The sequence below is a fragment of the Tenacibaculum crassostreae genome (genome assembly GCF_964512405.1).
In the GTDB taxonomy this organism is placed as follows: domain Bacteria; phylum Bacteroidota; class Bacteroidia; order Flavobacteriales; family Flavobacteriaceae; genus Polaribacter; species Polaribacter crassostreae.
Window position 1 is genome coordinate 1 of the sequence record NZ_CAZELE010000004.1, and the last position, 115,343, is coordinate 115,343.

General features: G+C 31.9%; 112 protein-coding genes and 1 other RNA gene (1 of these 113 running past the window's edge). 67 read left to right on the plus strand and 46 right to left on the minus strand.

Annotation, left to right across the window (positions count from 1 at the left end):
* The 7 genes from ACKTST_RS04760 to ACKTST_RS04790 all read left to right on the plus strand — a co-directional run.
* On the plus strand, window positions 1-2,635 hold a 2,635-nt coding region (locus ACKTST_RS04760), incomplete at its 5' end, for a T9SS type B sorting domain-containing protein (protein ID WP_408046596.1).
* Window positions 2,636-2,643: 8 nt separating this feature from the next.
* Window positions 2,644-3,591, plus strand: a complete 948-nt coding sequence (locus tag ACKTST_RS04765; protein WP_408046597.1) for a PorP/SprF family type IX secretion system membrane protein — start codon at window positions 2,644-2,646, stop codon at window positions 3,589-3,591.
* Window positions 3,592-3,750: 159 nt separating this feature from the next.
* Window positions 3,751-4,581, plus strand: a complete 831-nt coding sequence (gene rluF / locus ACKTST_RS04770; protein WP_408046598.1) for a 23S rRNA pseudouridine(2604) synthase RluF — start codon at window positions 3,751-3,753, stop codon at window positions 4,579-4,581.
* Window positions 4,582-4,650: 69 nt separating this feature from the next.
* Window positions 4,651-5,781, plus strand: a complete 1,131-nt coding sequence (tgt, locus tag ACKTST_RS04775; protein ID WP_408046599.1) for a tRNA guanosine(34) transglycosylase Tgt — start codon at window positions 4,651-4,653, stop codon at window positions 5,779-5,781.
* Between the two features lies 1 nt (window position 5,782).
* Window positions 5,783-6,868 (plus strand): LptF/LptG family permease, encoded by a 1,086-nt coding sequence (locus ACKTST_RS04780; protein ID WP_408046600.1) that lies wholly within the window; start codon window positions 5,783-5,785, stop codon window positions 6,866-6,868.
* A complete protein-coding gene (locus ACKTST_RS04785) occupies window positions 6,855-7,754 on the plus strand; it encodes a DMT family transporter (RefSeq protein WP_408046601.1) in 900 nt (299 codons plus the stop codon). Before ACKTST_RS04780 ends, ACKTST_RS04785 begins: the two co-directional genes overlap by 14 nt.
* A 102-nt stretch (window positions 7,755-7,856) precedes the next feature.
* Window positions 7,857-8,810, plus strand: coding sequence for an acetyl-CoA carboxylase carboxyltransferase subunit alpha (locus ACKTST_RS04790; RefSeq protein ID WP_408046602.1), 954 nt, complete (start codon window positions 7,857-7,859; stop codon window positions 8,808-8,810).
* A 52-nt stretch (window positions 8,811-8,862) separates the two neighbouring features.
* Here ACKTST_RS04790 and ACKTST_RS04795 read toward each other — a convergent pair whose 3' ends face one another.
* Entirely contained in the window at window positions 8,863-9,495 is a 633-nt protein-coding gene (locus ACKTST_RS04795; protein ID WP_408046603.1) for a 7-carboxy-7-deazaguanine synthase QueE, read from the minus strand.
* Window positions 9,496-9,582: 87 nt separating this feature from the next.
* Between ACKTST_RS04795 and ACKTST_RS04800 the strand changes: the two genes are divergently transcribed.
* From ACKTST_RS04800 to ACKTST_RS04810, 3 genes are read left to right on the plus strand one after another with little or no spacing between them, the layout of a single operon-like run.
* The gene (locus ACKTST_RS04800; RefSeq protein WP_408046604.1) at window positions 9,583-11,106 is read left to right on the plus strand and encodes a helicase HerA-like domain-containing protein; all 1,524 of its coding nucleotides are present in this window, start codon (window positions 9,583-9,585) and stop codon (window positions 11,104-11,106) included.
* A 42-nt stretch (window positions 11,107-11,148) separates the two neighbouring features.
* Window positions 11,149-11,709, plus strand: a complete 561-nt coding sequence (locus tag ACKTST_RS04805; protein WP_408046605.1) for a hypothetical protein — start codon at window positions 11,149-11,151, stop codon at window positions 11,707-11,709.
* Window positions 11,710-11,757: 48 nt separating this feature from the next.
* Window positions 11,758-12,126 (plus strand): cupin domain-containing protein, encoded by a 369-nt coding sequence (locus ACKTST_RS04810; RefSeq protein ID WP_408046606.1) that lies wholly within the window; start codon window positions 11,758-11,760, stop codon window positions 12,124-12,126.
* On the opposite strand, the gene ACKTST_RS04815 is transcribed toward ACKTST_RS04810, so the two are convergent.
* Together ACKTST_RS04815 and ACKTST_RS04820 are read right to left on the minus strand one after the other, a co-directional pair.
* A complete protein-coding gene (locus tag ACKTST_RS04815) occupies window positions 12,103-12,783 on the minus strand; it encodes a ZIP family metal transporter (protein ID WP_408046607.1) in 681 nt (226 codons plus the stop codon). The two genes, ACKTST_RS04810 and ACKTST_RS04815, sit on opposite strands and share 24 nt — an antisense overlap.
* Window positions 12,780-13,508 (minus strand): class I SAM-dependent methyltransferase, encoded by a 729-nt coding sequence (locus ACKTST_RS04820; RefSeq protein WP_408046608.1) that lies wholly within the window; start codon window positions 13,506-13,508, stop codon window positions 12,780-12,782. Before ACKTST_RS04820 ends, ACKTST_RS04815 begins: the two co-directional genes overlap by 4 nt.
* Window positions 13,509-13,620: 112 nt before the next feature.
* Between ACKTST_RS04820 and ACKTST_RS04825 the strand changes: the two genes are divergently transcribed.
* Window positions 13,621-14,802, plus strand: a complete 1,182-nt coding sequence (locus tag ACKTST_RS04825) for a THUMP domain-containing class I SAM-dependent RNA methyltransferase (RefSeq protein WP_408046609.1) — start codon at window positions 13,621-13,623, stop codon at window positions 14,800-14,802.
* 58 nt (window positions 14,803-14,860) lie between these two features.
* On the opposite strand, the gene ACKTST_RS04830 is transcribed toward ACKTST_RS04825, so the two are convergent.
* The 6 genes from ACKTST_RS04830 to ACKTST_RS04855 all read right to left on the minus strand — a co-directional run bounded on the left by ACKTST_RS04830 (window position 14,861) and on the right by ACKTST_RS04855 (window position 20,222).
* Entirely contained in the window at window positions 14,861-15,343 is a 483-nt protein-coding gene (locus ACKTST_RS04830; RefSeq protein ID WP_408046610.1) for a hypothetical protein, read from the minus strand.
* Between the two features lie 162 nt (window positions 15,344-15,505).
* Entirely contained in the window at window positions 15,506-16,276 is a 771-nt protein-coding gene (locus ACKTST_RS04835; protein WP_408046611.1) for a pentapeptide repeat-containing protein, read from the minus strand.
* 121 nt (window positions 16,277-16,397) lie between these two features.
* On the minus strand, window positions 16,398-16,670 hold the full coding sequence (locus ACKTST_RS04840) for an HU family DNA-binding protein (protein ID WP_408046612.1): 273 nt from the start codon (window positions 16,668-16,670) through the stop codon (window positions 16,398-16,400).
* 185 nt (window positions 16,671-16,855) lie between these two features.
* Entirely contained in the window at window positions 16,856-17,800 is a 945-nt protein-coding gene (gene fmt / locus ACKTST_RS04845) for a methionyl-tRNA formyltransferase (RefSeq protein ID WP_408046613.1), read from the minus strand.
* A complete protein-coding gene (locus tag ACKTST_RS04850) occupies window positions 17,801-19,690 on the minus strand; it encodes a RecQ family ATP-dependent DNA helicase (protein WP_408046614.1) in 1,890 nt (629 codons plus the stop codon). It abuts the gene before it with no gap.
* Window positions 19,680-20,222 carry an AAA family ATPase gene (locus ACKTST_RS04855; RefSeq protein ID WP_408046615.1) on the minus strand — a complete coding sequence of 181 codons (543 nt, stop codon included), beginning with the start codon at window positions 20,220-20,222 and terminating at the stop codon, window positions 19,680-19,682. The genes ACKTST_RS04850 and ACKTST_RS04855 overlap by 11 nt, the downstream gene beginning before the upstream one ends.
* Window positions 20,223-20,339: 117 nt before the next feature.
* Here ACKTST_RS04855 and ACKTST_RS04860 point away from each other — a divergent pair, with 117 nt between their 5' ends.
* The 6 genes from ACKTST_RS04860 (at window position 20,340) to ACKTST_RS04885 (ending at window position 25,945) form a co-directional block, all read left to right on the plus strand.
* On the plus strand, window positions 20,340-20,621 hold the full coding sequence (locus ACKTST_RS04860; protein ID WP_408046616.1) for a DUF493 family protein: 282 nt from the start codon (window positions 20,340-20,342) through the stop codon (window positions 20,619-20,621).
* 9 nt (window positions 20,622-20,630) lie between these two features.
* Entirely contained in the window at window positions 20,631-22,232 is a 1,602-nt protein-coding gene (locus tag ACKTST_RS04865) for a peptidylprolyl isomerase (RefSeq protein WP_408046617.1), read from the plus strand.
* 53 nt (window positions 22,233-22,285) lie between these two features.
* Window positions 22,286-23,104 (plus strand): hypothetical protein, encoded by an 819-nt coding sequence (locus ACKTST_RS04870; RefSeq protein ID WP_408046618.1) that lies wholly within the window; start codon window positions 22,286-22,288, stop codon window positions 23,102-23,104.
* Window positions 23,067-24,443: a peptidylprolyl isomerase gene (locus ACKTST_RS04875; protein ID WP_408046619.1), complete on the plus strand. Its 1,377-nt coding sequence runs from the start codon at window positions 23,067-23,069 to the stop codon at window positions 24,441-24,443. Before ACKTST_RS04870 ends, ACKTST_RS04875 begins: the two co-directional genes overlap by 38 nt.
* Window positions 24,444-24,543: 100 nt before the next feature.
* Window positions 24,544-25,497, plus strand: coding sequence for an AAA family ATPase (locus ACKTST_RS04880; protein ID WP_408046620.1), 954 nt, complete (start codon window positions 24,544-24,546; stop codon window positions 25,495-25,497).
* Between the two features lies 1 nt (window position 25,498).
* Window positions 25,499-25,945 (plus strand): YybH family protein, encoded by a 447-nt coding sequence (locus ACKTST_RS04885; protein ID WP_408046621.1) that lies wholly within the window; start codon window positions 25,499-25,501, stop codon window positions 25,943-25,945.
* Between the two features lie 64 nt (window positions 25,946-26,009).
* On the opposite strand, the gene ACKTST_RS04890 is transcribed toward ACKTST_RS04885, so the two are convergent.
* Entirely contained in the window at window positions 26,010-26,897 is an 888-nt protein-coding gene (locus ACKTST_RS04890) for a 3-hydroxybutyryl-CoA dehydrogenase (protein ID WP_408046622.1), read from the minus strand.
* A 146-nt stretch (window positions 26,898-27,043) separates the two neighbouring features.
* Window positions 27,044-28,003: a Gfo/Idh/MocA family protein gene (locus ACKTST_RS04895; RefSeq protein ID WP_408046623.1), complete on the minus strand. Its 960-nt coding sequence runs from the start codon at window positions 28,001-28,003 to the stop codon at window positions 27,044-27,046.
* A gap of 153 nt (window positions 28,004-28,156) precedes the next feature.
* Between ACKTST_RS04895 and ACKTST_RS04900 the strand changes: the two genes are divergently transcribed.
* Entirely contained in the window at window positions 28,157-28,798 is a 642-nt protein-coding gene (locus tag ACKTST_RS04900; protein ID WP_408046624.1) for a protein-L-isoaspartate(D-aspartate) O-methyltransferase, read from the plus strand.
* Window positions 28,799-29,066: 268 nt separating this feature from the next.
* Here ACKTST_RS04900 and ACKTST_RS04905 read toward each other — a convergent pair whose 3' ends face one another.
* The 9 genes from ACKTST_RS04905 to rlmD form a co-directional block, all read right to left on the minus strand.
* The gene (locus ACKTST_RS04905; protein ID WP_408046625.1) at window positions 29,067-29,237 is read right to left on the minus strand and encodes a hypothetical protein; all 171 of its coding nucleotides are present in this window, start codon (window positions 29,235-29,237) and stop codon (window positions 29,067-29,069) included.
* An 18-nt stretch (window positions 29,238-29,255) separates the two neighbouring features.
* On the minus strand, window positions 29,256-30,116 hold the full coding sequence (locus ACKTST_RS04910; protein ID WP_408046626.1) for a substrate-binding domain-containing protein: 861 nt from the start codon (window positions 30,114-30,116) through the stop codon (window positions 29,256-29,258).
* Complete coding sequence (locus ACKTST_RS04915) at window positions 30,117-30,986, minus strand: nucleoside phosphorylase (protein ID WP_408046627.1); 870 nt, start codon at window positions 30,984-30,986, stop codon at window positions 30,117-30,119.
* The gene (locus tag ACKTST_RS04920) at window positions 30,987-31,931 is read right to left on the minus strand and encodes a DUF1835 domain-containing protein (protein ID WP_408046628.1); all 945 of its coding nucleotides are present in this window, start codon (window positions 31,929-31,931) and stop codon (window positions 30,987-30,989) included.
* A 142-nt stretch (window positions 31,932-32,073) separates the two neighbouring features.
* Window positions 32,074-32,397: a translation initiation factor gene (locus ACKTST_RS04925; RefSeq protein ID WP_408046629.1), complete on the minus strand. Its 324-nt coding sequence runs from the start codon at window positions 32,395-32,397 to the stop codon at window positions 32,074-32,076.
* 5 nt (window positions 32,398-32,402) lie between these two features.
* Window positions 32,403-33,350 carry an isopenicillin N synthase family dioxygenase gene (locus ACKTST_RS04930; RefSeq protein WP_408046630.1) on the minus strand — a complete coding sequence of 316 codons (948 nt, stop codon included), beginning with the start codon at window positions 33,348-33,350 and terminating at the stop codon, window positions 32,403-32,405.
* 60 nt (window positions 33,351-33,410) lie between these two features.
* Window positions 33,411-34,124 carry a DUF6048 family protein gene (locus ACKTST_RS04935; protein WP_408046631.1) on the minus strand — a complete coding sequence of 238 codons (714 nt, stop codon included), beginning with the start codon at window positions 34,122-34,124 and terminating at the stop codon, window positions 33,411-33,413.
* Window positions 34,105-34,584 (minus strand): DUF6452 family protein, encoded by a 480-nt coding sequence (locus ACKTST_RS04940; protein WP_408046632.1) that lies wholly within the window; start codon window positions 34,582-34,584, stop codon window positions 34,105-34,107. Before ACKTST_RS04940 ends, ACKTST_RS04935 begins: the two co-directional genes overlap by 20 nt.
* Before the next feature lie 7 nt (window positions 34,585-34,591).
* Entirely contained in the window at window positions 34,592-36,043 is a 1,452-nt protein-coding gene (rlmD, locus tag ACKTST_RS04945) for a 23S rRNA (uracil(1939)-C(5))-methyltransferase RlmD (RefSeq protein WP_408046633.1), read from the minus strand.
* A gap of 136 nt (window positions 36,044-36,179) precedes the next feature.
* Here rlmD and ACKTST_RS04950 point away from each other — a divergent pair, with 136 nt between their 5' ends.
* Together ACKTST_RS04950 and ACKTST_RS04955 are read left to right on the plus strand one after the other, a co-directional pair.
* A complete protein-coding gene (locus ACKTST_RS04950) occupies window positions 36,180-36,737 on the plus strand; it encodes an RNA polymerase sigma factor (protein WP_408046634.1) in 558 nt (185 codons plus the stop codon).
* Window positions 36,730-37,113 (plus strand): DUF6768 family protein, encoded by a 384-nt coding sequence (locus tag ACKTST_RS04955; protein ID WP_408046635.1) that lies wholly within the window; start codon window positions 36,730-36,732, stop codon window positions 37,111-37,113. Before ACKTST_RS04950 ends, ACKTST_RS04955 begins: the two co-directional genes overlap by 8 nt.
* A gap of 56 nt (window positions 37,114-37,169) precedes the next feature.
* Here ACKTST_RS04955 and ACKTST_RS04960 read toward each other — a convergent pair whose 3' ends face one another.
* Together ACKTST_RS04960 and ACKTST_RS04965 are read right to left on the minus strand one after the other, a co-directional pair.
* A complete protein-coding gene (locus ACKTST_RS04960; protein ID WP_408046636.1) occupies window positions 37,170-37,865 on the minus strand; it encodes an OmpA family protein in 696 nt (231 codons plus the stop codon).
* A gap of 15 nt (window positions 37,866-37,880) precedes the next feature.
* Window positions 37,881-38,357, minus strand: coding sequence for a hypothetical protein (locus tag ACKTST_RS04965; RefSeq protein WP_408046637.1), 477 nt, complete (start codon window positions 38,355-38,357; stop codon window positions 37,881-37,883).
* Window positions 38,358-38,565: 208 nt separating this feature from the next.
* On the opposite strand from ACKTST_RS04965, the gene rocD reads away from it, so the two are divergent.
* A complete protein-coding gene (gene rocD / locus ACKTST_RS04970; protein ID WP_408046638.1) occupies window positions 38,566-39,810 on the plus strand; it encodes an ornithine--oxo-acid transaminase in 1,245 nt (414 codons plus the stop codon).
* Window positions 39,811-39,861: 51 nt separating this feature from the next.
* Here the strand turns inward: rocD and ACKTST_RS04975 are convergent, their stop codons facing one another.
* On the minus strand, window positions 39,862-42,843 hold the full coding sequence (locus ACKTST_RS04975) for a DEAD/DEAH box helicase (RefSeq protein ID WP_408046639.1): 2,982 nt from the start codon (window positions 42,841-42,843) through the stop codon (window positions 39,862-39,864).
* A gap of 160 nt (window positions 42,844-43,003) precedes the next feature.
* Window positions 43,004-43,720, minus strand: a complete 717-nt coding sequence (locus tag ACKTST_RS04980; protein WP_408046640.1) for an RDD family protein — start codon at window positions 43,718-43,720, stop codon at window positions 43,004-43,006.
* A gap of 118 nt (window positions 43,721-43,838) precedes the next feature.
* On the opposite strand from ACKTST_RS04980, the gene ACKTST_RS04985 reads away from it, so the two are divergent.
* The 6 genes from ACKTST_RS04985 to ACKTST_RS05010 are packed head-to-tail and all read left to right on the plus strand — an operon-like array spanning window position 43,839 to window position 49,957.
* Complete coding sequence (locus ACKTST_RS04985) at window positions 43,839-44,804, plus strand: stage II sporulation protein M (protein WP_408046641.1); 966 nt, start codon at window positions 43,839-43,841, stop codon at window positions 44,802-44,804.
* On the plus strand, window positions 44,797-45,648 hold the full coding sequence (locus ACKTST_RS04990) for a hypothetical protein (RefSeq protein ID WP_408046642.1): 852 nt from the start codon (window positions 44,797-44,799) through the stop codon (window positions 45,646-45,648). The genes ACKTST_RS04985 and ACKTST_RS04990 overlap by 8 nt, the downstream gene beginning before the upstream one ends.
* 4 nt (window positions 45,649-45,652) lie before the next feature.
* Window positions 45,653-46,384, plus strand: coding sequence for a DUF4129 domain-containing protein (locus ACKTST_RS04995; RefSeq protein WP_408046643.1), 732 nt, complete (start codon window positions 45,653-45,655; stop codon window positions 46,382-46,384).
* Window positions 46,385-46,388: 4 nt separating this feature from the next.
* Window positions 46,389-47,606, plus strand: a complete 1,218-nt coding sequence (locus ACKTST_RS05000) for a DUF4350 domain-containing protein (RefSeq protein WP_408046644.1) — start codon at window positions 46,389-46,391, stop codon at window positions 47,604-47,606.
* Window positions 47,607-47,618: 12 nt separating this feature from the next.
* Window positions 47,619-48,623, plus strand: a complete 1,005-nt coding sequence (locus ACKTST_RS05005) for an AAA family ATPase (protein WP_408046645.1) — start codon at window positions 47,619-47,621, stop codon at window positions 48,621-48,623.
* A 2-nt stretch (window positions 48,624-48,625) separates the two neighbouring features.
* Complete coding sequence (locus tag ACKTST_RS05010) at window positions 48,626-49,957, plus strand: DUF58 domain-containing protein (RefSeq protein ID WP_408046727.1); 1,332 nt, start codon at window positions 48,626-48,628, stop codon at window positions 49,955-49,957.
* A 30-nt stretch (window positions 49,958-49,987) separates the two neighbouring features.
* Here the strand turns inward: ACKTST_RS05010 and ACKTST_RS05015 are convergent, their stop codons facing one another.
* From ACKTST_RS05015 to ACKTST_RS05025, 3 genes are read right to left on the minus strand one after another with little or no spacing between them, the layout of a single operon-like run.
* Window positions 49,988-50,320: a CCC motif membrane protein gene (locus ACKTST_RS05015; RefSeq protein WP_408046646.1), complete on the minus strand. Its 333-nt coding sequence runs from the start codon at window positions 50,318-50,320 to the stop codon at window positions 49,988-49,990.
* A 16-nt stretch (window positions 50,321-50,336) separates the two neighbouring features.
* Window positions 50,337-50,630 (minus strand): DUF2752 domain-containing protein, encoded by a 294-nt coding sequence (locus tag ACKTST_RS05020; RefSeq protein ID WP_408046647.1) that lies wholly within the window; start codon window positions 50,628-50,630, stop codon window positions 50,337-50,339.
* Between the two features lie 7 nt (window positions 50,631-50,637).
* Complete coding sequence (locus ACKTST_RS05025; protein ID WP_408046648.1) at window positions 50,638-50,961, minus strand: YbaB/EbfC family nucleoid-associated protein; 324 nt, start codon at window positions 50,959-50,961, stop codon at window positions 50,638-50,640.
* Window positions 50,962-51,099: 138 nt separating this feature from the next.
* On the opposite strand from ACKTST_RS05025, the gene ACKTST_RS05030 reads away from it, so the two are divergent.
* On the plus strand, window positions 51,100-53,196 hold the full coding sequence (locus ACKTST_RS05030) for a S9 family peptidase (protein WP_408046649.1): 2,097 nt from the start codon (window positions 51,100-51,102) through the stop codon (window positions 53,194-53,196).
* A gap of 115 nt (window positions 53,197-53,311) precedes the next feature.
* Window positions 53,312-54,307, plus strand: a complete 996-nt coding sequence (locus ACKTST_RS05035) for a PLP-dependent cysteine synthase family protein (protein WP_408046650.1) — start codon at window positions 53,312-53,314, stop codon at window positions 54,305-54,307.
* Between the two features lie 15 nt (window positions 54,308-54,322).
* On the opposite strand, the gene ACKTST_RS05040 is transcribed toward ACKTST_RS05035, so the two are convergent.
* Window positions 54,323-54,823: a hypothetical protein gene (locus tag ACKTST_RS05040; protein ID WP_408046651.1), complete on the minus strand. Its 501-nt coding sequence runs from the start codon at window positions 54,821-54,823 to the stop codon at window positions 54,323-54,325.
* On the opposite strand from ACKTST_RS05040, the gene ACKTST_RS05045 reads away from it, so the two are divergent.
* Entirely contained in the window at window positions 54,804-54,941 is a 138-nt protein-coding gene (locus ACKTST_RS05045) for a hypothetical protein (RefSeq protein WP_408046652.1), read from the plus strand. The two genes, ACKTST_RS05040 and ACKTST_RS05045, sit on opposite strands and share 20 nt — an antisense overlap.
* A 20-nt stretch (window positions 54,942-54,961) precedes the next feature.
* Here ACKTST_RS05045 and ACKTST_RS05050 read toward each other — a convergent pair whose 3' ends face one another.
* On the minus strand, window positions 54,962-56,212 hold the full coding sequence (locus ACKTST_RS05050; protein ID WP_408046653.1) for an exo-beta-N-acetylmuramidase NamZ family protein: 1,251 nt from the start codon (window positions 56,210-56,212) through the stop codon (window positions 54,962-54,964).
* A 137-nt stretch (window positions 56,213-56,349) separates the two neighbouring features.
* On the opposite strand from ACKTST_RS05050, the gene ACKTST_RS05055 reads away from it, so the two are divergent.
* Together ACKTST_RS05055 and ACKTST_RS05060 are read left to right on the plus strand one after the other, a co-directional pair.
* Window positions 56,350-57,585, plus strand: coding sequence for an ABC transporter permease (locus ACKTST_RS05055; RefSeq protein WP_408046654.1), 1,236 nt, complete (start codon window positions 56,350-56,352; stop codon window positions 57,583-57,585).
* Between the two features lie 24 nt (window positions 57,586-57,609).
* A complete protein-coding gene (locus ACKTST_RS05060; protein WP_408046655.1) occupies window positions 57,610-58,968 on the plus strand; it encodes a pyridoxal-phosphate dependent enzyme in 1,359 nt (452 codons plus the stop codon).
* A 270-nt stretch (window positions 58,969-59,238) separates the two neighbouring features.
* On the opposite strand, the gene lipA is transcribed toward ACKTST_RS05060, so the two are convergent.
* From lipA to ACKTST_RS05085, 5 genes are all read right to left on the minus strand, one after another.
* A complete protein-coding gene (gene lipA, locus ACKTST_RS05065; protein WP_408046656.1) occupies window positions 59,239-60,108 on the minus strand; it encodes a lipoyl synthase in 870 nt (289 codons plus the stop codon).
* Between the two features lie 39 nt (window positions 60,109-60,147).
* Window positions 60,148-61,368 carry an Nramp family divalent metal transporter gene (locus ACKTST_RS05070; RefSeq protein ID WP_408046657.1) on the minus strand — a complete coding sequence of 407 codons (1,221 nt, stop codon included), beginning with the start codon at window positions 61,366-61,368 and terminating at the stop codon, window positions 60,148-60,150.
* A 189-nt stretch (window positions 61,369-61,557) separates the two neighbouring features.
* Window positions 61,558-62,121: an RNA polymerase sigma factor gene (locus ACKTST_RS05075; RefSeq protein ID WP_408046658.1), complete on the minus strand. Its 564-nt coding sequence runs from the start codon at window positions 62,119-62,121 to the stop codon at window positions 61,558-61,560.
* The gene (locus tag ACKTST_RS05080) at window positions 62,112-63,215 is read right to left on the minus strand and encodes a glycosyltransferase (RefSeq protein WP_408046659.1); all 1,104 of its coding nucleotides are present in this window, start codon (window positions 63,213-63,215) and stop codon (window positions 62,112-62,114) included. Before ACKTST_RS05080 ends, ACKTST_RS05075 begins: the two co-directional genes overlap by 10 nt.
* A gap of 28 nt (window positions 63,216-63,243) precedes the next feature.
* Window positions 63,244-63,447 carry a membrane or secreted protein gene (locus ACKTST_RS05085; protein ID WP_408046660.1) on the minus strand — a complete coding sequence of 68 codons (204 nt, stop codon included), beginning with the start codon at window positions 63,445-63,447 and terminating at the stop codon, window positions 63,244-63,246.
* Window positions 63,448-63,582: 135 nt separating this feature from the next.
* On the opposite strand from ACKTST_RS05085, the gene aqpZ reads away from it, so the two are divergent.
* The 5 genes from aqpZ to ACKTST_RS05110 all read left to right on the plus strand — a co-directional run bounded on the left by aqpZ (window position 63,583) and on the right by ACKTST_RS05110 (window position 67,682).
* Entirely contained in the window at window positions 63,583-64,269 is a 687-nt protein-coding gene (aqpZ, locus tag ACKTST_RS05090; protein WP_408046661.1) for an aquaporin Z, read from the plus strand.
* A 101-nt stretch (window positions 64,270-64,370) separates the two neighbouring features.
* Window positions 64,371-65,690, plus strand: coding sequence for a sulfatase-like hydrolase/transferase (locus tag ACKTST_RS05095; RefSeq protein WP_408046662.1), 1,320 nt, complete (start codon window positions 64,371-64,373; stop codon window positions 65,688-65,690).
* Window positions 65,691-65,696: 6 nt separating this feature from the next.
* Window positions 65,697-66,455 (plus strand): YHYH protein, encoded by a 759-nt coding sequence (locus tag ACKTST_RS05100; RefSeq protein ID WP_408046663.1) that lies wholly within the window; start codon window positions 65,697-65,699, stop codon window positions 66,453-66,455.
* Window positions 66,455-67,048: a toxin-antitoxin system YwqK family antitoxin gene (locus ACKTST_RS05105; protein ID WP_408046664.1), complete on the plus strand. Its 594-nt coding sequence runs from the start codon at window positions 66,455-66,457 to the stop codon at window positions 67,046-67,048. The genes ACKTST_RS05100 and ACKTST_RS05105 overlap by 1 nt, the downstream gene beginning before the upstream one ends.
* Window positions 67,032-67,682, plus strand: a complete 651-nt coding sequence (locus tag ACKTST_RS05110; protein WP_408046665.1) for an SCO family protein — start codon at window positions 67,032-67,034, stop codon at window positions 67,680-67,682. Before ACKTST_RS05105 ends, ACKTST_RS05110 begins: the two co-directional genes overlap by 17 nt.
* Before the next feature lie 147 nt (window positions 67,683-67,829).
* Here ACKTST_RS05110 and murB read toward each other — a convergent pair whose 3' ends face one another.
* Together murB and ACKTST_RS05120 are read right to left on the minus strand one after the other, a co-directional pair.
* Window positions 67,830-68,837 carry a UDP-N-acetylmuramate dehydrogenase gene (gene murB / locus ACKTST_RS05115; protein ID WP_408046666.1) on the minus strand — a complete coding sequence of 336 codons (1,008 nt, stop codon included), beginning with the start codon at window positions 68,835-68,837 and terminating at the stop codon, window positions 67,830-67,832.
* Window positions 68,838-70,028 (minus strand): pyridoxal phosphate-dependent aminotransferase, encoded by a 1,191-nt coding sequence (locus ACKTST_RS05120; protein ID WP_408046667.1) that lies wholly within the window; start codon window positions 70,026-70,028, stop codon window positions 68,838-68,840. It lies immediately after the preceding gene.
* Between the two features lie 181 nt (window positions 70,029-70,209).
* On the opposite strand from ACKTST_RS05120, the gene ACKTST_RS05125 reads away from it, so the two are divergent.
* Window positions 70,210-71,550, plus strand: a complete 1,341-nt coding sequence (locus ACKTST_RS05125) for a pepsin/retropepsin-like aspartic protease family protein (RefSeq protein ID WP_408046668.1) — start codon at window positions 70,210-70,212, stop codon at window positions 71,548-71,550.
* Between the two features lie 52 nt (window positions 71,551-71,602).
* Here ACKTST_RS05125 and ACKTST_RS05130 read toward each other — a convergent pair whose 3' ends face one another.
* A complete protein-coding gene (locus ACKTST_RS05130) occupies window positions 71,603-72,010 on the minus strand; it encodes a DUF1573 domain-containing protein (protein WP_408046669.1) in 408 nt (135 codons plus the stop codon).
* 185 nt (window positions 72,011-72,195) lie between these two features.
* Here ACKTST_RS05130 and ACKTST_RS05135 point away from each other — a divergent pair, with 185 nt between their 5' ends.
* On the plus strand, window positions 72,196-74,835 hold the full coding sequence (locus ACKTST_RS05135) for a valine--tRNA ligase (protein ID WP_408046670.1): 2,640 nt from the start codon (window positions 72,196-72,198) through the stop codon (window positions 74,833-74,835).
* 71 nt (window positions 74,836-74,906) lie between these two features.
* Here ACKTST_RS05135 and ACKTST_RS05140 read toward each other — a convergent pair whose 3' ends face one another.
* Entirely contained in the window at window positions 74,907-75,635 is a 729-nt protein-coding gene (locus tag ACKTST_RS05140) for a head GIN domain-containing protein (protein ID WP_408046671.1), read from the minus strand.
* A gap of 23 nt (window positions 75,636-75,658) precedes the next feature.
* On the opposite strand from ACKTST_RS05140, the gene ACKTST_RS05145 reads away from it, so the two are divergent.
* Window positions 75,659-76,312 (plus strand): lysoplasmalogenase family protein, encoded by a 654-nt coding sequence (locus ACKTST_RS05145; RefSeq protein WP_408046672.1) that lies wholly within the window; start codon window positions 75,659-75,661, stop codon window positions 76,310-76,312.
* On the opposite strand, the gene ACKTST_RS05150 is transcribed toward ACKTST_RS05145, so the two are convergent.
* Genes ACKTST_RS05150 through ACKTST_RS05160 form a run of 3 tightly spaced genes read right to left on the minus strand, consistent with a single transcriptional unit; the run spans window position 76,309 to window position 78,461 of the window.
* Entirely contained in the window at window positions 76,309-77,379 is a 1,071-nt protein-coding gene (locus tag ACKTST_RS05150) for a DUF4097 family beta strand repeat-containing protein (protein ID WP_408046673.1), read from the minus strand. The genes ACKTST_RS05145 and ACKTST_RS05150 overlap by 4 nt on opposite strands.
* Window positions 77,366-77,896: a hypothetical protein gene (locus ACKTST_RS05155; protein WP_408046674.1), complete on the minus strand. Its 531-nt coding sequence runs from the start codon at window positions 77,894-77,896 to the stop codon at window positions 77,366-77,368. The genes ACKTST_RS05150 and ACKTST_RS05155 overlap by 14 nt, the downstream gene beginning before the upstream one ends.
* Window positions 77,886-78,461: an RNA polymerase sigma factor gene (locus ACKTST_RS05160; protein WP_408046675.1), complete on the minus strand. Its 576-nt coding sequence runs from the start codon at window positions 78,459-78,461 to the stop codon at window positions 77,886-77,888. Before ACKTST_RS05160 ends, ACKTST_RS05155 begins: the two co-directional genes overlap by 11 nt.
* 200 nt (window positions 78,462-78,661) lie before the next feature.
* Between ACKTST_RS05160 and ACKTST_RS05165 the strand changes: the two genes are divergently transcribed.
* The 11 genes from ACKTST_RS05165 to ACKTST_RS05215 all read left to right on the plus strand — a co-directional run bounded on the left by ACKTST_RS05165 (window position 78,662) and on the right by ACKTST_RS05215 (window position 92,429).
* Complete coding sequence (locus ACKTST_RS05165) at window positions 78,662-79,522, plus strand: hydroxymethylglutaryl-CoA lyase (protein ID WP_408046676.1); 861 nt, start codon at window positions 78,662-78,664, stop codon at window positions 79,520-79,522.
* A gap of 2 nt (window positions 79,523-79,524) precedes the next feature.
* Entirely contained in the window at window positions 79,525-80,328 is an 804-nt protein-coding gene (locus ACKTST_RS05170) for a hypothetical protein (RefSeq protein WP_408046677.1), read from the plus strand.
* 37 nt (window positions 80,329-80,365) lie between these two features.
* Window positions 80,366-81,922, plus strand: a complete 1,557-nt coding sequence (locus ACKTST_RS05175) for a bifunctional metallophosphatase/5'-nucleotidase (RefSeq protein WP_408046678.1) — start codon at window positions 80,366-80,368, stop codon at window positions 81,920-81,922.
* A gap of 140 nt (window positions 81,923-82,062) precedes the next feature.
* Complete coding sequence (locus tag ACKTST_RS05180) at window positions 82,063-83,262, plus strand: porin (protein ID WP_408046679.1); 1,200 nt, start codon at window positions 82,063-82,065, stop codon at window positions 83,260-83,262.
* A 100-nt stretch (window positions 83,263-83,362) separates the two neighbouring features.
* Complete coding sequence (locus ACKTST_RS05185; protein ID WP_408046680.1) at window positions 83,363-83,899, plus strand: FMN-binding protein; 537 nt, start codon at window positions 83,363-83,365, stop codon at window positions 83,897-83,899.
* Window positions 83,900-84,394 carry a hypothetical protein gene (locus ACKTST_RS05190; RefSeq protein WP_408046681.1) on the plus strand — a complete coding sequence of 165 codons (495 nt, stop codon included), beginning with the start codon at window positions 83,900-83,902 and terminating at the stop codon, window positions 84,392-84,394.
* An 80-nt stretch (window positions 84,395-84,474) separates the two neighbouring features.
* A complete protein-coding gene (gene guaB, locus ACKTST_RS05195) occupies window positions 84,475-85,950 on the plus strand; it encodes an IMP dehydrogenase (RefSeq protein ID WP_408046682.1) in 1,476 nt (491 codons plus the stop codon).
* A 133-nt stretch (window positions 85,951-86,083) separates the two neighbouring features.
* Window positions 86,084-87,943, plus strand: coding sequence for a DNA topoisomerase IV subunit B (locus ACKTST_RS05200; RefSeq protein WP_408046683.1), 1,860 nt, complete (start codon window positions 86,084-86,086; stop codon window positions 87,941-87,943).
* Window positions 87,944-87,953: 10 nt separating this feature from the next.
* A complete protein-coding gene (locus ACKTST_RS05205) occupies window positions 87,954-88,838 on the plus strand; it encodes a hypothetical protein (RefSeq protein WP_408046684.1) in 885 nt (294 codons plus the stop codon).
* A gap of 25 nt (window positions 88,839-88,863) precedes the next feature.
* Window positions 88,864-91,569: a DNA gyrase/topoisomerase IV subunit A gene (locus ACKTST_RS05210; RefSeq protein ID WP_408046685.1), complete on the plus strand. Its 2,706-nt coding sequence runs from the start codon at window positions 88,864-88,866 to the stop codon at window positions 91,567-91,569.
* Window positions 91,569-92,429: a mechanosensitive ion channel family protein gene (locus tag ACKTST_RS05215; protein WP_408046686.1), complete on the plus strand. Its 861-nt coding sequence runs from the start codon at window positions 91,569-91,571 to the stop codon at window positions 92,427-92,429. The genes ACKTST_RS05210 and ACKTST_RS05215 overlap by 1 nt, the downstream gene beginning before the upstream one ends.
* 13 nt (window positions 92,430-92,442) lie before the next feature.
* On the opposite strand, the gene ACKTST_RS05220 is transcribed toward ACKTST_RS05215, so the two are convergent.
* Entirely contained in the window at window positions 92,443-92,748 is a 306-nt protein-coding gene (locus ACKTST_RS05220) for a DUF6787 family protein (protein WP_408046687.1), read from the minus strand.
* Window positions 92,749-92,835: 87 nt separating this feature from the next.
* A complete protein-coding gene (locus ACKTST_RS05225; RefSeq protein ID WP_408046688.1) occupies window positions 92,836-93,480 on the minus strand; it encodes a DUF937 domain-containing protein in 645 nt (214 codons plus the stop codon).
* A gap of 121 nt (window positions 93,481-93,601) precedes the next feature.
* Between ACKTST_RS05225 and ACKTST_RS05230 the strand changes: the two genes are divergently transcribed.
* Genes ACKTST_RS05230 through ACKTST_RS05250 form a run of 5 tightly spaced genes read left to right on the plus strand, consistent with a single transcriptional unit; the run spans window position 93,602 to window position 98,868 of the window.
* Window positions 93,602-94,927 carry a dicarboxylate/amino acid:cation symporter gene (locus ACKTST_RS05230; protein WP_408046689.1) on the plus strand — a complete coding sequence of 442 codons (1,326 nt, stop codon included), beginning with the start codon at window positions 93,602-93,604 and terminating at the stop codon, window positions 94,925-94,927.
* 58 nt (window positions 94,928-94,985) lie between these two features.
* Complete coding sequence (gshB, locus tag ACKTST_RS05235) at window positions 94,986-96,017, plus strand: glutathione synthase (RefSeq protein ID WP_408046690.1); 1,032 nt, start codon at window positions 94,986-94,988, stop codon at window positions 96,015-96,017.
* The gene (locus ACKTST_RS05240) at window positions 96,007-96,846 is read left to right on the plus strand and encodes a sulfurtransferase (RefSeq protein ID WP_408046691.1); all 840 of its coding nucleotides are present in this window, start codon (window positions 96,007-96,009) and stop codon (window positions 96,844-96,846) included. The genes gshB and ACKTST_RS05240 overlap by 11 nt, the downstream gene beginning before the upstream one ends.
* An 8-nt stretch (window positions 96,847-96,854) precedes the next feature.
* Complete coding sequence (locus tag ACKTST_RS05245) at window positions 96,855-97,682, plus strand: N-formylglutamate amidohydrolase (RefSeq protein ID WP_408046692.1); 828 nt, start codon at window positions 96,855-96,857, stop codon at window positions 97,680-97,682.
* Between the two features lie 28 nt (window positions 97,683-97,710).
* Window positions 97,711-98,868: a flavohemoglobin expression-modulating QEGLA motif protein gene (locus tag ACKTST_RS05250; protein ID WP_408046693.1), complete on the plus strand. Its 1,158-nt coding sequence runs from the start codon at window positions 97,711-97,713 to the stop codon at window positions 98,866-98,868.
* Window positions 98,869-98,893: 25 nt separating this feature from the next.
* Here ACKTST_RS05250 and ACKTST_RS05255 read toward each other — a convergent pair whose 3' ends face one another.
* The 3 genes from ACKTST_RS05255 to ACKTST_RS05265 are packed head-to-tail and all read right to left on the minus strand — an operon-like array spanning window position 98,894 to window position 100,723.
* On the minus strand, window positions 98,894-99,406 hold the full coding sequence (locus tag ACKTST_RS05255; RefSeq protein WP_408046694.1) for a DUF7935 family protein: 513 nt from the start codon (window positions 99,404-99,406) through the stop codon (window positions 98,894-98,896).
* Window positions 99,396-100,109 carry a DUF3307 domain-containing protein gene (locus ACKTST_RS05260; protein ID WP_408046695.1) on the minus strand — a complete coding sequence of 238 codons (714 nt, stop codon included), beginning with the start codon at window positions 100,107-100,109 and terminating at the stop codon, window positions 99,396-99,398. Before ACKTST_RS05260 ends, ACKTST_RS05255 begins: the two co-directional genes overlap by 11 nt.
* Entirely contained in the window at window positions 100,106-100,723 is a 618-nt protein-coding gene (locus ACKTST_RS05265; RefSeq protein WP_408046696.1) for a SatD family protein, read from the minus strand. Before ACKTST_RS05265 ends, ACKTST_RS05260 begins: the two co-directional genes overlap by 4 nt.
* Window positions 100,724-100,950: 227 nt before the next feature.
* Between ACKTST_RS05265 and ACKTST_RS05270 the strand changes: the two genes are divergently transcribed.
* The 11 genes from ACKTST_RS05270 to ACKTST_RS05320 form a co-directional block, all read left to right on the plus strand.
* Complete coding sequence (locus ACKTST_RS05270) at window positions 100,951-103,278, plus strand: ATP-dependent helicase (RefSeq protein WP_408046697.1); 2,328 nt, start codon at window positions 100,951-100,953, stop codon at window positions 103,276-103,278.
* A gap of 47 nt (window positions 103,279-103,325) precedes the next feature.
* Window positions 103,326-103,958: a DUF4290 domain-containing protein gene (locus tag ACKTST_RS05275; RefSeq protein ID WP_408046698.1), complete on the plus strand. Its 633-nt coding sequence runs from the start codon at window positions 103,326-103,328 to the stop codon at window positions 103,956-103,958.
* Window positions 103,959-105,272 (plus strand): UDP-N-acetylglucosamine 1-carboxyvinyltransferase, encoded by a 1,314-nt coding sequence (murA, locus tag ACKTST_RS05280; RefSeq protein ID WP_408046699.1) that lies wholly within the window; start codon window positions 103,959-103,961, stop codon window positions 105,270-105,272. It abuts the gene before it with no gap.
* 106 nt (window positions 105,273-105,378) lie between these two features.
* Window positions 105,379-105,942, plus strand: a complete 564-nt coding sequence (locus ACKTST_RS05285; protein ID WP_408046700.1) for a nucleotide exchange factor GrpE — start codon at window positions 105,379-105,381, stop codon at window positions 105,940-105,942.
* Window positions 105,943-106,012: 70 nt separating this feature from the next.
* Window positions 106,013-107,137 carry a molecular chaperone DnaJ gene (gene dnaJ / locus ACKTST_RS05290; RefSeq protein WP_408046701.1) on the plus strand — a complete coding sequence of 375 codons (1,125 nt, stop codon included), beginning with the start codon at window positions 106,013-106,015 and terminating at the stop codon, window positions 107,135-107,137.
* Between the two features lie 167 nt (window positions 107,138-107,304).
* Window positions 107,305-107,612: RNase P RNA component class A (gene rnpB / locus ACKTST_RS05295), an RNA gene on the plus strand.
* A 283-nt stretch (window positions 107,613-107,895) separates the two neighbouring features.
* Window positions 107,896-110,673, plus strand: coding sequence for a bifunctional aconitate hydratase 2/2-methylisocitrate dehydratase (locus ACKTST_RS05300; protein ID WP_408046702.1), 2,778 nt, complete (start codon window positions 107,896-107,898; stop codon window positions 110,671-110,673).
* 169 nt (window positions 110,674-110,842) lie between these two features.
* Complete coding sequence (locus ACKTST_RS05305; protein ID WP_408046703.1) at window positions 110,843-113,113, plus strand: aconitate hydratase; 2,271 nt, start codon at window positions 110,843-110,845, stop codon at window positions 113,111-113,113.
* A 126-nt stretch (window positions 113,114-113,239) separates the two neighbouring features.
* Window positions 113,240-114,076 carry a hypothetical protein gene (locus ACKTST_RS05310; RefSeq protein WP_408046704.1) on the plus strand — a complete coding sequence of 279 codons (837 nt, stop codon included), beginning with the start codon at window positions 113,240-113,242 and terminating at the stop codon, window positions 114,074-114,076.
* Window positions 114,077-114,172: 96 nt separating this feature from the next.
* Window positions 114,173-114,844: a Crp/Fnr family transcriptional regulator gene (locus ACKTST_RS05315; RefSeq protein WP_408046705.1), complete on the plus strand. Its 672-nt coding sequence runs from the start codon at window positions 114,173-114,175 to the stop codon at window positions 114,842-114,844.
* Between the two features lie 74 nt (window positions 114,845-114,918).
* Window positions 114,919-115,343: the 5' end (the start) of an anti-sigma factor gene (locus ACKTST_RS05320; protein WP_408046706.1), read on the plus strand. 460 nt of this gene lie beyond the right edge of the window; 425 of the gene's 885 nt are visible here — the first part of the coding sequence; its start codon is at window positions 114,919-114,921; the stop codon falls past the right edge of the window.

The following is a 115,343-nucleotide window of genomic DNA, read 5'->3' on the forward strand; positions in this document are numbered from 1 at the left end:
AGATAATTATACAATAGCAATATTAAACCCAGCAACAGGATGTATTTTTGAAGCATATCATACTGTTAATTCGCAACCAGTCTTTAATGTATTACCATCTAATCCACAAAGAGCATGTTTTGGTGGTACAGGAAGCATAGACATTAGTTTTGCACCTACGAGTCCTTATACAGGTGAGTTTAATTATGAAGTGTTCTTAGTAGGCAACCCAGTAGCGGTTACAACAGGTAATGTTGCAGCAGGAGCTCCTTCGCCGACTACAATTACAGGTTTAGCAGCGGGAGAATACTATGTAGAAGTTACCATGGTAGATTCACCATTCTGTGAAGCAACTACTGCAAACTTTGAAATAATTCAACCTACTGAAGATTTAGCCTTAACAGGTATACCAACATTTATCAATTGTAATGTTGCTACTTCAGGTGCTATTCAATTAGCAGCATCTGGTGGTTGGAGTTCTTCTTATGAATATGAATTGGTTAATAATACGACAACAACAACAGTTCAAAATTTCAGTAGTAATTCAAGAATTACCAATTTACCTGCAGGAAGCTATACAGCAATGGTTAGAGATAATAATAACTGTACAACAACGTTCGATTTTGTTTTAGATGATCCAGTAGCAATGAATGCAACTGTAAATGTTGTAGAAAACAATTGTGAAGGTGAAAGTATAGCGAGTATTGAGGTAACTAATGTAACTGGAGGTCAGTTACAAGATACAACTATAAGTTACACGTATATTTTAATTTACCCTGATGGAACAACTCGTGTAGAGCAATCATCTAACATCTTTACGAATTTACCAGCAGGAACTAATTATCAAATCATAGTAAGAGATAATAAGTACAGTTGTCAATATACAACGTCAAGAGATATTGTAGATCCAACTGAAGTTGAAGCATCAGCAAATATTATTGCCGACATTACTTGTAACAACCCTCTAGCTACCGTAGAAGTTAGTGCGGTTGGAGGAACTGGAGCACATATGTTTAGTTCTGATAATATTACTTATGTTGTTAGTAATACGTTTAGTTTAGGAGAAGGTACTCATACATTATATGCTCGTGACGAGAATAATTGTGTTGATGAAACAAGTGTAACCGTAGCGGGATACAAAACATTAGATCCAACATTAAAAGTAATATCAGGATTTATAACTTGTAATGGAGATGCTAACGGAGTATTATCAGCTGATGTAGTTGGAGGTTTCGGTACTTACGAATATCAATTATTAGATGATAGTGATAATGAAATAAGAACTTGGCAGGTATCAAATATGTTTGGAGGTTTAGATATTGGTACGTATAAAATTAGAGTTAGAAGTACAAATAGATTTGGAGTGGTATGTACAGCAGATACGGCTACGCATACAATAGCTCAACCAGCTCCATTAGTTATTGATGAAGATCATACAGATGTTACCTGTCACGGAGGGAATGATGGTACAATTACCGTATTAGCATCTGGAGGAAATTTAACAGGATATGAGTACAATATTAGTACAGACCCAACTGATAAATTTGTAACTGATAATGTGTTTAGACACTTAACAGCAGGAACTTATACAATTACCTTAAAAGACAAATTAGGATGTCGTGAAACTATCGATGTTGTAATAGATGAACCAGATGAGTTTACTGCAACACTTGTTGGAGTTACTGAACAAGTGTGTAGTAGTGATCCAACTCCTACGATTGAATTAGATGTACAAGGAGGCACGCAACCATATTATGTAAGTATTAATAACGTTGAGTTACCAACACCTTATAATACGAATACAATTATATTAGGAGCTGCAGAAGGAATCCAAGGAGGTATGCCATATTTTATTACTGTTAGAGATGAAGCTTCTTGTAATGTTGTTGATCCTATTAGGTTAACTACACAAGAACCTGTAAGGTTAAACTTAACAGTAGATTATGAATATACTTGTCCAACAGGTAACATTGTCTTAGCTATAGTAGATGAAGCTTACAGAAGTAATATGTCGTACACGTTATATGATGGAGCTAATTCAGTTGTAACAACAAACACTACTGGAGAGTTTATTGATGTACCAGCAGGTTCAGGATATTATGTAGTAGCTACTCATACAATAAGTTCGTGTTCTGAAAGTTCTATTACTAATCCAATAGATATAGTAGCATATCAACCATTAACATTAACAATTGATGATTCTGTAAAGAATACATTAATTGCAAATGCAGACTTTGGATTACCACCATATCAGTTTAGTGTTGATGGAGGAGATTTCGGTCCAGATAATGAGTTCTTAATCTTACAAACTAAAGATTATACAATTACGGTTAGAGATGCTAGAGGTTGTGAGGTAACAGTAACTGTTGAAGGTGTGTATGTAACTATTTTCATTCCTAACTTATTTACGCCAAATGGAGATGGAGATAACGATTATTGGTATCCTCGTGAAGTAGAAGATTATCATGATTTAGAAGTATTTATTTATGATAGATATGCACGTCAGATAACTAAATTTAATGGTGTAGCTCAAGGATGGGATGGAACATATGATGGTAAACCATTACCTTCAGGGGACTACTGGTATACGATTTATTACAAAGAGTTGTCAGGTCAGAAGAGAAAGTTAATGGGGCATTTTACACTATATAGATAAGAAGAAAAATGAGAAAGATTTTAATAATATTAAGTGTGGTATTTTATAGTGTGAAATTAACTGCACAAGAGGTAGAATTACCACAGTATGTAAGTCATTTGGCTGATAATCCATTTGTAATTTCACCAACATATGCAGGTATTGGTCCTGGGTTACAGTTACGATTAAACGGAGTAAGTCAGTGGATAGGTGTTAAAGATGCACCAGATACACAATCGTTAACTGTTGAAGCTCGTATTGCAGATACTTTTGGAGGTGGATTATCCTTGTTTAATGATAGTAATGGTGATACAACTCAAAAAGGGGCTAAATTATCATTTGCTAGTCACTTAACATTAAGCGATTTTCATGATAGTTTCTTATCATTTGCGTTGAGTTACAGTTTTATCCAGTTTGGTCAAGATACATCAAATGATAATACTAATAGTGGAGTACCATCTAGAGCTATAAACCATTCTAATTTTGATGTTGGGTTATTATATCGTTATGAAAAATTCAGTATTACAGCGAATGTGGTGAATTTATTAAAGAGGAGTATTAAAAATTTTGATACAGGTGAGCCCGAAGAATTAAGAAAGTATACTCTTTTTACTTCATATATTCTTTCAAGAGTTAGTAGAGATTATGAATTAGAACCGTCGATTTTATATGAGTATCGTGAAGCTACTGGACGTTCTAAAACTGATGTAAACTTTAAAGCAAGAAAAGGTATTAGAGATGGTTATGTGTGGGCAGGTTTAAGTTATACATTCTTAAACGATCAGTTTTTTAAACCCAATGCTATTGCTCCGTTATTCGGTATGAAAAAAGATAATTTATATTTTTCATACGGATTTAGCATCAATATGAATAAAACACAAGATTTTAACTACGGTACGCACATGATAACATTAGGGTTTGATTACGAAAGAAGACCAAGTTTAGCACGTTGTACTCAAAAAATGATAATGTTTTAATATTTAGAACAGATAATTTATCAAATCCTCAAGTGTTAGCTTGAGGATTTTCTTTTTCTTTGTACATGATTAGTTTTTAATATCTAAAGGCAAAATAGTATAAACAAACTTAGTTATATGTCACATTTGTTTGTGTAGTTATAACATAGATTCTATGTAATGGAAAGTAACAACGAAACATCAATCAACCTTAATAAATACATTAGTAGTACAGGTATTTGTTCACGTCGTGAAGCCGAACGATTTATTAATGAAGGTAGAGTAACCATTAACGGTAAACCCACTCAGTTAGGTAATAGAGTGCATGAAGGAGATGTGGTTAAAATTGATGGAAAACCATTAAAAGCAAAACCAAAAACAATTTACATAGCGTTAAACAAACCTGTAGGTATTGTTTGTACTACAGATAGTAAAGAACGAAAAAATATTGTAAAGTTTGTCGGACATCCGCAGCGCTTATTTCCAATTGGTCGATTAGACAAACCATCTGAAGGATTGATATTTTTAACCAATGACGGAGATATTGTAAACAAAATTCTTCGAGCAGGAAATAATCACGAAAAAGAATACATTGTTTCAGTAGACAAACCTTTTGATGAACGTTTTATAAAACGAATGAGTAACGGAATTCCAATTTTAGGAACCGTAACTAAAAAGTGTAACGTAGAGCGAATTAACGATACTACTTTTAAAATTGTATTAGTACAAGGGTTAAACCGTCAAATCAGACGTATGTGTGAGTATTTAGGTTATGAAGTAAAGAAGTTAAAACGCACACGTATTATGAACGTTACTTTAGGAAAATTAAAAGTAGGAGAGTGGCGTGAGTTAACATCCAAAGAAATGGATGAAATCAATAAATTGGTAGCAAGTTCGTCGAAAACAGAGGAAGCATCAAAAAAATCACCATTAAAAACTTCTACTGACAAAAATACTGGAGCAAATAAAACAGCTTTTAAGAAAAAATTTGGAAGAAGAAGGAAGAATTAAAACTACTGATAAGAAACTTTTAACTTTCTACTTTTTAACATTCAACTTACATGTGTATCTTTGCCACTTATGCAATTTGATTTAAAAATAACCGATCCAAAAAGTAAAGCACGAGCAGGTGTTATTACTACCGATCACGGAACCATAGAAACTCCAATATTTATGCCAGTAGGTACTGTAGCTACGGTAAAAGGAGTACATCAATCTGAATTAAAAGACGAAATAAATCCTGATATAATTTTAGGAAATACCTATCACTTATATCTACGTCCACAAACCAAAATCTTAGAACAAGCAGGAGGTTTGCATAAGTTTATGAACTGGGATCGTAATATTTTAACGGATAGTGGAGGATATCAAGTATATTCTTTATCAGGAAGAAGAAAGATTAATGAAGAGGGTGTAAAGTTTAAAAGTCATATTGATGGATCAACTCATTTTTTTACTCCAGAAAATGTGATGGAAATTCAACGTTCTATCGGGGCAGATATTATCATGGCTTTTGATGAATGTACACCGTATCCTTGCGATTACAGTTATGCAAAACAATCTATGCATATGACGCATCGTTGGTTAAAGCGTTGTGTGAATCATTTAGAAAAAACACCACCTAAATACGGATATAATCAAACCTTATTTCCTATAGTACAAGGAAGTACTTATACCGATTTGCGTAAAGAATCTGCAGAGTTTATAGCTTCTGTTGGAGCTGAAGGTAATGCAATTGGAGGGTTATCAGTAGGAGAACCAGCTGAAGAAATGTATGCAATGACAGAGGTGGTAACAGCAATACTTCCAGAAGATAAGCCTCGCTATTTAATGGGAGTTGGTACCCCAATTAATATTTTAGAAAATATAGCTTTAGGGGTCGATATGTTCGATTGTGTAATGCCAACTCGTAATGCTAGAAATGGAATGCTGTTTACGGCTCATGGAAGCATTAACATAAAAAATAAAAAGTGGGAAAACGATTTTTCTCCAATTGATGAGATGGGAATTACTTGGGTAGATACCATGTACTCTAAAGCGTATTTACGTCATTTATTTGCTTCAAGAGAAATGTTAGGTAAGCAAATTGCATCAATCCATAATTTAGGGTTTTATTTATGGTTAGTGCGCGAAGCTCGTAAGCATATTATTGCAGGAGATTTTGCTACTTGGAAAGATAAGATGGTAAAACAAATGGATAATCGTTTGTAGGTTGAAGAAACTAGATTGGTACATATTAAAACGTTATTTGGTAACTTTTTTGTTTACCTTATTAATTTTAATACCTATTGCGGTAGCTATTGATATTGCTGAGAAAATTGATAAATTTTTACGTCATGAAAATTTAACTTTTTTTGAAATAGCAAATGATTACTACAAGAATTTTATTATTTATTACGCGAATACATTTATGCCTTTGGCGTTGTTTATCGCTGTAATTCTATTTACATCAAAACTTGCGAATAATACAGAGATTGTAGCAATAAATAGTTCTCAAGTATCTTTTACTCGTTTTTTGTACCCATATTTTGTGGGAGCTACTATCGTTTGTTTGTTGGCTTTGTCAATGAATCATTTTTTTGTTCCTACGAGTAGTAAAACAAGAAAAGCGTTTGAAAAAGAATATTTGCAAAAGAAGAAATATTCAGATACTTCGGTAAGAGAGTTTAGTTTACAGTTGAACGACAGTACTTATGTGTATGTCCAAAACTTTGATTTAAAAAGAAACTCTGGATATCATTTTTCAATTGATTTGTATGATGGAATTAAGCTAAAAAGTAAACTAACTGCAGAAAATATCAACTGGAACGAAAAAGACAGTGTTTTTAAACTGTACAGTTGGAAACAGCGAAAAGTTTTTAAAGATAGAGATAGTATTTTTTCAGGAAATAATAAAGACACCACTTTTGCTTTTACACCAAGTGATTTTAATTACAAAGGCACATTAGCGCAAGAAATGAACTCAACTGAGTTAATTAAGTTTATCGATCTTTCAAGAAAGAGAGGAGTTAAGAACTTAAACGCATATTTAGTAGAATTGTATAAGAGAACCAGTTTGCCTATCGCATGCTATATCTTAACAATGATAGCAGTAGCTTTAGCTCACAAAAAGAGCCGAGGCGGTATCGGAGCAAATTTAGCTATCGGAATCTCAGTAATGTTTGTGTATGTATTCTTTTTAAAGGTTGCAGAAGTATTAGGAGCTGTAGCTGGTGCAAATGCATTTATTAATGTTTGGATGCCAAATATTATTTTTGGGTTGTATGCTCTTTATTTATATATAAATGCAAGGAGATAAACTTAAAAACTACTTGCACCTACATCTAATTGTATTTATTTGGGGGTTTACGGCAATTTTAGGAGCGTTAATTTCTATTGATGCAGTTCCGCTTGTGTGGTACAGAATGCTATTAGCAGTGTTATTTATTGCCTTATATTTTTTTATCAGAAAAAAATCATTCAAAGTTGAAAAGAAAGCCTTATTAAAATTCGCTATTTCTGGAGTTATTATAGCAATACATTGGATAACTTTTTTCAAAGCAATTAAAGTATCAAACGTATCTGTAGCATTAGTAACCATGAGTACAGGTGCTTTTTTTGCTTCGTTAATAGAACCTTTCTTTTTTAAGAGGAAAATAAAGCTGATTGAAATAATTCTCGGACTTCTAGTTATTGTTGGACTATACATCATTTTTAATTTTGAAACTGAATACACATTAGGAATTATCTATGCATTGATTTCAGCCTTTTTATCAGCTTTATTTGCTGTGCTAAACGGATTGTTCATTCAAAAACACGATGCAAATACAATTTCATTTTATCAGCTGTTGTTTGGTGTATTTGGTGTAACAGTATATTTAATAATCACTCAACAATTTTCTGCTAATTTCTTCGAACTACAAACAAGCGATTGGGTATATCTATTTATTTTAAGTAGTGTTTGTACAGCGTATGCATTTATAGCTTCTGTATATGTTATGAGGTACTTAACTCCATACACAGTAATGCTAACAATTAACTTAGAACCTATTTATGCAATAGTTTTAGCGCTGATAATTTTTGGAGAAAAAGAACAAATGAATCCTGAGTTTTATTACGGAGCTTTTATTGTTTTGTTTGTGGTTTTGTTAAACGGAGTTTTAAAAAATGCAGCATCAATAAAAAAGAAAATTAGCAAAAAATAGTATTTTAAGAAAAGCGATGAAGGTAAGCTGTATTATTTTTTAGTATGTTTGCCTTTACAAACAACTAACTATTAAATTAGAAAATCAAACTATAATAGAATAATGGAATATTTAGATTTTGAAATGCCAATTAAAGACTTACAAGATCAGTTGGCAAAATGTCAAGTTATAGGAGAAGAAAGTGAAGTAGACGTAACAGAAACGTGCAAAAAAATTGAAGAAAAATTAGCAAAAGCTAAGAAGGATATATATAAAAACCTTACTGCTTGGCAACGTGTACAGTTGTCTCGTCACCCAAACAGACCATATACTTTAGATTATATCAAAGCGCTTTGCGGAGATACTTTTATGGAGTTACACGGAGACCGTAGTGTAAAGGATGATAAAGCTATGATTGGTGGTTTAGGTAAAATAGGAGATCAATCTTTTATGTTTGTTGGTCAACAAAAAGGATACAATACTAAAACACGTCAGTACCGTAATTTTGGTATGGCAAATCCAGAAGGATACCGTAAAGCATTACGTTTAATGCGTATGGCTGAAAAGTTTGGAATTCCAGTAATTACTTTTGTCGATACTCCAGGTGCTTACCCAGGTTTAGAAGCTGAAGAACGCGGACAAGGAGAAGCAATTGCACGTAATATTTTTGAGATGACTCGTTTAAAAACGCCAATTATCACAGTAATTATTGGTGAAGGAGCGTCAGGAGGAGCATTAGGTATTGGTGTTGGAGATAGAGTGTATATGATGGAAAATACTTGGTATACTGTAATTTCTCCAGAATCATGTTCATCAATTTTATGGCGTAGTTGGGAGTATAAAGAGCAAGCTGCTGAAGCGCTTAAATTGACTGGAGACGACATGAAAAAGCAAGGGTTGATCGATGGAATCATCAATGAACCATTAGGTGGTGCGCATTCTGATAGAGAAGGAGCTTTTAAAGCTGTTAAAGATCAAATCTTAAAAGCTTTTGGAGAATTAAAAGATTTATCTGAAGCTGATTTAGTAGCACAACGTATGGATAAATTCTCTAATATGGGAGTGTATAAAGAATAGCATTCATTAATCGATAAAACAAAAAGCTCGCTAATTTTAGCGAGCTTTTTGTTTATGGTATATTTAAATATTTATGTGTTTGTAAAGAAATTTTCCACTTAGGATTTTCCATCACATACTCAATAATTAGCGGAGTCATTTTTTCTTTTTTACTCCATTCAGGTTGTAAATAAAGTTTACAATTTTCACCAACCTTAGCAGCTTGTTCTTCTGCAAATTGAAAATCGTTTTTATTATGAATAATCATTTTCAATTCATCTGCTTCTTGGTAAGCACGCTCTAAAGGTAACTTTGTTTTTTTAGGAGATAAACAAAACCAATCCCATTTTCCTGAAAAATCATATGCTCCAGAAGTTTCAATATGAGTTTTAATTCCTTTTTCTTGAAGTTGTTGAGTAATATAATCTAAACTCCACATTAAAGGTTCACCGCCCGTAATTACAACTGTTTCTGCGTATTTTTTAGCATTTTCAACAATAATATCTGTTTTGGTTGGTGGATGCAAATTTGCATCCCAACTTTCTTTTACATCACACCAGTGGCAACCTACATCACAACCACCAATACGAATAAAATATGCCGCAGTACCTGTGTGTGCACCTTCTCCTTGAATCGTATAAAACTCTTCCATCAACGGAAGCATTTCTCCTGTATTAATTAACTCTTGTACTTCTTTTTTCAACATAAGAGTGCAAAGATAGGTAACATTAAAAATTTATGAATGATTTTTGTTACTTTTACGTGTTTTATCATTAAAAAATACCAAAAGAGCATGAGTAAAACTACAGCGTTTTTCAATTATATTAACGAAGGGTATACCACAAAAGGAGAGTTTATCACACTGGGAGCAGGAATGTTAGAAGAAGAAACGGTAACGAATGCCTTGGTAAATATTCCTTTAAAAACCTTAAATCGCCATGGATTAATTGCTGGAGCTACTGGTACAGGAAAGACTAAAACCTTGCAGGTATTGGCAGAAAATATGTCTGAAAAAGGAATTCCTGTGTTGTTAATGGATGTAAAAGGTGATTTAAGTGGATTAGCACAACCTAGTCCAGGACACCCGAAAATTGATGAACGTCATGTGAAAATCGGAATTCCATTTAATGCTACCAAGTTTCCTATCGAAATTTTATCAATATCTGAGCAAGATGGGGTTCGTTTGCGTGCAACGGTTTCTGAATTTGGCCCTGTTTTATTATCACGGATTTTAGATTTAACTGAAACGCAATCGGGTATTGTAGCAATCATTTTTAAGTATTGTGATGACAATCAATTACCATTATTAGATTTAAAAGATTTTAAGAAAATTCTTCAATATGTAACTGAAGAAGGAAAAGAAGAAATTCAATCTGAATACGGACGAATTTCTACAGCAAGTACAGGAGCAATTCTAAGAAAAGTTGTTGAGATAGAACAACAAGGAGGTGATTTGTTTTTTGGTGAAAAATCGTTTGAAGTTGATGATTTAACGCGTGTTGATGAAAATGGTAGGGGAGTAATTTCTGTGTTACGTTTAACCGATATTCAAGATCGTCCGAAGTTGTTCTCAACTTTTATGCTACAATTATTAGCAGAAGTATATGAAACTTTTCCTGAGCAAGGAGATAGCGGAAGACCTGAGTTAATCATTTTTATTGATGAAGCGCATTTGGTATTTGAAGAAGCGTCAAAAGCGTTGTTAAGTCAAATAGAAAGTATAGTTAAGTTAATCCGTTCTAAAGGAATTGGACTGTATTTTGTCACGCAAAATCCAAAAGATGTTCCAGAAGATGTTTTGGCTCAGTTAGGAATGAAAATTCAGCATGCGTTACGTGCTTTTACTGCTAAAGATAGAAAAGCAATAAAATTAGCTGCAGAAAATTACCCAGATTCTGAATATTACGATACTAAAGAAGTATTAACGCAGTTAGGTATAGGAGAGGCATTGGTTTCTGTTTTGAATGAAAAAGGAATTCCTACACCATTAGCAAGAACGATGTTGCGTGCGCCTATGAGTAGAATGGACGTGTTAACAGAAAAAGAAATCAAGCAAGTATTAGACAACTCAAGATTGATTCCGAAGTACAATGACACAATTGATAGAGAAAGTGCTTACGAAATTTTAAATGAGAAAATTGATAAGATAAATAAGGAAAAAACGGAAGAAGAAGCACGTAAAGAAAAAGAAAAAACAAGTAGAAGATCGACTTCTACAAGAAGCAGAAGTACGCGAATGAATCCTGTAGTAAAAGTACTAACAAGTGCAACTTTTATAAGAGCAGCTTTTGGTATTTTGAAAAAAGTGATTAGATAAAAAATTAGTAAGAATAGACGTTTTAAATATAAAATAAGATCAATGAGAAAATTAATGAAACCTTTAGTAATTGCAGTAATATCAATTGTATTTGTTCAATGTGGAAACAGTAAATTTGATATTGCAAAAGGAAAAGTAGGAGCATTAACCACTAAAACTACAGTGCAAGAAATTGAAGGTATTTTTAAACAAGATTCAATTGTGAAAATATTGAGTGAAGGAGCTAAAGGAGATAATCTTTTTCAAGAAGACGATCGTTATTTAGTTTATGAAAAAGGAGGAAAGCATTTGTTAACAATAACACCAAAAGAGCAATTAGATTCTACGTCTACTCTAAAGAGTATTGAGATATTTGATGAGCGTTTTAAAACAAAATCAGGGTTAAATATTACTTCTACTTTTCAAGAAATCAATGCAAACAATACGGTTAATAAAGTTGAATCATCATTGTCTTCAGCAACCTTATTTTTAGATGATTTAAATGCAACTATTACTATTGATAACGAAGATTTAGGTTTAAAAGAGTTTAGCACACAAAAAGTAACAGTTGAGCAAATTCCTGATTTAGCGAAAATAAAATCATTTACTATTTGGTTTAACTAAAAACATAAAATCCGAAATGAAAGTTTCGGATTTTTTATTATTAAAATTATGAGTAAAAAATATACTATTCAAAAAGCGCCATTTGTAGTTCCAACAACCGATGGTAAATTAATCGAAGAGCATTTTGGTAATGCAACCGATCAAAATTCAAAAATAAGTATAGCACACATGGTTGCTCCTGCGGGTTGGAGTGAACCTTTTCAAACTCCAGAATTTGAAGAATATACCTATATTATTAGGGGAAAAAAACAATTTAATATTGATGGAGAAATTGTGGTTTTAGAAGCAGGACAATCTATTAAAATTGAAAAGAATATTAGAGTTCAATATTCCAATCCGTTCGATGAAGAATGTGAATATATAGCAGTTTGTTTACCTGCTTTTTCTATGGATTTAGTGCATAGAGAAGATAGTTAACAATACTCCTAAAATAATTGCCCCAAATTTTTTGTAATTAAACTTGTGGTTTTCGGTACTTTCAAACAAGATAATGGTAGAAATATGTAAGAAAACTCCAATAATTAATGCAGTGATTTCGGTATGGTATTTTGTGATAAGAGCAACTTTATCACCAATTAAAATTCCTAACGGACTCATAAAGGCAAATACTGTTAGAAACAAAAAGATACTTTTTTTAGAGTACTTAGCGTGCAATAAAAAAGTAGTTAAAACAATTGCAATCGGAATTTTATGCACAACAATTGCCCATAACAAGTTATCATCGGCGTGATGAATGGGTAAACCTTCAGAAAATGCGTGAATGGATAAGCTCACAAATAGCATCCAAGGAAATTCAGTAGCGTCAGAATGTAAATGTATATGCCCGTGTTCTGCTCCTTTAGAAAACGATTCTAATACAGACTGAATGATAATTCCTACTAATATTAAAATTCCAACTAATTTTGTATTGCTTGAATTCTGATATACTTCTGGTAATAAATGCAAAATTGTTACAGAAAGTAAATAAGCACCGCTAAACGCTAATAATAAGCGAACGAAGTTCTTGTTAGGTTTTAATGTAAAAACTAATAAAACCCCTGCTAAAACAGCTAAAATTAATAAAAAGTAACTCATTTAGCAACGATGATTAAGCGGTCAGACGATTGTGGATTGAATTCGTTTAGATTGTAATTTCCAAAAACATGTGTGATTTGCAAATTAACCTTATTAAAATACGACTGAAGTTTTTCTAAGGTTAAAAATTTTACACGCTCGGTATACGAATGTACTTTTCCTTCAGCAGTAAAAGAAATATGTTTTAAGATAAATCCGTCTTTAATTTCTCTTTTAATGTGGAACTCAATTCCATCAATAATTTTAATTTCTTCTTTTACCAACGTATTTTTTACCTTTTCTACATTTAAAAAATCTAAGACAAAAACACCGTTTTCTTTTAAACCATTTTTAATACTGTTTAATACAAGAATATCTTCATTATCATCTTCAAAATATCCAAAGCTGGTAAACAAGTTAAAAATAGCATCGTATTTATGTTCAATTGGTTTTCGCATGTCCCAAACTTCAAAATGAAGCGTGTCATTTTCAAATTGTTTGGCGTGTTGTATGCTGTTTTCACTTAAATCACCGCCTACGACATCATATCCTAAAGAATTAAGATATACCGAGTGTCTTCCTTTACCACAAGGTAAATCAGCAATTTTACTTGCTTTAGGCAACGCTAAAAAAGAAGTAATGTTTCGCATAAAAAACTGCGCATCGGCATCGTTTCTATGCTTATATAAAATATGATAGTATGGTGTATTAAACCACGAAGTAAACCAATCTGTTGTTGTATTCATAACCTTAAGGTCTGCAAAAATACATAAAACTTACGTTTTTTATATTCAAAGTAGAAAAGATTGATAACTCCCCGAAATTAACTGTACTTTTGCAGTGAAATTTTACAGTTACATGGAAAAAGATTTTAAAATGACTGCCATTACCATGGCAGGTTTAGAAGGTGTTTTAGCAGACGAACTACGTCAACTAGGAGCAATGGAGGTGAAAGAAGGAATTCGTAGTGTTGCTTTTAAAGGCGATAAAGGATTTATGTACAAAGCTAATATTGCGTTGCGTACTGCTATTCGAATTTTAAAACCGATTAAACGTAGTAAAATTTTTGATGAAGAAGATTTATACGAAGCAATTCAGCGTATAAAGTGGGAGCGTTTTTTAGATGTTGACGGAACGTTTGCTATCGGAGCAGTAGTAAACTCAAAAAACTTTACATCAAACTCACATTACATTAGTTTAAAATCGAAGGACGCTATTGCCGATTATTTTATGCACAAGTATAAAAAGCGTCCGAATGTAGATTTAAAATACCCTGATGTAAAAATTCATATCCATATTCATAAAGAATGGTTAACCATTTCGTTAGATTCTTCTGGTGATTCTTTGCATAAACGCGGATACCGAAGTGCAACCAATATTGCACCAATTAACGAAGTGTTGGCAGCAGGTTTGTTATTGCTTTCTGGGTATAAAGGGGAAGAAAATTTTATCGACCCAATGTGTGGTTCGGGAACTATTTTGATTGAAGCAGCAATGATTGCCAATCAGATTCCTGCAAACATAAACCGTAAGCATTTTGCTTTTGAAAATTGGAACGATTACGATGAAGATTTGTACTTTATTATACAAGATTCGTTGCTGAAAAAAATTAAAAGTTCACACTTTAAAATTATGGGCTTTGATAAAGCACCATCTGCAGTAAGAAAAGCGCAGCAGAATATTATTAATGCCAATTTAGAAGAATTTGTTGGGGTGCACCATGTAAACTTTTTCAATTCTAAAAAAGAAGTATTTGGTAAAACAACGATTTTGTTCAATCCGCCTTATGGAGAGCGTTTAAATATTGATGTAGAAGAGTTTTACAGAAAAATAGGGGATACGTTAAAGAACAATTATCCAAACTCAACAGCGTGGTTAATAACATCGGATATTGAAGCGTTAAAGTTTGTAGGATTACGAACTTCGAGAAGAATACCGCTTAAAAATGCCGATTTAGATTGCCGATTTGTAAAATACGAATTGTACGAAGGAAGTAAAAAAGAAAAGAAAAATACGTCATTTAACGACGAAGAAGAATAAGAAAAACTCCGCTGAAAAGCGGAGTTTTTTATTGTCTATTTTAAATGTTTCGTTACGGTTATACATTGTTGTGCATAGTATTTTTTATTTCAATTCCAATCTGTTTAAGTTTTTCTAAATCCCACTCTCCTACTTGATATTGTTTTAAAGTTAAATTAGATTCTTTGTCTTTTATTTCAATTTTCAGGTATGGATTATTTTTTCCGCTTGGAATTAATTCGGTTTTGATTTTTGCGTTATTGAATTTACGAGATTTAAATTTCCTGTTTTCTTGCCATTTTAATTCAGTTATAGTTTCTGATATAAAGATTGAGTATAAATATATGGTCGGACGAAATATAAATTGAATCCCTAAAATTAACGCCATTATTAATCCAGCGATAATTATCACTACGGTGTAATTATTTTTCAAATTTGGGGTAACAAATGCAAATATTATTGATGCAATAAAAAGAATCAAAAACATTGAAAGAAAGGATTTAAAAATAAATCCAACAAAATTCATAGGTTCAATTTCTAATTTCAATTCTTTAGAGTTCAATTTTGGATATTATGTACAACGGTTAAGATATCCGTCGTTTTAATGATGAGATATCGTCCGATAGCGAAGTTAGTTTTTTAAAGTTTAAGAATCAAACTAAATTTATTTAAAAAACCTCGTAAGAAAACTTACGAGATTATACTATTTTGTGGTTTTAGAGGCTTATTTTTTTAACAAGTGCTTGTTAAAGCTACGTCCGTTTATTTTTGTGTATTTAGAGTCGATATCAAAAGCTACATCCATTCCTTTAATATCAAATTCACCAGATACTTTAGTGTATTTTATGTTTAAGTCTTCTTCAAACTTTACATTTCTAAACGATACTCCGTTGTTAAATTCGGTATATTTAAAAATTGCACTTTCGTTAAATACTGAGTTTTCAAAACTTACAAACTCTTTAAAATCAGCATACTTAAAAGTAGAAGGTTCGTCAAAAAAAGTGTTTTTAAAGCTAATGTCTCTGTCAAACTTAGCATACTTAAATGTAGATACTCCGTTAAATTTTGTACCAGAAAAATCGGTATTTCTTTCAAAATCAGAATATTTAAACATAGCTTTTTCTTTAAAAGTACAATCTTTAAACACTACAACATCTTCAAAATTAGCTACAAAGGTGTATCCGCTTTTTTCATGAGGAATATACGCTAAAACATCGTCTTTAAACGTACAGTTTGTAAATGATACTTTATTGGTAATTTGTTTTTCAACAGTGTTTGTTCCGCCGTTATTCCACCAGCGTTTTCTGGTTGGTAATTTTGATAATGCATCATCCATAAAAGTAAAGTCTAAAACTCCGTTAATGGTTGCGTTTGAAATTTCTACTGCTTTTCCGTTTTTTACATCTCTCATAATATCAGAAGCATCAACTGTTTTTTGAGCAAATGATGTTAAGGTTACTAAAGTTAAAGCAATAAGTGTAACTATATTTTTCATTGGTAATGGTTTTAAGTTCTATACAATAGACAAACTATTATTACTTTATGTGACACTTTGGTACAAAAAAACGGTGTTTAGTTGCCTAAACACCGCTGTATAATATGTTTCGTGGAAAATATTAGTTTACTGAATCGCTTAAACCAGCACCAGCTTTAAACTTAACTACGTTTTTAGCAGCAATTTTGATTTCTTTTCCAGTTTGAGGGTTTCTACCAGTTCTAGCAGCTCTCTCAGAAACAGACCAAGTTCCCCATCCAACTAAAGCAACTTTACCACCTTTCTTTAAAGTAGAAGTAACGTTTGTAGTTAAAGAATCTAATGCAGCTTTAGCAGCAGCTTTTGAAATTCCTGCGTCAGCAGCCATTGCATCGATTAAATCTGATTTGTTCATAATTTGAATAGATTTTAAAATTAATTAATGTTTTTTGCTTCAATAGCTCAACAAATATAGACGGAATGCGGTATTGTGCAAGATTTGACCTAAAAAAAACAGTGTTTTGTTAATAAATTCAGTAGAAATGTTAATAACCCCACTTGTTTTTTGTTGAAAATCGTTAAAACCTTATGAATAAAGGGCTACAGCGCTTTAGCGTCTTTTTCGAACTGATATCCGTTTAATAAGCTTTGAGCATCCATTAATTTTTTACCAGAAATCTTAATTTGATGAATGTTAAGGTAACCATCTGTAACAGCTACTTTTAATTCCTTTTTTGAAGTGATTATACTACCAATTTCTAAATTATGTTCTGTAAACTCTTTTGAAACTGTATATATTTTTGCTGAAACTTCTTCTTCACCATTTATAATAGTTGTCCAAGCAGCAGGATACGGATTTAATCCGCGAATGTGGTTGTAAATATCATTTAATGGTTTAGACCAATCTATTTTACAGTTGTGAGGATATAGTTTTGGTGCCGATTTTTCTTCAAGCTCTGGTTGTTTTGTAGTCGTTACATCTCCTTTTGAAATTAAATCGACAGTTTCTGCAACTAAATTGGCACCTAAATGCATTAACTTGTCGTGCAATTCACCTACAATTTCATCTTCTTTAATAATAACTTCATTTTGTAAGATAATTTCACCGGTGTCAATTTTATCGTCAATAAAGAACGTGGTAACACCTGTTTTGGTTTCTCCATTTATAATAGCCCAGTTTATTGGTGCAGCACCACGATATTCTGGTAATAAAGAAGCGTGTAAATTAAACGTACCGTATTTTGGCATTGCCCAAACTGATTTTGGTAACATTCTAAAAGCAACTACGATTTGTAGGTTAGCATTCCACTGCTGTAATTCTTCTTGAAATTCTTCACTCTTTAAATTTTTAGGTTGAAGAATAGGTAAGTTTTGAGATAAGGCATATTTTTTTACTGCAGATTCATTTAATTTACGACCTCTACCAGCGGGTTTGTCTGCCGCAGTAATAACTCCAACTACATTGTAGTTGTTTTCAACAAGGTGTTGTAAAATAGTTGATGCAAAATCGGGAGTTCCCATAAAAACAATGCGTAAATCTCTCATTTATATTAAATAGTATTTATTGTTATTAGTGTGTATTTTTTCTTCAGCTAAAAGCTCTCGCAAAAGTATTAAAATGTTCGTTTCTTTTTCGTTTAGTAACGAGGCAATTTCAAAAGCAGTGTAACTTTTTCCTTCTATTAATACTGATAAAATATCTTTCTGATTTACCTTTTTAATTAATTTTTTTTGAAGACAAACATCGCACATTCCACAATTTTGAGCTTCTAGTTCTCCAAAATAGGAGAGTAGTTGTGTGCTTCTACAAATTTGATCATTTTGAATAAACTGTAATAAATCTAAATTTTTCTGCTTTTTTTGATTGATGTACTGCTGAATATTTTTTGATATTCGATTGATAGTTTTATCATCTTCTCTCGGATGTAAAAAGAACAACTCTGCGTTGTTTGTCGATTTTACATATTCAATCAACCCTTCCTGAGCTAATTTCTCTAAAGTTTCGATTACAAACCAAGAAGTAACGCTTAGTTTTTTAGCAATGTAAAACTCATCGATTTTTACTGAATCTTCAAAAATGCCACCATACATGCGTAGTATTTGTTGAATAAACTTTTGAAGTTGCGTGTTTTGTTGCGTTTGATAAATTACTTGCTTACTCGAAGCTAAAAACTGAACAGTTGATTTTTGTTGAAAATTATAATTCAGTTCTATAATTCCGTTGTTGTTTAGTATTTGTAGCGCATTAAAAGTTTTATTCGGAATAAAACCATATTTGCTGCAAAAATCTAAAAAGTTAAAATCAAAAGCAGCTTCAATAAATTCTCCAGTAGCTATTTGAAAATGTTGATATAGTTTTTGATGAACCGCTTTTATTTCTTCAATCGTAGGTAATGACTTTTCAAGAAGCTCAGCATTTAAAGTAATATCGCTGTTATTTGTTAAAACTACCGAAAATGATTTGTTTCCATCACGTCCACCACGTCCCGCTTCTTGAATATAATTTTCAATTGAAGAAGGTAAGTTTAAATGTACAACTACATGAACATTGGGTTTGTCAATCCCCATTCCGAAAGCATTTGTAGCGACTATAATCGGAGTTTTTTCTTGCATCCAATTATCAAACGCAAGTTTTTTTTCTATAGAAGATAATCCGCCATGATAAAATGAACTGTTAAATCCTTGTGCATTTAGGTAGCTGCTAATCTCTTTTGTTTTGCTTCGGGTGTTTACGTAAACAATTGCTGGGGCTTTTGTTTTTGTGAAAATTTGATTGAGTTTACCTAGTTTATCTTCAGTTTTATAAACTTGATATGCTAAGTTTTTACGATAAAACGATTGTTTTATGATACTTGGCTTCTCTAAAGCTAATGAGTTGGCAATATCAGTAATTACTTTTTGCGTAGCAGTTGCTGTTAGCGCAATTATAGGAGCAGAAGGTTGTAGCTCTTTTAAAATAGTAATATTTTGATATGAGGGACGAAAATCATGCCCCCATTCAGAAATACAATGTGCTTCGTCAATCGCAATTAAATTGACGTTTAATTGTTTTATCTTTTCTTGAATAAAACGAGATTGCAATCGCTCTGGTGAAATGTATAAGAATTTAGTATTACCAAAACGGATATTATCAAAGAGTGTGACAATCTCATCTTGCGTACTTCCTGAAGGTATTAAACTAGCTTTAATTCCTTTGCTGATAAGGCTTGTAACTTGATCTTGCATTAGAGCAACCAGTGGAGAAATTACAATACAAACTCCTTCTTTAGCTAATGCAGGAATTTGAAAGCAAACAGATTTTCCGCCACCAGTAGGTAATAAAGCAATTACATTATTACCTTTTAAAACTTCGTTTATTATGTTTTGTTGAGGTTCTCTAAAGGAATTAAACCCCCAGTAAGTTTTTAGTATTTGAAGTGTTGTATCATGCATCATGCTTTAACGCATGTAAAATAAAATCGCAACGCTCTTGTACCGTTCCAAAAGGAACATCAATAATTTTATAACCAACTTCTTCGTAAGCTTCCTTTAAAAAAGTATCAATTTTAACAGATTGCTCAAAAGTTTCGTAACGCTCATTATCAGACTTGTAAATTTCTTCCCAAGGAGCACACATAAATACTTTAGTATATAAATATTTGTTGCTTTTTTCCTTGTAAACAGCAGGGTATTCAGAGCCTAAATAATTCATATAGGCATGTACATCAGGAATTCCTCTATCAAAAAATATAATTTCTGCATCGCTTTCTTGTGCAGTTAGGTATTGTTGCTCTCTACCTTCTAATAACATTTGACTGAATAAAAGAGGTTGTTCTAAGAAAAGTTGATCAATTCCCTCTTTTTGAGCTTTTAGAGTTACTTCTCTAGAAATCTCAGGCATACATTCATATCCTCGTTTGATAAATTCTCTTAAAATTGAAGATTTACCAGTACCAGGTCCACCTATTAAAACTATTTTTTGTTGCATGGGGCAAAAATAAAAGTTTCAAGTTATAAATATAATAAATAGTGTAATTTTGTGCTTCATCAAAATAAAGTCCATATTTTTTTGATGATTTTTAATAAAAACAGTAATAATTGAGTTATGCAAGATAGAGAAGCTTTTTACGCAAAATTAAAATCACAGTTAGAAGATACTACAACGTTTCCTGCTAAATATTTATATAAGTTTATTGTTCCTACCGATGGCAATCAAGTACAAGAGGTACAAGATTTGTTTAACGAAGGAGGAGCGGTTATTGATACAAAAAAATCTAAAACAGGTAAATACGTTAGCGTGTCAATTCATTTAACGGTTAAAAGTTCAGAAGAAGTTATTTCTTACTACAAAAAAGCAGAGGCTATAAAAGGAATTATTTCTTTGTAAATTTAAAGCATGCGAAAACTACTTTTCATATTTGCTGTTTTTGGTGTAATACTTTTTTCTTTTTCTCAAAAAGATCAAGAGTTATTTCGTATAAATGACACGAAAGTTATGCTTTCTGAATTTAAGCAGATGTATGAAAAGAACTTATCATTAGTTGAAGATAAAAATGGGGCTGATATAGATAGTTACTTAGATTTGTTTATCAACTATAAGCTTAAAGTTAAAGAAGCGTACAGTTTAGGACTGGATAAAAATGAAGCTTACAAGAAAGAGTTTGAAAGTTATAAGAAAGAGTTGGTAACTCCGTATTTATACGATAAGAAAGCATTAGAAAAACTGGTAAGAGAAGCTTATGATAGGAAAAAAACCGAAGTAAAAGTTAGCCATATTTTAGTTCGATTTCCTAGTAGTTCAATTGCTGTTGACACCTCTTTTTTAAAAAGTAAAATTGTAGGATATAGAAATCGTATTTTACAAGGCGAAGATTTTGAAAAGGTAGCCAGAGAAGTTTCTGAAGACCCTTCAGCTAAAATTAACGGAGGAAATTTAGGCTATTTTTCTGCTTTTCAGATGGTATATCCTTTCGAAAATGCTGCTTACAACATCAAAAAAGATGAAGTTTCTGAACCTTTTATAACAAAATTCGGTTTCCATATTATAAAAGTTACTGGAAAAAGAGAGTCGAGGGGAGAGTTTGAAGTTGCTCATGTTTTGATAAAAAACTCAGCATATAGAGAAGAAAAAATCAATAAAATTTATCAAGAACTAACTTCTGGAAGTTCTTTTGAAGAATTGGCAAGTCAACATTCAGAAGATATTAGTTCAGCAAAAAATGGAGGTAAGTTACCAAGATTTGGAACGGGTAAAATGGTAGAGGATTTTGAAAATGAAGTATTGAAATTGCAGAATGTAGGAGGTTATAGCGCTCCGTTCAAAACAAAATTCGGATGGCATATCGTAAAGTTGTTAAAGAACTATCCTGTTCCATCATTTAACGAGTTAAAAGAGGAGTTAACCAGAAAAGTTAAAAGCTCGAACAGGTTTGTAGTTTCTAATAAATCGATAGCCACAAGATTAAAAAAAGAGTATAAAATAAAAGAAGATAAAGTTTTACTGAATCAGTTATTTATAGCTGAAAATAAAGACTTTAAAAAAGAGAAATTGGATAAAACAATTCTTTCAATTAATGATAAAAAGTTAACCCAAAAGGATTTGTTGATATATGGAGATTCTAAAAATCAATCAATTAATAAAGAATTGTATGAAGAGTTTAAAAATAACGAGATCGTAAACTATTTTAAAGACGGTTTAGAAAAGACGAATTCAGAATACAGAAATACATTATTAGAGTACAAAGAAGGATTATTGCTATTTGATTTAATGCAAGAAAAGATTTGGAATAAAGCTTCAAATGATGCTTATGGATTAAAAGAATTTTATTCAAAGAATATAGCTAAGTATGGCAAAGAACTTGATGAGATAAAAGGACAGGTATTAAGTGATTATCAAAATGAATTAGAAAAGAATTGGATTGAAGATTTAAGAAAAAATAATACCATCAAAATAAAAGATAAAGTAGTAAAAAAGCTAAAGAAAATATATAACCAGTAGAGATTAGTATAAAAGTGAAGAAGTATATTTTTTTAATATTATTAATAAACACAATGTCATGTGAACTTGTCAGTTTAAAAAAAGAAAAGACAAGAGAAGATAAGCCTATTGCTTCGGTTTACAACAAACATTTATACAAGAAAGATATAAAAGATTTGTTGCCTAAAAATCTTTCTAAAGAAGATAGTTTAGTGGTGGTGAAAGGGTTGATAAATTCTTGGGCTAAACAAGAATTGTTGTTTATAAAAGCTGAAGAAAACATATCTGAAGTTAATAGTGAGCAAATTGAAAATTTGGTTAACAATTACAAAAAGGGTTTATATATAAACGGATACAAAGAGCGTTTGGTAAAACAAAAGTTAGACACTGTTGTTACTGAGGAAGAAATAGCGTTGTATTATGAAAAAAACAAAGAAAACTTTAAAGTAAGCGAAGAACTTCTTCAGTTTGAATATGTAAATTTTGGAAAAGATTTTTTAGATAAAAAAGAAACAATAGCTCAATTTAAATCAGAAAAAGAAGAAGATAAAGAAGATTTAGAAAGGCACTTGTTAAACTTTAAATCGTATCGTTTGCAAGACTCAACTTGGGTAACTTTAGACTATCTGAAGAAAAAAATTCCGCCATTTCGTAATGAAACAAAGGAAAACTTGTTAAAAATATCAAAATTCATACAAAAAGAAGATAGTTTAGGAGTATATTTGGTCGCTGTAAAAAATATATTGCCTCAAAGTGCTACAGCTCCACTAAGCTATGTAAGTCCTAGAATAAAGCAAATTATATTACACAAAAGAAAATTAGAATTAATACGAGATATTGAAAAAACACTCATAAATGATGCAATTCAAAACAAAAACTTTAAAGAATACTAGCATAGCATTTACCTTGTTTTTAGCAGGTTTAACATCGTTAAACGCACAACAAACTAAAATAGACGGTGTAGCCGTAGTAGTAGGTAAAAACATTGTTTTAAATTCTGATATTGATAAATTTAAGCAAGAAGTAGAATTAAGAAGTGAAGGAAAAATAAAGATTTCAGACTGCGAAATGCTTGAAGAGTTAATGCAGCAAAAATTATTAGCGCATCATGCTGTTATTGATAGTGTTACTGTTTCTCAATCTGAAATTGATAATAATGTAAACAGAAGTATAGCATTCTTTACGAGAGAATATGGTAGTGAAGAAAAAGTTGTTGCTGCTTACGGATTTAACGATATTGAAGATTTAAGAAAAGAATTAGGAAGAGTTCAAAAAGAAAACTTACTAATTGAAAAAGAGCAACAAAAGATTACTGAGAATATTGATGTAACTCCTGAAGAAGTTCGAGTTTATTACAAAGGTTTACAAGAAAAAGGAGAACTGCCTGAAATTCCTGCTGAGGTAGAATTGCAACAGATAGTTTTAAAAGCTGAACCTACAAAAGAGGAGGAAGAGCGTGTAATTAACAAGTTAAAAGAGTTAAAAAAGGAAATTGAAAACGGAGCAAGTTTTAAATTAAAAGCAATTATCAATTCTGAAGATCCTGGTGTGGCTCAAAACGGAGGTTTGTATACAATTACCAAAGACAGTCCGTTTATTAAAGAATTTAAAGAAACTGCGTTTTCATTAGATGTAAATCAAGTTTCAGAACCAATTAAATCTGCTTTTGGGTACCATATTTTACAATTGCATAAAATAAAAGGTAACCAACGTGAAGTATCTCACATTTTAATGCGTCCTCAAGTTTCTGACGAAAAATTACAAGAAACTAAAGAAGAAATAGAGAAGGTTGTTGCAGATTTAAAAGCAGGAAAATTAACTTTTGAAGAAGCAGTAGCTAAGTATTCAGAAGACGAAGAAACAAAAAATAGTGGAGGTATTTTAATCAATCCTTATACACAAGAACCTTCATTTGAGTTAACAAGAATGCAACCAGATTTATTTGCTAGAATTAGTGAATTAAATAAACATGAGTATTCAGATATTTACTATGATGAAACTCGTGAAGGAGAAAAAATGTACGGAGTTATCTTTGTAAAAGATAAAACTGAAAACCATACTGCCGACTTAGTTAAAGATTATGTAAGAATGCAACAATTTGCTTTAGCAAAAAAGAAAGAAGAGAAAATTACTAAGTGGACAAAAGAGAAAATCCAAGAAACGTATTTAAAATTAGGTGAAGATTTTAATAAATGTACGTTTAAAAAAGATTGGAAAAAAGAAAACAAATAAGAAGTAATAAATTTAGTATATTGTGATTCCCGCGAAAGCGGGAATTTCATTTTATAAAAGTTTGTATTTAAATTTATTGAACAAAGAAAAACTTTCATTTATGTCTGACGTAACAGCAGTAAACGCACTAGTAAAAAAATACAGCCAATTACAACAAGAAATAGGAAAAGTAATTGTTGGGCAACAAGAAGCAGTAAATTATACATTATTATCAATTTTTTGTGGAGGGCATTCGTTACTTATCGGAGTTCCAGGATTGGCAAAAACCTTATTGGTAAACACCATTTCTAGTGCATTAGGGTTAAATTTTAATCGAATTCAGTTTACACCCGATTTAATGCCTTCTGATATTTTAGGAAGCGAGATTTTAGATGAAACACGTCACTTTAAATTTATAAAAGGACCCATTTTTTCGAATATTATTTTAGCGGATGAAATTAACCGTACACCTCCAAAAACACAAGCAGCGTTGTTAGAAGCAATGCAAGAAAAATCGGTAACCATTGCAGGTCATCATTATAAATTAGAGTTACCATTTTTTGTATTAGCTACTCAAAATCCGATAGAGCAAGAAGGAACCTATCCACTTCCAGAAGCGCAGTTAGATCGTTTTATGTTTTCAATTAATTTAGAGTATCCAACTTTTGAAGAAGAAGTTCAAGTTGTTAAAAACACAACGTCTATCGTAAATCAAACGGTTAATGCAATTTTTTCTTCGGAAGAAATTATTGAAGTGCAAAAGTTAATTCGTAAAATTCCTGTTGCTGATAATGTTGTGGAATATGCAGTTGGTTTAGTGGGTAAAACCCGCCCTAAATCAGATAAAGCAACTGAATTGATAAAGAAATATATCGATTGGGGAGCAGGTCCAAGAGCTTCGCAAAACTTAATTCTAGCAGCAAAAGCACATGCAGCAGTGAATGGTAAATATTCTCCTGATATAGAAGATGTACAAGCAGTAGCCATTCCTATTTTATCACACAGAATTGTGAAAAATTACAAAGCCGAAGCAGAAGGAATTTCCATAAAAGAAATTATAAATTCACTATTTTAAAATGAAAAACTTAGTAAGTGTTGTTTTAATGTTTGTATTACTTGTTTCATGTAAACAAGAAGTTGTTAAAACTGTTTCAGAAGAAACTGAAAAGCAAGAGATTTTAGCAGTGATGAATGCGCAAGAAAAAGCGTGGTCTAATCACGATTTAGAAGGTTTTATGCAAGGGTATTGGAAAAGTGATTCGTTAAAATTCTATGGAAGAAATGGTATTACTTTCGGTTGGAAAAAAACCTTAGATAATTATAAAAAAGGTTATCCGACAAAAGAACATTCAGGAACACTGACTTTTAAAATCAACGATATTTCTAAAATTACTGATGGAGCTTACTCAGTTATGGGAGAATATCACTTAAAAAGAACTGTAGGAGACGCTGACGGCGTGTTTATGATTATTTTTAAGAAGATACAAGGCGAATGGAAAATCATCGCTGATACTTCGTGTTAAAAGAGAATAATAAAAAAGGGAAGTCTTATTAAAAACTTCCCCTTTTTATGTTTGTAAACAAAGCTTACGAAAACATCTTCGCAACTTTTTCAGCTTTTCTACTTTCTGAATAATCATAAAAACCTTCACCAGATTTTACGCCTAATTTACCAGCCATTACCATGTTTACTAATAACGGACACGGAGCATATTTTGGGTTTTTAAATCCTTCATACATTACATTCAAAATAGATAAACAAACGTCTAATCCGATGAAATCTGCTAATTGTAAAGGTCCCATTGGGTGCGCCATTCCTAATTTCATTACCGTGTCAATTTCTGCAACACCTGCAACACCGTTGTATAAAGTTTCAATACTTTCGTTAATCATTGGCATTAAAATACGGTTGGCAACAAAACCTGGGTAATCGTTTACTTCAACAGGTACTTTATTTATCTTTTTAGTTAAATCTACCGTAAAATCCATTACTTCATCAGAAGTGTTGTAACCTCTAATAATTTCAACCAATTTCATAATTGGCACAGGATTCATAAAGTGCATTCCAATTACTTTTTCTGGTCTCTTAGTAACTGCTGCAATTTGCGTAATAGAAATAGATGAAGTGTTGGTAGCTAAAATGGTATCTTCAGGACAAACATCATCTAAATCTTTAAAAATTTTCAACTTTAAATCTACATTTTCAGTAGCAGCTTCAACCACTAAGCTAGCGTATTGAACACCGTCTTTAATAGAAGTATAGGTGGTGATATTGTTTAATGTATTGTTTTTATCGTCTTCAGTAATTTTTTCTTTCGCTACCATTCTATCTAAGTTTTTAGTAATGGTTGCTAAACCTTTATCTAAGGCAGCTTGCGAAATATCAATTAGTTGAACGTTGTATCCAAATTGAGCAAAAGTATGAGCAATTCCATTTCCCATAGTTCCTGCACCAATTACAGCTATATTTTTCATGTTGTTGTGTTTTTATATTTATTTGGGCGTTCCCTTTCAGGGCGAGCTTTTCGTTGCAATCTTTTTTGTTGTATTCTTCGATTCACTCAGAATAACAAAAAAGGATTTTCACTGCAATCCCTAACGCGTTTTGTTTATTTTAAAATTTAAAAGCAATCTATAATTTGATGTGCAACACGCAATGCTTCTGCACCTTGACGTAACGAAACTATTGGTGTTGTGTCATTGTTAACAGCATCTGCAAACGATTCTAACTCGTCTAAAATAGCGTTGTTGGCAACTACTTCAGGATTATCGTAATAAATTTGTTTTTTTACTCCTTCAGCATTCTGTAAAATCATGGCAAACTCATCAGGTTTTTCAGGTACATCTTTCATTCTAACTACCTCAGATTTCTTTTCTAGGAAATCAACTGAGATGTATGCATCTCTTTGAAAAAAACGACTTTTACGCATGTTTTTCATCGAAATTCTACTCGCTGTTAAGTTGGCAACACATCCGTTTTCAAACTCAATACGTGCGTTGGCAATATCCGGAGTTTCAGAAATTATAGATACACCGCTTGCGTGTATGTTTTTAACTTTCGATTTTACAACGGATAAAATAATATCAATATCATGAATCATTAAGTCTAAAACTACAGGTACATCGGTTCCTCTTGGGTTGAATTCAGCCAAACGATGTGTTTCAATAAACATTGGCGAATCTATCACATCTTTAACTGCAGTAAATGCAGGATTAAAACGCTCAACGTGCCCTACTTGTCCACGAATATGGTGTTGACTAGCCAAAGTTCTGATTGCTTCAGCTTCTAAAACCGTATTGGTAATCGGTTTTTCAATAAAAATGTGTTTCCCCTTTTCAATAGCTTGTTTTGCACAATCAAAATGAGAAAGGGTCGGAGTAACAATGTCAACTACATCAACAGCATCAATCAATTCTTCTACAGAGTTGAATAATTTATAACCAAATTCGTTGGCTACTTTCTGTGAATTTTCGGTAAAAGGATCGTAAAATCCTATTAATTCGTATTTTTCTGATTGTTGTAACAGACGTAGGTGGATTTTTCCTAGGTGTCCTGCGCCTAAAACTCCAGCTTTTAACATAAGTGAAAGATTATTAGTTATTTGAATTCTTAATAAAAATTGAAAAGACTTTCATTAAAAATCAACGCTAACAAAGATACACTTTTATACATATTTATTACTACTTTTAGCCATCCGAAATTTTATGACTTACTACTGAATAGAAAAGTATAAATGAGAGATACAACCAAACATCAAGGGCTTAGAAATCAATTAGCAAACGTTTTAGAAGCTAAAGGAATTACCGATACGAAAGTATTAGCTGCTATTAGAAAAATACCTAGACATTTGTTTATGGATAGTAGTTTTGAAGCGCATGCGTATCAAGATAAAGCGTTTCCTATAGCTGCAGATCAAACTATTTCTCAACCCTACACGGTAGCTTTTCAATCTGAAGTTTTAGAAATTAAACCTAAAGAAAAGGTGTTAGAAATTGGTACAGGTTCAGGGTATCAAACAGCAGTGTTGTTAGAGTTAGATGCAGAAGTGTATTCAATAGAAAGACAACACGAATTATTTAAAAAAACCTCATTGTTTTTACCAAAATTAGGATACCGACCTAAGCGTTTTATTTTTGGTGATGGTTATAAAGGTTTGCCAGAAGAAGCTCCTTTTGATAAAATTATTGTTACTGCGGGTGCACCGTATGTTCCGAAAGCATTGTTAGGACAAATAAAAGTAGGAGGAAAATTACTGATTCCTGTAGGTGACAAAGAACAAGTAATGACCTTGTTTATTAGAAAATCTCCCAAAGAGTTTGAAAAACACGAATTGGGTGATTTTAGGTTTGTACCAATGCTAAAAGAGAAGAATTAAATATTAAAACTAAATTATATTATGAAGAAAGAAAATAAAAAAATGTATTACGTAATTACTGGAGTAGCAATAATGTTATTATTAGTAATGATGTTTGCCTTTGAAAAAGGAGCGTTGTTGGGAGAGATTATAGCAAAGTAAAATTGATATATAAAATAAAATCAAGTCCTTTTCTGTTTTAGAAAAGGATTTTTTGTAGTAAGAAGTTTGAAATAAAAAATCCGCCTAAAAAAGCGGATTTATTGAATTTGAATAAAGAAACATCAACTTATTCAGCAGTTGCTACGTCAGTTACTTCTGCAACTACTACCTCTTGTTGTTGATGTTGTTTTTGTTGAGTTTGATTAGTTTTTGCTAAACCACATGGGCTTGTACTTCCACAAGAAGAAAAACCTAATAAACTAACAGTACAAATTGCAATAAATACTACTTTTCTCATTTTTTTAGTTTTAAAAAATCAAATATACATATTTCTGATTAAGTCACCAGAATTTTCCTTCTTTTCAATAACGTTAAACTCTACCATTTTATTTTGTATGCGAGTAATTAAGTTTTTGGTAACTGGTTTACCATCATTCCATTCGGTTAATGATAACCATTCTTGAATGTCGTTTACCTGTTGCTCGTATCTCTTTGCTAAAACAGTATCAATATTGTCAAAATCTTTAAAGTCTTTGGTGCAATTATTTATAATATCGTGCACTTTTTTAACTTCTTCAAAGTTGTTTTTTAATATTTCATCACGAACTGCAACTACAAAACAAGGCCAAGGAGTAGGGCAATCTCCAACACGTCTAAAAGTACCATCGTCAACCAAAGGTTTGGTGGTAAAGTGTTCCCACATAAAATAATCGGCTTCTCCGTTTGTTAAGGCATCAATACCACCTTGTAGGTTACCTACTACTTTAAATTGTAATTTATTAATATCCCAACCATTGTTATGTGCATTTACAATAGCCATTAAATGCGAGCCCGAACCAAATCGACTTATAGCTACAGTGGCATATTCTAAATCAGTAATAGTTTTAAATTTTGATTTTGCACCTACGTGAATTCCCCAAATTAAAGGACTTTTTACATAGGTTTGCGTAATTTTTGAAGGATTACCGTTGATGATGTCTTTAATAATTCCTTCGGTAAGTACAATGGCAATGTCAATTTCCCCAGAACGAAGCGCTTTACACATAGCACCAGTACCTCCAGGGAAATCTTGCCAACGCAAGTTGATTCCTTCTTTAGTGTATTCTTTATTTTTTAAAGTAATATACCACGGATAGTTAAAATGCTCAGGTACACCACCAACTTTTAAATTCAGCATTTATTCTACTAATTTATCTAAGGTGTATATAATTAAATCGGCAACAACTTTACCAGGATCTTCACTAAATGTACCGTTAGCTCTATTGGCAATAATAGCATTCATTGATGCAGCATTATGACCTAGTAATTTTGCTAATCCGTAAATGGCAGATGTTTCCATTTCAAGATTGGTAATTCTATAATTGTTGTGTTTAAAACTATCAATTTTATGGTTTAGTTCACTGTCTTGCAACGGTAAACGTAGTACACGACCTTGTGGACCATAAAAACCACCAGCAGTAGCTGTAATTCCTTTGTAAACGCTATCAGATGATAGTTTTTTGTCTAGGTCATTTCCGTTAGCTACGATTAAAGGATACGATTTTTTAGCACTCCAATTTGTATGCTTTATAAAAGCTTCCTCAATTTCAGGATGAGAAATTTCATCAACTTGATACGATTGAAGTAATCCGTTTAAATCTAATCCGTGAGAGCTTAATAAGAAACTATCTACAGGAATATCCGCTTGTAAAGAACCAGAGGTTCCAATTCGTGTAATATTTAATTGAGTATGGTTTTCTTTAACTAAACGTGTGTTTAAATCGATATTAACTAAAGCGTCTAATTCGTTTAAAACAATATCAATATTATCAGGACCAATACCAGTAGAAATTACAGTTAAGCGTTTTCCTTTATAAGTACCAGTTGTTGTTTTAAATTCTCTTTTTTGGGTGCTAAACTCAATAGAATCAAAATGTTTAGTAACCTTATCTACACGATATTGGTCGCCAACAAAGATTATATCGTTAGCAATATGTTCAGGTCTTAAATTCAGGTGATAAACGCTACCATCTGGATTTAAGATGAGTTCAGAATGTTTAATACTCATTTATGATGTAATTTTTAACAGCTTACCGGTAGAGTTTACATAAAGGTAGCTGTATTTTTTAGCGCCGCCAAGATACGAAAAATCAGAACGAATCTTAGCATAATAGTTGGTTTGGTTTTGTAATACCTTTTTACCTGTTTTGCTTAGTTTTACTGGATCGAAAGAGGTAAATAGTTTTTTTAAGTTTTCTAACTTATTAAAATACTGTAAATCACCAAAACCGTAATTTCCTTGATCTGCTAAAAGATGACCAACAAGTTCGTTTTCATTTTTAAAACTGTGTTCTTCAGCAGTTTTTAAAACATTGTTTTCAAGTTCATTTAATCCGTTTTCAATTGACGGAAAACGCAGTAAATGAGATTTGATTGCTTCTTCTAAATACACAAATGGCGATTTAGGATTGAATTTATGTGCGTTTTCTAAAGGAAGTGGACTGTCGGAGCAATATAGTTGCCAGATGTAATCGGCATATTCAATATCATCAACAGTTAGCTCAATTTTGTTGTTGTAGTGTTCTATTAACTGTTCGTTTGACAATTCATTTAAACCTACAAGTTTTTCAGTTGTGTCTATTACTCCACTTGTAACTAATGAGATTTTATGGTTTTTACGGTATCTTTTTAACCAGCTGATAACAGCTAGCATGTTTATTTGACAAAATAAATCGTATTCGAACCATAAAACAATTTCGTCTTGTTGTTTTTGATTACATAGATTTCTGTATTCTTTTACAGTATAATCAATAAATTTCTTTTTGGTTACGTTATAGGTAGTTTTAAAAAAATCGAAGCGTGTTTTCCAAAAAGCTTCACTACCAACATCTACAGAGGTTTTACCTTCACAGAGCATTTCTCTCCATGTAATAATATCTCCTTCAATGTTTAATTGTTGTAATCTTTGGGTGGTGCTGTCACCGTTTGTTATGTGTAATAAAGAATGTGCCATAACTTTTAATGGGGAATTAAATATGTTATAAAATAAACGAGTGCTTTTTTTCGTTATTATATATTAATCACTTTTTAACACTTAAAAAGCGTTTAAAAATAATAAAAGTAAGGAATTATTAAAATTCCTTACTTTTATTTAGTTATCCACCAACGCGCTTAACGTTGAATCCTTTATCTTTTAAAAGCTGCATTATTTGATCGCGATAATCACCTTGAATAATGATTGTATCGTCTTTAAAGCTACCACCAACGCTTAGTTTGGTTTTAATTTCTTTAGCTAATTTTTTGAAATCTTGTGTAGCTCCGTTATAACCATCTAAAATAGTAACAGGTTTTCCTTTACGCTTTTCATATTTACATAAAATAGGATCGTCCTGTAACCAAATATCTGGTTTTTCATCAGCTGATTTTTCTTCAAACTGATGTTCTGGAAATAAGTTTTTTAATTGATCTTGTAAATCCATTAGATTTATTTTTTCAATCCTAACTCACGTAAACGTTCATCTAAAAATTCACCAGCAGTAATATCTTCAAACTGTTTTGGATTGTTTTCATCAATACAATTTTCTAATACATTTAATTTCATGTCTGAAACTGGGTGCATAAAAAACGGAATTGAATAACGTGAAGTACCCCATAATTCTTTAGGAGGGTTTGTTACTCGGTGAATTGTAGATTTTAATTTGTTATTACTGTGGCGTGATAACATATCTCCTACATTAATCATTAACTCATCTGGTTCAGCAATAGCGTCAATCCATTCTCCTTTATGGTTTTGAACTTGTAACCCTTTTCCTTGAGCTCCCATTAATAACGTAATTAAATTAATGTCACCATGAGCAGCAGCTCTTACAGCTCCTTTAGGTTCTGTTTTGATAGGAGGGTAGTGAATTGGACGTAAAATACTGTTTCCGTTTTTGATGTAGTTATCAAAATATGTTTCTTCTAAGCCTAAGTGTAAAGCTAATGAACGTAAAACGTATTTAGCTGTTTTTTCTAACATTTGGTAAGTTTCTTTACCAACTTTGTTAAACTCAGGTAATTCGTCTACAGTTACATTTTCAGGATATTCTTTAGCGTATTTTGAATCAGCATCTACATACTGACCAAAGTGCCAAAATTCTTTTAAATCTCCTTCTTTTTTTCCTTTAGCACTTTCTTTACCAAAAGACACATATCCTCTTTGACCTCCAATACCTGGAATTTCATATTTTTCTTTAACGTCAGTTGGTAAGTCAAAAAACTTTTTGATTTCAGCATATAACTTTTCTACCAACTCATCGTTTAAAAAGTGTCCTTTTAATGCTACAAATCCTATATTCTCATAAGCGTCACCAATTTCATTGATGAATTTTTGTTTTCTTTCAGCATCGTCTGATAAAAAATCTGCTAAATTTACGCTTGGGATTCTATTCATTGTTAATAAGTTTTATTATTCAAGCTGTAAAGTTAGTGAAATCAAGCGTATGCTGATAATTTATTTATTAACAAAAGGTATCAAGTAAGAAATAGTATAGTTAAACCCAAAACCTGTATTACTTTCAAATACTCGGTTAAAACCTGGAGCGTACAAGGTTTTAAAGTTTTTTTGGTCATCTACACTCAACATAATTTTATAGGAAAAACTAAAACCTATAAATAAATTTTTTAATGTTTCTGCTTTAATACCTAATTGAAATTCAGTCCAATGAGCGGTTAATCCTGTTTCGGTAACTGGAGTTTGAATTGTCGTAGTTGGAAAATAAGGAAGTGTACTTTCTGTACCTGTTGAAACATTTGGTTGGTAGCTGTTTAAAGTATGATCGAAAAGCGAAAGTCCATAACGCATACCTACGTAAATTTCGTTATTCATGTCTAACCAATTTTCATAGGCGTTGTAATTAGCACCAATTCTTAAATAATTTCCTTTGGAAGTTGAAGTCGTAAAATCTTCAAAAGTAATTTCTTCTTCGTGTCCCAATTCAGCAGCTACATACCATTTTTTCGATACGCGATAATCTCCAACAATTTCAAAACCTGTATAACTCTTATCAAAAATAGCAAGTACAGGTTTGCTTATATCGGCTCCTAAACGTAAACCATATCCTGTTTTATATTTTACGGTATCTTTTTTTTCTTCTGAAGTAGTTTTTTGTGAAAATCCGTTAATAGTTACGAATGCAAAACATAAACTAATGATATACTTGTACATGGGCTTTTGCTTGATTGTCGATTAAAGGAACGCTATTGGTTGAAAGATTATCAATCCAACCTGAATGATTTAAAGTTACATCTGCGAATACAATTCTATAACCACATGATCTTGATACATAATCGTCTTCAGGTTTATATTCGATAGTAAGCGTAGCTGTTTGATTGTTAGCGATATTACCATCAACAGTATTCATTTTTAATGTATACACCGTTTTTTCTGCTAAACTATTTAAAGGGATAGCGATACTATCGGTAGTTCTTCCAACAAAAAGGCTGTCAGTTTTTCCTTCAGCAATGATTGATAAACGTTCTACGCTTTTTAAGTCGTTCGTATCGTCTTTATCATAAAAACGTAAAACTAAATTGGGTGTTACTGGGTTTTGTGTACAAAAATCGTCTTTTTCACAAGCGATTAAAGCGAGTATCACAAATGCTAAAAGCGCAAAGTATTTTTTCATTTAATTTTTATTTTTCAAATAAAACAACGGTTTCTATGTGTGATGTATGTGGAAACTGATCTACTAAACTAATCTTTTTTAATTGATATCCGTTTTTCATCAACTCTTCAGTATCACGAGCTTGCGTTGCTGGGTTACAAGATACATAAACCATTCTATCTGCATTTAAGTTTATGATTTTCTTCAGCGTTTTTGGTGCTATTCCTGCACGAGCAGGATCTAAAATAATGGTTCTGATTTTATTTTGATACTGCGGATGTTCGTTTAAAAACTTACCAACATCGGCTGCATAAAATTGTAAACCTTCAATATTGTTTCGTTTAGCATTTTTCTTTGCGTCTTCAATTGCAGAAGCTACAATGTCAACCCCAACAATTTTAGTATTGGTTGCTTTTGAAGCAATGATTTGACCAATAGTTCCGGTTCCGCAAAATAAATCCATAACCACTGTGTTATCTACAGCTTCTTTGTTTTCTAACGCATAATCAACTACTTTGGTATATAGTTTTTCGGCAGATTTAGGGTTGGTTTGAAAGAAGCTTTTCATGCTAATTTCAAAATTTAAACCTAATAGTTCTTCAACAATTTTGTCTTTTCCGTAAACTAATTTAATACTTCCAGAAGTAGCAATAGTTCTATCGCCAGTTTCGTCGTTAATTGTATGCAGTAATCCTGCAACTCTATCACCAAATAAGCTAACTAAATAATTGGCAAAATCATTTAAATTAAAATTTGAAAGACCGTTAGAAGTAGTAACCAAATTGAATAATAATTCATTGGTTTTGTATGATTTTCTCACCACAAAATATCTGAAAAAACCTTCTTTTTTAGGTCCGTGCCAAGGAGCTAGTCCTGTTTTTTTACAGTATTCTCTAATGTTTTTAATGTTGTCTTCAACTTGTTTGTCAAATAAACCAGAATCTTTTTCAAGATTATCGCCCATCCACCAAACGCCACGACGTTTAAATCCTAAGGTAAATTCATCTACATCCGTTTTCTTCTCTCGGTCGTAACCAATAGCAGAGAAACCGTATTCCATTTTATTTCGATAGTGAAATACATTAGGAGAAGAAATAAACTCGTCGAACAAATCTTCAATATTTTCAACTTTACCAATACGTTTAAATAACGATAAAGTACTTTCTTGTTTGTATTGATGTTGTAGTTCGATAGGTAATTGAATGTACGGAGCTCCTGGGATATCTTGATACGGAACGTCAACTTCATCTTTAGAGTGTTCTAAAACATCAATCAATTTACATTCGGCATATTTCTTTTTCGATTTTTCAACACGAGCTTTTACCAATTGACCAGGTAAGGTATTCGGAACAAAAACTACAAAAACTCCTTCTTCAGAACGTATTCTTCCTATTCCTTTTCCGCCAAAGGCATAATCTTCAATTAAAATTTCAATAATATCTCCTCTTTTTACAAACTTATTTCGCTCTCTTCTTGGCATTTTCTACTTAAATTAATGGTATGCAAAATTAGGAAAAGATATGGTTTGTGTAACTTTAAAGACGAACATAAATTCTTATTTTTAATATAAAATTGAACCTTTTGTTTTTTTCTACGTCTATGAGGTGTAATCAATTATGAAAAACTTGAACAAACAGACAGATTCAGCATTGGTGTTAGCTTACAAAGCTGGCGATAAAAAAGCACTCAGTTTATTAGTTAAACGTTGGCATTTGCAATTTTGTAAGTTGGCTTTTTGGGTGGTAAAAGATGCTGATGTAGCTAAAGATATAGCTCAAGAAAGTTGGAAGGTTGTTTTTAATAAGTTGACCGATTTAAAAGACGAAACCAAGTTTAAATCTTGGGCAATAAGTATAGTAAATAGAAAGGCTATTGATTATTTGCGTGCAAATCAAAGAAGAGATGTTTATTTAAGAAGTTATAAAAAAGAACTTGAACATAATATTACAATTGATAGTGAAGATGATATAACTTTTTACAAAGAAAAAATTAGAAAAGTAGTTGAAGACTTGCCGAAAAATCAAAAGATAGTGGTTCAGCTTTTTTACGTGCAAAATTATTCATTAAAAGAAATAGCAACGTTGTTAAATTTATCGGTAGGAACAACAAAATCTAGATTGTTCCATGCTAGAGAAAAAATAAAATTAAACTTAAAAAATAGAAATTATGAGTAAAATAGAAGACATAGATAAGTTAATTAAAGAAACATTAACCGAAGAAGAAGCCAAGTTTTATGATGAATTGGAAGAACAAAATGTTTTTCAAATGTTAGGAGGTTTGTTTGAAGGGAAAAATAAATGGATTATGTATTTAATGAATTTTATGACCTTAATTTTCTTCGGATTATTCATCTACTGCATCATTCAGTTTTTTCAAGTTGAAGAAACAAAAGAGCTTATAAAATGGGCAACAGGAACGTTAATTTTCTTGTTAGGAGTGAGTATGCTTAAGATTTTTGCTTGGATGCAAATGGATAAAAAAGCATTAATTAGAGAGATAAAGCGATTAGAAATACAAGTTTCATCGTTATCAGGAAAACATTTTGATTAACAACAAAAAACTCCATGCGAATAACATGGAGTTTTTAGCTTTATGAGGTTCTTATTTTATTGACCTGCTTCTTTTTTAGCTTCTTGAATCATTTGCTCGTTTGCAACGATAGCAAATTCTACACGTCTGTTTTTACTTCTTCCTTCGGCAGTTTCGTTAGTTGCAATTGGGTCATTTACTCCTAATCCTTTCGTTTCAAATCTATTACTTACTAAACCTTTTCCTACCAAATAATTTCTTACTGAATTTGCTCTTTTTTCTGAAAGAGATTGGTTGTAATCAACACTACCAGTACTATCAGTATAACCGTAAATAACAATGTTTGTGTTTTCGTAGCTGTTAAACACCTCTACTAACTTGTTTAAGTTTGCTTGCGCTGTTGAAGTTAAAGTAGCTTTATTAGTATCAAAACGAACCGCATTTTCTCCTAAAGTAAGTTTAATACCTTCCCCAACTCTTTCTACTTCAGCTCCTGGTAACGCTTCTTCAATTTCACGAGCTTGTTTGTCCATTTGTCTACCAATTAAACCACCAGCAACACCACCAACGACACCACCTAGTACAGCTCCTAATTCAGAGTTTTTTCCGTTACCTACGTTGTTACCAATAACAGCACCAATAACAGCACCAGCTGTAGTACCGATAACCGCACCTTTTTGAGTGTTGTTAGCATTTTGAATAGATTTACATGAAGTAAAAATTGTTCCTGCTAAAAATAGAATTGATAAACTATAAATGATTGATTTTTTCATAATATTTTAAATTGATTATTTTCTTTGAAATGAGTAAGTTATGTCTTTTGTCTGACCCGCTACATTAATCTTGTCAATTAATTCAAAGCTGTTTTCAGTAACGTTGTTTAGTCTTAAAATGTATCCGCTGTTAACGTCTTTGGCTTTATGATTATTAATAATTTTTAAAACAAAGTTTCTGTCTTTATTAACATACCAAGTAATAGGCGAACTAAAGTCTTTACAGTCTGTACTTGGGTTATTTAAAGCCATTTCTCCTTCGTTGTTGTTTGAGATGAAGCTCCAATTACTACCTATAAAACAGTTAGAATCTTCAATGTTAAAAGAGTTTACTTTTAAATATTCTGATCCAGCAAAGTTCACTGCAGTAATTGTCCAGTTACCTTTAAGCATTCGTTCTGTTTTATTATCAAGTTTGGTATTAGTTACCGATGTAGATTTACATCCAATGATCATAAAAACGAACAAGTATATAATTGATAGTTTTTTCATAATTGAAAGTTTAATGTTTTTTGTTTAGACACAAAATTAGAGCTTACGTCACTTAATATTTAACTCAAATCAGTTTTTGTTGTGCTCATTTATTAGTAATTTGCACACTTTTAGGGATGATTTCTTTCCCACGCTGAATTTTCGAGCTTTCGAAAGGATAAAGGTAGACAAGGAATGGTTATTTTATTCACAATTAAAAATTATTAAAATGGCTGTTTTAGACCAATTAACTTCGCAACAAGCGATCGACTTAGAAAACAAATACGGAGCACACAACTATCATCCATTACCAGTGGTGTTGAGTAAAGGAGAAGGAGTGTATGTGTGGGATGTTGAAGGAAAAAAATACTACGATTTTTTATCGGCTTACTCAGCAGTAAACCAAGGGCATTGCCACCCTAAAATTGTTGGAGCTATGGTAAACCAAGCGCAAACATTAACCTTAACTTCTCGTGCATTTTACAACGATATGTTAGGTAAATACGAAAAATTTGCAACCGAATACTTTGGCTTTGATAAATTATTACCAATGAACACGGGTGCAGAAGCTGTTGAAACTGCGTTAAAAATCTGTAGAAAATGGGCGTATGAGGTAAAAGGAATCAATGAAAATGAAGCGCAAATTATTGTGTGTAAAAATAACTTCCACGGAAGAACAACTACAATCATTTCTTTTTCAAACGATCCAGTAGCACGTAAAAATTTCGGTCCGTTTACTGACGGATTTATCAAAATTGAATACGATAATTTACAAGCGTTAGAAGAAGCCTTAGAAAATAATAAGAATGTTGCTGGTTTTATGGCAGAACCTATTCAAGGGGAAGCGGGAGTGTATGTGCCTTCTGAAGGATATTTATCAGCAGCTAAAGCATTGTGTGAAAAGCACAATGTATTATTTATTGCTGATGAAGTACAAACAGGTATTGCACGTACAGGAAAGTTATTAGCAGTAAACCATGAAGATGTTCAACCAGATATTTTAATTTTAGGTAAAGCTTTAAGTGGAGGAGCGTATCCTGTATCGGCAGTTTTAGCAAATGATGCTATAATGAATGTTATTAGACCTGGTAACCACGGTTCAACATTTGGAGGAAATCCTGTTGCAGCAGCTGTGGCTATTGCTGCATTAGAAGTTGTGCAAGATGAAAAGTTAGCAGAAAATGCAGAGCGTTTAGGTAAAATCTTTAGAGAAGAGTTAGCAGAGTTTGCCAAAGAAAATGATTTAGTAACTTTAGTTAGAGGAAAAGGATTGTTAAATGCTGTAGTAATTAACGACACTGAAGATAGCTCAACAGCTTGGGATATCTGTATCAAATTACGTGATAACGGATTGTTAGCAAAACCAACCCACGGAAATATTATTCGTTTTGCACCACCATTAGTTATGAATGAGGAGCAGTTACGCGATTGTATTTCTATTATTAAGAAAACGATTACTGAGTTTAAAAAGTAAACTCAAATAATAAAGATTAAAAAAGGAGCTTATTATAAGCTCCTTTTTTTGTTAGTTTACCATTTCGTAAATGTTTAAATGTCGTTTTAAAATTCCTGAGGGAGTGTCTTTTGTTTCATCAAAAATTCGAGTGTCTCCAAAAAGAATAAAACTTTCTTTCGCTCTAGAAACTGCTACATTTAACATGTTTGGTTTATTGTCTTTTTCAAAAAATAAAGTTCCTTCATCTTCATTAGAATAAACCGAACTGAATAAAATAATATTTCGTTCTGCTCCTTGTAGGGCGTGTACAGTACCTAGCTTAATATCATTTACATTATATCCTGCATCGGTTAAAGCTTTTGATAATTCTCCTTTTTGACTTGCAAAAGGAGTGATAATTCCTAATTCTTGTTCAATAGATTCAACTCCATAAGATTTTTGAATCACTTCCTTATTTTGTTGTAACCAAGAAACTATAGCTTTTACTTCAGAAATATTTTGACGACTATTGTATTTTCGCTCGCTGAAACCTTCAATATGATACGCCATCATTGAAGGAAATGCTTGATTTTCTTTAGCTGTTCCTTTCATTGGTTTTAAAATTCCGTCATACGCTAATTCGTTACAAAAACTAATAATTTCATCATTACATCTTCGATGTTCTAATAAAACTAAACCTTGTTCTGTACTGTTTGGTAAAGGAGTTTCAAATTCACAAGCGTTTTGAGCCATTTTCATAATACTTCCGCTAGAAGCTAAAAAACCTAAATCTTCTAAATAGGTGTCATTATGGTTTTCTAGAATATTTAAACTTGTTAAGTTTCCTTGGTCTATTTTCTTTGGGATAGACCAAATAGGTTCAATTTGTTTTAAATCACCTATAACAAAAGCTTTCTTTGTTAATGAAAACATAGGAATACTCACTTCAGGAGTTACTTGCCCTGCTTCATCAATAATTAAAAGATCTAAAAAATTATAAAGAGGTAAGTATTCAAAAATAGGTTTACCATTTTCGTTTTCTCCTTGAAATTGACTGTATAAAAAATGACTAGGAGCCATATAAAAAGTAGCAACAAAACAAGGTGTTAGCATTGCTCTTCGTTTCCACTTTGCTTTTATGGCGTTTTCTCCAGTACCTTTTTCAGTATCATGTTCTAACATTTCTTTGGTTTCGAGTAACCAGCGAGCTTCCCAATAATGTGTAGCAAATAAAAAGGCTTTGTGACGTAATTCAATGTCTAGTTCATCGTAGAAAAAGCGTTGTGATAGGTCTTTAGAGTTGATTTTTTCGTATTCGTTTTTCCACATTTCTTCTTCAGAAATAAAAGGAAAACCTTTAATATTGTTCTCAAACTTCCAATTTTTAAGCTTTAAATTAGATTGAAGCAATAGGTTGATATTAGCAATACTTTGTTTGATAAAATCAATAGCTTTTTTATTGTTTGAAAGTATAGTTTCATCAACTTTGAAAGTATAACTTGATAGGTTACTGCTCGAGTTGATTTCTGATTTTGGAATGCAAAATTGTTTTACTTTTTCAATAAAATCAACATCTTTTGATGCGGATTTTAAATCATTTAAGATGGTTCTCCATTCTTGTAGTTTAGATATTTCAAAAGTGTTTTTTTGAATATAATCTTCTTCACGAACTAATATGTTATTGATGTTTTTTGTTGCATTGATATAATTGCTTGAAAACTCAACGCCATCTGCTAGAATATGTTGAATAGCTATGGTTTCTTCTTGCAAATGATTGCAAACATCTTCTAAGGAGTTCGTTTCTGTGTTAAAATATTCGCAATATTTGGTTAAAAAGTAATATTCAGCTTCTGTAACATATTTTTCATTTTCTAAATTGCAGAGTGTGCCTTCATGTCCAAATAAATTTCCTTTTAAAAAATTTATGTCGGCGAGTTTTTTTTTACTTTTAGAATTGGATGGAAGATAGGTTGCATACCCATTAAAATCAGGAATCCAACGTTCAGATAATTCTTCCATAGAACTTTCTGAGTTGATAAAACTGTCAATAATATTTGTAACTGCCTGATTGTTGTTAGAGCAAGCAAGTATTATTGGAGCTTCTTCACCTTGAATAGCAGCTTTTACAAATTCAGTAGCAACCAAACTTTGTAACAATGTGGTTTTACCTGTTCCAGGAGGTCCATTTACCGCGGTAATTGCATTTTCTTCAGAAGCTAAATACGATAATAAGGTTTTACGCTGACTTACAGAGAGCGGAAATTCATTCGACATTTGTCCTAAATGCAACTGGTTATAGTTTAAAAACCCTTCATCTGTTACCGCTATTTTTCGCTCTCTTGTATATGGATAGATGATTTTTGATAAAACTGGAAGTTCTTCGGTGTTTTTTAATAAGTTTTCGTACAAAAAAAGGATGCTCTTTGCAGTAGCTATTTTAGAGCTCAATGCAAAATACGTTAACTCATATTGTGTGGTATAACGTTCGGTTTGGTAACGATATAAGTTACTATGGGTAATTGCAGAAAAAACGTCGTTGATATAATCCCAATACGTATTCCAAGAAAAGGATTCTTCTTCGTTTTCAAAGTTAGGAGATGTTGCTTCTTTTGTTTCTAAAATAGTATCAATAGAAGAGAAAATAAAATCGTTTTTAACATCGGCAATTGGTGTAAGATAATTACGAACAATTAGAGGGAAAGTTTCTTTAGGAGCTGATAATTGTCCTGACCTATTTACAATAGCGCTAATCCAAAAAGGATGGATGACACGCTGCTTAAATTTTGTGTTTTCTGTTTGATATTCTAGATGAAATGGAGCAATTAAAATCTTAGTTTCTTCAATTTTATGCCATTTCGGACTGTCTTTTTTGGTAATACCTTTTAATCTGTTAATTCTTCGTTCTTCAACATCGAGTAAACTATTTGCTTGCTTTTGATTGATTACTCCGTTGCTTAGGTCTGATGTTTTTTGACGGAATAGGTTTTTAATTTTACTAATATCAACCGCTAAGTTTTCACTGTCGGATAAACTATTTTTATAATATTGAAGCCAGTTTTTTTCTTTGTTCATAGTCTTTTCGTCCCCTAGAATTATTGTTTTTGTAAATGACAAAGGGTGCGAAAATAAGATATTCAGTATCTGAAAAAATAAGTTTTTGAGACTTTTTATTAACGATTAAAAGCTTGTTTTAAGTAGTAAGTTCGTTTTCAGTAAACTAAAAGTTGAAAACTTATTGACGAGCGAAATAATGATAATCTTTAATTACTGTATCAACAAATTCAGTAGGCTTTTGTTCGGTAGAAATTCCTGTTAATTCGATGATTTTGGCGTGCAATTTTAAAATTACTTTATGGTTTCTTTTTTTCATAGCATCTCGATATACATTTTTTATGGTGTGTATATCATTATCTGTTAATAAGGTAACTTGTGAATATGTTGGAGTATAGTTGTCTTCAACATCAGTAGCTATAGTATCTTTTAAGGTAATTCTTTTTTTCTCAGAAATAACTGTTGTTCCTGCTGCAATATCGCCCAAGCGCTGTCCTTTTCCGTTTAATAAAATAGTTAAAACAGCAACAGAACCACTAGCTAGTGAAAAATCTACAATACGTAACAACCAACGGATTAAGTAACTTCCAAAAGTAGGTTTAGATCCGTCTATTTTTACAACTCTTGTTTGATTGAAGTATTTTCCAGGAGTTTGTCCGTTCATTAATACTTCAAACAATAAACTATAGAAAAAAGCAGGTAAGCCTAATAAAACAAACAAACTCATATATTCCATATTTAAAGGAATATCCAGCATACCCATAATTAAGATAATAAAAAGGTAGTATCCAAAAATAAATAAAGCATCTATTAAATAAGAACCAATACGTGTAGTTACATGCGCTACATTTTGAGTAATAGCAATATTTTGAGCTGTTTCTATTTGAAAATTATCCATGAATTAGTTTTTCAATTTTTTTATTGGTATTTCTTTAACTTTTTTTAGTTTAGCGAAGATAAAAATATTCTATGATTAGAGAAATTTCTCACAAACTAAGCTATAAAAACTTTGATAGATGAGAGAAGCTGCCTTTGTAAATAAAAATAAAGAAAAATGGCAGTTGTTTGAAGATGCTTTGTACAAAAAGAAAATAATTTCCCCAGATAAATTATCTGATTTATACGTGGAGTTAACGGATGATTTAAGTTACGCAAAAACCTTTTACCCGACTGGTAATACAGTAGTGTACTTAAACTCAATAGCTTCGGCTGCGCATCAAAAAATTTACAAGACAAAAAAGGAAAGTAAAAACAGGTTTCTCAGTTTCTTTAAAACTGAATTTCCTTTGATGTTTTACGGTTATCAAAAACAATTATTTATTGCTTTTTTAGTATTTGGTTTTTTTACATTATGCGGCGCTTTTTCTGCAGCCAATGATGTTGATTTTGTTCGCCTTATTTTAGGAGATGGTTATGTAAATATGACACTAGAGAATATAGAAAAAGGAGACCCGATGGCGGTTTACAAAAAAGCAAACGAAGTAGATATGTTTATCGGGATTACGATTAATAATATTAAAGTTGCCATGTATGCTTTTGTGTTAGGAATGTTGTTTTCAGTAGGAACTTTATACATCATGATGCAAAACGGAATTATGTTAGGTTCGTTTTTGTATTTCTTTTATGATAAAGGATTGTTTTGGGAATCGTCAAGAACTATTTGGATTCACGGAACTATCGAAATATCGGTAATTGTCATAGCAGGATGTGCTGGATTAGTTCTAGGTAACGGATTACTATTTCCAAGAACCTATACAAGATTAGAGTCTTTTAAAAGAAGTATAAAAGACGGATTAAAAATTATGGTAAGCACCATTCCCTTTTTCATTATTGCAGGTTTTTTAGAAGGGTTTGTAACCCGTCATACCGAAATGCCCGATTGGTTAGCTATTTTAATAATAGGAGCATCATTAGTGTTAATCATATTTTACTATGTAATTTACCCAATAAAAGTTTATAAAAATCAACTAACACATGAATAAAGAGTATATAGAGTTTAAAAAAGAAAGAGATTTAGGGAGTATTATTTCAGATGCTTTTAAGTTTATTAGATTGGAAGGAAAGGAGTTCTTTTTAACAATTTTAAAAGTAGCAGCAATACCAATTCTAATAGCAGTAGCAGCTATGATTTATTATATGATGTCTATGTCTTCAATTATAAGTGAAGATATAAACGGAGCTATAGGAATGTTTGGTGCTGCTATGATAATGCTTGTGGCATATTTAATTGCCTACGTATTCATAAATTTAGCGGGTATGTACTATATAAAATCTTATATAGATAATAAAGGAAAGATAAATAAAGATGAAATTATAACGAATACAAAAAATAAATTTTGGTCGTTTACTGGATTTGGATTTTTAGCAGGATTATTAGTCTTTATAAGTGTATTATTATGTTTTTTTCCAGTGATTTATACAGCTACAGTATTATCATTAGGAGCTTCTATTTTAGTTTTTGAAAATGAGACGTCTTCAGGTGCTATAAGTAGGAGTTTTAATTTTATTTCAGGGCATTTTTGGGAAACATTCGGAATTATGTTTGTTGTTGGGCTTTTAGTAGGTGTTTTAGGATATGTATTTCAAATACCAGCAATCATTTATCAATTTGCTAAAATGGGAATTAGTATGGGGAGCGACGATCCTTCAGCAATATTTAATATTTATAGTGATCCTATCTATTTGTTTTTAAATTTTGTAGCAATAGTTGGTAATTTCTTGTTTTATTCAATCACCTTGGTAACGAATGTTTTTATTTATTTCGATATTAACGAGCAGAAAAACTTAACAGGAACTATCGAAAAAATTGACAGTTTAGGGCAGTAATCTTTTGAAACAGTTTCTTTTTTACATAGCGTTTTTTATTTTTTCAATCGTAGTTTTTTCTCAAGAAGAAAGAAAAGAAGTTCCGATTGATACCTCTATGATTGAGCAGAAAAAGTTTGATGCTCAAAAAATAGAAGCGTACAAACAGCAGGACGATTTTATTTATGTAGTTGAAAAAAGAGAACCAACGATACTAGAAAAAATGTGGAATTGGACGAAACGATTTGTAAAAAGAATCCTCAGTTATATTTTTGATGATATTACCCCGGCAGTAGGTTTTTTAAGAGTTGTTTTAAAAGCATTACCCTATATAATAGCAGGATTGGTGTTATTTTTTATCATCAAATTTTTCTTAAAAGTAAATGCACGTAATATTATTGACGGTAAAAAAGCAAAACCTATTGTGCGTTTATCAGAAGAAGAGGAGTTGATAAAAGACAAAGATTTACCAAAGTTAATTGATAAAGCAATTACTGAAGCAAACTATTCATTAGCAATTCGTTACTACTACTTATTGTTATTAAAGAGTTTGTCAGACAAAGAACTTATTTCTTGGCAGCAAGAAAAAACAAACGAAGATTATATAAAGGAATTAACAGCAAACCAACAAATACACAGTGAGTTTAAAAAACTAACTTATTTGTATGATTATGTGTGGTATGGAGAATTTTTGATTGATAAAGAAAAATTCATGCAAGCTGAAAGCAACTTTAAAAACACCTTAGCTAAATTATAAAACGTTGGATAAGAAACTGAAAATATATATTGGTTTATTAGTGTTTATCATTTTTGGTATAATTTATATCGAGTCTGTTAAACCCAAAGAAATCAATTGGTTTCCAAGTTATGCTGCAAAGCATAAAATTCCTTATGGAACTTATGTTTTACACAAAGAAATGTCCAGTTTATTTCCGAAGAAAGAAGTAAAAGAAGTATATCAAAATCCGTATACGTTTTTAAAAGATTCAACCAACACAGGAACTTATTTTTTTGTTGACAATGCACTAAACTTTGGGAAAGATGAATTTAACGAGCTGTTAAATTTTGTTGACAGAGGAAATGATGTTTTTATCGCTACAAATGGTGTTCATATTGATACTTTACAAATAGAAACAAGAAGTTTATCCACATCAGCTTTTGAAGAAAAAGCATATCAAAAACTAAGTAATCCTATTTTTGATGGAACAGAATATCATTTTGATAGAGATTTTCCAAAACTATATTTTCATAAAGTAGATACGCTAAATACAACTATTCTTGGTGAATTGGTAATGCGAAATCAAAACGATTCAATTATCAGCAAAAAGCCTAATTTTATTAGAGTAACTCACGGAAAAGGTAATTTTTACCTGCATACATTTCCGCAGGCATTTACCAATTATAATATGTTGTTGAATACTAATTATGAGTATGTAGCAAATGTATTATCCTATTTAGAAAGCCCAAATAAAAAAGAAAGAAGAACATCAAATGGAAATATAATTTTATGGGATACATATTACAAAACAGGTAAAAGCAGAATAACTTCACCAATTCACTATATTTTAAGTTCAAAATCACTGAAATGGGCGTATTATATAGCATTGATAGCTGTGTTGTTTTTTGTAATTTTTAAAGGAAAACGGAACCAACGTTTTATTCCAGTAATAACACCATTAAAAAATCAAACCTTAGCTTTTACTCGTACTATTGCTAATATGTATTACGAAAAATCAGACCATAAAAATATTGCTGAGCATAAAATAAATTACTTTTTAGAGTATGTTAGAACCAAATATCGATTATCAACCTTAAAAATTGATGAACAATTTTATCAAAATTTAGCGAGTAGAAGTGGTAAAACAGAAGAAAAGGTAAAAGCCCTATTTAAGAAAATTGAAAAGATACAATCAAAGTCGAATATAACCGAAGAAGAATTGATAGCGTTAAACAATGTTATTGAAGGTTTTAAAGCATAAAAATAAATTAGGATGAATACAGAAAATAATCCAATAGGTAATAACGAAGAGCTTTTTTCAACGAGAATAGACTTGTCAAAATTAAAAGAAGCTGTTGTTAAAATAAAAGAGCAATTAAGTAAAGTAATTGTTGGGCAAGAAGAATTTATTGAACTATTATTAGTATCGTTATTAGCTGATGGTCATGTGTTGATAGAAGGTGTACCAGGAGTAGCGAAAACAGTAACTGCAAAATTATTAGCAAAAACCATTGCGACAGATTTTAGTAGAATTCAATTTACACCCGATTTAATGCCCTCAGACGTATTAGGAACTTCAGTGTTAAACATGAAAACTTCCGATTTTGAATTTAAAAAAGGACCTATTTTCTCAAATATTGTGTTGATTGATGAGATTAACAGAGCGCCAGCAAAAACTCAAGCAGCATTGTTTGAGGTGATGGAAGAAAAGCAAATCACAATGGATGGTGAGCGTTATGTTATGAATCCCCCGTTTATGGTATTGGCAACGCAAAATCCTATAGAGCAAGAGGGAACCTATGCCTTACCTGAAGCACAGTTAGACCGATTCTTATTCAAAATAAATGTTGGGTATCCGAATTTAGAAGAAGAAATTCAAATAATTACTGCTCACAACAAACGTAAAGGAGCACTACCACAAACTAAGGTAGAGGCAGTATTAACAGAAACTGAGTTATTAGAATATAGAAGTAAGGTTTTTGAAGTATTGGTTGAAGAAAAAATCATTAAATACATTGCACAACTTATTTCAAACACACGTAACAACGCTCATTTGTATTTAGGAGGTTCGCCAAGAGCAAGTATTGCTGTATTAATGGCATCTAAAGCGTTTGCAGCGATTAATGGTCGCGATTTTGTAATTCCTGAAGATGTGAAAAAGAGTATTTATCCAGTTTTACGTCATCGAATTATGCTAACTCCTGAACGTGAAATGGAAGGTATGACTGCCGATAAGGTTATTGAAATGATTGTACAATCTGTTGAAGTTCCAAGATAGTGATTCAATTCTTTAAATCGTTATACATTCACAACCGCTTTTTTATATATATAAGCGTTGTTTCTGCATCATTTTTAGTGTCGTTTTGGATTCCAGCACTCTATTCAGCAACGTGGATGGTAGTATGGTTGTTTGTACTGACAATGTGTATGGATTTACTTGTTTTATACCGATTTAAAAACGGATTTTTAGCTAAAAGAATCGTGTCAGAAAAATTATCAAATTCTGATGATAATGAAATTAGTATAACACTTGAAAATAAGTATCCGTTTCAAGTTTTTATTTCATTTATAGATGAATTGCCTGCCCAATTTCAAAAAAGAGATTTTGAACACGCAATGTCATTAAAATCTGGAGAAAAATCAACCTACACCTATAATATTCGTCCTGTTGAAAGAGGAGAATACAACTTCGGAAAAGTAAACGTATTTGTATCTTCTTTTTTACAATTATTTTCTAAACGCTACACTTTTTCTGCGGAAGAAAGCGTAAAAGTGTATCCGTCGTATATACAAATGAAAAAGTATGAGTTTTTGGCAATGCACAATAACCTAACGGAGTTTGGCATGAAAAAAATACGACGTATTGGGCATACGATGGAGTTTGAGCAGATAAAAAACTATATTCCGGGTGATGATGTTCGAACCATAAACTGGAAAGCTACGGCTAAAAGAGCAGAGTTGATGGTGAATCAATATCAAGATGAAAAATCGCAACCTATCTATTCAATTATTGATTTGGGACGTGTTATGAAAATGCCTTTTGAAGGATTGAAGTTACTAGACTATGCGATTAACTCAACTTTAGCTTTTTCAAACATAGCCTTATTAAAAAATGACAAAGCAGGAATGCTTACCTTTTCTAAAAATGTAGAAAAAATAGTAGCGGCAAGTAATAAAAAAACAAATTTATCGGTCATCAACGAAGAATTGTACAATATTACAACCGACTTTTCAGATGCTAATTTTGCATTGTTGTATGCCAATATCAAAAGAAAAATAAATCAACGAAGTTTACTGATTTTATATACCAATTTTGAGCATATATCTGCTTTAAAACGACAATTACCGTACTTAAAAGCAATAGCTAAAAAGCACTTGCTTGTAACTGTTTTCTTTGAAAATACTGAATTAGATACATTAATTGCTGAAAATGCAGAAGATTTACAAAGTGTGTATCATAAAACGATAGCAGAGAAATATGCCTATGAAAAGCGTTTGATGATTAAAGAGCTAGAGAAAAATGCGTTACATGCTATTTTAACCAAGCCGCAACATTTATCAGTAAACGTAATTAACAAATACCTAGAGTTTAAAGCGAAGGGGATGATATAAAAAAAAAGCGACCAGTACCGGTCGCTTTTTTTATCTATTTTGTAATTCGTTCATTCTTTCCATCATTAAATCAGGATCACCTAAAGCATCCCACCCAATCATAGATAAAAACCAAATCATGTAAGCAATAAAAACAACATTTAAAATAATACCTACTATACCAAGTATTTTTCCTGTGTTAGCGTTCTTTACACCTTCGTATAAATCAGGGTTTTGATTATTCAATTTAATAGCTTTGTTACCTAAAACAAGTGCTACGATACCTAAAGGTAAACCGATAACCCCATAACAACAACAAGTTACAATAGAGCATATACCTAAAACTAAAGCTGTGGTTGAATTTGGTAGTTTTTGTTTTTCCATAGTTTTTTAATAAAGTTTAAATTAATTGATTCATTTTTATAATATAGCTAATCACTATAATAGCTATGTTAAGAACAGCCAATATACTGATTATTTTCTGAGCGTATTTTACTTTGTAGAAGAAATTAATTGCTATCATTAAAGCTAATAACAACAAGGTGTATATGGCAGGATACATTTTAAAAGCAGCAATAAACTCACCTTGAAATAGTAAACTTAAAGCACGTTGTATTCCGCAACCCAAACAATCCATTCCGAAGAATTTTTTGTTTAAGCAAGGTAGCATGTAATCTTCTAATTGTAATGGCATAGGTTTGTTATTTAAACATATCCATTCCAGGAATATTAGGCATTCCGCTTTTAGCAGCAATAGCTAATTCTTGTTCGTTAATTTCTCCAGCTCTTTTTAAAGCCTTGTTTAACGCTACAATTAAATAATCTTCTAATTCTTCTTTATCTTCTAATAAAGATTCATCAATCGTAATTGCTTTTACTTCACGGTTAGCAGTAACAGTAATTTTTATAGCTCCGCCAGCTATACTTTCATCAATTAAAACAGTGTTTAATCGTTTTTTGGTCTCTTCTACTTTTTGTTGGGCTTCTTGCAGTTTGCCCATCATGCCAGAAATATCTCCAAACATAGTCCTTCAATTTTAAGATTTACTTAACAACAAAAATAGTATTTTCACAAGAATTATAAACCAACTTTAAAAATGAAAAAAATAATGCTACCTGCTTTGGCTTTTAGTCTTATTTTTGCATCCTGCAAAAAGCAAGAAATGAAGAAAGATATCAAAGCTCCCATTGCTGAAAAGCAACCGACTAAGTTAGAGAAACACGGAGATATTCGTACTGACGATTATTTTTGGATGCGTTTAACTGATGCGCAAAAAAATGCTGAGGTAAAAGATGAGCAAACCCAAAAAGTGTACGATTACTTAAATGCTGAAAATTCATACTACGATGAAATGACTAAAGAAACAAAAGAGTTTCAAGAAGCGTTATTTCAAGAAATGAAAGGTCGTATTAAAGAAGATGATGAATCTGTTCCTTACAAAAAGAACGGATATTTTTATATCACTCGATACGAAACTGGTCAACAGTATCCGATTTACAGCCGTAAAAAGGAAAACTTAGAAGCTGAAGAAGAAATCATGTTCAATGTGAATACAGAAGCGAAAGGGTATGATTATTTTCAGTTAGGAGGATTAAACGTTTCACCAGATAATAAAATGGTGACTTTTGCAACTGATACGGTAAGTCGTCGCCAGTACTTTATCAGAATTAAAAATTTAGAAACTGGAGAGATTTATAAAGATATTATTGAAAATACGACAGGAGGTTCGGTTTGGGCAAACGATAATAAAACATTGTTTTATACCAAAAAAGACCCTGTAACCTTACGTTCATCAAAAATTTATAAGCACACGTTAGGATCTGACTCTTCTCTAGATGAATTAGTTTTTGAAGAAAAAGACGATACATTCGGAACGTTTGTAACCAAAACTAAATCAAAAAAATATATAGTAGTTGGTTCTTACAGTACGGTTTCAACGGAATACCAAGTATTAGATGCTGATAACCCGAACGGAGAATTACGCATGATTCAACCTCGTGAACGTGAATTAGAGTACGATATTGCGCACTACGGAGATCATTTTTACATTAAAACCAATAAAGATGGAGCAACGAACTTTAAGTTGATGAAAACTCCTGAAGATAAACCAGGAAAAGAAAACTGGGTAGATGTAATTCCGCATAGAGATGATACCTTGTTTGAAGATTTCTCGATTTTTAAAGACTATTTAGTTTTAGAAGAAAGAAATGAAGGGTTGAATAAAATTAGAATTAAGCGTTGGGACGGAACAGAAGATTATTACTTACCTTTTGATGAGGAAACGTATTCTGCAGGCGTGTATTCTAATCCTGAGTTTGATACCGATGTTATTCGCTATTCGTACAACTCGATGACGACTCCAAGTTCTGTGATTGATTTCAACATGAAAGATCAATCCAAAGAAGTTAAAAAAGAACAAGAAGTTTTAGGAGGGAAGTTCAACAAAGAAAATTATATCAGCAAGCGTATTTGGGTACCTGCTCGCGATGGTAAAAAAGTAGCGTTGTCAATCGTATATCATAAAGATACGAAGATTGATAAGAGTACTCCTGTTTTACAATATGCGTATGGATCATACGGATATACTATTGATGACGGATTCTCGACTACACGTTTAAGTTTATTAGATAGAGGATTTGTGTATGCATTAGCACATATTCGTGGTAGCCAATATTTAGGACGTGATTGGTACGAAGATGGTAAAATGTTGAACAAGAAAAACACGTTTACCGACTTTATAGATTGTTCTAAATATTTAATTGATAACGGATATACTTCTCCAGAACATTTATACGCTATGGGAGGTTCTGCAGGAGGTTTGTTAATGGGAGCTGTAATTAATATGAATCCTGAATTGTATAACGGAGTTATCGCAGCTGTACCTTTTGTGGATGTAATTTCTACGATGTTAGATGATAGTATTCCGTTAACTACAGGAGAATACGACGAATGGGGGAATCCGAATGATAAAGAATATTACGATTATATTAAATCGTACTCTCCATACGATCAAGTAGCGGCAAAAGCATATCCAAACATGTTGGTAACTACTGGTTTACATGATAGTCAAGTTCAATATTGGGAGCCAGCAAAATGGGTTGCGAAGTTACGTGAGTTAAAGACCGACGATAACATGTTATTCTTGCATACAAACATGGAAGCAGGTCACGGAGGAGCATCAGGAAGATTCGATGCTTTAAAAGAAACTGCCGAAGAATATACCTTCTTTTTAATGTTAGAGGATAAGTTAAAAAAATAATTATATTTTTGCGCTCGATTGAGTGTAAGTGTCATTGCAAAAAGCAACGAACAATCTCAACAGATTTATTCGTGTCCTTTTTTGCAGTGGCACTTTTTTCTTAGTTACAACTATAATGAAAAGACATCAAGGTATTACCAATTCAATATTAGATTTAGTAGGAGAAACTCCCATGATTCAACTACATAGAATTACCCAAAATTTACCAGGTACATTTTATGCGAAAGTTGAAGCTTTTAATCCGGGGCACTCTGCTAAAGATCGAATTGCGTTGCACATTATAGAAACTGCGGAAGAAAAAGGAATTGTAAAAGAAGGTGATATTATTGTTGAAACTACTTCAGGTAATACAGGGTTTTCGCTAGCAATGATAAGTATTGTAAAAGGATACCGTTGTATTTTGGCGGTGAGTGACAAGTCTTCTCAAGATAAAATTGATATGCTAAAATCGATGGGAGCAGAGGTGCACGTATGTCCTGCAAATGTAGCTGCCGATGATCCTCGTTCGTATTACGAAGTAGCGAAACGATTGCATAAAGAAAATCCAGGATCAATTTATATCAATCAGTATTTTAATGAGTTAAATATTGAAGCGCATTATAAAAATACTGGACCAGAAATTTGGGAGCAAACCGAAGGAAAAGTTACGCATATAGTTGTGGCAAGCGGAACAGGAGGAACAATTTCTGGAACTGCACGATTTTTAAAAGAGCAAAACCCAAACATTAAAGTTTTAGGAGTTGATGCTATGGGTTCTGTGATAAAAAAATATCACGAAACTGGCGAGTTTGACGCCAGTGAAATAAGTCCGTATAAAATTGAAGGATTGGGGAAAAACTTAATTCCTACAGCTACCGATTTTGATGTGGTTGATGTGTACGAAAAAGTATCTGACAAAGAAGCTGCTTTTAAAGCGAGAGAGTTGGTAAAAACAGAAGGAATCTTTGCAGGATATACATCTGGTGCAGTTTTACAGGCAGTACAACAATACGCAGATAAAGGTTATTTTGATGAAAATAGTGTAGTTGTGGTTGTTTTACCCGACCACGGTTCTCGTTATATGAATAAAATTTATTCTGATAACTGGATGAAAGAGCAAGGGTTTTTATAACCTTTTTGTTGGTAGTTAGTTTTTTTTATTTGTATAACTTCTTATCAGTTTGTCGTTTGATTTCATCCATTTATAATACTTTTCAGGGAATGGATTGATTTTTAAAATAGAATCAAAATGTGTTTCCATAAAATCTTTTTCATATTCAAAATCGTAGAAGTTATTCAGTGATTTATGTTTATTTATTAATTCAGTTTTATGGGTCAAGTATAATTCGAGCATAAAATCAAACCGTATCATTTCATTAAGTATGTCATTTTTCCCAATGTATACTTCAGGAAAGTCGTAACCTTGATTCACAATAGAAATATAAATTTCAGAATCATTTTTAAAGGTTTTTAATCCACTTTTCTGATTAAAAACCTTAAATCCGTTTTCCAATAAGTAAATACTTGCATTTTCTTTTAATTGAATAAATAAAGGGTGAATATTCGATTCCCATCGATTTTCATCAATATTAAATTCTTCTTTGGGTTTACTTTTAAAAAGGTCAGAAATGAATTCTCTAATTTTCAATGTGTTTTTTTCGATTTTCTTAAATGACTGCCAATGGTTAAGATATGGTCGTTTTAAAGAACTAATATCATCTAATACTGAAACAGGTTCAGTACATGTAGTTAAGTTAGTTTTTTAAAGGCTAAGAATCAAGTTATATTATTTATACAACAAATACTGTTTACGTACTATTTTAAAATTGTCTAAACCTTCATTCCAAGAAGCTTTAATTTCTTCTTGTGAGAGTTCTCTTTCAATTTGTTGTTGTAATTTTTGTGTTCCAGCTAGTTTGGTAAAAAAAGCATTAAAAAACTCTTTTTTAGGAGATTGTTTGTAGGCTTTTATCAACCAGCTAAGGTTTAAATTAGCTAAATGGTTGTATGAGCTTAAATCTTCACCATAACAGACTTCTCCTTTATATTTCGGGTATTTTGCACCTTCATTAGCTTGCGGCGTAAAACTAAAAGCAGTTTTTTCTAAAAAAGGAGAACCATAAATTTGAAATTGTTTATCGGTTCCTCTACCAGCAGATACATTGGTTCCTTCAAAAAAGCACAAACTTGGGTATAAATTAATTGAAGTGTCATTGGGCAAATTAGGTGAAGGTTTCATAGGTAAGCTATAATGTGATTTGTGCGTGTAGTTTTCTAAAGGAATCACAGTTAAATCACACTGAATACCGTTTGCTAACCACTTTTCACCATTAATCATTTGTCCGTATTCACCAATCGTCATTCCATATACCACAGGAACAGGATGCATACCTACAAAACTTTTGTGTTCAGGTTCTAAAACGGGTCCATCAATATAATGTCCGTTAGGGTTGGGTCTGTCTAAAACTATGACTGGAATTCCTGCTTCTGCACAAGCTTCCATCACATAATGTAAGGTAGAAATATAAGTGTAAAAACGAGCTCCCACATCTTGAATATCGAAAACAACGAGATCAATTCCGTTGAGTTGTTCTTGCGAAGGTTTTTTGTTTTTTCCATATAAAGAAATTATAGGAATTCCTGTTTTAACATCTTTTCCATCAGCAATGGCTTCACCAGCATCTGCTTTACCACGGAAACCATGCTCGGGAGCAAAGACTTTTTGTACGTTAATACCATTGTAATTGTATAAATAATCTACTAAATGATGAATAACCAATTCAGACCCCATAACATTCGGTGAAACTTCTGCTCTTTGTAGTACTTGTAAAACCGAAGTTTGATTTGCTACTATAGCAATGTTTTTGTTTTTTAAAAGCGGAAGGTATTTAGAGGTTTGGTCAGCTCCTGTTTTAATGGTTTTAGGTTCTTCTTTTTTTGTTGTTTCAATTTTTTTGTTTTGCTGTTGAGCACAAGAAGAAAACTGAAAACAAAAAACTAGCAAGAATAAAAGAGTGGTATTAAAAGAAAATTTCATCAAAAAATAATTAAAAGTTAAAGGTACAGTTTTCTAATTTTTTAATTCAAAAAAAGTTACCGATTTAAAACCTCACTATTCATCCATAATATTGTTGAAGAATTAATTACTTTTGAAATCAATTAAAACATGAACAGTTGAATTTTGAATTATTCATAGCAAAACGAATCATTTCTGGGAAAGAGTATAAAAGTAGTATTTCGTCGCCTATTATAACAATAGCTACCATTGCCATTGCGTTGGGGGTTGCTATTATGTTAATTGCGGTTTCTATTACTTCGGGTTTTCAGAACAAGGTTCGTGATAAAATGACCGGATTTAAAGGTCATATTCAAATTGTAAACTACGATAATAATAACTCTGATGTTTCTACAGTACCGATTGACATCAATCAAGAATTTTATCCCGAGTTTAAAAATATTAACGGAATAAAAAAAGTGCAACCATTCATTAATGTTGGTGGAATTATTAGAACTCCTACTGATTTTGAAGGAATTATTTTAAAAGGCGTACCTGCCGATTATGATTTTAGCTTTTTTGAAGAAAGTTTGGTTGAAGGTCGTTTGCCTAATTTTAAACAAGAAAGAAATCGTGAGATTTTAATATCAAAATCCATAGCAAACCGATTGCATTTTAAATTGAATGATACCATTCAAACATGGTTCGGAGCAGAAAATAGCAGTTTACAATTTAAAAGAAGAAAACAAGTAATTGTAGGGATTTATAATACAGGTTTTGAGCAATTTGACAAGTTAATGCTAATTGGCGATTTAAAAGAAGTACAACAAATTAATCGTTGGGAAGACAACCAAGTTGGCGGTTTTGAAGTGTTGATTGATGATTATAACGAGTTGAATGAGAAAGGAGATGAAGTGTATGCGAGTACTGGAGCGACATTAAATAGTGTTACCATTGTAGATAATTATCCTGCAATTTTTGAGTGGTTAAATTTATTAGATAATAATGTGTGGTTTATTATCGGAATAATGATTTTAGTTGCAGGAATAAATATGGTAACTGCATTATTAGTCCTCATTTTAGAGCGCGTACAAATGGTAGGGATTTTAAAAGCATTAGGAAGTGCAAACTGGAGTATCAGAAAAGTGTTTCTGTACAATGCTTCTTATTTAATAGTAAAAGGATTGTTCTGGGGAAATTTTATCGGGCTTAGTATTTTGTTATTTCAGAAATACACAAAAATTATCACCTTAGATCCCGAAACATATTATGTGTCAACGGTTCCTGTTGATATAAATTTATGGGCTATTCTGTTACTAAATGCTGGCACATTAGTATTGTGTTTTTTAATGTTGATTATACCTTCGTATATCATCACTAAAATCAGTCCTTCAAAATCCATTCGATTTGCTTAATTTTGCTCCTCAATTTTTTAGATAATGAAATACGCAAAAAATATATTAGAAACTATTGGTAATACGCCATTAGTAAAGTTAAATTCAGTAACAAAAGAAGTAGATGCTTTGGTATTAGCCAAAGTAGAAACCTTTAATCCAGGTAACTCTGTAAAAGATCGTATGGCACTTAAAATGATTGAAGATGCTGAAGCCGATGGTCGTTTACAGCCAGGAGGGACTATTATTGAAGGAACTTCAGGAAACACAGGAATGGGATTAGCATTAGCAGCAATTGTTAAAGGCTACAAATGTATTTTTGTTATTTCAGATAAGCAATCTAAAGAAAAAATGGATATTCTACGTGCGGTAGGAGCAGAGGTAGTAGTTTGTCCAACAAACGTTGAGCCAGATGATCCTCGTTCGTACTATTCGGTTTCTAAGCGTTTGGGTGAAGAAACGCCAAATTCTTGGTATGTAAATCAGTACGACAATCCGTCGAATGCAACTGCACATTACGAACAAACCGGACCAGAAATTTGGGAACAAACCGAAGGTAAAATTACACATTTTGTGGTAGGTGTTGGTACAGGAGGAACAATCTCAGGGACCGCAAAGTATTTAAAAGAAAAGAATCCGAATATTAAGATTTGGGGAGTTGACACCTACGGTTCAGTATTTAAAAAGTATCATGAAACAGGTATTTTTGATGAGAATGAAATCTATCCATACATCACAGAAGGTATTGGAGAAGATATTTTACCAAAAAACGTTGATTTCTCTTTAATTGATGGATTTACAAAAGTTACCGATAAAGATGCAGCAGTTTACACGCGTAAAATTGCAAAAGAAGAAGGTATTTTTGTTGGAAACTCAGCAGGATCAGCAATTAAAGGTTTATTACAGTTAAAAGACGAGTTTAAACCAGATGATGTTGTGGTAGTACTTTTCCACGACCACGGAAGTCGTTATGTTGGTAAAATGTTTAATGATGATTGGATGCGTGATAGAGGTTTCTTAGAAGAAGAAATTACAACTGCTGAAGATTTAATTAAAGATCATATCGATAAACCATTGGTAACGGTTCAAACTGAAGAGTTAGTGGCACATGCTATTGAGAGAATGCGTGCTTTTAAAATATCACAAATTCCTGTAAAAGATGCTAACGGATTTGTAGGATCGGTTGATGAATCTGTATTATTACACAGTTATTTAGAAGATAAAAACATCGCTGATAAACCTATTAAAGATGTGATGGGGAAAGTTTATCCAGTAGTAAAAAAGTCAGCTTCTATTGAAGAGGTTTCTAAACTAATCAATAAAGAAAATCAAGCTGTTTTAGTAGATTTAGAAAATGGTAAGCACCATATTATTACCAAATATGATATAATTAGCGCGATATAAGACTGTTAAGTATATAATAAACACAAAGCCCACTCAATTTGAGTGGGCTTTTGTTAATCAACTAATTCAAATAATTTACACAATGAAAACAATGTTACTTGCTTACAAAATATTGTTTCCAATATCTGTGCCAAAATTACGAATTAACCTAATATATTGTATCTTAGTGTTCAAGAATTCACAATATTTTAACTTTAAACAGCTCTTTAGTTAAGAAATGTATAATAAATAAGTTGTTTTTAAGAAAATATTAATAAAGTTCTTAAAATTTTAGCTCGCATGTTTATGTGCTTTGTAAGAAGAACGTACTAAAGCACCACTTTCTACATACATAAAGCCCATTTCTAGCCCTAAAGTTTCGTATTTCTTAAATTGTTCTGGAGTTATAAACTCTTTAACAGGTAAATGTTTTTTACTAGGTTGTAAGTATTGACCTATGGTAATAATGTCCAATCCAACGCCACGTAAATCTTTCATTGTTTGGATTACTTCTTCTTCAGTTTCACCTAAACCAAGCATAATCCCTGATTTGGTACGCATACCGTTGTCTTTTAAGTATTTTAAAACACCTAAACTTCTGTCGTATTTAGCCTGAATACGAACCTCACGAGTTAAACGACGCACTGTTTCCATGTTGTGAGAAACTACTTCTGGAGCTACTTCAATAATTCTATCAATTAATTTTTCGTTTCCTTGAAAGTCAGGAATTAGTGTCTCTAAAGTAGTATTTGGATTTGCTCTACGAATAGCTTGTACAGTTTCTGCCCAAATAATAGAACCTCCATCTTTTAAATCATCACGATCTACTGATGTTATTACAGCGTGTTTAATGTTCATCAATTTAATAGAACGTGCTACTTTTTCTGGTTCATCCCATTCAACTGTTTCTGGGCGTCCAGTTTTTACACCACAAAATCCGCAAGAACGAGTACAAATATTCCCTAAAATCATAAAGGTAGCAGTACCTTCTCCCCAACATTCACCCATATTAGGACAACTACCGCTGGTACAAATGGTGTTCAATTTATATTTATCTACCAAACCTCTAAGTTCGGTGTATTTTTTTCCAACAGGTAATTTTACACGTAACCATTTTGGTTTTTTTGTTCTTTCTGGTGCTACTGAAGTTTCGTTTGCCATTCCATAAAAAATTGAATTGCAAATTTACGAAGAAAAGATTTATAAACTAAGTAAAAACCAAATACTAAACCCTATTAAAAATACGATACCAACAATGCTTAAAACTCGTAATTCTATACTTGGTCTGTGCTTTTTCGGAGTGTGTTTCCCAGTGATTAAAATATAATTTAAAATAGCGTAAAAAGGTGCAGTTAAAAAAGATAGTACAGTAGCAATTCTAACTAAAAATACCATGTCATTTAAAAAGAAATGTAAAATACAGTAAGTACCTGTTATTAAGAGTAGCATCCAAAACCAATAGTTTAGTTTTAGTTTTTTTGAAAAGAGTAGAGATGAAGATTTTTCCATAGCTCTTGGTGAAGCATCTAAGGTTGTTATTGTTGTACTAAACATGGTTGTAAATGCTGCAGCTCCTATAAATATAGCAGAAAACCCTCCAAGATTTTCGGTGTATAATTTAATAAGTTGCGAAGCGAAAATAGTTCCTTTACTTGAAAAGGATTCACCCGATTGATACATTACCAAAGCACCTAACATTACAAAACAAACTCCTAAAAATAAAGCACCAATATAACCGATGTTAAAATCGAAAATTGCTTGTTTAGGTTTTATTTTTTCAAAAGTTGCTTTGTCTTTTTTAACAGACCATAATGAGTGCCAGATAGAAATATCTAGCGGAGCAGGCATCCATCCTAAAAAAGCAATTAAAAATGTCATTTGAGCTGCTCCACTAGGTATTATTTGCTGAAAGCTAAATCCTTTATCAGTTTTAAATAAAGCTATAATTACCGCAATAATCGTACTCACAGTAAGTATTGCAACGATGTATTTCATCAAATTATCTAAAAACTTATATTTTCCGATAAGTAAAACAAACATGCTAACGAGCATAATTATTAAGGACCAAACAACAAGGTCGTTGGTAAAACCAAATAAATTTGTTGCCAAACTAGCGGTAACAATAGTAACTGCAGCTTGAATGGTAAACATGGTAGCAAAGTTTAAAACATAGTAACTAACAAGCACTCCCTTACCTAGTTTTTTATAACCGTCTAATAAGGTTTCTCCTGTTGCTGCTGCATATCGAGGACCAAATTGAAAGAAAGGATATTTAAAAACATGTACTAATAATAATGCCCAAAGTAAGCCAAAGCCAAAATCGGCACCAGCTCTAGTGGATTGGACTAAATGAGATACGCCAATAGCAGCACCAGCAAATAAAATTCCAGGACCTAATAAATTTAAGAGGGATTTTTTCATGGGGGAGAGGGGAGAAGTTTTAAAAATTAAAGTAAGAACTATCTTTTATTTTTTGAAGTAAAGTTTTGATATCATTTTTATCAAAATCTTTTAGCTTTGATTGTTTATGTAGTTCTTTTTGAAAAAGAAATTTTCCGTTTGCGTAAAATTGTAAAATCATAAATATTTGATTTTTAATTGGTTCACAATTTATGATTTCTTTATTATTTCAGCTAATAATTTTTTGGCGCGTAGTAATTTAACTTTTACGTTGTTTATTGGTTCGCCAATTTGCTCTGAGATTTCTTTATAACTTAATTCTTGAAAGTAACGAAGATTAATAACTTCTTGATATTTAGGTTTTAGTTTTTTAATATCTTTTAAAAGCTTTGCTAAGTTTTGCTCAGTGATAATTTTGTCTTCAGGAGAAGGAGCGTCATCTACCATTGCATACACTTCTTTTTCTTGCTCTTCAGTAGTTTCTGTATTAATTGATGATTTTTTCTTTCGAAGAAAATCGATGTAGACATTTTTAGAAATGGTAATCAACCAAGTTTTAAATTGATATTCTTCATCAAAAGTATCAATTTTATCAAATGCTTTCGAGAAAGTTTGAATGGTAATATCTTCAGCATCATTGTCATTTTGAGTCTGTTTTAATTGAAATGCATACACGCTTCCCCAAAAAGTGTCTAGTAAATAGTTGAAAGCTATTTGATTGCCTTTTTTTGCTTGTTGAATTTGATGAAGTACTTTTTCTTGATTTATTTCCAATGTTTTGGTTCCGAAATTTGATTTGATATAAATATACTAATTTGAAATAGAACTAAGCAAATATCAAAGAAAGGTAACAATAAAACGAGTCCTTTTTCTTGAAATTTTGAAGCAGCTTTAGCAACAACAATATATTGTAATAAAAAGTATCCCAATATAAATGGAAGGGCAATTTTCCAGTTTATAATTGAAATGAAAATTGCCAAACTGTACGTTAAAAACTTGGTAATTTTAAAAAGACTTAGTAAAAAACGATGTTTTCTTTTATATAAAGAGTACAGAATTGTTTCCTTTTTTTGTTGAACAAACCACTTTCTAAAAGAAATTTGTTCAGATGAAGCTACAAAACCATTTACGTTAGTGGTGTAAGTAGTATTGCTTTTTTTTGCAGCATCTTTTATAAATAATTCTGCTTCACCTATAAAAAGATTTAAATGATTGATGAATCCGTTAACTTTAAAAAACTCACTTTTGGTATAGGCTAAATTATGATTTGTAGCCTTGTATGGGCTTTCAAATTTTACAAAAGTAAAAGCTTGAATGTTGCTTAATAAATGATGAAATCTAATAAGTATATTACTCAAAGACTTTTTATTTCGTTTTAATTTTTGATAACCAATAACGATTGTTTTTTCCTGAGAAAAATTACGAACCATTTCGGTAATCCAATTTTGAGACAATGCTTTACTGCTAACTTCAGTAAATAACAAATGTTCATTTGTTGCTGCTTTAACTCCGAGAGTAAGCGCATACTTTTTATTTCCCCAAAAAGCTTCGGTATTTTCTACATCAACAATTTTTAAGTTGCTATATTCTTTTTCAAGTTCTTCTAAAATATCAAGAGTGTCATCCGTAGAAGCATTGTTAACAATGACAATTTCAAAATTTAGATGTTTTTGTTTTGATAAATCTTTACAATAATCAGCTAAAATAGAAGCGTTGTTTTTAGTGTAAACAATCAACGAAATAGGTGTGTTTACATTTGTATTGTTTTCTTTTTTTGATTGAAAACAAAAGAAAGAGAAAAATAAATAATATAAAACCTGCACAGCTGTAGCACCTACAAATATGTAGAATAATGCAGTAAATATCATAAGAAAGTAAGGTTAGTTGAGTTTGATGTTAGTTATGTTGAGGTTCGCTGCAAGTATCAAACTGATCAGGAGTTTTACCGCAAAAACCACAAGCTTCACCTTCTTTGTTTAACATCGGATTTTGACTAGCACAAGTACCAGCAAACTCTCCGTCTTTTTTTGCCCAAATTTTAATGGCAATTCCAGCAAAAGCTAAGGCTAATAATCCTATGGTAACAAAAATTAATTTCATGATGTGTTATTTTGTTCAGCAAAGATACGAACTTCCCATTTTGTATAGAATTAAATTACCCAAGATTTAAGGAGATGTGACTTTTATATGATTTAGTGTCTTATTAGTAATCAATTAATTTAAAAATTATACAATATGAAAAAATATGTAGCCGAATTATTCGGAACGTTTTGGTTAGTTTTTGGTGGATGTGGAAGTGCAATTTTTGCTGCTGGTTTTCCTGATTTAGGTATTGGTTTTTTGGGTGTAGCTTTAGCTTTTGGGTTAACAGTGTTAACTATGGCTTATGCTGTTGGGCATATTTCTGGCGGACATTTTAATCCAGCAGTAACAATTGGTTTATGGGTTGGAGGAAATCATACAGCAAAAGAAGTAGCCCCTTATATTATTTCACAATTAATCGGCGCGATTTTAGGAGCGGTTTGTTTGTTTTTAATTGTAACAAATAATGAAGGATTTGAATCTTTAGGAGGATTTGCAGCTAACGGTTACGGAGAATTATCACCTGACGGATATAATATGACTGCTGCTTTTGTTGCTGAGTTTTTATTAACTATGTTTTTCTTATTAATAATTTTAGGAAGTACTAATGAAAGAGCTCCTAAAGGATTTGCACCAATTGCAATTGGTTTAGGATTAACTTTAATTCACTTAATTAGTATTCCTATTACGAATACATCTGTAAATCCGGCTCGTTCTATGAGTCAAGCATTATTTGCTGGAGGAGAATATTTAACACAAGTGTGGTTGTTTTGGGTAGCCCCAATAGCAGGAGCAATAGTAGCAGGTTTTTTACACAAAACCTTATTTGATAAAGAATAAATATAATCTTTAAATATTTAAAAAAGGCATTTCAATATTGAAATGCCTTTTTTGTTTTTAAACCTTTTTCAAAAACAATAGTCTAAACTAAAACTATCAAAATGAATAGACTATTTAAACCTCTAATTTTAGCATTAACTATTATGCAATTTTCTTCTTGTGGAAATGATACTTCAACAATGACAGAAGAAGAAGGTCCTACACCAGTCCAAGGTTCTAAGCCAAATATCTTATTAATAATTGCAGATGATATGGGGTTAGATGCAACACCTGGTTTTAATGTTGGGTCAGTAAAACCTAACACTCCTAATCTTCAAAATATGATAAATACAGGAGTTCGATTTACTAATTTATGGTCATATCCAACCTGTACACCTACTAGAGGAAGTATTTTAACAGGTAAATACGGTTTTCGAACTAATGTTATGAAAGTAGATGATGTTATGTCAACGTCAGAAACATCTTTACAACAGTTTTTAAAAGATAATAATTCAGGTTATAGTAATGCGGTAATAGGTAAATGGCATTTATCAAGAGATGAGAATCATCCTATTCAAATGGGAGTTGATTATTATGCTGGATTATTGAATGGTGCAGCACAATCTTACACCAATTGGAATTATACTCAAGATGGAGCAACAACTTCTTCTAATGAATATACTACAACTAAATTTACTGATTTGGCAATAGATTGGGTAGCAGAACAAAATCAGCCTTGGTTTTTATGGTTGGCTTATAATGCACCGCATACACCATTTCATTTACCTCCAACAGATTTACATTCTCAAGGAAGTTTACCAACAGATGAGGCAAGTATTAATGCTAATCCTGTTCCATATTACATAGCTATGATTGAAGCAATGGATTCAGAAATAGGAAGGTTGTTAGATTCTATGACAGAAGAAGAAAGAGATAATACAATAATTATTTTTATTGGTGATAACGGTACGCCAAATCAGGTTGTTCAAGATTATAGAAGTAGGAGAGCGAAAGGAACAGTGTATCAAGGAGGTGTTAATGTTCCAATGATAATTTCTGGTAAAGGAGTTAACCGATTTAATCAGTTAGATAATAGTTTATTAAACACAGTAGATTTATTTGCTACGATATCTGATATTGCTGAGATAGGAACAAAAGAACATTATGATAGTAAGAGCTTTAAAGAGTTATTTGAATCTTCTACAAGTTCAATAGTCAGAGATTTTGCATATACCGAAATAGGTAAAGAAACTGGAGATGATGATGTAACGATTAGAAATGCTACACACAAGTATATTAGATTTACTGATGGTAGTGAAGTGCTGTATAACCTTAATGAAGATTTTTTCGAGGTTAATAACTTGTTAGATTCATCTCTTAGTATGGAAGATCAACAACAACTAGATAATTTAAAAGAAACCCTTAACAACTTAAAAAACTAATTAATTATGAAAAATGTTAAATTAATAGGAAGTTTATTGATAGGAGTATTTGTGTTTATTGCTTGTGGTTCAGATAATGATTCAGTTAATGATGATACTACGAATGAAACGATATACGATATTAGAAATGTATTATCTAAATTTGATAATATAGATGCTGTCACTTATTCGGTATCGGGTAATACACTTACAATTCAAACAATAAATTTACCCAATCATAAAAGCCCATATTGGGGTGTTGGTCATGAAATGTATGAAGCTTATAATGGAACGAACCCTAATTGGAATCAAAATCCTGGTTCTATAGGAGAACAAAATATAACATTTAGAATACCATTGAATCCTTCAGAAGCAGAAAATAAAGCGACAACTCCAATGGGACCAATTGGAATAGCTCGAAATGGAATTGTTTTTTTTAATCAATATGCAGCTGGTGGAGCTCCTTTAACGAATGAAATTAATTCGTTTGACCAATATTTAGGACATCCAGCAAATACTCAGTATCACTATCATATTAAGCCTAAGTTTTTAACAGATACATTTGGAGAAGATGCTTTCTTAGGAATACTTTCAGATGGATTTCCTGTGTATGGATCTGTTGAAAATGGACAAACAATTACTAATGATGATTTAGATGCATATCATGGACATGTTTCTCCAACAGTCGATTTTCCTGATGGAATTTACCATTACCATATAACAAATGAAGATCCGTATTTAAACGGAAGTGGATTTTTTGGGACTCCAGGATCTGTAACTAGATAATGAGAATAGAACAAGTAAAATATTTATTACTCTTTATAGTGCTTCTAGTTTCTTGTAAATCTAAAGAGACTAGAAGCGCTAATTCTGTAGATTTAATAGAAAAAATCAGTACAGACGAATCATTTGCTTTAAAAAATGGAGTGTTATTTTACAAAAACAAACTTTTTTCTGGAATTGTAAATACTTTTTACAGTACAGGAGAATTAAAATCGAAATCAAAATATATTTTAGGAAAGAGAGATGGATTTTACAATGGATGGTATCCAAATGGAAACAAGTTTTTTGAACGATTATATGCTGAAGGTTTAAAATCTGGAGTACATGTCGGTTGGTATGAGAATGGTCAATCAAAGTTTATTTATCATTTTAACGAGAGGGGAGATTATAATGGAGAAATGAAAGAATGGTATTCAAATGGGCAGTTGTATAAAGTGTTTAATTACAATAATGGTAGAGAGGAAGGGAGTCAAAAAATGTGGCAACCTAATGGGAAGATTAGAGCAAACTTTGTAACTAAAAACGACGAGCGATTTGGTTTAATAGGATTAAAAAAATGTTATTCAGTTGATATAGAAAATGAAGTTATTCAGTAAAATACTTATTATAGTTAGCGTACTTGTTTCTTGCAATACAAAAAAAGAGGTTGATAAAGAATTGACCTTACCGTTTTTTAATTCGGCAGAATTTACACCTGAGTGGATTCATAAAGAAGATTACAATTATAAAAAGGTACATCAAATTTCCAATTTTTCTTTAACTAATCAAGAAGGAAAAGAGATTACAAAGAAAACTTATGAAGGGAAAATTTATGTAGCGGATTTCTTTTTTGTAAGCTGTCCAGGTATATGTCCGATTCTAGAAAAAAATATGAGTAAACTTCAAGAGAAATTTAAAGAGGATAATGATGTATTATTACTCTCTCATACGGTTATGCCCACAAAAGACTCTGTACCAGTTTTAAAACAATATGCTATTGAAAACGAAATCGATTCTAAAAAATGGAATTTAGTTACTGGTGACAAAAAACAAATTTATGATTTAGCTCGTAAAGCTTATTTTGCTGATGAAGATTTCGTGAAAACACAAGATGAAGATGCCTTTGTTCACACTGAAAATTTCATTCTTATTGATAAAAAAGGAAGAATAAGAGGCGTGTATAACGGAACCTTAGCTTTAGATACTGAACGACTAATTAGGCATATTGAAATTTTAAAAAAAGAGGGTTAGTTTCTTAATTTTTAACACCTAACATTTTATTAAATACTCTTACTTCACATTGATAAAATTTTTTGAATTTGGCCCAAAATGTATTCATAGTTATAAACTTTTATTTATCTATAAGTATTTAAAAACCTTAAAATGTTACAAAGAAGTTTAAATAATATTAACTTCAATTTCTAAATCAATGTCAAAACTTTCTTTAATAGTTTTTTGAATATTTTTAGCTAGTTGATGAATATCTTTTCCTGAAGCGTTACCATAGTTTACTAAAACCAAAGCTTGCTTTTCGTGTACTCCATATTCTCCAAAGCGTTTTCCTTTAAATCCGCTTTGTTCAATTAACCAACCCGCAGGTACTTTTACTTCAGAAGTTGAAATAGGATAACTAGGAATATCAGGATGATTTTCTTGAAGTTTTTCAAAATGTTCTTTTGAAATAACAGGATTCTTAAAAAAGCTACCGCTATTTCCAATTTCTTTAGGATCGGGTAATTTAGATTGTCTGATAGCAATTACTGCATCTGAAACATCTTTAATAGTGGGATTATCAATTCCTTTTAAAGATAACTCAGTTTCAATAGCTCCATAAGAAGTATTTAAGTTATGTTCAACTTTTGTTAATTGAAAACTTACAGAAGTGATAATGTATTTTCCTTTGGCTTCATTTTTAAAAATAGAATTTCTATATCCGAATTGGCATTCTTCCGTAGAAAAAACAACTAATTTTCCTGTTTTAACTTCAATAGCTTCTACTTGTGTAATTACATCTTTAACTTCAACACCGTAAGCTCCAATATTTTGAATAGGGCAGGTGCCTACATTTCCTGGAATTAATGAAAGGTTTTCAATACCTCCATATCCTTGAGAAATACACCAAAGTACAAACTCATGCCAATTTTCACCAGCATTTACAGTTAGGTAAATATCGTTATGATTTTCTCTATCAATAGAAATACCTTTTAAATTGATGTGAATAACTAGTTTTTCAATATCAGTGGTTAATAACATATTACTACCTCCGCTAATTAAAAAAATGTCTTGCTCTTCTTTTAAAAGTTGTTGTAAACTATAAAGAGAATTGATAGAAACAAAACGTTTGGCATTTACATCGATACCAAACGTATTGTATTCTTTTAAAGATATGTTTTCTTGAATGTTCAATTAACTATTGTATTGTTGCAACGCAATTTTCAAGATTTCAACACAGCGCGTTAAATCTTTTTTGTTTAAAACATAAGCAATACGAACTTGGTTGTTTCCTTCACCTTCGGTAGAGTAAAATCCACCTGCTGGAGCAACCATTACAGTTTCGTTATTATGGTTGAATTTTTCTAAAATCCACTGCGCAAAATCTTCAGAACTATCAACAGGTAATTCAGCAATACAATAAAAAGCTCCTTTAGGATTTGCAACTTTAACTCCTTCTATTTTTTGTAATTCAGTAATTAAGGTATCTCTCCTTTCTTGATATTCATCAATAACTTCATCGAAATAACTTTGCGGAGTTTCTAAAGCGGCTTCACTAGCTATTAAGGCGTAAGTAGGCGGACTTAGACGTGCTTGTGCAAATTTTATAGCAGTATTGATGAATTTTTCATTTTTAGAAACAATACATCCAATTCTTGCTCCGCACATACTGTAACGCTTAGAAACAGAATCAATCATGATTGCATGTTGCTCTAAACCATCTAAAGCCATAACCGAATTGTGTTTTTCTCCATCATACGTAAACTCACGATACACTTCATCAGCAATTAAAAATAAATCGTGTTTTAAAACGATTTGCTTTAGTTTTTCAATTTCTTCTTTACTATATAAATATCCTGTTGGATTACCAGGGTTACAGATTAAAATTGCTTTGGTTTTCGACGTAATTAGATTTTCAAAATCTTCAATAGCTGGCAATGCAAAATTGTCTTCTATTTTAGAAATTACAGGAACTACCTTTACTCCAGAAGCAGTTGAAAATCCGTTGTAATTTGCATAAAAAGGCTCAGGAATAATGATTTCATCACCTGGATCTGTAATACTTCCAATGGTAAATAGTAATGCTTCTGAACCACCAGTTGTAGCAATTATATTGTTTGCAGACACATGAATATCGTTTTTAGCGTAGTAGTTAGCTAACTTTGTTCTGTATTCTTCAGAACCTTCAGAACGAGCATACGATAAAACTTCAATTGCATTGTTTTTTACAGCGTCTAAAGCTACTTGCGGAGTTTTAATATCTGGTTGACCAATATTAAGATGAAAAACTTTTGTTCCGTTTTTTTTTGCAGCCTCAGCAAACGGTACCAATTTACGAATTGGCGATTGAGGCATTGCATTTCCTTTATGAGAAATAGAAGGCATTATTGTTTATTTTTATTTGAGTTGTTTGAAAGGCAAATTTGCGAAATATAATTGGAATTACCTCTTGTAATGTTGATAAATGATAGTGCGAAAAGATTCATTTTAGGTTAAAAAAATCATAAAAAAATAAAAGACACAAATATTAATTGTAAATTGAATTTTAACATTAAATCATTCCCTTTTGAAAAAAATATTACTCACCTTATTTATATCCTTTTTTTGTTTATCAGCTAATGCCCAAGGTAAATTTCAGTTTTTAGGAAATAATACAGATAAGCAGTCAATAAATTTTAAGCTGATAAATAACCTGATAGTAATTCCGCTAGAAATTAACGGACAAGAATTGTCATTCATATTAGATACAGGAGTAAACAAAACCATTTTATTTAATCTCTCTGAAAGAGATAGTGTTGGATTAAATAATATTAGAAAAGTATATATAAGAGGTTTAGGAAGTGGAGAACCTGTAGAAGCTTTATTATCTAGAGGGAATAATTTTCGAATAAAAAATATATCAGGATCTAACCAACACTTGTATGTTATTTTAAAAGATGCGTTTGATATTTCCGCTAAAATGGGAACTACAATACATGGAATCATAGGTTATGATTTATTAAAAGATGTCGTAGTAAAGATTAATTATGTTAATAAGAGGATTGAGTTTTATAATCCTAAAACGTATAAGTACAATACTTGTAAAAAGTGTGAAACATTACCCTTGGAGTTTCATCGAAATAAACCTTATGTGAATGTTGAAGTTCAAGTTGATACGATTACTAATAAAATGTTACCAGTAAAACTATTAATAGATACTGGAGGAAGTGATGCTTTATGGATGTTTGAAGGAACTAAAGAAGAATTACAAACACCAAAAAAGTTTTTTAAAGATATTATAGGTGAAGGTTTTAGTGGAACCATCTACGGAAATCGTAGCAGAATTAAAAAGATAGCAATGGGTAAGTTTGAATTAAAAGAACCAACAGCTTCTTTTTTAGATTCTTCGTCTACGTTTAATGCTCGTCAGTTTAAAGAAAGAAACGGTAGTATAGGAGGAGAGATTTTAAAACGTTTTAAGGTTTGGATAGATTATCCTAATAAACAACTAGTTTTAAAGAAAAACGCATCCTTAAATAAAGGATTTTACTATAATATGAGTGGGCTTCATATTGTTTATGATGGTCAAGAACTGATAAAAGAAAAGGCAATAACAAGATTTACTGATAGTTATAATAGTAGTAGTAATACAACAAATAGTAAAACAATATCATTCATAAATAGTTTTTTTTACCGTTTTAAACCTAAATATAAAATTGATAAAATAGTAGAGAATTCTCCAGCTTTTAAATCAGGATTAATGATTGGAGATATTATTAAAAAGGTAAATGGTAGAGCTGCGCATGAATATCATTTGAATGAAATAATAGAGATGTTTCATACAAAGCCCAATAGAAAGATTAAAATTGAAGTTGAGAGAAACGGAATAAGATTAAAATATGAATTTAAGTTAGAACAAAGAATATAAAAAAAGCTCAACTTTAAGTTGAGCTTTTTTTATATTGAGAAATGAATACTTATTATTCACTGTCACTTACCATGCTTTTTTCTTTTGTTGGGGTAGCATCTTTAGCAACAAAACCTTTAATTTTAATTCTTTTTCTTTCGTTTTTAGCGTTAGAAATAATAGTTAAAGTTTTTGAAAAACCTCCTGGTTTTTTCGTGTCATAAGAAACTTCAATTTGTCCTTTTTCACCTGGCATAATTGGTTTTTCAGGTTTTGTAGGAACTGTACATCCACAAGGAGACGTGATGTTTTTTATGATAATAGGAGCTTCACCTACATTAGTAAATTCAAATACACGTTTTCCATCAGACCCAAGAGCTACTTTTCCATAGTCAATAGTTTCAGATTCAAATTTAAATTCTTGAGCACTTACTGTTAGCGTAATAAAGAAAACAGCAACAAATGATAAAATTGTTTTCATAATGTTAAAATTAATTTTAGGGTATTAACCGTTACAAATTTAGTATTATTTATTTAAGTTTTAAAAAAACCAACTTCTAATTTTCTGTACCTCGTAGATAGTTGTATTTTTGCCTATTGAATTTCAAAAACAATGCCAAAGGTTAAATAATGTTAAAATTTAGCCATAAAAGATATACTTAATATATGAATATTCCATCAAAATATAACTCTAAAGAAGTAGAAGGAAAGTGGTACGAATACTGGATGCAACACAATTATTTTCATTCAGAAGTAGATGATCGTGAACCGTACACAATTGTAATTCCACCACCAAACGTTACTGGAGTTTTACATATGGGACATATGTTAAACAACACAATTCAAGATGTATTAATACGTCGAGCTCGTTTACAAGGGAAAAATGCTTGTTGGGTTCCTGGTACCGATCATGCTTCAATTGCAACCGAAGCAAAGGTAGTAGCGAAGTTAAAAGAACAAGGAATCGATAAAAACGATTTAACTCGTGAAGAATTCTTAAAACATGCTTGGGAGTGGAAACATGAGTATGGAGGAATTATTCTTGATCAATTAAAAAAGTTAGGAGCTTCTTGTGACTGGGAACGTACAGCTTTTACAATGGACCCTGCCTTGTCAGAGTCTGTAATTAAAGTGTTTGTTGATTTGTATAATAAAGGACTAATTTACCGTGGATATCGTATGGTAAATTGGGATCCTGAAGCAAAAACAACGCTTTCTGATGAAGAAGTAATCTACGAAGAGCGTCAAGGAAATTTATACTATTTACAGTACGATATTGTAGGTTATGATGAAAAGGTTACCATAGCAACGACACGTCCTGAAACTATTTTAGGTGATACTGCTATTTGTATCAATCCAAATGATGAGCGTTTTACGCATTTAAAAGGAAAAAAGGCGATTGTACCTTTATGCAATCGTGAAATTCCAATTATTGAAGACGAATATGTAGATGTTGAATTTGGTACAGGATGTTTAAAAGTAACACCTGCACATGATGAAAACGATAAAGTTTTAGGCGACAAGCATAAGTTGGAAGTAATTGATATTTTTAATGAAGATGCTAGTTTAAATTCATTCGGATTACACTACGAAGGAAAGGATCGTTTTGTTGTTCGTAAGGAAATTACCAAAGAGTTAGAAGAAAAAGGATTTTTAGTAAAAACAGAAGTTCATACGAATAAAGTTGGGACTTCAGAAAGAACGAAAGCGGTAATAGAACCAAGATTATCAGATCAATGGTTCTTAAAAATGGAAGAATTGGTAAAACCAGCTATCGAAGCTGTTTTAGGTGAAGATAGAGAGGTAAAGTTATTTCCAAGAAAATTCGAAAACACATATCGTCACTGGATGGAAAACATCCGTGATTGGAATATTTCTCGTCAGCTATGGTGGGGACAGCAAATTCCTGCTTTTTACTATGGAGACGGAAAAGAAGATTTCGTTGTTGCTGAGACTATTGATGATGCATTAAAATTAGCGCAAGAAAAAACAGGGAATCCTTCATTGTCAGCTTCTGACTTAAAGCAAGATCCAGATGCGTTAGATACTTGGTTCTCTTCTTGGTTATGGCCAATGTCAGTTTTCGACGGAATACGTAATCCTGAGAATGAAGAAATCAAATATTATTATCCAACCAACGATTTAGTAACAGGTCCAGATATCTTATTCTTCTGGGTAGCTCGTATGATTATTGCAGGATATGAATATAAAGATGAGCGTCCGTTTGAAAATGTTTATTTAACAGGATTGGTGCGTGATAAGCAACGTAGAAAAATGAGTAAATCATTAGGGAACTCACCAGATGCGTTGAAATTGATTGAAGATTTTGGTGCTGACGGAGTTCGTGTAGGTTTATTATTAAGTTCTGCTGCTGGTAACGATTTATTATTTGACGAAGATTTATGTCAGCAAGGAAAAGGATTTGCAAATAAAATTTGGAATACCTTCCGTTTGATTAAAGGATGGGAGATTGATGAAAATTTAGCACAACCAGAAACTGCTAAAATAGGATTAGCTTGGTACGCAGCTAAATTTAATAAAGTGTTACTTGAGATTGACGATCACTTTAGTAAGTACCGCTTATCAGATGCGTTAATGGCTATTTACAAGTTAATTACTGATGATTTTTCATCATGGTTATTAGAAATTGTAAAACCAGGATATCAACAACCAATTGATGCAATCACCTACAAAGCTGTTATTGGAATATTAGAGAATAACTTAAAAGTATTGCATCCGTTTATGCCTTTCTTAACAGAAGAAATTTGGCAACATATTACTGAAAGAACTCCAGAAAACGCATTAATTATCGCTAAATATCCTGCAATAGGAGAGGTGAATGAAGAGCTGATTGCTAATTTTGAGTTTATGACAGATGTGGTTTCTGGAATTAGAACCATCAGAAAAGATAAAAACATTTCTTTTAAAGATGCTATTGAATTGTCAGTAGTAAATAGTGAAAACTTTACAAAAGAGTTTGATGCTGTAATTCAGAAATTAACTAATGCTTCTGAAGTTTCTTATGTTTCAGATAAAGTTGAAGGAGCTGCTTCATTCCGTGTAAAATCAAATGAATATTTTGTTCCTATTTCATTAGATACGATTGATGTTGAAGCGGAAATCACAAAGCTAAATGCAGAGTTAAAGCGTGCTGAAGGTTTCTTAACTGGAATTCAAAAGAAGTTGTCTAACGAACGTTTTGTAAGCAATGCACCAGAACAAGTAATTACATTAGAACGTAAGAAAGAATCAGATACTTTAGCAAAAATTGAAACAATTAAAGCAAGTTTAGCTTCTTTACAATAAGAAGTTGATGTTAAGTAATAAAAAAATCCGCAGTGAAAACTGCGGATTTTTTATTGTAGTTAGTTAAAGTGTTAGTTTCTATCTACCACATCTCCTGAACCTACCGAATTACTATCAATATGCTTAGGATTTCCTTTGTAGTATACACTACCGGAACCTACGACACTTGCTTTTATTTGATCTTTAACTGAAGTCTGTACATCTCCAGAACCCGCAATACTAGCTTTTACCGAGCTGGTATTTAAATCGTAAGCTTTTACACTTCCAGATCCTGCAATTGAACATTTTAAGGTATCAGCAGTTCCTTTTAATTTAATGTTTCCAGATCCGCCGATAGCTGCTTTAACTGTATTTGCATCTACACTAGCAGAAATATTACCTGAACCTCCTAAAGCAAAACCAATTTCATCTGCTTTAAGATGCTTACTAACAGTTACATTTCCCGATCCGCCTAAAGAGACAGCATTAATGTGTTCGAAAGGTACAGTAACTGTCAGTCTTTTTGTTGTGCGAATGTTAATGTTGTCTTTAAACTTAATTTTAAGTTTTCCTTTTTTAACTTCTGTTTCTATATATTTTAAGATGTTTTCTTCACCTTCAATAGTAATTTTACCTTCGGTTCCGCTAACTAGGTTAACATCGAAAGAACCTCCTACACTAACTTTATCAAAAGATTGAACAGTTCTGGTTTCGGTAGTTACATTTCCGTTTCCTCTAACTTTTTTTGAATTCCACCAACTTTGTGAGTTTGCACTTATTGTTAGAAGAATTAATAAGGTTGTAATAAATTGTTTTTTCATTTTTTATTATATTTAACGTTAGTATGAAGTCTCTCAGTTTTAAAGTGTTTAGTATCGCTTATGCTATAGCGTGTATTACATCTTTATTTTTTATTGATGTAGATAAGTCTATTAATGAGCTTATATTAAAAATAGTATCGTTACTGTTTTTGTCGTTTTTGTATTTAAATTCTTCTCAAAAAATTAATTATTTCTATATACTTATTTTAATGAGCTCAATTGTTTCTGATGCTCTTTTAATTTTTGATGAGGATTTTTTAAAAGCTGGTGTTTTATTGCTCTTATTAAACAGAGTTTTATACCTAATTCTTGCTAGAAGAGATATGTATAAAACAAAGTTTAAAACATTATTAACGTATCTAATTCCGGGGTTAATTTTATTTGTTATAATGTCTTATTTACTTAGACCTTACTTAAAAGAACTTTCCTATTCAATTTTTGCTATTTGTTTTTTAAATGCAACCATTGTAGGTATGGCTTTCTTTAATTTTTTAAATAAAATGAGTAAGGAAAACTTATTTTTCTTTCTTGGTATATTTTTAATAATTACATCTGATTTTTTAATAGCTTATAATAAGTACATTGATTACAAATTGTATTATGTAATTATTTATACGATTACGTATTATGTTGCTCGTTACTTAATTTGTTACTCTATGATTAAAAAGAGTTCTTAGTCGTTTAGCTTTAAAGAAACTCCACCATACTTTGATTTAATATTGATAGTAGAATTGCTATTTCCTTTACCAAAAGTACCTTCGTAATGTTTTTTAGTGGTGTTTTTAATGCTTTTCTGTAACTCAACGTGTTCTTCTGGATATCCGAATCCTGCATAACCTAAATCGATAGAAAAGTTGAAACTGTTATTACTACTAGTACCTAACTTAATTCCTGCATAACTACCATCAATAGTAATGTTTTCAAAACCTTTAGCGATATTTTGAACTCTGATTCCGCCATAATCAGTGTTTATTTTTAGGTTCTTTTTTAAAGTTCCAATTTTTATGCTAGCGTAATCCGAATTCCCTGTAATATTTGAAATTTCTCCAACAGAAATACTTCCGTAGTCACTATTAAAATCTATATCGTTAACCGATTCGATTTTTACTGAAGTATAATCAGCATTTACTTTTAAATCGTTTGCTTTGTTAATGGTTAATTTTGAATAATCAGCATTAACATTACCAGATTTGATGAAGTTTATTTCAGAAGTTCCACAGTAATCAATGTTAATATTGTTAGAATCGTTTAATAATTGATCTATTTGAATTTTACCATAATCACAATCAATATTCGATTTTCCTTCTAATTTATCAAGTTCAATATTTCCATATTTATTGTGTAAATCAGCATTATTGGTAATTGGCATTTTTACCAAATAATTAATCTTGTAATTGGTGTTGTTTTTACCCCACCAAGACCAAGACGATTTTGATTTTTCAATAATTGTACGAGCTTCCACTAAGCTAGATGTCGCTTCAAACTGCACATCTATATCGTTTAATTTATTTTCTACATTAGATAAATCGTCACCTTTAACGGTTATTTTCACGTTGATTTCGATACGATTTTCATTCCACGTAGCTACATTAACATTTCCGTATTTATTGTTGATATACAACGTTGCGTTTTTATTAACAGTAAAGGTTTTGCTAATCGTTTTACTTTTTTCGTGCTTTTTATCGTTGGCAACGATAATAGTTGGAATAAGTAAGAATAAGAAAAGTAGTTTATATAATTTCATCGTCTAATAATTCTAATTTTGCTGGATTTTGTTGTTGTTCTAAATGAATAAGGAGTTTTTCTAAAACATCTAATCGTTGCTGATAGTTTTGTATCATTTCACGAACAATTTGATGCTTGTTTTCTCTTTTTGCTAAGTCTTTTTCAAGCGATTTATATTGATCTTCTAATTCTTCAATTTCGTTAAGCGAATCTTCAATAATAGTTTCAGTTTCTAAGTTTCTAAATTGTTCAACTTCTTTTAATTCTTGATTAATAGTTGTAACAAAAAAGTTTTGAGCTTCAGCCATTTTAGGCGAAACATCAGCTAAACCATAGGTTTGTTGCTGTTGATAGCTACCTAAATAAAAACCTAAAACTAATACTACAGATGCTGCAATGCTCATCCAGAAAAAAGATGGATTTTTACTTTTTTTCGGATTTTCTAACTTGCGTTGAAAGCGATTTAAATGCCCTTGATGAGGCTCAAAAACATCAAAATCATTGTCTTTAAAAAACTGATGTAGTTTATCCTCCATATACTTGTGTTTTATTAGTACTGGCAAGCAATACTTGTTTTAACTTCTTTTTTGCTCTCGATATTGTTGTGCGCACATTTTCATTTGTGTAATTTAATATCTGGGCAATTTCTTCATAATCATAGCCTTCAATTAAGTGCAATGTGAGTACAATTCTGTAATTGTCTTTTAAACCTTGTAAATAATTTAAAACTCGTTGTACTTCTAATGAACTATAATCTATCTCAACTTCTTCTGCTTCATAGTTCGGAATCACATCCATTTTTACTTCATCATATCTCGAAACTTTTTTTAGCTGGGTTAAACTTTTATTAATTACAATTCGTTTTAACCACGCACCAAAAGTAACTTCACCCTTAAAAGAATTTAATTTTGTAAAAGCTGTTAAAAAAGCCTCTTGAATTAAATCTTCTGCTTCGAACTCATCTTTTAAAATACGATAAGAAGTATTATACATCGCTTTATAATAGCACTTATACACTTGCATTTGTGCAGTGCTATCGTTTTTTTTACAGCGTTCGATTAGTTGGTTAATATGTGTTTGTTGCGACTCCAATGAAATCATTCTATACTAGAGACAATCTAACTTTTAAATTGTGACAGTTTATTTCAATAAAAATAAATTTTTATGAATTAATATTAAGTTAATTGTTTCGTGTTTTTTTATTGTTTTGAAAAACAGTTAGTTAAAATTTAGTAGTGAGCTCTTTTTTAGAGAAGCTCAAGTAATTATAAAAATGAATCAAAATATGTATATTTGGCACAATGGTTGACAGTGTTAAAATTATTGAATGCCCAAGGGATGCAATGCAAGGAATTAAAAGCCACTTTATTCCTACTGAGGCTAAGGTTAAATACATCAATTCACTGTTAAAAGTTGGATTTGATACAATAGATTTTGGAAGTTTTGTATCACCAAAAGCAATTCCTCAAATGAGAGATACTGCTGAGGTTTTAGCAAAATTAGATTTATCATCTACTACCAGTAAATTATTAGCTATAGTAGCTAATGTTAGAGGAGCAAATGATGCATCACAGTTTGAAGAAATTGACTATTTAGGATATCCTTTTTCAATTTCAGAAAACTTTCAAATGCGTAATACGCATAAAACGATAGAACAATCTATTGATACCTTAAAAGAGGTTTTAACAATAGCCAACAGAGCAAATAAAGAAGTGGTTGCATACTTGTCGATGGGGTTTGGAAATCCATATGGAGATCCATGGAGTGTTGAAATAGTTGGAGAATGGACTGAAAAACTTTCTAAATTAGGAGTTAAAATATTATCTTTATCAGATACAATAGGAAGTTCAACTCCCGAAGATATTGATTATTTATTTTCAAATTTAATACCAGGTTATCCTAATATTGAATTTGGAGCACATCTTCATACAACTCCGACCAAATGGCATGAAAAAATAGACAGCGCATTTAAAGCAGGTTGTCGACGTTTTGATGGAGCTATTAAAGGTTATGGCGGTTGCCCTATGGCAAAAGACGAGTTAACAGGCAATATGCCTACCGAAAAAATGTTATCATACTTTACAGCAAATAAAGTTGATACAAATGTTAAACCAATGAGTTTTGAAAGTGCTTATAACAAAGCACTCGAAGTTTTTTTATAAATATGAGGTTAAGTATTATTTTTCTTTTTTTCTTTTTTTCAGCCTTTTCACAATCAAGAAATAGTGAGAAAGTAGGAACATGGGATATAAGAAATGGAAGAGTAGTAAAAACTCAATCTAATAACGATCAACTAGCTGTTTATTATTGGGAAGAATTTAATCGAATATTTCCTGAAGAGCTTACAAGAAAATACATCAAGAGAATTGTATTAATGACCGATGGTCTTGATGAAAAAACAGGCGCTTTGGTTGCTCTTAGCCCTAAAAATGATCAATGGCAGTTGGAAATTGATATTAAAGATGTAAACTTTAACAGTCAAGACAAAAGAAGACTACACGAATCTGTATATACTTTGGTACATGAGTTCGGACATTTATTAACTTTGAATAGAACTCAAATTAGACCTACCAACAAGTTTAAACAAGATGAAGGTGAGTTGTACCTAACACTAGAAGGAGAAGCGTACAAAAATAGTTACATTAATAAGTTTGTTAATCTATTTTGGAAAGGTTCTTTGTTAAATAGTTGGGATGTTATTCAGCGAAAATATTGTTATACAGAAGCAAATTGTGTAGAAAAATTATATGATTTATATCTGAACAACAAAACTGAGTTCTTAACCGATTATGCAGCTGAAAGCCCCGAAGAAGATATTGTTGAGAGTTGGACAGCCTTTGTTTTAAGACCAAAAATTAGAAAGCCTAGAACCATCGCTCATAAAAAAATTAATTTCTTTTACGAATTTCCAGAGCTTGTAGAATATCGTAAAATGATAAGAAGAAATACTCGTCAGTATCTACATTAGAATTTGTAAATTTGGTTTCTGTTAAAGCAAAAATCAAATGGAAAAAATTAAAACGCTACACTTACTTTTTATAAGCTTATTTTTAATCAATTGTGTAACTCAAAAAATAGAGAACACAGTCTCTGATAATCCATATACGTTCGTAAAAGATTCTAAAAAAGCATACTTCAATATTATTCAATTAAATGATGTTTATGAGATAGCTCCCATACAAGGAGGAAAGTTTGGAGGAATGGCTCGTGTAGAAACTGTTCATCAAGAAGTTTTAAAAGAGAATGAAAATACTATGCTGGTTTTAGCAGGAGATTTCTTATCACCATCGTTATTAGGAACAATGAAGTATAACGGAGATCGTGTTAGAGGAAAGCAAATGGTTGAAGTTATGAATGCTATGAATTTTGATGTGGTAGCTTTTGGAAATCATGAGTTCGATTTGAGTTATACTCATTTACAAGAACGTTTTAACGAAAGTACTTTTGAGTGGATTTCAGCTAATGTATTGCATAACAATAATGGTGAGCAAACGCACTTTTATAAAATGGTTGATGGTGAGAAAAAACATATGCAAGATTCTTATATTAAAGAATTTGTAAATCCTGATGGAACAAAGCTAAAAGTAGGGTTTATCAGTGTTTGTCTTCCTTCAAATCCTAGAAGTTATGTGCATTATGGAGATATGTTTGAAGAAATTAAAAGAGCACACAACGAAATTAAAGATAAAGTAGATGTTGTTTTAGGGTTAACCCATGCTTCATTAGCGCAAGACAAAGAAATTGCAAAATTACTACCAAACATTCCGTTAATAATGGGGGGGCACGAGCATACTAATAGTTATGATAAGGTTGATAATGTTATCATTGCTAAAGCTGATGCCAATGCTAAAACTGCCTATATTCATAGATTTGAGTTTGATCCTACTACCAAACAAGTGAAGTTTAAATCAGAATTAAAAGAAATAAATGACTCGATAGCTTCTGATATAAGAGTAGAGGAGGTTGTAAATAAATGGCAGGTTGTACTGAAAAATAAAATACAAGATGTTGTACCAAATCCTTACGAAGTAATTTATACAACTTCTGAGCCTTTAGATGCTCGAGAAAGCACGATAAGAAGCAAACAAACCAATATGGGTAAAATCATAGCTGAGTCTATGAGCTTAGCTTATGAAAACAAAGTTGATTGTGCCTTGGTTAATGGAGGTTCTGTCAGAATTGATGATGTTTTAACAGGAGATATTAATGCAGTTGATATTTTTAGAGTATTGCCTTATGGAGGCGGAATTTTAAGAGTTGATATTAAAGGAAGTTTGTTAAAAGAAGTATTAGATTTTGGTAAAAATGCTGCAGGAACTGGTGCTTACTTACAAAGTTTTGATGTTGAGTACTTTGATAATGAATGGTTGGTTCAAGATAAATCTATTTTGGAAGATAAAATATATTCTGTGGCTTTTTCAGATTATTTACTACGAGGACTTGATATTCCTATGTTATCAGATAAAAATAAAGATGTTTTATCTATTTACAAGCCAAAAGAAGATGAAGTAGCTTACGATATTCGTAAAGCTGTAGTTAATTTGTTAAAGCAAAATAAATAGTTAAAACATTGTAAATAAACTGATTGTTAAAAATAGTTAATTTTTATTTAAAATAAGTCTTAATAAGTTTTGTTAGATTGATTTACTCTGCTACTTTTGCAGTCGTAAAACAAAAGTAATTTAAAATTAATCTAAATAAAATGAAAAAAGTATTTTTCGGTTTATTAGCAGGAGTATCATTATTTGCGTCAGCGCAAACAGCTCCAAAAGATAGTATACCAACTAACCCACAAAATCAGCAAAATGCTGCACAGCGTATTTTATCTTCAAACCTTAACCAACAAGGTTTAACTGTTGGGGGTTATGCAGAAGCACACTATAACAGAGCTACTGGAGAAAACGCTAAATTAGATGTTCACAGATTAGTAATGCTTTTTGGTTATAAATTCAACGAGCGTACACAATTTGTTACAGAAATTGAATTTGAACATGTAAAAGAAGTATATGTAGAACAAGCTTTCTTACAGTATACAGTAGCTGACAATGTAAACTTAAGAGCAGGTTTAATGTTAGTGCCAATGGGTATTGTAAACGAATACCACGAACCTACAACTTTTAACGGAGTAGAAAGACCAAGTATGGATAAATCAATCATTCCATCTACTTGGAGAGAATTAGGTTTAGGAGTTTCTGGTAAATGGGATGCTGCATCGTTACGTTATCAAGCGTATATGTTTAACGGATTTAACTCAGGAACTTATGACGGAGGTGCCGCAGACGTAGCTGATAGATTTACTGCTAAGTTAGGAGGTAAAGACGGTTTACGTGGTGGACGTCAAAAAGGAGCAGAGTCTATGATGAACAATATCAATTTCTCGGGTAAATTAGATTACTACGGATTACCAGGTTTACGTTTAGGGTTATCTGGTTACTTCGGAAGAACACAATCAGACAATGCTATCGAAGACATGGAAGGTGCTGATGTAGGAATTGCTATGGTTGGTTTAGATGCTCGTTATGCATATAGAGGATTTACAGCTCGTGGTCAATTTATTCACGCTAGTATTTCTGATGTAAAAGAGTATAATGAGTTATATTCTTCTAACTTAGGTAGTGCTTTACAAGGTTGGTATTTAGAAGCAGCGTATAACGTATTACCACAAGCTAACAAGCAACAATTATTTGCATTTGCTCGTTATGAAGATTATGATACTCATGCTTCTGTAGCTGAAGGAACAGTTAAAAACTTAGCTTATGACCGTAATGAATGGACCTTTGGTTTAACCTATAAAGTAGCTCCTGGTGCTGCATTTAAAGCAGATTATCAATTCAAAAACAATGCGGTAGAAGGAAGTACAACAACTAAACAATTAAACTTAGGTTTCGGAGTTTGGTTCTAGTATAAAAAATAAGTTTGTAAAACTAAAAATCGAATCAAGTTTTTATAATTTGGTTCGATTTTTGTTTTTTTATTTAGACTAATTCTAATATTTTTGCAACATGAAGAAACAATTATTTTTTTCTTGCTTAATTTTTCTACTATCTTTTAGTATGTTATCGTTTGTAATACCTAAAAACATACAAAAAAAAGTAACTAAAGAAATTAATAAAACCTTTGAAGTAGAAGGTTTCAATTTGGTTGAAGTGTTAATTTCAGAAGAAGTTAATAAATCACTTGTAAGAAAAATAGAAAAAGATAAGCTTTTTAAAATTATTGCAAATAATGAGTTGTTAGGGTATGCTTTTGTTGATAAAGCTCCTAGCAAAACAGATGAATTTGATTATTTAATTTTGCTTGATAAAGATTTAATAGTTGCTAAAACCAAAGTGTTAATCTACCGTGAAGATTATGGAGGAGAAATAGGTAGTAAACGTTGGTTAAAGCAGTTTATAGGTAAAACATCTTCAGATAAGTTGCAATATGAAAAAGATATAATGGCAATCTCAGGAGCGACCATCTCAGCTTCTTCAATGACAATAGCGGTAAATACTTTTTTACAAAATTTAGCCATTCTTCACCAAAACAAAGTGTTATAAATGCAAATTCACGGAGTTATTCATCAGTTTCCTAAAGAATTAAAATTATTAATTTTAGTTTTTGTTTCAGTTTTAAGTATTGGTTTCTTTGGTGGAATATCATTTGTAAATGATACAACAAGTTCCAATCCAAGAGGAATAGAAGAGCGTTATTTAGGAAATGAAAATGATGAAGAAGCTACCAAAATGATGTTTAAAAAATCATCAGGTGAAATTAAAACATTAGTTCACAATCATATTTTATCACTATCGGTAATTTTCTTTTTAGTAGCACTTATTTTAGCAACCACAAGCGTGCATATGAAGCTTAAGTTATTTTTAATGATTGAACCTTTTATATCTGTAATTTGTACGTTTGGTGGTATTTATTTCATGTGGTTAGGCATCACTTGGATGAAATATATTGTGATGCTTTCTGGAATATTAATGACAGTAACTTATATAGTTTCTGTATTTTTTATTCTAAAATCAATATTAACTCCTCAAAAAAGCTAACGTAAATTTAACTGTAAAAGTTAGTTTATTTATAGTATATTTGCATGCAATTAATTAACAACACACTAAATTGATTGCACATGCAAGCTCATTCATCTAAATTTGTAGGAGAAGGATTAACATACGACGATGTATTATTAGTTCCAGCTTACTCAGAAGTACTTCCAAGAGAAGTTTCAATCCAAACAAAATTCACAAAAAATATAACGATTAATGTACCTATTGTATCTGCTGCTATGGATACAGTAACCGAATCATCTATGGCAATTGCTATTGCTCGTGAAGGAGGTATCGGTGTTTTGCATAAAAACATGACAATTGAGCAACAAGCTCTTGAGGTTCGTAAAGTAAAACGTGCAGAAAGCGGTATGATTATAGATCCGGTAACTTTATCGTTAGATGCAATTGTGTTGGATGCAAAACAAGCAATGCGTGAGCATAAAATTGGTGGAATTCCTATTGTTGATGCAGGAGGGAAGTTAGTTGGTATAGTTACCAATCGTGATTTACGTTTCGAGAAAAACAACGAGCGTCCGATTGTAGAAGTAATGACTTCAGAAAACTTAATAACTGCAGCAGAAGGTACTTCATTACAAGATGCCGAAGTAATTTTACAAGAAAATAAAATTGAAAAATTACCAGTTGTTAATGACGACGATAAATTAGTAGGATTAATCACTTTTAGAGATATTACCAAGCTTACACAAAAGCCTATAGCTAATAAAGATGCTTACGGACGTTTACGTGTGGCTGCTGCATTAGGTGTTACAGGAGACGCAGTTGATAGAGCAGAAGCTTTAGTGAAAGCAGGTGTTGATGCAGTGATTATCGATACAGCTCATGGACATACAAGAGGAGTAGTTGCTGTTTTAAAAGAAGTTAAAAAGAAGTTTCCTCAGTTAGATGTTGTGGTTGGTAATATTGCGACACCTGAAGCTGCTAAATATTTAGTTGAAGCAGGAGCCGATGCGGTAAAAGTAGGAATAGGACCTGGTTCTATTTGTACAACTCGTGTGGTTGCTGGTGTTGGGTTCCCACAATTTTCTGCTGTGTTAGAAGTGGCTGCTGCTATTAAAGGGACAGGTGTTCCAGTAATTGCAGACGGTGGAATTCGTTATACTGGTGATATTCCTAAAGCTATTGCAGCAGGAGCTGATTGTGTGATGTTAGGTTCGTTATTAGCAGGAACTAAAGAATCACCAGGAGAAACAATTATTTACGAAGGAAGAAAATTCAAGTCATACCGCGGAATGGGATCAGTTGAAGCGATGAAACAAGGATCTAAAGATCGTTATTTCCAAGATTTAGAAGATGATATCAAGAAATTAGTTCCAGAAGGAATTGTAGGACGTGTACCTTACAAAGGAGAGTTAGTTGAAAGTATTCATCAGTTTGTAGGTGGGTTACGTGCAGGAATGGGATACTGTGGTGCAAAAGATATTGAAACCTTAAAAGAAACGGGTAAGTTTGTTCGTATTACTGCAAGTGGAATTAACGAAAGCCATCCGCATGACGTTGCAATTACTAAAGAAGCACCAAATTATAGTAGAAGATAGGTTTTTGTATATAGTGTTTCAAAAACAATCTCAATAAAATTATCAACTCTGTTAATAACTATATTAACAGAGTTTTTTGTTTTTTAGCGGTAAATGTTATTTTAGCAAGCACTTCAAATTCACACGATTTTTTATGACGCAAGAAACACAATATACCGAAGACAATATACGCTCGCTCGATTGGAAAGAACATATCCGTATGCGACCTGGTATGTATATTGGTAAACTAGGTGATGGATCTTCTCCTGATGATGGAATTTACATTTTAGTTAAAGAGGTTTTAGATAACTCTATTGACGAATTTGTAATGGGAGGTGGTAAAACCATTGAGGTTTCTGTACAAGGAAATAAAGTTATTGTGCGCGATTATGGTCGTGGTATTCCGTTAGGAAAAGTAGTCGACGTAGTTTCTAAAATGAACACGGGAGGTAAATACGACTCTAAAGCCTTTAAAAAATCGGTTGGATTAAACGGAGTTGGTACCAAAGCAGTAAATGCTTTATCCACCTATTTTAGGGTAGAATCTACACGTGATGGTAAATCGGCTTCAGCTGAATTTGAAAAAGGAAACTTAACCAACCAAGAAATACTTGATGAAACATCGAGAAGAAGAGGAACTAAGGTTACCTTTATTGCTGATGAAACCATCTTTAAAAATTATAAGTACCGACCAGAATACATTAGTAAATTATTAAAAAACTATGTGTACCTAAATCCTGGGTTAACCATCGTTTTTAATGGTGAAAAGTTTTATTCTGAAAATGGATTAAAAGATTTATTGGAAGACAACAACAATCTAGATGATATGTTGTATCCAATAATTCATTTACGAGGTGATGATATTGAAATTGCGATGACACACAGCAAAACGCAGTATTCAGAAGAATATCATTCGTTTGTAAACGGTCAAAATACCACACAAGGAGGTACACATTTAAATGCTTTTAGAGAAGCAGTTGTAAAAACGGTAAGAGAGTTTTACGGGAAGAATTTTGATGCTTCAGATGTTCGTAAATCGATAATTGCTGCGATTTCTATCAAAGTGATGGAACCTGTTTTTGAAAGTCAAACTAAAACCAAATTAGGTTCTACCGATATGGGAGGTGATTTACCAACCGTTCGTACCTATATAAACGACTTTGTAAAAACACAATTAGATAACTTTTTACATAAAAATACAGAGATTGCTGATAAACTTCAAAAGAAGATAATTCAAGCAGAAAAAGAACGAAAAGAGTTATCAGGTATTCGAAAATTAGCTCGTGAACGTGCTAAAAAGGCAAGTTTGCACAATAAAAAGCTGCGTGATTGTCGTATTCATTTTGGAGATACTAAAAAAGATGGATATTTAGATACCACACTTTTCATTACTGAGGGAGATTCGGCTAGTGGGTCGATTACTAAATCGCGTAACGTAAACACCCAAGCGGTATTTAGTTTAAAAGGGAAACCGTTAAATTCGTACGGATTGTCTAAAAAAATCGTGTATGAAAACGAGGAATTTAACCTGTTGCAAGCAGCGTTAAATATAGAAGACGGATTAGAAGACTTACGCTACAATAACATTGTAATTGCAACCGATGCCGATGTAGATGGTATGCATATTCGCTTGTTATTAATCACGTTCTTTTTACAGTTTTTTCCAGAGGTAATTAAAGAAGGGCATTTATACATTTTAGAAACTCCGTTGTTTAGGGTTCGAAATAAAAAAGAAACCTTTTATTGTTATTCAGAAGAAGAAAAGCAAATTGCTATTAATAAGTTAAAAGGAAAGCCAGAGATAACTCGATTTAAAGGATTGGGTGAGATTTCTCCTAACGAATTTGTTCATTTTATTGGTGATGATATTCGCTTAGACCCAGTGATGTTAGATAAAGAAATGTCAATAGAGCAAATGCTAGAATTCTATATGGGTAAAAACACTCCTGATAGGCAGAAGTTTATCATTAATAACCTAAAAGTAGAACAAGATTTAGTTGAAGAAGAAGTATAAAACAAAATATATGAAAAAGTTTTTTTTACTGTTAATTGTGTTATTGTCAATAAATTCTTTTGGTCAGTTCTCACTAATTGATACTTTAAGTATTAGTAAAGAGTTGAGAGATAAGGTTTATAATTTTACAATAAATAATGCTGAAGTATGTAATAACGGTAAATATCAAAGATTAGATGCAGATACAGCAGAAGAGCAAATGTTAAAATGGTATTCTTTATCTTCTTTGAGTAAAAACTGTAATTGGTATAATGAGAGATTTGGAAGAATCGAAAAGATTAAATTAGAGCAAATTTTAAAGTCTAAAAACAAAAATTTAATTTTTAGATACAAGGTTTTTAGAGTAAAAGCTGATACTCCTCAAGAATTGAGAACATTTTATAGTTTTAGAGATAAATACTATGGTTTTAAAGGAAAAGTTTACTGGCAAGAAGAATATGATAGGAATAATAAAATGCCTACTCTATTTATTCAAAGTTTAGATAAAGTTTCAATAAATCGCCAAAAAGAATTGGAGGGCTTTGCTTTTAACTCATACTATAAATGTGAAAGAAATCTATTGCCTGAAATTACTGAAAGTAATACAGAATATCGTTCATTTAGAAAAGATTGGGTTTCAGAAATGTTTTTAGAGTGTGACTCTATTAAGAAAAAAAATGGAGAGATTAAATCATTAAAACTAGTGCAATATTTATCTGATGATGTATATAGTAAAGTTTATCGATTTAGAGTGAAATTCGAAAAATTATCTAAACCATCAGAAATTAGAATTTATGCAAATATTAAGGATAAATATAGAGGGATATTTGTTGTAGATAGATGGTATTCTAATTATTTAGAATTTAGAGAAGCAATAGCAAAATCAGAAATAGACTTAAACAATCAATCAAATTAACTCTTAAACGATTAAACAGTAATCAATGAGTGAAGAAAAAAACGAACACGACGAAGAATTAACAAACGAGAATAACCAAGAGGCAACCGAAACCATAACCAAGGTTACGGGAATGTACAAAGAATGGTTTTTAGATTATGCTTCGTATGTAATTTTAGAACGTGCAGTACCCTCGATTGAAGACGGATTTAAACCTGTGCAACGTCGTATTATGCATTCGATGAAAGACTTAGACGATGGTCGTTACAATAAAGTAGCGAATATTGTTGGTCATACCATGCAGTATCACCCACACGGAGATGCATCTATTGCGGATGCTATGGTGCAAATGGGACAAAAAGAATTACTGATTGATATGCAAGGTAACTGGGGTAATATCTTAACGGGCGATCGTGCAGCAGCCTCACGTTATATCGAAGCACGTTTGTCTAAGTTCGCGTTAGATGTTGTTTTCAACCCTAAAACTACCGAATGGCAAGCATCGTATGATGGTCGTAAAAAGGAGCCTGTAAATTTACCAGTAAAATTTCCGTTGTTACTAGCACAAGGGGCAGAAGGAATTGCAGTTGGTTTGTCAACTAAAATTTTACCTCACAACTTTAATGAGTTGATAGATGCTTCCATCAAATATTTAAAAGGAAGAAGTTTTACCATAGTTCCCGATTTTTTAACAGGAGGTATTGTAGATGTAACCGATTATAAAGACGGAAAAAGAGGCGGAAAAATTAGAGTGCGAGCTAAAATTTCTGCACTAGATAAAAAGACGTTGGTTATTAATGAAATCCCTTTCGGAACTACCACTTCTTCGTTAATCGATAGTATTTTAAAAGCCAACGATAAAGGTAAAATCAAGATTAAACGTATTGAAGATAATACCGCTGCTGAGGTAGAAATCTTGGTGCATTTGCCGCCTAATGTGTCGCCCGATAAAACGATTGACGCACTGTATGCGTTTACCAATTGTGAAAATTCAATTTCGCCTTTATGTTGTATCATTGAAGACAACAAACCTATTTTTATTGGAGTAACCGAGATTCTTAAAAAATCGACTGATTTTACGGTTGAATTACTCAAACGTGAATTAGAAATTCAGTTACATGAATTGGAAGAACAATGGCATTTTGCATCGTTAGAACGTATATTTATTGAAAACAGAATTTATCGCGATATTGAAGAGGTTGAAACTTGGGAAGGTGTAATTGAAGCGATTGATAAAGGTTTACAACCACATATTAAACATTTAAAACGTGAAGTAACTGAAGAAGATATAGTACGCTTAACAGAAATTCGAATCAAGAAGATTTCTAAGTTCGATATTGATAAGGCAAAACAATTTATAGAAAGTTTAGAAGATAAAATTACCGAGGAAAAACATCATTTAGCGAATCTTATCGAGTTTGCAATTGACTACTTTAAAGAATTAAAAGCAAAATACGGTAAAGGAAAAGAACGCAAAACCGAAATCCGAATTTTTGATGATATCGTAGCTACCAAAGTAGTCATGCGTAATTCAAAACTCTATGTAAACAGAGAAGAAGGATTTATAGGAACTTCCTTGAAAAAAGACGAGTATGTTACCGATTGTGCCGACATTGATGATGTAATTGTATTTAGAGATAACGGTTCTATGATTGTTACTAAGGTAGATTCTAAAACCTTCGTTGGTAAAGGAATTATGCATGTAGCAATTTTCAAAAAGAAAGACAAACGTACTGTTTATAACATGATTTATCGAGATGGAGCAAAAGGAGCGTCGTATATGAAACGCTTTAATGTAACATCGGTTACTCGTGATAAAGAATATCTATTAGGAAATGATGATCCGAAGTCGAAAGTATTGTATTTCTCAGCGAATCAGAATGGAGAAGCTGAGGTAGTCACTATTTTATTACGAGCTGTAGGAAGTATTAAAAAACTGAAATGGGATATTGATTTTGCCGATTTAGCGATTAAAGGTCGTAGTGTTCGCGGGAATCAAGTAACAAAATATACGATTAAAAAAGTTGAGTTTAAAGAAGCAGGAGTTTCTACTTTAAAGCCTCGTAAAATTTGGTTTGATGATGCTGTTCAACGTTTAAATGTTGATGGAAGAGGAGAGTTATTAGGAGAATTTAAAGCGGAAGATAAAATTTTAATTGCTACCCAATCAGGTAAAATTAAAGCGGTAACGCCAGATTTAGCAATGCATTTTGAAGACGACATGATTGTCTTAGAAAAATGGAAGTCAAATAAACCTATTTCAGCAATTTATTTTGATGGAAATAAAGAACGTTACTTTGTAAAACGTTTTTTAATTGAATCTCCCGATAAAGAAGAAATTTTTATCTCTGAACATGAAAAATCGAAATTAGAAATCATTGCTACCGATTATCGACCAATGGCTGAGGTTATATTTTCTAAACGTAGTTTAGAGAATATAGAAGTAAATTTTGAAGAGTTTATATCGGTTAAAGGAATTAAAGCCTTAGGAAATCAATTAACAACAGAAAAAATTAGAACAGTTAACCTGTTAGAATCACTTTCGTATGAAGAACCTGAAGAGGAAAAAGTAGAGGATATTGAAGTGAATGAAGAAGAAGAAATTGTTGAAGATGAAACTATTTTATTAGATGTTCCTGAAGTAAAAAAAGAATTTTCTGAAACAAAGGAAGATAAAGCTAAAAAAGCATTAGCTAATGCTATAAAGAAAAAGAAAGATGGCAACGACGAAAATCAAACTGCATTGTTTTAGTGGATAAAATTTTATCATATCGTTTTGATTTAGACTCTTTTTTTGGAGTGTTGGGTTACATATTGTTAGTGTCTTTAGTTGCTTGGGCGGTTTCAAGAATTGTAAGAGCAGTTATTTGGCAATTAATAAAACATAAAAAAGAAGATCGTTTTGGAAGAACTAGTATTCAGTTTTTTCGTAATTCGGTAACTTTTATCATTGCATTATTAAGTATTATTTACATTATAATGTCGGTACCAGCTTTTAGAAGTAAAGCAACCTTAATTTTTTCAGGAGCTGGTATTATTGCTGCAATTATTGGTTTTGCTGCGCAAGCGGCTTTATCTAATTTAATAGCTGGAGCATTTATTGTTATTTTTCGCCCGTTTCGTGTTGGTGATTACATAAAACTAGATGAGGCTAGAGTAGGAATTGTTGAAGATATTACTTTACGACATACCGTTATAAACAACTTCGAAAACAAACGATTAATTATTCCTAACTCGGTAATTAGTACAGATTCGGTGTTGAATCATACTATTGAAGATTCACATATTTTAAGTTTTAATAATTTTAAATTAGGAATTAAAGCAGATATTGATTTAGCTCGAAGAATAATTCAAGAAGAGGCAGTTAAATTACCAACAGTTATTGATTATCGAACTCCAGAACAAGTAATGGCTGATATTCATCAAGTTGAAGTTCGGGTTATTGATATTCATCCAGATCATATACACATGCGTGCTTATGTTTGGTTAAATGAACCTTTTCAAGAATTTAAAACTAAATGCGATTTAAAAGAGGCTGTTCACAAACGCTTTTTAGAAGAAGGAGTTGCTTTACCAATACCAATTCATAAGATTATGAATATTTCTAAATAAGTTGTCTTAGTAATTAGTTTTTAAAAAGAAAACCTAAACCTAAGCGACTTAAAAACTTCTTTTCAAAATTCCAGAAGAATTTAAATTGACCAAATAACCAACCTACTAAAGGTAACGTGGTTTGATAAATAGGAAAAATTAAAAGAATTCTATAAAGAACTCGTAACCAAGTAGAAGTGTTTTCAGGAGTTATGTTAAAATAGTCGAGTATAGGACCACCAATTTTAGCAGCAAAACTTCCGTTAATAGCAAATACACATAATACTGCAATTACATCCCAATTAGTTTTTAATCCCCAACGTTGTTTTAATTTTTCCATACAAAATAAAAATCTGCGGCAAAAGTAACTAAAAGATAAAGGGCAAACAAATGTTTGCCCTTTATAAGATTTTATGGGAAATGATAATTATTTTTTTCCGAAGATACCGCCTAGTAAACCACCTAATAACCCACCAGATTTTTGCTTACCAGCATTTCCTAAAACCATTCCAGCTACGTCATCAACAATACTTCCATCACCATCAGCATCTAAGATTTGTTCTAAAAAGCTTTGTTCTTTTTGAGTAGAGTTTCCACCAAGCAATCCGCCTAATAAACCTCCTAAATCACCAGAGCTGCTTACGTTGTTTTGACGAGATTGTTTACCTAAAACTCCCATTAAAATTGGTGCTGCAGTTTTTAAAATATCTGCAACTGCGCTTGAGTCCATTCCAGCTTTTTGCCCAATAACTTGTTCAACTCCTTGTTGTTTATTTCCTAAAACATGTCCTAAAATTTTACTCCCGTCTTGTAAAACATCTGAATTTACACCACCACTAAATAAACCTCCTAAGTTGTCTAAAATTCCACCATCGTGTTTGTTTAACGCACCCATTAATCCTTCTGCACCTTGAGGTGTTGAAGCATTACGTTGCATAGCTTTCATTAAAACAGGTAATGCCATGGTTAATACATTACTTGTTTTGTTAGTATCTTGTCCTGTTGAGCCTGCTACTCCTGATATAATAGTTTTGCCTAAGTCGCTGTTTAATAAGTCTAAAATTCCTGCCATTTTTTTTATTTATGAGATTAGTATTTAGTTTTCTAATTAATGAGACACAAGATACATAATTCAAGTCACATTTTTAAATAATTCTTGTTACCTTACAGCCTTTAAAAACTAAATAGATTACATGAAGAAACTTGCATTACACTGGCAGATATTAATTGGAATGATTTTAGGAATTTTATTCGGACTAGGAATGACCTTTGTTGAAGGAGGTTCTTCTTTTGTAAACGATTGGATAAAACCTTTAGGAACTATTTTTATTAAACTTTTAAAGTTAATTGCTGTACCATTGATTATAGCATCGTTAGTAAAAGGAATTTCTGATCTAAAAGATATTTCAAAATTTAAAAATATTGGATTACGTACAGTTTTAATTTATGTAGGTACTACAGTAATAGCTATTTCGATTGGTTTAATGTTGGTTAACATAGTACAACCTGGTAATGGAATATCTGAAGAAACAATCACAAAACTAACTGAAACTTATGCTAATAGTGGAGGAGTACAATCTAAAATAGCCGAAGCAAGTAAGCAAAAGGCAAGTGGTCCTTTACAGTTTTTAGTAGATATGGTGCCAGATAATGCTATACAAGCTATGAGTGATAACAAAGCAATGTTGCAAGTGATATTTTTTACTATTTTCTTAGGGATTTCAATGTTACTTGTTGGAGAGAAAAAAGCTAAACCATTAAAAAAGTTCTTTGATTCTTTAAATGAAGTGGTTCTTAAGATGGTAGATTTAATTATGTTAACTGCTCCTTATGCAGTGTTTGCTTTATTAGCAAGTGTGGTGGTTTCTTCAAATGACCCTGATTTATTATTAGCACTTCTGAAGTATGCCTTAACTGTTGTAGGTGGGCTATTGTTAATGGTTACTTTCTATATGATTTTAATAAGTGTATTTGCTAAGAAAAATCCATTATGGTTTTTAAAGCAAATAAGTCCAGCGCAATTATTAGCTTTCTCAACAAGTTCAAGTGCAGCTACACTGCCAGTAACTATGGAACGTGTTGAAGAACATGTTGGAGTTGATAAAGAAGTATCAAGTTTTGTGTTACCAGTAGGAGCAACTATTAATATGGATGGAACCAGTTTATATCAAGCTGTTGCTGCTGTATTTATTGCTCAGGCATTAAGTTTTGATTTAAGTTTTGGTGATCAGTTAACAATTATACTTACTGCTTTATTAGCATCAATAGGTTCTGCAGCAGTACCTGGTGCAGGTATGGTAATGTTAGTAATTGTATTAGAATCTGTTGGATTCCCTGCAGATAAATTTGCTATTGGTTTAGCGTTAATTTTTGCTGTAGATAGACCGTTAGATATGTGTAGAACCGTAATTAATGTTACTGGAGATGCAACCGTTTCTACATTAGTAGCAAAATCGGTAGGTAAATTAGGTAAACCACATGTGAAGAATTGGGACGATCATTACGATGAAGTAAAATAAGGCGTAAAATCAACCTAAAATAAAATAATTATAGAAGAAAGATAAAAAATCAAATTAAATGAATATTTGTTTTTTAATGTACTCATGGGAAGAAATTGACCCAGAGAAAGATTCAACATTAACATTAATACACGAGTGTGCAAAAAGAGGACACGGAGTTGCCATTTGTACACCTTCAAATTTAACAATACGTAATAGTGTAACTAATGCATTTTGTACGATTATTGACAGAATGGAGAAGGTGCCTACAAGTATTAAATCATATTATAAAAAAGCGAATACAAGAGAAGAAATGCTTCCTTTAGCGGGGTTTGACGCTATTTTTATGAGAGCAAATCCACCTTTAGATCCGTTAATGCTTAATTTTTTAGATTCTGTAAAAGATGATGTATTTGTTATAAACTCGGTTCAAGGAATGCGAGAAGCCAATAACAAGTTATATACCGCAGTTTTTGAAGATCCTAATAACGAGATAATTCCTGTAACACACGTTTCTAAAAACAAAGACTATTTAATTAATATTATTGAAGAATCTGAATCAGATAAAATGATTTTAAAACCATTAAATGGTTATGGAGGTTCTGGTGTAATTTTGATAGAAAAATCAGCAATGGGAAATATTAACTCGTTGTTAGATTTCTATATCAATAAAAGTGATGGTTCGTCAGATTATGTGATTTTACAAGATTATATTGAAGGAGCAGATAAAGGAGATGTGCGAATTTTATTATTAAACGGATTACCAATCGGAGCAATGCGCCGTATTCCAGGAGATAAAGATCATCGTTCTAATATTACAGCAGGAGGTAGGGTAGAAAAGCACAAATTGACTAAAGCAGAAAAATTACTTTGCGACAAAATTGGACCTAAATTAGTAAAGGATGGTTTGTATTTTGTTGGTATTGATGTGATTGGAGGTAAGTTGGTAGAAGTAAATGTAATGAGTCCAGGAGGAATTACCTACATAAACAAAGTTTCTAAAGTAAAATTACAAGAAAAAGTTATCGACTTTTTAGAAAGTAAAGTATTAGAAAAAAATGCAGCATTCAAAAGAATGACTGATTTAAAACGAAAAGTTGATGATGCTTAAAACAGAACATCCAGTTGTTTCGGTTGATTGGTTGCATAAGAATTTAAATGCAGAAAATCTAATCATATTAGATGCAACAATTCCTAAAGTTGGAGCAAATAAAGAAGTTAAAGAAGAAAAACAGCAAATAAAAAATGCTGTTTTCTTTGATTTAAAGCATGTTTTTTTAGATGTAAACGGAACCTATCCGAATACAATTCCTTCAAAAGAACATTTTGAAAAGGAAGTTCAAAGATTAGGAATCAATAGCGATAGCTGTATTGTTGTTTATGACGATTTAGGAGTGTATTCTTCACCCAGAGTTTGGTGGTTGTTTAAAGTTTTTGGGTTTACCAATATTGCAGTTTTAAACGGAGGTTTACCTACTTGGAAAGAAGCTGGATATAATACTAAAGCCCCAATAAATAAAGAAGTAAATAAAGGCGATTTTAAAGCAAGTTTTGAAGGCGGTTTAGTAAAGCTAACGGAGCAAGTTTTAGAAGCATCAAATAATAAAGAACTCATTTTAGATGCACGCTCAAAAGGACGATTTTTTGCTGCCGAACCAGAACCTAGAAAAGATTTAAGAGGTGGTCATATTCCGAATTCGAAGAGTTTGCCTCACGGAGAATTACAATCTGATAGAAAAATGAAATCTGTAGAAGAACTTCAACAATTGTTTTCTAAAGTAAATCCCAATAAAGAGCAAATGATTTTTTCTTGCGGATCAGGAATTACAGCTTGCGTTTTGGCCTTAGGAGCAGAAGTAGTAGGATACAAAAATTACAGTGTATACGATGGTTCATGGACAGAGTGGGCAAGTAGGTTAGAATTACCTATTGAAAAATAAAGATAGAAATGGAAAGACTTTCGATAGCAAAAATTGTACAAAAAATACAAAACGAAGAAATTTTTGAAGCTGTTTCAGACGATTATTCGTTTACCATAAAAATAGATGACTATGTTCCGTATGTATGTGGAGCGGTTCACGACGGACATCAATTTAGAAAGGAATTGTGGAAAAACTGTATTCATACAGAATATGAACGTTGGTACGAAGAAGATCCCGCAACCAAGGCAATGGTACAATCACATCCAATTGTTATTGCAGGAATGGATTCTCGTTTTGAATACGATTTAAACCGAACACCAGAAACAGCAATTTATACCGATGCTTGGGGTAAGCAGCTATGGCATCAGTCACTTTCAGAAGAAATGAAAGCTAAAAGTTTAGAGAAACACGCTAACTTTTATAAAGTTGTTCATGCATTAATTTCAAAAATTGAGGAGAAGTTTAGTACTTGTATCGTATATGATATGCATTCTTACAATTGGCAACGTTGGGACAGAGAAGTACCAACTTGGAATTTAGGGACAGCAAATGTTGATAACAATCGTTTTGGAAATGAAATAGAATCTTGGCGAAGTATTTTAGAAAAAATGCCTATGCCAAATGGCATAAAGTCAACTTCTAAAATCAACGATACATTTCAAGGAAATGGTTATTTTTTAAAGTTTATCACACAAAATTTTAACAATACGTTGGTGTTAGCTACCGAAATAGCAAAAGTATATTGTGATGAAATGGCACAAGTTATGTATCCTGAAGTTGTAATAGCTGTTGAAAATTATTTAAAAACAGAACTGAAATTACATGCAAATTCATTTTATGAAAAGCATAAATAGTAAATTTGTGGCGGCTTAATTGAGTTATATGAAAGAAATTAATGCATCGGCAAAAGCGATTGCGATTATAGATAAGAGGATTGATGAACTTGTTAAGAAGATTGAACTATTACGATATGTAAATCCGATTAATATAGAGGAAGAAAAACAGCGTTTTTTCGATTCTAAATACTTAACCGATCCAGTTTTTAAATATCCTGAAAGAGATTTTGATAAATTTAAATTGCACCGAGAGTTTTTCACACTTCCGTTAGAAGAAATAGAAGATGAGAAGATTCGTAATTTATATGAAGAAATTATCTACTATTACTCAGGAATGGTTCAATGTATTGAAACCGTTGGAGAAGGAAAGAAGTTTTATTATAATAGCTTGCGTTCTTTTGGGAAGCCTACAGAACAAGATGTAGAAAATGCTAAATTCATATTACATTTTGATGAAGAAAATGCTGAGGATGAAATTTTTAAACCAAAATATTCAATTAAGCAAGCAGAAGAGTTATTTGTAGAATATGGTAAGCGTTACGATTTCTCGTTCAATATAAAAGAATCAGCTACCATGGGAGCCATTGCAATGGTATTAAACAGCACACAAACATTGGTGTTAAATAGCAATCATAGGTTTTCTGATAATGAAATGGGAATTTTAACCAACCACGAAATCGGAGTTCATATGGTAACTACGATGAATGGTGTATTGCATCCGCTTAAAATATTTTCTCACGGTTTTCCTAATAATGTAGAAACGCAAGAAGGGTTGGCTGTTTTTAGCGAATATATGTCTGGAAACCTAACTATTAAACGCTTAAAAGAGCTAGCGTACCGTGTTATTGCAGTAAACAGTTTAGTAAAAGGATCTTCTTTTTCAAAAACATTTAGATTGTTACATAATAATTACGATTTAGAAAGAGAACAAGCGTTTTATATCACAACTCGTATTCATAGAGGAGGCGGATTCACCAAGGATTATCTATACTTAACAGGTTTGAAAAAGATCTATGATTATTTCCATTCAGGAAAAGATTTAAGTGTTTTGCTAACAGGAAAAGTTTCGTTAGAATACAAGGAAGATATAGAGTATTTGATTAGTAATGGTTATGCAGAACACGCAAGATATATTACGGACGCTTATGTATCGAATTCTAATGTAAACCCAAAAATTGATTTTATATTGAAGAATTTAAAATAAAAAAGCCTCCATATGGAGGCTTTTTTTATATCAGTTTTTTAACTTCTTGTTTTAAAAATGAAATGGCTGTATTTGCAGGACTTTCTTGTTGAGAATAATCTATTAATACATTTTCACGTAAATCTTTTGCGGTTTCAGCGTTTTCTGCAGTTGAACGTAATTTAGCTACAATAGCTAGTTTCGCTGCTAAAACAGCTTTCCAACTATCTTCTGAAATATATAATTGTTGTACTAAATTATGCTCAAATTCTTGTTCGATGTTTCCGATTAAAAGCTGAGCGTAATTTTCTGGATTATCTCCGATAGGATTTACTCTTAATAACAATTTTGATGGATTGATACGTTCGCAAAACAACAACATGCGTTCGTAAGCTTGAAGTTTTACAGGTAAACTTTCACGCTTTTTTTCTACCAAAGCGTTGAATGTTTTTTCTTTATTGTCTTGTTCTATAAAACGACCTAAAATAAGATACGCCACACCACCAGTAACCAAAGCAGGTAATGCGTACGCTAATCCTTCAATAATTTTATCTTCCATAATGCGAATATACGAGTCCTGTTAAAATTGCCAATCCAAAACTTAATAAAGTTCCGATAAGCACGTATTCTGTTAATTTTCTGTCTTTTGATGCGGTTAAATCTCCAAACCTGAATATCGATTTAGTTGCGAGTAAAAATCCTACTCCTGCCCATTGATTAATTGCTATAAACACAAAAACCAATAAACGTTCTAAAAAGCCGATATACTTTCCTGCATTTGCTAACGATTGCTCTTTTTCTTTATTGTTTTTTTCAGGATTCCATTTAGAAATTAGTGTGTTTATAATGATTGATGAGGTAAATGTTACAAAAATAATACAGCATACTAATAGTAGATTACGTTCACTTAATATAGCTGAAAATGTAGTATCAAAGGGTTGAAAAATATAGGTAGCTAGTCCTAAAAAAGAAATGTGTAATGCTTGATCTACAAAGAAAAACAAGCGTTTGTTTTTCTTTTTCTGAAGGTAGATTTTTCCTAAATCGATAAGGAAGTGTGAGAGAATTACTATCAAAATCACATTCCAATATTTTACGTTGAATTGTAGTAAGAATAATAATAAAATAGTGTGTATTCCTATATGAATATATAGTTTTGAGGATTTAATTTTCTTTTGTTCTTTGTCTTTTACCCATTTTTTTGATTGAAAAATAAAGTCGCCCAATAAATGCGCCATTAAAAGTTTCAAGAAAAGTATCATACGTTGGTTAATTTCTGATTCATAAGAGTTCGGTAACGATTTTCTAGCTTCATTATTTCATCAAAACCAGCGCGTTTTCTTCGTTCGCTGGCACTACTCTCTGAAATGGTTAATTTTTTTGCAATCATTTTTTGAGTGCTTTTAGGATTTTGTAAAAAAGTATGAATAAAATCGGCAGAATTTACCGTCCAATTATCCATAATTAATAAACTCAACCCTAAAGAAACTTCAAATTCATTATTAATATCTTCCCAAGGAGTTTTTAACGCTAAATTTTGCTTTTTTAGTAAATGATCAAAAGCAAATCCAGAATTTACAAAAGCTTCTCCATTGGCTTCTGTAATTTTTTCAGCATCAAAACTTTTAGTACCAATTCCAATAGCTAAACGAATATCCAAATCTTTTATTTTTTTGATAGCACTTTTTAATTCAATGGCAAAAAGTAGCGAGTCAGTAATGTTTTCAATTTCAACTTGAAAACTATCGCCTCTATATATTTCCCATGTTTTTGGCGTTTTACCAATGGTGTTGAAGTTCTGCTTTAACATGGAAAGCCATGTTTCTGCTGAAACATAGCTAGAATTGATAATATCTCCAGTAATAACACTTGTCATATCTTAAGTTTTAGTAAAAATAGTTTTTTTGTGCATAAAAACAAATTAATTCGGTTTTTAAAACGAATTATTAATAATTCGGCTCTAAAGCATAATTTTATGTTATTCGGTATATGTCTCGAATTTAGTGTGAATAAAATTCGTGAATAAAAAATGGTTCAGAACTTTTAATAAACCTAAAAGAATAGTTAATTTCCCATTTTTAAATTCTTTCAATTTATTTTTCATTGAGCACTTATTTAGAGCAACTTAACGAACCACAAAGAGCAGCCGTTTTACAAAAAGACGGTCCAATGATAATTATTGCCGGAGCAGGATCGGGTAAAACACGAGTATTAACCTACAGAATTGCTTATTTAATGGAGCAAGGAGTAGATGCGTTTAATATTTTGTCACTTACTTTTACCAACAAAGCTGCGCGCGAAATGAAAGACCGTATTGGTAAAGTGGTAGGTTATAGCGAAGCTAAAAATTTATGGATGGGAACGTTTCACTCGGTTTTTGCACGTATTTTACGTTCTGAAGCTGATAGATTAGGGTATCCGTCAAACTTTACAATTTACGATACACAAGATTCAGTTCGATTGATAACGGCGATTATCAAAGAAATGAATTTAGATAAAGATCGATACAAGCCAAAGCAGATTTTAAGCAGAATATCTTCTTTTAAGAACAGCTTAATTACGGTAAGAGCGTATTTTAATAATTCTGATTTACAGCAAGCCGATTTAGAAGCAAGTCGACCAAGGACAGGTGATATTTACAAAGAGTATGTAGATAGATGTTTTAAGTCAGGAGCGATGGATTTTGACGATTTATTGTTGCGTACCAACGAATTGTTAGCGCGTTTTCCTGATGTGTTAGCAAAATATCAAGATCGTTTCCGTTATATTTTGGTAGATGAGTACCAAGATACAAACCATTCTCAGTATTTAATTGTACGTGCATTGGCAGATCGTTTTCAGAATATTTGTGTGGTAGGAGATGATTCGCAAAGTATTTATGGATTCCGTGGAGCAAATATTCAAAATATCTTGAATTTCCAGAAGGATTATCCCGATGTGAAAACCTTTAAGCTAGAGCAAAATTACCGTTCTACAAGTAATATAGTTCGTGCCGCAAATAGTGTAATTGATAAAAACAAAACCAAGTTAGATAAAGAAATTTGGACAGCTAACGATGCGGGAGACAGTGTAAAAGTGATGCGTACGATTTCTGATGGAGAAGAAGGACGTTTTGTAGCACAATCTATTTGGGAAAACCAAATGAACCATCAGCTAACAAGTGATCAGTTTGCTGTTTTATATCGTACAAATGCACAGTCGAGAGCAATAGAAGATGCATTGCGTAAAAAAGATATTAAGTATAAAATTTACGGAGGGATTTCATTCTACCAACGTAAAGAAATTAAAGATTTATTATCGTATTTACGAATTTTAATCAATCCGAATGATGAGGAGGCGTTAAAACGTATTATCAATTATCCAGCAAGAGGAATTGGTGCAACCACGATAGATAAGTTAACAATTGCAGCGAATCATTATAAAAAATCGATGTTTGATATTTTGAAGAATATCAGCACGATTGATATCAGTATCAATTCAGGTACCAAAACAAAGTTGCAAAACTTTGTGAATATGATTCAGCGTTTTCAAATAGAAGCACAAACTAAAAATGCTTTTGAAATTGCCGATTTAGTAGTGAAACAAACTCAGTTGGTTAGAGATTTGCAAAAAGACGGAACTCCAGAAGGTGTAAATAAAGTTGAAAATGTTCAAGAATTATTAAACGGAATAAAAGATTTTATTACCGATAAAATTGAAACAGGAGAAGACGCTTCGTTAACCTCATTTTTAGAAGATGTAGCACTAGCAACCGATTTTGATTCTGATAAGCAAAATGAAGAACCTCGTGTTTCGTTAATGACGATTCATTTATCAAAAGGATTAGAGTTTCCGTATGTATATATCGTTGGGTTAGAAGAGAGTTTGTTTCCTTCAGCAATGAGTATGAATACCCGTAGCGAATTAGAAGAAGAACGTCGTTTGTTTTATGTAGCGTTAACAAGAGCAGAAAAAGCAGCTTATTTAACCTATGCACAAACACGCTATCGTTGGGGTAAATTAACCGATGGTGAACCGAGTAGGTTTTTAGAAGAAATAGACGATCAATACTTAGAATATCTAACTCCTAAAGTACCGGAACCATCAATGAACAGATTCATTGATGCAAGTTTGTTTGATGATGCTCCAAAGAAAATTCGATTCCAAAAACCAATCCAGAAAAAGAGAAAAGAGTTTTTAGAAAAGAAAGAAAAACCAATGACGATTCCGCCAAAAAGTAAAATGAAAAAGGTTTCAGAAATGAATCCAAAAATGAATTTATTTGACGGTGAAATTACAGTAGGAAATATTGTAGAACACAATCGTTTTGGAACAGGTAAAGTTTTAGCTTTAGAAGGAAAAGGACCTAATAAAAAAGCAGAAATAGAGTTTAGTACAGTAGGCAAAAAGAAATTATTATTACAATTTGCAAAATTGAAGGTAATCGGATAGCTAATTCGTAAATAATTACCTATTTTGCATGGATAAAATATAGAGAAATGACGTTTGATTTAGAATACAATTCAGAAAGATCCAAATTAATTATTCCCGAATACGGAAGGCACATACAAAAATTGGTAAACCATTGTGTGGCTTTAGAAGATAGAGAAGAGCGTAATACAATGGCGCAAGCAATTATTGATGTGATGGGAAATTTACAACCTCACTTGCGTGATGTTCCAGATTTTAAACACAAATTATGGGATCAGCTACATATCATGTCTAAATTTGAATTGGATGTAGATTCACCATACGAAACTCCATCAAAAGAAGAACTAGCAGAGAAGCCAGAAAGAATGGCTTATCCTAAATCAGCATCAAAATACCGTTTTTACGGAACAAACATTCAAACGATGATTGATGTAGCATTAACTTGGGAAGAAGGAGATATGAAAGAAGCGTTAGTGTTTACGATTGCGAATCATATGAAAAAATGCTATTTGAACTGGAATAAAGACACGGTTGATGATAGTGTTATTTTCGACCATTTATATGAGTTGTCTAACGGAAAAATAGACATTCGTAGTATAGAAGAAGATTTAGCAGATAGTAAGAGTTTACTAAGAAAACGTAGCGGTCAAGGTCAGCACAAAACAAAAGGAAAATCGAACACTAAATACAGAAAAAAATAAATGGCATCATTTAAAATTGAAGGAGGTCACAAATTAAACGGAACAATAACTCCGCAAGGTGCAAAAAATGAGGCGTTACAAGTAATTTGCGCCGTGTTATTAACTTCAGAAAAGGTAATTATTAATAATATTCCTGATATTATTGATGTTAATAAGTTGATTTTCATTTTAGGAGAATTAGGAGTTAAGATTGAGAAACTATCTAAAAATTCGTATAGTTTTCAAGCGGATGATATCAATTTAAAATACTTAGAATCTGCAGATTTTAAAAGAGACGGTAGTTCTTTAAGAGGTTCTATTATGATTGTAGGTCCGTTATTAGCTCGTTTTGGTAAAGGATATATTCCTCGTCCTGGAGGTGATAAAATAGGTCGTCGTCGTTTAGATACGCATTTTGAAGGGTTTATCAATTTAGGAGCAAAGTTCCGTTACAACCGTGAAGAATATTTCTACGGAGTAGAAACCGAAACAGGTTTGGTTGGAGCAGATATGTTGTTAGACGAAGCTTCGGTAACTGGTACTGCAAATATTATTATGGCTGCAGTATTAGCAAAAGGAACAACAACAATATACAATGCAGCTTGCGAACCGTATATTCAACAATTATCTAAAATGTTGAACTCTATGGGAGCAAAAATCTCAGGAGTAGGTTCAAATTTATTAAGGATTGAAGGAGTAGAATCGTTAGGAGGTTGCGAGCATACCATTTTACCAGATATGATTGAAATTGGTAGTTGGGTAGGTATGGCAGCTATGACGCGTTCTGAACTAACGATAAAAAATGTTAGTTGGGACGATTTAGGTCAAATTCCTAATGTGTTTAGAAAATTAGGAATTAATTTAGAAAGAAGAGGAGATGATATTTTTATTCCAGAACAAGAAAGTTACGAGATTCAGAGCTATATTGATGGTTCTGTATTAACAGTTGCCGATGCACCTTGGCCTGGGTTTACTCCAGACTTATTGAGTATTGTTTTGGTGGTAGCTACACAAGCAAAAGGTACGGTATTAATCCACCAAAAAATGTTTGAAAGCCGCCTGTTCTTCGTAGATAAGTTGATTGATATGGGAGCTAAAGTAATTTTATGTGATCCTCATAGAGCTACAGTAATTGGCCACGATTTTAAATCACAATTAAAAGCTACTAAAATGACTTCTCCAGATATTCGTGCAGGTATTTCTTTACTAATAGCAGCTTTATCAGCAAAAGGAACAAGTATTATTAATAATATTGAACAAATTGATAGAGGTTACGAAGATATTGAAGCACGTTTAAAATCTATTGGAGCAAAAATTGAAAGAATTGAAGATTAAATATTTAATTGATATTAAATAAAAAAATCGTGTCAACTTGACACGATTTTTTTATTGGCAATATTCTTGTTAACCTAATGATGTAAAAAATAAGAAACGATTTACAATGAGTAAAGATCAATATACAAAAGAAGACGAAATAAATGACGCTATAAAAAATAGCGACTTAGGTGAGAATAACGAAGAAACTCAAGAAAATAAAGAGGTTGAGGCAAAAGAAGAACCAACTGTTGAAGAGTTAATTCAAGTAGAAAAAGATAAATATTTACGTTTATTTGCAGAATTTGAAAACTACAAAAAACGAACTTCTAAAGAACGTATTGAGCTTTTTAAAACAGCAGGACAAGAAGTGATGACAGTTTTACTGCCAATTTTAGATGATTTTGAACGCGCACTGACACATATTGAAGATGATAAAGAGGCAGAAGAATTACGTAAAGGAGTATTGTTGATTTACCAAAAAATGGTAAAAACGTTAGAACAAAAAGGATTAACCAAGATAGAAGTAAAGAGTGGAGACGACTTTGATGCTGAAGTTCACCAAGCAATTACTCAAATACCAGCACCATCAGATGATTTAAAAGGTAAAATTATTGATTGTGTAGAAAACGGATATAAATTAGGAGACAAAATAATTCGTCACCCAAAAGTGGTAGTAGGGCAAGCATAAACAATTAATAATTACCAATTATCAATTATCAATTGTTTGTTGTTAATTGTTAATTGTCAATTGAAACAAAATGGCAAAACAAGATTATTACGAAATATTAGGAATTACAAAATCGGCTACTCAAGCTGAAATTAAGAAGGCGTATCGTAAGATGGCTATTAAATACCATCCAGATAAGAATCCTGATAATAAAGAAGCAGAAGAAAAATTCAAACTGGCTGCTGAGGCTTATGAAGTTTTAAGTGATGAGAATAAAAAAGCTCGTTACGATCAATATGGTCATGCTGCTTTTGAAGGAGGTCACGGAGGATTCGGTGGTGGCGGTATGAATATGGATGATATTTTCAGCCAGTTCGGAGATATATTCGGAGGTGCTTTTGGTGGTGGTTTCGGAGGTTTCGGTGGAGGCGGTCAGCGTCAAGCGCGAGTTAAAGGAAGTAATTTACGTATCCGTGTAAAGCTTACTTTAGAAGAAATAGCGAATGGTGTTGAGAAGAAAGTAAAAGTTCGTAGAAAAGTTCAAGCCGAAGGAGTAACCTATAAAACATGTTCTACTTGTAATGGTAGTGGGCAACAAATGAGAGTTACCAATACTATTTTAGGTAGAATGCAAACAGCAACTACTTGCGGTACTTGTCATGGTGCAGGTGAAATGTTAGATAAAAAACCATCAGGAGCTGATGCTCAAGGAATGGTGGTTAAAGAAGAAACAGTTTCTATCAATATTCCTGAAGGTGTTACAGAAGGCGTGCAATTAAAAGTAGGAGGAAAAGGAAACGAAGCACCAGGTAAAAATTCTATTCCAGGAGATTTATTAGTATTGATAGAAGAAGTGGCTCACGATACTCTTAAAAGAGAAGGAAGTAACATTCACTACGATTTATACATTAATTTTTCTGAAGCTGTATTAGGAACTTCAAAAGAAATTGAAACCGTAACAGGAAAAGTAAAAATTAAGATTGATGCAGGAACGCAATCAGGTAAAATTTTACGTTTAAAAGGAAAAGGTTTACCAAGTATTGAGCGTTACGGAAACGGAGATTTCTTAATTCATATCAATGTTTGGACTCCTCAAGAATTAACAAAAGAACAACGTAAGTTTTTTGAAGATATGCAAGGAGATGACAACTTTAGTCCAAATCCGCAAAAGTCAGACAAATCTTTCTTTGAGAAGGTAAAAGATATGTTTTCTTAAAAAAAACTTAAAAAAGTAATTTTTTTTGATTTTTAATTTTTTTAAAACAAAAAACAATTATATATTTGCAGTGTCTAGGAGACGTTCTAGACACTTTTTCTTTTTCATAGCAATTTTCCCACTCAATTTATTGAGTGGGTTTTTTTATGAATAAAGACACAAAATATTAAGCAGACCTATCTTATCGACTTGTATTAATATAAGTAGGAAAGTCTGGACACCATAGAGTAGCATAGCGGATAACATCCGTCCGGTGTAAACCGAGGACAAGTGCAACAGAAAGTATGTACAGGTAATGCTGTAGTGAAACCAGGTAAACTCTATGCGGTGCAATGCCATGTACATTAGAGCTTGAGCGTTACTCGCGCGATTCTAAGGGGTAGGCAGATTGATTCCGTTAGTAATTTCGGAACTAGATAAATGATAAGAGCCTTATTTTAAGGAACAGAATCCAGCTTACTGGTCTGCTTTTTTCCTATTTAGAATCATTATAAGATTTTTTTAGTTTTCTTTAAAAATAGCTAATTATCAATTTGATAATTTTTAAGGTTATTTTCATGTGTTTTTTTGATAAAAATTTAAAAAGTGAGGTTTCAAATTAAATTAATTTAGTATTTCGTCTGTTTTGTTGTTTATTTTTTAATTCAAGCTTAAAATAGTACTTTTGCTAGGCAAAAAACAACAGGATAGAACTGTGTAAAAACCAGTTTTAGAAGATGGTAGTTTTACTTTTTTAAAATTTAAAATAAAGCTTTTTTATGAACACATACTCAGATTACCTAAAAGAGATTGAAGTAAGAAAAGGCCAAGGTTTACACCCAAAGCCAATTGATGGAAGTGAATTATTAACTGAAATCATTTCACAAATTAAAGATGTTACTAATGTACATCGAAAAGAATCTCTTAATTTCTTTATTTATAATGTTTTACCTGGTACTACGAGTGCTGCTGGTGTAAAAGCTGATTTTTTAAAAGAAATTATTTTAGGAGAGTCTGTTGTAGAAGAAATAACTCCTGCTTTTGCTTTTGAGCAATTATCGCACATGAAAGGAGGACCTTCAATTAAGGTTTTATTAGACTTAGCTTTAGGAAATGATGAAGCTATAGCAAAAGAAGCTGCTAAAGTGTTAAAAACTCAAGTATTCTTATACGAAGCAGATACCGATCGTTTAGCGGAAGCTATGAAAGATGGAAATGCTATCGCAAAAGATATTATTGAAAGCTATGCGCAAGCAGAATTTTTTACCAAGTTACCAGAAATAGAGGAAGAAATTCAAGTAGTAACTTATGTAGCAGGTGTTGGAGATATTTCTACTGATTTATTATCACCTGGAGCAGATGCACACTCAAGATCTGATCGTGAGTTACATGGACAATCAATTTTCGAGCATAATAAAGATATGCAACAAGAAGTGTTAGAGTTAAAAGCACAACACCCTGATAAGCGTATTATGTTAATCGCTGAAAAAGGTACAATGGGAGTTGGTTCTTCTCGTATGTCGGGTGTAAACAACGTTGCTTTATGGACAGGGATTTCTTCAAGTCCGTATGTGCCATTCATCAATATAGCTCCGGTAATTGCTGGTACCAATGGTATTGCACCAATTTTCTTAACTACGGTTGGTGTAACAGGTGGTATTGGAGTTGATTTACAAAACTGGGTAAAACAAAAAGATGCTGAAGGAAACACGGTTTATGATGCAGATGGTGAACCTGTATTAGAACAAGTATATTCAGTTGAAACAGGAACTGTTTTAACTATCAACACAAAAACAAAGAAATTATATAACGGAGACCAAGAGTTAAAAGATATTTCTTCAGCTTTAACACCACAGAAAATGGAGTTTATCAAAGCTGGAGGTTCTTACGCTGTGGTATTCGGTAAGAAATTACAAACATTTGCATGTAAGACTTTAGGAATCGATATTCCTCAAGTTTATGCACCTTCAAAAGAAATTTCTGTTGAAGGACAAGGGTTAACAGCTGTAGAGAAAATCTTTAACAAGAATGCAGTTGGAACAACTCCAGGAAAAATATTACATACTGGATCTAATGTTCGTGTAGAGGTAAACATTGTAGGATCACAAGATACTACAGGGTTGATGACGTCTCAAGAGTTAGAAATGATGGCAGCAACTGTTATTTCTCCAATTGTAGATGCTGGTTATCAATCTGGGTGTCACACAGCTTCAGTTTGGGATGATAAGTCAAAAGCGAATATTCCAAGATTAATGAAGTTTATGAATGATTTCGGATTAATTACTGCACGTGATCCTAAAGGACAATATCACGCAATGACTGATGTTATTCATAAAGTATTAAATGATATTGCTGTTGATGATTGGGATGTAATTATTGGTGGAGATTCTCACACACGTATGTCTAAAGGGGTTGCTTTTGGTGCTGATTCTGGTACAGTAGCGTTAGCTTTAGCTACTGGTGAAGCAACGATGCCAATTCCAGATTCTGTAAAAGTTACTTTTAAAGGAGACATGAGAAGTTTTATGGACTTCCGTGATGTGGTGCATGCAACGCAACAACAAATGTTAAAGCAGTTTGGTGGTGAAAACGTATTCCAAGGTAGAATTATTGAAGTTCATATTGGAACGTTAACTTCTGATCAGGCATTTACATTTACAGATTGGACTGCGGAAATGAAAGCAAAAGCATCTATCTGTATTTCAGAAGATGAAACATTAATCGAATCGTTAGAAATTGCAAGAGATCGTATCTTAATCATGATTGAAAAAGGTATGGATAATGAAAAGCAAGTTTTACAAGGATTGGTTGATAAAGCGAATAACAGAATTCAAGAAATAAAAACAGGAACAAGACCAGCGTTAAGACCAGATGCAAATGCTAAATACTATGCAGAGGTTGTAATCGATTTAGATGAAATTGCTGAACCAATGATTGCTGATCCAGATGTTCACAACGAAGATCCATCAAAGCGTTATACACACGATACCATTCGTCCGTTATCATATTATGGAGGAACCAAGCAAGTAGATTTAGGTTTTGTAGGGTCTTGTATGGTGCATAAAGGAGATATGCAAATATTAGCGCAAATGTTAAAGAATATTGAAGCGCAACAAGGAGAGGTAGAATTTAAAGCACCTTTAGTAGTAGCGCCTCCAACGTATAATATTGTTGACGAGTTAAAAGCTGAGGGAGATTGGGAAGTATTAGAAAAGTACGCAGGTTTTGTATTTGATGACAACAATCCAAAAGCTGCTGCACGTACAAAATATGACAACAAATTATATTTAGAGCGTCCAGGATGTAACCTTTGTATGGGGAACCAAGAAAAAGCAGAACCAGGAGATACCGTAATGGCAACGTCAACACGTTTATTCCAAGGTCGTGTAGTAAAAGATACTGATGGTAAAAAAGGAGAATCTTTATTATCATCAACTCCAGTAGTAGTATTATCAACTATTTTAGGGAGAACTCCTACTATGGAAGAATATGAAAAAGCAGTAGATGGTATAGTTTTAACGAAGTTTAAACCATCTCAAAAGCAATTAGTAATGTAATAATTATTGATGTTTTTAACATATAGAAAGTCCGAGTTAACTACTCGGACTTTTTTTGTATAACATAATCAACGAATCAGATACTTGTATTAGTATTAATTATAACGAAGTAAAGTTGATTACACCTTTTTTTCCTAACTTTAGAGATGTAAACTAAACTAACAAACACATGGCTTTTGATATTGAAATGATTAAAGAGGTGTATAGTAAGTTTGAAGAGCGTGTAAATGCTGCAAAAAAACTTACTGGTAAACCATTAACGCTTGCAGAAAAGATTTTATATGCACATTTATGGGATGGAAAAGCAACTACAGCTTTTAAAAGAGGAATTGATTATGTAGATTTTGCTCCAGACCGTATTGCGTGTCAAGATGCAACCGCACAAATGGCATTATTGCAGTTTATGCAAGCAGGAAAGAAAAAAGTAGCAGTGCCAACTACGGTACATTGTGATCACTTAATTCAAGCAAAAGTAGGTGCTTCTACCGATTTACAAACTGCTCTAAATAATTCTAATGAAGTATTTAATTTTTTAGAATCTGTTTCTAATAAATACGGAATTGGCTTTTGGAAACCAGGAGCAGGAATTATTCACCAAGTAGTTTTAGAAAATTATGCATTTCCTGGAGGAATGATGATTGGAACCGATTCACATACTGTAAATGCAGGAGGATTAGGAATGGTCGCTATCGGAGTTGGAGGAGCTGATGCTGTTGATGTGATGGCGGGTATGCCTTGGGAATTAAAATTTCCTAAATTAATTGGAGTAAAATTAACAGGTAAATTATCAGGTTGGACAGCTCCAAAAGATGTTATTTTAAAAGTGGCAGAAATTTTAACAGTAAAAGGAGGAACGGGAGCAATAGTTGAATATTTTGGACCAGGAGCCACAGCAATGTCGTGTACAGGTAAAGGAACCATTTGTAATATGGGAGCAGAAATAGGAGCAACTACTTCTACTTTTGGGTATGATGATTCTATGGAACGTTATTTACGTGCAACCGATAGAAATGACGTAGCTGATGCGGCTAATAAAATTAAAGAACACTTAACAGCTGATGCAGAAGTATATGCTAATCCAGAGCAATATTTTGATCAAGTAATCGAAATAAACTTGTCAGAATTGGGTCCTTTATTAAACGGACCATTTACTCCAGATTTATCCACATCAGTAGGTAAAGAAATGACCCAGAAAGCACAAGCTAATGATTGGCCATTACAAGTTGAATGGGGATTGATAGGTTCTTGTACCAATTCATCTTATGAAGATTTGTCAAGAGCATCTTCTGTAGCGCAACAAGCGTTGGATAAAGGATTGAAAACCAAAGCTGAGTTTGGTATCAACCCAGGGTCAGAACAAGTACGTTACACAGCTGAAAGAGACGGAATTTTACAAGTTTTTGAAAAACTAAATGCGAAGATTTTCACAAATGCTTGTGGACCATGTATTGGGCAATGGGGACGTTATGAAGATCCAAAAAATGCTCCTAAAAATTCCATAGTACATTCATTCAATAGAAATTTTGCAAAACGTGCTGATGGAAATCCAAATACACATGCTTTTGTAGCTTCACCAGAATTAACAGCAGCTATAGCTATTGCAGGACGTTTAGATTTTAATCCGTTGACAGATAAACTAATCAATGAAAATGGAGAGGAAGTAATGTTAGATGAGCCAACAGGATGGGAATTACCACCTAAAGGTTTTGAGGTAGATGATAATGGATATTTAGAGCCAATTGAAGATGGAAGTGGAGTAGAAGTAGTAGTTGACCCAAACTCTGAGCGTTTAGAATTGTTAACTCCGTTTACTCCAATCGGAGATGAAATTAAAGGAGCTAAATTATTGATTAAAGCTTTTGGTAAATGTACAACAGATCATATTTCTATGGCAGGGCCTTGGTTGCGCTACCGTGGACACCTAGATAATATTTCTAACAACATGTTAATTGGAGCAGTAAATGCGTTTAATAAGCAAACGAATTTTGTAAAAAATCAATTAACTGGAGAGTATGACGCAGTGCCTAAAGTACAACGAGAGTACAAAGCTAAAGGAATAAAGACAATTGTAGTTGGTGACCATAACTATGGTGAAGGCTCTTCTCGTGAGCATGCAGCTATGGAACCTCGTCATTTAGGAGTGGTTGCAGTTATTGTTAAATCATTTGCACGTATTCATGAAACTAACCTTAAAAAGCAAGGAATGTTAGGATTAACTTTCGAGAATGAGTCAGATTATGATTTAATTCAAGAAGATGATACTTTTAACTTCTTAGATTTACATGAATTTGCTCCGAATAAACCATTAACAATTGAGGTGGTTCATTCAGATGGTTCAAAAGATATTATCTTAACAAACCACACCTATAACAAAGGACAAATTGAATGGTATAATGAAGGTTCAGCGCTAAATTTGATTAAAAAGCAGAACGCATTATAACCTTAGAGTGATAAACGTTTGATTAAACGTGTTGTATGTCCTATAAAAAGGGATGAATATTTTATTAAAGCTTTAGTTAATTCTAAGGCTTTTTTTATTTTGCAGTCAATTTTAAACATTTAATCAGTGAAAAAGATTTTTTTATTACTCTCAGCATTTATTATTGCATCTTGTTCAAGCGATGATTCAGAACCTACACAATCAAACAAAAAATTATATGTAACCAAAATAACTAATATTTCTTCGAGAAGTACCACGGAGTTGAATTTTACTTATGATTCAAAAAATAGGTTAACAAAAAACGAAACAGAAACATATTACAGAGAATTTATTTACGATGCTAATGATAGAATTAAACAAATAAAAAGTATTACCAAACCTAATACGCTTTATTATACGGTAAATTTTATTTACGATAGTTCAGGAAAAGTAGTAGAAGTAAAAAGAGATAACCATCATAATGGTACTATTTTTTATGTAAAATATGATTATTTTAATACAGGAGAAGTAAATAATGTTTATGTTTTTGATAAACAAGAAAGTTATAATAATAACAAACATGATAGATATTATGCTATTTCTGGATATAGCATAGGGAATAACTTTACAGCAAAGACTTTAAGCGTTTATGATATTACTTTTAACATGTATGACCTTGATAATACTGAAACTTGGAGTTATGATTTAAATAATAGACCGTATTTTGGGGAAGCTATAAAAAATATATCATTACCTTATGCTACAGATGGTACAGGTATGGATTGGGATATAATGTATCAAACGAATAATCCAATTAAGTTTTCGTTTTTTGATTTTAATTCAGGTAAAGATTTTGTCCGTAGAACATTTGAATATGAATATAATTCAGATGATAGACCAACCAAGATTGTAAAAAAGACATACAATTCAGACGGAAGTCTTAACTCAACATTTACTCAAAATTTGACATATAGTTTAAGATAAAACTTATACATGTTTTTAAAAAGCTCTAGAAAATTCTAGAGCTTTTTTTGTAATGCAATTTTAGTTTTTCCGACCTAGGTTTTAAAGTTATAAACTATGAGTGCACTTTGGTTTTTCGATGAAGTAAATTTATTCAACATATTATGTCCGCATAAATACTCAGAGTATAAAGGAAATCACGATTTTAACTTATACAAAAAGAGCGATTATATATACTTTGAAGAAGATGCAGCAACCAAAATTTATTTAATTGATAGCGGAAAGGTTAAAATAGGGTATTATACAGAAGAAGGAGAGGAAGTAATAAAAGCAATTTTAACTAAGGGAGAACTTTTTGGTGAAAAAGCAATTTTAGGAATTGATAAAAGAAATGAATTTGCTCAATCATTAGATAATGAAACGATTATTTGTCCGGTTTCAAAAGATACCATGTATGATTTAATGAGAGAGAACGTATCAGTGAGTTTCAAAATTTATAAGTTTATCGGGTTAAGAATTAAAAAGTTAGAAAGAAGACTACAATTATTACTATTTAAGGATACCAAAACTCGTTTATTAGAATTTTTTAAAGATTTATGTGAAGATTACGGTTACGAATGCCCTGAAAATGGCGATCATGTAATTAAGCATCCGTACACACAAAAAGATATTGCTACTTTAATTGGAACATCACGTCCAACACTTAATGCTTTAATGAACGAGTTAAAACAAGAAAAAGTAATCGATTTTAACAGAAAAGAAGTAAGATTACGAAAAAAAATCGCGTAAGTGTCAGCTAGTTAACATTTTATTAAAAGTAACCAAAATAACTTTGTTTTTGTAAAATTTAAACTACAAAAACAATGAAAAAAATGCTTTTAAATTTAGCAGTGGTAAGTACGTTAATTTTCACTGCTTGTAACAACGACGATGACAAAATTCCTACAACTTCAAACTTAACATTAAATATTGATGGTTTAGAAAATTTAGGAAGTGATTATAAATATGAAGGTTGGATTATTGTTAATGGTTCACCAGTTTCAACAGGAGTGTTTACTGTTGATGATTCAGGAAAATTATCTAAAACTTCTTTCGAGGTTGATAGACTACAATTAGCAGCAGCAAGTAAGTTTGTTTTATCAATAGAGCCAACAAACGATTCAGATCCAGCACCAGCTGCAACCAAGATTTTAGCAGGAGATTTCTCAGGAACTAATGCTGCGGTTTCATCAAAAAATATGGTTGGAGATTTTTCTAGCTCAACAGGAAAATACATTTTAGCAACCCC

Coding starts and splice junctions, on each gene's coding strand:
- ACKTST_RS04875 (WP_408046619.1), top strand. CDS start 23,067: ATGATGCAATTCAAAACAAAAACTTTAAAGAATACTAGCATAGCATTT.
- ACKTST_RS05140 (WP_408046671.1), bottom strand. CDS start 75,635: ATGAAAAAACAATTTATTACAACCTTATTAATTCTTCTAACAATAAGT.
- ACKTST_RS05205 (WP_408046684.1), top strand. CDS start 87,954: ATGAAAAAGTTTTTTTTACTGTTAATTGTGTTATTGTCAATAAATTCT.
- ACKTST_RS04920 (WP_408046628.1), bottom strand. CDS start 31,931: ATGGCACATTCTTTATTACACATAACAAACGGTGACAGCACCACCCAA.
- ACKTST_RS05080 (WP_408046659.1), bottom strand. CDS start 63,215: ATGATATTTACTGCATTATTCTACATATTTGTAGGTGCTACAGCTGTG.
- ACKTST_RS05225 (WP_408046688.1), bottom strand. CDS start 93,480: ATGGCAGGAATTTTAGACTTATTAAACAGCGACTTAGGCAAAACTATT.
- ACKTST_RS04890 (WP_408046622.1), bottom strand. CDS start 26,897: ATGAAAAATATAGCTGTAATTGGTGCAGGAACTATGGGAAATGGAATT.
- ACKTST_RS05160 (WP_408046675.1), bottom strand. CDS start 78,461: ATGATTTCATTGGAGTCGCAACAAACACATATTAACCAACTAATCGAA.
- ACKTST_RS05250 (WP_408046693.1), top strand. CDS start 97,711: ATGAAAGAAATTAATGCATCGGCAAAAGCGATTGCGATTATAGATAAG.
- ACKTST_RS05275 (WP_408046698.1), top strand. CDS start 103,326: ATGACGTTTGATTTAGAATACAATTCAGAAAGATCCAAATTAATTATT.
- ACKTST_RS05200 (WP_408046683.1), top strand. CDS start 86,084: ATGACGCAAGAAACACAATATACCGAAGACAATATACGCTCGCTCGAT.
- ACKTST_RS04885 (WP_408046621.1), top strand. CDS start 25,499: ATGAAAAACTTAGTAAGTGTTGTTTTAATGTTTGTATTACTTGTTTCA.
- ACKTST_RS05170 (WP_408046677.1), top strand. CDS start 79,525: ATGAGGTTAAGTATTATTTTTCTTTTTTTCTTTTTTTCAGCCTTTTCA.
- ACKTST_RS04955 (WP_408046635.1), top strand. CDS start 36,730: ATGAGTAAAATAGAAGACATAGATAAGTTAATTAAAGAAACATTAACC.
- ACKTST_RS04910 (WP_408046626.1), bottom strand. CDS start 30,116: ATGCTGAATTTAAAAGTTGGTGGTGTACCTGAGCATTTTAACTATCCG.
- ACKTST_RS04980 (WP_408046640.1), bottom strand. CDS start 43,720: ATGGATAATTTTCAAATAGAAACAGCTCAAAATATTGCTATTACTCAA.
- ACKTST_RS04930 (WP_408046630.1), bottom strand. CDS start 33,350: ATGAATAGAATCCCAAGCGTAAATTTAGCAGATTTTTTATCAGACGAT.
- ACKTST_RS05135 (WP_408046670.1), top strand. CDS start 72,196: ATGAATATTCCATCAAAATATAACTCTAAAGAAGTAGAAGGAAAGTGG.
- dnaJ (WP_408046701.1), top strand. CDS start 106,013: ATGGCAAAACAAGATTATTACGAAATATTAGGAATTACAAAATCGGCT.
- ACKTST_RS05100 (WP_408046663.1), top strand. CDS start 65,697: ATGAAAAATGTTAAATTAATAGGAAGTTTATTGATAGGAGTATTTGTG.
- ACKTST_RS05175 (WP_408046678.1), top strand. CDS start 80,366: ATGGAAAAAATTAAAACGCTACACTTACTTTTTATAAGCTTATTTTTA.
- ACKTST_RS04800 (WP_408046604.1), top strand. CDS start 9,583: ATGAGTAAAACTACAGCGTTTTTCAATTATATTAACGAAGGGTATACC.
- ACKTST_RS05155 (WP_408046674.1), bottom strand. CDS start 77,896: ATGGAGGATAAACTACATCAGTTTTTTAAAGACAATGATTTTGATGTT.
- ACKTST_RS05050 (WP_408046653.1), bottom strand. CDS start 56,212: ATGAAATTTTCTTTTAATACCACTCTTTTATTCTTGCTAGTTTTTTGT.
- ACKTST_RS04880 (WP_408046620.1), top strand. CDS start 24,544: ATGTCTGACGTAACAGCAGTAAACGCACTAGTAAAAAAATACAGCCAA.
- ACKTST_RS04990 (WP_408046642.1), top strand. CDS start 44,797: ATGAATAAAGAGTATATAGAGTTTAAAAAAGAAAGAGATTTAGGGAGT.
- ACKTST_RS04900 (WP_408046624.1), top strand. CDS start 28,157: ATGAGAGATACAACCAAACATCAAGGGCTTAGAAATCAATTAGCAAAC.
- ACKTST_RS05230 (WP_408046689.1), top strand. CDS start 93,602: ATGAAGAAACTTGCATTACACTGGCAGATATTAATTGGAATGATTTTA.
- ACKTST_RS04810 (WP_408046606.1), top strand. CDS start 11,758: ATGAGTAAAAAATATACTATTCAAAAAGCGCCATTTGTAGTTCCAACA.
- ACKTST_RS05025 (WP_408046648.1), bottom strand. CDS start 50,961: ATGTTTGGAGATATTTCTGGCATGATGGGCAAACTGCAAGAAGCCCAA.
- ACKTST_RS05030 (WP_408046649.1), top strand. CDS start 51,100: ATGAAGAAAGATATCAAAGCTCCCATTGCTGAAAAGCAACCGACTAAG.
- ACKTST_RS05300 (WP_408046702.1), top strand. CDS start 107,896: ATGAACACATACTCAGATTACCTAAAAGAGATTGAAGTAAGAAAAGGC.
- ACKTST_RS05020 (WP_408046647.1), bottom strand. CDS start 50,630: ATGCCATTACAATTAGAAGATTACATGCTACCTTGCTTAAACAAAAAA.
- ACKTST_RS05105 (WP_408046664.1), top strand. CDS start 66,455: ATGAGAATAGAACAAGTAAAATATTTATTACTCTTTATAGTGCTTCTA.
- ACKTST_RS04815 (WP_408046607.1), bottom strand. CDS start 12,783: ATGAGTTACTTTTTATTAATTTTAGCTGTTTTAGCAGGGGTTTTATTA.
- ACKTST_RS05305 (WP_408046703.1), top strand. CDS start 110,843: ATGGCTTTTGATATTGAAATGATTAAAGAGGTGTATAGTAAGTTTGAA.
- ACKTST_RS05015 (WP_408046646.1), bottom strand. CDS start 50,320: ATGGAAAAACAAAAACTACCAAATTCAACCACAGCTTTAGTTTTAGGT.
- ACKTST_RS04865 (WP_408046617.1), top strand. CDS start 20,631: ATGCGAAAACTACTTTTCATATTTGCTGTTTTTGGTGTAATACTTTTT.
- ACKTST_RS05085 (WP_408046660.1), bottom strand. CDS start 63,447: ATGAAATTAATTTTTGTTACCATAGGATTATTAGCCTTAGCTTTTGCT.
- ACKTST_RS05285 (WP_408046700.1), top strand. CDS start 105,379: ATGAGTAAAGATCAATATACAAAAGAAGACGAAATAAATGACGCTATA.
- ACKTST_RS04785 (WP_408046601.1), top strand. CDS start 6,855: ATGCAAGGAGATAAACTTAAAAACTACTTGCACCTACATCTAATTGTA.
- ACKTST_RS04965 (WP_408046637.1), bottom strand. CDS start 38,357: ATGAAAAAACTATCAATTATATACTTGTTCGTTTTTATGATCATTGGA.
- ACKTST_RS04925 (WP_408046629.1), bottom strand. CDS start 32,397: ATGGATTTACAAGATCAATTAAAAAACTTATTTCCAGAACATCAGTTT.
- gshB (WP_408046690.1), top strand. CDS start 94,986: ATGAATATTTGTTTTTTAATGTACTCATGGGAAGAAATTGACCCAGAG.
- ACKTST_RS05005 (WP_408046645.1), top strand. CDS start 47,619: ATGAATACAGAAAATAATCCAATAGGTAATAACGAAGAGCTTTTTTCA.
- ACKTST_RS04960 (WP_408046636.1), bottom strand. CDS start 37,865: ATGAAAAAATCAATCATTTATAGTTTATCAATTCTATTTTTAGCAGGA.
- ACKTST_RS05165 (WP_408046676.1), top strand. CDS start 78,662: ATGGTTGACAGTGTTAAAATTATTGAATGCCCAAGGGATGCAATGCAA.
- lipA (WP_408046656.1), bottom strand. CDS start 60,108: ATGGCAAACGAAACTTCAGTAGCACCAGAAAGAACAAAAAAACCAAAA.
- ACKTST_RS05180 (WP_408046679.1), top strand. CDS start 82,063: ATGAAAAAAGTATTTTTCGGTTTATTAGCAGGAGTATCATTATTTGCG.
- rlmD (WP_408046633.1), bottom strand. CDS start 36,043: ATGCCAAGAAGAGAGCGAAATAAGTTTGTAAAAAGAGGAGATATTATT.
- ACKTST_RS05185 (WP_408046680.1), top strand. CDS start 83,363: ATGAAGAAACAATTATTTTTTTCTTGCTTAATTTTTCTACTATCTTTT.
- ACKTST_RS04825 (WP_408046609.1), top strand. CDS start 13,621: ATGGAAAAAGATTTTAAAATGACTGCCATTACCATGGCAGGTTTAGAA.
- murA (WP_408046699.1), top strand. CDS start 103,959: ATGGCATCATTTAAAATTGAAGGAGGTCACAAATTAAACGGAACAATA.
- tgt (WP_408046599.1), top strand. CDS start 4,651: ATGCAATTTGATTTAAAAATAACCGATCCAAAAAGTAAAGCACGAGCA.
- ACKTST_RS05095 (WP_408046662.1), top strand. CDS start 64,371: ATGAATAGACTATTTAAACCTCTAATTTTAGCATTAACTATTATGCAA.
- ACKTST_RS05210 (WP_408046685.1), top strand. CDS start 88,864: ATGAGTGAAGAAAAAAACGAACACGACGAAGAATTAACAAACGAGAAT.
- ACKTST_RS05060 (WP_408046655.1), top strand. CDS start 57,610: ATGAAATACGCAAAAAATATATTAGAAACTATTGGTAATACGCCATTA.
- ACKTST_RS05120 (WP_408046667.1), bottom strand. CDS start 70,028: ATGCCTTCTATTTCTCATAAAGGAAATGCAATGCCTCAATCGCCAATT.
- ACKTST_RS04840 (WP_408046612.1), bottom strand. CDS start 16,670: ATGAACAAATCAGATTTAATCGATGCAATGGCTGCTGACGCAGGAATT.
- ACKTST_RS05245 (WP_408046692.1), top strand. CDS start 96,855: ATGGAAAGACTTTCGATAGCAAAAATTGTACAAAAAATACAAAACGAA.
- ACKTST_RS05190 (WP_408046681.1), top strand. CDS start 83,900: ATGCAAATTCACGGAGTTATTCATCAGTTTCCTAAAGAATTAAAATTA.
- rocD (WP_408046638.1), top strand. CDS start 38,566: ATGGCTGTTTTAGACCAATTAACTTCGCAACAAGCGATCGACTTAGAA.
- ACKTST_RS04765 (WP_408046597.1), top strand. CDS start 2,644: ATGAGAAAGATTTTAATAATATTAAGTGTGGTATTTTATAGTGTGAAA.
- aqpZ (WP_408046661.1), top strand. CDS start 63,583: ATGAAAAAATATGTAGCCGAATTATTCGGAACGTTTTGGTTAGTTTTT.
- ACKTST_RS05265 (WP_408046696.1), bottom strand. CDS start 100,723: ATGACAAGTGTTATTACTGGAGATATTATCAATTCTAGCTATGTTTCA.
- ACKTST_RS04860 (WP_408046616.1), top strand. CDS start 20,340: ATGCAAGATAGAGAAGCTTTTTACGCAAAATTAAAATCACAGTTAGAA.
- fmt (WP_408046613.1), bottom strand. CDS start 17,800: ATGAGAGATTTACGCATTGTTTTTATGGGAACTCCCGATTTTGCATCA.
- ACKTST_RS05110 (WP_408046665.1), top strand. CDS start 67,032: ATGAAGTTATTCAGTAAAATACTTATTATAGTTAGCGTACTTGTTTCT.
- ACKTST_RS05035 (WP_408046650.1), top strand. CDS start 53,312: ATGAAAAGACATCAAGGTATTACCAATTCAATATTAGATTTAGTAGGA.
- ACKTST_RS04835 (WP_408046611.1), bottom strand. CDS start 16,276: ATGAAAAATATAGTTACACTTATTGCTTTAACTTTAGTAACCTTAACA.
- ACKTST_RS05045 (WP_408046652.1), top strand. CDS start 54,804: ATGAATTCTCTAATTTTCAATGTGTTTTTTTCGATTTTCTTAAATGAC.
- ACKTST_RS05240 (WP_408046691.1), top strand. CDS start 96,007: ATGATGCTTAAAACAGAACATCCAGTTGTTTCGGTTGATTGGTTGCAT.
- ACKTST_RS04855 (WP_408046615.1), bottom strand. CDS start 20,222: ATGCAACAAAAAATAGTTTTAATAGGTGGACCTGGTACTGGTAAATCT.
- ACKTST_RS04895 (WP_408046623.1), bottom strand. CDS start 28,003: ATGTTAAAAGCTGGAGTTTTAGGCGCAGGACACCTAGGAAAAATCCAC.
- ACKTST_RS05070 (WP_408046657.1), bottom strand. CDS start 61,368: ATGAAAAAATCCCTCTTAAATTTATTAGGTCCTGGAATTTTATTTGCT.
- ACKTST_RS04915 (WP_408046627.1), bottom strand. CDS start 30,986: ATGAGTATTAAACATTCTGAACTCATCTTAAATCCAGATGGTAGCGTT.
- ACKTST_RS04870 (WP_408046618.1), top strand. CDS start 22,286: ATGTCATGTGAACTTGTCAGTTTAAAAAAAGAAAAGACAAGAGAAGAT.
- ACKTST_RS04975 (WP_408046639.1), bottom strand. CDS start 42,843: ATGAACAAAGAAAAAAACTGGCTTCAATATTATAAAAATAGTTTATCC.
- ACKTST_RS04985 (WP_408046641.1), top strand. CDS start 43,839: ATGAGAGAAGCTGCCTTTGTAAATAAAAATAAAGAAAAATGGCAGTTG.
- ACKTST_RS05315 (WP_408046705.1), top strand. CDS start 114,173: ATGAGTGCACTTTGGTTTTTCGATGAAGTAAATTTATTCAACATATTA.
- ACKTST_RS04805 (WP_408046605.1), top strand. CDS start 11,149: ATGAGAAAATTAATGAAACCTTTAGTAATTGCAGTAATATCAATTGTA.
- ACKTST_RS05150 (WP_408046673.1), bottom strand. CDS start 77,379: ATGAAATTATATAAACTACTTTTCTTATTCTTACTTATTCCAACTATT.
- ACKTST_RS04905 (WP_408046625.1), bottom strand. CDS start 29,237: ATGAGAAAAGTAGTATTTATTGCAATTTGTACTGTTAGTTTATTAGGT.
- guaB (WP_408046682.1), top strand. CDS start 84,475: ATGCAAGCTCATTCATCTAAATTTGTAGGAGAAGGATTAACATACGAC.
- rluF (WP_408046598.1), top strand. CDS start 3,751: ATGGAAAGTAACAACGAAACATCAATCAACCTTAATAAATACATTAGT.
- ACKTST_RS05220 (WP_408046687.1), bottom strand. CDS start 92,748: ATGGAAAAATTAAAACAACGTTGGGGATTAAAAACTAATTGGGATGTA.
- ACKTST_RS04950 (WP_408046634.1), top strand. CDS start 36,180: ATGAAAAACTTGAACAAACAGACAGATTCAGCATTGGTGTTAGCTTAC.
- ACKTST_RS04850 (WP_408046614.1), bottom strand. CDS start 19,690: ATGATGCATGATACAACACTTCAAATACTAAAAACTTACTGGGGGTTT.
- ACKTST_RS04795 (WP_408046603.1), bottom strand. CDS start 9,495: ATGTTGAAAAAAGAAGTACAAGAGTTAATTAATACAGGAGAAATGCTT.
- ACKTST_RS04790 (WP_408046602.1), top strand. CDS start 7,857: ATGGAATATTTAGATTTTGAAATGCCAATTAAAGACTTACAAGATCAG.
- ACKTST_RS05255 (WP_408046694.1), bottom strand. CDS start 99,406: ATGGAAGATAAAATTATTGAAGGATTAGCGTACGCATTACCTGCTTTG.
- ACKTST_RS05130 (WP_408046669.1), bottom strand. CDS start 72,010: ATGAAAACAATTTTATCATTTGTTGCTGTTTTCTTTATTACGCTAACA.
- ACKTST_RS04935 (WP_408046631.1), bottom strand. CDS start 34,124: ATGTACAAGTATATCATTAGTTTATGTTTTGCATTCGTAACTATTAAC.
- ACKTST_RS04820 (WP_408046608.1), bottom strand. CDS start 13,508: ATGAATACAACAACAGATTGGTTTACTTCGTGGTTTAATACACCATAC.
- ACKTST_RS04940 (WP_408046632.1), bottom strand. CDS start 34,584: ATGAAAAAATACTTTGCGCTTTTAGCATTTGTGATACTCGCTTTAATC.
- ACKTST_RS05260 (WP_408046695.1), bottom strand. CDS start 100,109: ATGATACTTTTCTTGAAACTTTTAATGGCGCATTTATTGGGCGACTTT.
- ACKTST_RS05145 (WP_408046672.1), top strand. CDS start 75,659: ATGAAGTCTCTCAGTTTTAAAGTGTTTAGTATCGCTTATGCTATAGCG.